This window comes from Capnocytophaga genosp. AHN8471, from assembly GCF_016806945.1.
In the GTDB taxonomy this organism is placed as follows: Bacteria; Bacteroidota; Bacteroidia; order Flavobacteriales; family Flavobacteriaceae; genus Capnocytophaga; species Capnocytophaga periodontitidis.
This window is the reverse complement of sequence record NZ_JAESPJ010000006.1, coordinates 57,672-173,014: the sequence shown is the minus strand read 5'-3', so window position 1 is coordinate 173,014 and position 115,343 is coordinate 57,672. Positions and strand designations below refer to the sequence as shown.

The following is a 115,343-nucleotide window of genomic DNA, read 5'->3' as shown; positions in this document are numbered from 1 at the left end:
CTTCGGCAGAGACATCGCCTTCTACAATCGTACAGATGTCGGTGTAATGTTTGAGGATCGCGGCTTTGCCGGTGATGCCTTCTTTAGCCATTAGAGACGGATTGGTGGTTACGCCGTCTAACACGCCCAAGTCTTGGGCTTCTTGAATTTGCGATAGATTCGCTGTGTCGATAAAAAATTTCATAAGACAATTAATAATTAACGATTAATAATTAACAATTAACAAGTTGTGATGTTATCAGGTCAAGAAAACGAATTATATTTAACTTTGGCAAAGTGAGTGTTACAAATTGATAAATTTGCTAATTACCTAATTTGCTAATTTAATGAGTAGTGTTTCATCAGCATTTTCTCGTACCGTTTGCTCGGTAAGAGTCGTTTGAGGACAATGGAGAATTTCTGTAAGAAACTGCCTTGTTTATAATGCACTTTAGGATGTTTGATATTGATGACTTTCAGTATTTTATCTGCCATTTCTTTGGGGTCGCCACCGCTATCAACGTGCTCATTCATCAGCTGGAGTTGCTTGGCATAGACTTCGGCATACGGAGAGTTTTCGTTTACGGGGGTATGGTAACGGCGAGAGGCAATGTCGGTGGCGTAATCACCTGGGGAAATGGTGGTTACCTCGATGCCAAACTGCTTTACTTCCATACGCAAGGCTTCACTCATCAAAAGAAGCGCACCTTTGCTGGCGGAATAAGCTCCGCGGAAGGGCAAGCCCATATAACCTGCAATAGAGGCTATGTTGATGATGCGTCCGCTACCTTGTGTGCGCATAGTGGGGAGCACTTGTTGTATCACTGCTATAGCGCCGTAGAGATTGGTAGCAAAAACGTTGTGTAGTTGCTCGGCGGGGAGTTCTTCTACCGCTCCTGTGATGCCCACGCCTGCATTGTTGATGAGTATATCGATACGACCTACCTCGGTGAGGATTTGCTGTACCGCTTCTTTGATAGAAGTTTCGTTGCGCACATCCATTGGCAAAAGGCGGAAAGGCAGGTTTTTGCCTTCTACATTGCGCGCTGTACCATAGACCAAAAAGCCTTTGGAAGCGAGGAGCAAGGCAGTTTCTTTGCCTATACCCGAAGTGGCGCCGGTAATGAGAACGGTTTTGTTCATTGTTTAGGGAACAGGTTTTAGGGTTTTAATATGGCGACAAAGGTAGTAGTAAATTAGCAAATTAGCAAATTGTTAATTGCAAATTACTTCATCTTCTTCTAAACTTTCAAAAGGTACATTTTCATATTGGTTGAACACTTTTAGTGTATCGGGAGTAGTAGAAAGGAAATCATATCCGCTAAGAGAGGGTTCCTCTATCCCCAACCAATGGGCATAGCCTTTGAGAAAATGAAATGCCGATTTGTTTACCTTTATTACCTTATGCTCGCTGTCATCGCTGTTGAGCAAAGCAAAAGGAATGCGGTAGACAGCCTTGTTAGGGTGCGTATCGCCGTGAGTGAGAGTGGCAAAAAATGAAGAAGAGCGATCTTTAGTCATTAGTCCGTGATCGGCGAAGTAGAGCATAGAGAAGGGGAGGTGTTGTGCTTCTAAGAGTTTGTAAACACTTTGTAAGAACGCATCGGTCTGTTCAATGGTTTGCAGGTAGGCAGAGAAGTTGCGGTTGTAGTAATCGTAGTGGATAGTGTGCTCTAAGCGTTCGGGGAAATACGTGTGTGAACCCATAATGTGCACTACAAATAGGCGTGGACGTGTGCTTTTTTCGGCTAAAAAGCGTTGTAGTACAGGCAGCAAAGCAGTGTCGTAGATATTCATAGATGAATAGTCGCCTTTTTTGGTGAAAACCTTGTGGTCGCACAAAGAGGCTATTTTGGCAATAGGCGTATCCCACTCGCCTACTGACCCTTGATTAGAAATCCAATAGGTGCCAAAACCAGCAGCTTTTGCCAAAGAGATGAGATTATCGGCATAAGCGAAATCACCGTCCTTTTGCTTTAAGAACATTCGCAAGAGTGCCGTGGTGGTATTAGGAGCAGTAGCCGTATAACCATCAATAAGGGTGCCCTTAGCAGATTTTAAAAAAGAGGAGTTTTCTACAGGGAATCCATAAGCCGACATATAGTCCTTGCGTACACTCTCGCCTATTACCAGCACATAGTTAGCGTACTTGGGGTTAACGCTCACTACTTGCCACGAGGGAGTGCCCTCGATACTCTGGTTGAGATCAGCGCGCAACTGCTTGTAGTATTGCACGTTGTGGTATATAGAAGCGTAGAAAGCTATAGGCGCTGTACGCGTGTTTTGCCATTGGAAACTACCTTCTTCTTTTATTTTTGCCCAAGGGCGGTAGAGGGTAAGAAGCACGCCTACTACAGCCATTCCCAAAATAATAAACTTTTGATTGCGGCTGCGAGGATAGGTTTTCTTTTTGCCTATATAAAGAATATATCCGCCAAATACTAAAGTAAGCACCGATACACCATAAGCATAGAAAGGCAATTGCTGCATAAACTCTTTAGACTCTTGAAAATCGGTTTCAAAGAAAGCACCAATCATTGTGGCAGGAGGGTGTCCAAACCATATAATTTGAGGCAAGAAGAGTACGCAGGTGATGAGTACAAAACCAAAAACGAGGGCAAATAGCCAATAGTTCAGTCGTCTGAGAGCCAAGAACAGCAAGAAAGTAGCCAACATACCATAGACCGCCAAGTTCATATCCAAGGCAAAAGGAATGGCAACAGAGAAAAGGAGTAGGAGGAGTTCAAAAAGGTATTTTTTCATTAAAAATTAGCATTTAGCCATTGACATAACGATGGCAAAGGTAATAATAATTTGGGATTTACACTTCGGGATATAGGATTATTTTGTATATTTGCGCGTTCTTAAGAAATCTACATTTGCTATATGCAGAAAAATTACTTGATACTTGCCCATAAAAATCCACAGCAACTCACTCGAATGATAAAGGCTTTAGATAATGGTAACTCTAAGTTTTTTATTCACTTAGATGCTAAAACTCCTATAGAGCCTTTTACAGCACAGTTACAAGATGAACATATTATATTTATACCTGAAAGAGTGCGTTGTATATGGGGGGATTTTTCGATTGTGCTTGCTACTATTCACTTGATGGAAGCTGCTGCCAAAGCGCAGAGCAAAGGTTTTTTTATTTTGATGAGTGGGCAGGATTACCCCATTAAACCTATTGCTCAGTTAGATGCTTTTCTAGAAGAAAACGCTCATTGTGATTTTATAGATTATCTTCCCTTAGAGCAGAAGTGGAAGCCCAAAATGGTAAAGGATAAGTTAGCTCACTATCATATTCTTCACTCCGAAACAAGAGGCGATAGCAATTGTTATGCTCCTTTCTCGTGTAGTTCTTTATTTCAAAAAGGCAGGACACTATGGCATTTGCTCAAAGGTAGGCTTTCCTTACAAAACTTTAAAAAATTATGCCAGCTCCCTCAACGAGAAGCCCCTTTTGCTCAACAGTACGCAGGTAGTCAGTTTTGGGCATTTTCTGAAAATACTTTCTACGATGTACTCTCTTATATACAGAAACATCGCAAAGAATTGGAATTGTATTACCAATACACCTCTTCTCCAGACGAAGTGTATTTTCATTCAATATTGTTGAATTTGAAGGAAGAGGGTAGAAAGATTATTCTTAAAAACCAGCTTACTTATGTAAATTACTTTAGGAAAAACAATATTTTCCTAACAGAGGATTTTGAGAAGCTCACCTCTGCTAAAGAGCAGTTTTTTGCACGGAAGTTTGATATGGAGATAGATGCTATTATTTTAGATAGATTAGATAAACTAGAAATCAACAAATAACTTTTACCTTTGTTTATGCAGAAAAATTACCTGATACTTGCCCATAGAAATCCTGAACAACTTTGCCGAATGATAAAGGCTTTAGACGATGGTAATTCTAAGTTTTTTATTCACTTAGATGCTAAAACTCCTATAGAACCTTTTACATCACAATTACAAGGCGAACATATTGTATTTATACCTGAAAGAGAGCGTTGTGTATGGGGAGGTTTTTCTATAGTTATTGCTACTATTTATTTAATGGAAGCTGCTGCAAAAGCACATAGTAAAGGTTTTTTTATCTTGATGAGTGGGCAAGATTATCCTATAAAACCTATCACAGAATTAGATGCTTTTTTGCAAAAAAATAAGGAGTATGATTTTATGAGTTTTTTACCTTTGGAAGTTTGGGGGAATTGGAGTATGAAAAGGGTAAGAGATAAATTAAAACATTACCAAATATTGCACTCAGAAAAGAGAGGCAATAGTGATTGTTATCCTCCATTTTTCCGCAGTTCAATTGGACAAAAGATTACTATTCTATGGCATTTACTCAAAAGGAGAATTTCAAAGAAAAACTTTAAGATTATTTATAGAGCTCAAGAAAGAAAAGCTCCTTTTATCCAACAATATGCAGGTAGCCAATGGTGGGCTTTCTGTGAAAAAACTTTTTATACTTTACTAACTTATATTCAAGAAAACCGACAGATATTAGATGATTATTTTCAATATACCTCTTGCCCCGATGAGATTTATTTTCAGTCTGTTCTTGTAAACTTACAAACAACCTATAAAGATATAAAAATAAAACCCTCAATTACTTATGTAAATTGGGAAAGAGAAGGAGTTGAATTACCTGTGCTTTTTAAGGAAGATGATTTTGAGGAACTTACCTCTCAAAAAGAAAAGTTTTTTGCACGAAAGTTTGATACCAAGGTAGATGTTGAAATACTAAATAAATTAGATAATGAAAACCATACTAATATTCACAAGAGAATATGCACACCCTAAGCTTTCGGCAGCAGGAGGAACAGGTTCTTTTTACAAAAAATATGTAACTGCTCTTTTAGAAAAGGGTTATAAGGTAATAGTTTTTGGTGATAACAATGTAGATTTAAATGAGCGCCAAGATAATTTACACCTTCATTTTACAAAGAAAAACTACTTTAAAAAGCATTTTGTACAAGAGCTTTTTAGGTCGTTAGGAAAACGACTCAAGATAGCTTCGTTAGAAGCCTATTTTTTAAAAAAAGAAATAAAAAATCTTACACAACAACTTCAAAAGTTTTTACAAAAAGAGGATATTTATCCCGATGTGATAGAAACTCACGATTGGGAGGGAGCTTCTCTATTCTTAGATGAGCTAAAAACTCCCTATGTAGTAAGAGCTCACGGCTGTTATAGAATATTGAAGAAATATTTTGGTTATAAGGCTTCTTTAGGAGTAGAAGTGATAGAAACTGAGGCTTTAAAGAAAGCTTCTCATCTAATTTGTGTTTCTAAAAATTCTCAAAGAATGTACGAAGAAACTTTTGGTAATAAAGGAACAATCATCACCAATGGGGTAACCACCACTGCACAAAACCTTTCTGAAACACTCCCTTTTTCTCTGTTTTTCTTTGGTTCGGTAACTACAAAAAAAGGTTTTGACATAGCTTTAAATGTCTTTAAAAGAATACTTCAAAAATTTCCTACTGCTACCTTGCATATTGTAGGAAAAAATTATGAAAACTATTTAAAAGAAAACAATTTAGGTGAACAGAAAAATGTAATTAACCACGGACATCTACAGGGTGAAGAGCTCAAAATAATCTTACAAGAAGCAGATACATTTATTTTTCCTTCGCAAGGAGAAACTTTTGGACTTGCCCTTTGTGAAGCAATGGAACTCGGTAAAGCTGTAGTAGCTGCTGATATTCCTTCATTTAGAGATATTATAACGCATACTAAAGATGGTTTTATAGCGAAGAAAGAGGATGAATATTATGAATATATAGTAAAACTTTTTCAAGATGATGTGCTAAACAAAACTATAGCTGAAAATGCTCGACAAACTATTCACACACAATACAATTTTGAAAAAACAGTTGAAAATAGCTTGTTATACTATCAAAAAACTATAAATAACTAATGAAAAACTTATTAAAAAATAACTATTTTTTATTACTTTCTGGACTTCCTCTAGTAATAACTTTTTTGTTTTTACAAATTAACATTCCTATATGGAATGAAACTACTCAAAAAGCATTATTTTATAGTGTTTTTCTATACAGCATAGCACTAATATTATGCTGGATATACTTACACCACGCTTCTTTATTTGAGAGAGGAGAATGGCTCAGAAATATCATCACCATTGTAGGGAGTGGTATTGTATTGTTATGGACATATAAGCACAAAATCACCTTTCGGTTAGATATTTTATTACTTTTCTTATGTGCTTTATATGGAATTGTTCATCGTAATTTTATAAAACCCTCCCTTTCTATCTTATTATTTTTGCTTTTTATACTCATAAAAATCATAGGACTTTTTTGGGCAAAAGACTTTGATTATGGCGTAAAAACATTATTTGAAGGTGAGAACATTATCTTTTCTTTGCTTATTCCTATTGTTCTATTAGGCTTCTCGGTTAGTAAAAAGCAGCAAGAGAGTTTTATAACTATTTGTTTTAAAGGATTTTTACTTTTGTTAGTAGCTAATCTAATCTTTTATTCTTTTGCTATTAGTGCTGATAAGAATCAACACTTTTTTAACTTTATAACTTTAAACAAAGCTTATTTTCCTTATTATGAAATACTATTTTGGTCTAAGTTCAAGCATTTTAGTTTTATTTCGTGGATTATTTTAGCAATAGGAGGATTAGGAGGATTATTATGGAGAAAAGATAAGAAGTTGATTAGCACTCCAGAACTCATAACTTATGGCATATTAGTTTTTTGTTTTGCATTGATGGTACAAGCGCGAATAGTTATTATTAGTTGTTTTATAGTAGTAGCTTTCTTTGTGTATCTTTTTATAGAGAAATATCTCAGTAAAGTTGTGAAATACAGTCTGTTTATTTTTGTAGGACTTACAACAATTATAGGGGTATGGTATTTAGTTGCTCACACATCCTACTTTTTTGATTCTGGTCGCAATGAAATGTATGGTAGAGTTTTTAAAGCAATTCAAGAAGCTAATTTATGGATAGGTAATGGCTCTGGTTACCAACGATATATAATGGATGGTTTTTTGGGTTATGTGCACAATGATTTTGCAGCAATTATAATAGACACTGGACTTGTAGGGCTGGGGGTTTTCATAGGATGGTTGATAACTATTATTTTCTCTAAAGATATTCTCAAGCAGTATTTGTTATTAGTATTCTTGCCCATTATGAATACAGATGTACTTTTTCACGCTTTTGAATGTGGTTACCTACTAGTTCCCTTAATGATTTTTATACTATTAGCTCCTCGCTTTAAGTATTGGCAGGGTTAACTCAATACACATTCTACCCAATTTTCAAAGCTGTACTTTTCTTTAATATTTTTAGCTAAAGACACATAATCATTTTCTAAAAACTCGGTAAGCCCCTCAAAATTATTGTCTTCAAACACGTAAAAGTTATTAGGGTGATAGAAATCATATTGTTTCACACTGGGGTTATCGGTAATGAGTTTTTTCTCGTATTTGATAGCTTCGAATATTCTGAACGAGAGTCCGCTGTGTTCTATAGTTTTTATATCTAATAATATAGCGGCTTTTTTAGTGAAGTTTAAGTATTGGGTGTAACTTATTCCTTTAGAGAAAAATGTGATAAAAGGGTGATGAAGAGGGTCTTTACCTCTGTTGAACAGATTTATATTAAGACTTAGTTGTGAATATTCACTCAATTTATTTACTATTTTCAACAAAGAATCTATGCGGTTTTGTATATATACCCCTACATACATTACTTCATTTTTATTTACAAGAGTTTTTTCTTCGGAGGTATCAAAATAGAAATTTGTACAAAGCAATAAATTAGGGTACTGATACTTATAACGATTGTAGTCTTCGGGGTCAAATACAAAGAAACGTTTGAAAAGAGGAATTACTTTAAAAACCTTAGGGAAGCGAGCAAGACCATCCCATTGATAAGCTATTACTTTGTTAGCCACAGAGTGCAAGCGGGATATAGTTGTAGCATTTAGTTTGTCGGGGCGTATTACAATAGCATAATCCACACTACCTTCAGCAAAAGAGCTAAGAGTATTAGATACTTCGATGTTGTAGTAGATATCAATGAGTTGTTTTTTATAGGCTCGATTTTTAAAAAGGCTCTTTTGCATAAAGTTTAAGAGTCGGTCTTTAAATTTGTATCGGAAAGTAGGAGCAAGCACAGAAACTTGACTAAAGCTCATTTTTTTCAAATGGTCTTCGAGCATTTTGTAAACCCCAAAATCAGGAGGCATTACCAAGATGATTTTTTTGTTGCTGAAATTCATAGATTTTTGCTAAACAAGAGAATTTATATTGTGCTTTGAGTACTGCAAAAATAAAGCCGCGTTTACCGTCTAAACAGCCTTTTTTAATAAAATAGTATTTTATAAACCAAAATAGAGGTGAAAACAGTAGTTTTATCCATCCTATTTTTTTGCCTTTGCGCCGCTCGGCTACTTGGCTACTATAGTTGTTGTTCTTACTTAAAATGGTTGCTACCGAATCGTTTGCTAAATGTTCTGAAGCTAAATCCTTACGGCTTTTGGGCAATTTGATTATCTTTCCTTTTACTTTTACTGTTGAGTGTATTTCTTCTGGCCAATAGGCTCCTTCTTTTCTAAAAAATCGCAGTTTGAAATCGGGGAAGGCGGAGCGCATATATTTATTGATAAAATAGTTTTTAAATGCGATATAAACGCCTCCTAAATCGGGGTCTTCAGTGAGTTTGTAAAGTGTTTCTCTCAGTTTTTTGGGAACTGTTTCATCAGCATCAATGACTAATATCCACTCGTTTTGGGCTTGTGCAATAGCAAAGTTACGTGCGGGCTCTACATAAGGATAACGCTCACAATACACTATCTTACAGCCGTATTGTTTGGCTATTGCTATAGTACTATCAGTGCTATGCATATCACACACTACAACCTCATCAAAATGCTTGGCTGTTTCAAGTACGGTTGCTAAATGCTTTTCGGCATTATAAGTGTTGATAACTACAGAAATCTTCATATAAAATCTATTTATTAATTACCCTTGCATTCCAAATAATAAGTTTTTAAACAATATTATAAGTGAAAGTTGAGGAAGGGCGCCTATGAGCCAGCTGATGATGAGTTTCCAGAGAGGTTGCCCTGAGAGATAGGCTTGTGCTGAAAGGATGGCTCCACTGAGAAAGATGAATAGTGCGACAATATAGGTCATATCTATTTCAAAGATAACTCCCAGCAATATGCTGAAAACGGTGAGCGCTCCTACCCCCATTACAAACATATTGCCTACAAATTTTAAATAGTGCATCAGCAGGATGACAAAGGTGCTGATGAGCAAATTCATTATATAGAAATACAAAATGGGATAATGATCCATAGGGGTTACCTTGAAGGCAGTGAGTAACAGCATTGCTATATAGCCATAACGCAACCACTTCTGTTTTTCAAGGGGCACCTCAAAAGGATCGTCGAGCCAATTTAGCACAAAAAGCATCAGGTATACAAGGGTGGGTAGGGCTACAGTGATGAGCAGTAGCAACAACCAAGTGTATTTTACGATTTCTATAGTGGGTGAAAAGGGTATTTGAAACAACACCAACATCGCCCCATAGATAGGAAACCATATAGGGTGAGCGAAAAATGTGATGATGTAACTGAAATAGCGCATTGTTATCAGTTTTTTCTATTCTTCTTCTTCAACTACCGTACTATCAGCTGCGGCTTTTTCTTCTTCTGTTGGCTCTTTAAAATATTCTTCTAATTCTTTAGAGCTCATAAACGGACTTGCTTTGGCTTTGAATACTGCCCATTCTTTTTGGAAGAACTCGGTGTCCAAAGGAGCAATGAGTTGTAAGAGGTCGCCATAGCGGTCGATTGCGTATTGTATGCGGGCAACGCTGAGGTTGAGTTCCTCGGCATCTAAGTGGGTATAGTAGTTCAGTTCTTCTTGGTATTTAGCGAAAATCTGTTGTGCGAGTTTGCGGGCAGTTTCGCGTTGTCCTACTTTGAAATAGCCTTGTACAAAGGGGTCGAGGGTGAAATAGTAGCCATACGCCTCTACTGGCATATTTTTCATAGCGATATCCAGCATTTCTTTGGCTTGGGCGTTTTTGCCTTCGGCGATGAGCTTCTCGGTAAGGCGAGCGATATTGCCGCGGAAAATGATGCTGTTCTTGCGCGTTTCGGGGTCTAAATAGATATTAGGTTTGCCCATATTGCCCCACGTCCATTTTTTCACGATGTTGCACATCAAATCGGTATCGATGCGCCCCATATCGTAAGGGTGATTTTTATCGATTTCGGTTTTGATAGGCACGAGTTTGTACACTAATCCATCGAGTTGCAAATAGTCTTTCATCCAGATGTACTCGGTGGCGTCCATACTACCTCCGGTGAAGTAAATAGGGCGTTTCCAATCGTTGTTTGCTAAGATGTCTAACATCACAATGCGCGCCTTGTCGATAGCATTAGGCAGGGTAATATCGATATAATCTACTATTTTATCGGCATCTTCAGGTTTTACGATACCGCTTTTCAGTACGTTTTCTTTGTTTACAGGTATGCGTATTTTGTTAGTAGGATAGTAGTAGAAAGTTTGCTTGTACTCACCTTCACCGCGTGTTTCTTGCGTATTAGGGTCGTCGCTGGTAATCCAATTCACAAAATCTTTGATATTCCAACGGTTTTCGGTGCGTTTGCGGAAGTAAATGCCCTCGCGTACGCCGTAAGCGTAGTTTTTATGCTCTATTTGTGCAGGGATGGGGCTACTGTTGTACGCCTGACGCTTCATTTGGTCGATATACCAATCGGTTTGCAACAAACTTGTGTTGATAACGCGTACATCGGTGCGATAATGTTCGATTTCTTGAGCATACCACAAAAGGAAGGTGTCGTTATCGCCAATGGTGAAAATCATCGCATCTTTATCTTTTGCCACCGATTCTAAGTAAGCATTCCCAATAAATTCAGCCGAATATTTTTGAGAGCGGTCGTGGTCATCCCAGTTTTCGTAAGCCATTAGCACAGGCACAGATATTAGGGAAAGGACAACGGTTGCAGGAGCTAATATATTGGGCGTGATGTATTTTTTCAGCCAATCGAAAAGAGCATACACGCCCATACCTATCCATATTGCAAAGGCATAGAACGAACCTACCAAGGCGTAATCGCGCTCGCGAGGCTCAAACGGACGCTCGTTCAGATAGATTTTCAGTGCTAAACCAGTGAAGAGGAAAAGCACCATAATCACCCACGTCTGGCGTTCACTTTTAATAGCCATAAACAGCAACCCTAAAATTCCTAAAAGGAAAGGCAGGAAGTAATAAGTATTGCGAGCTTTGTTGTTTAACACATCGGAAGGGAGGTTTTTTTGAGAGCCGAGATGTGCATTATCGATAGCTGAAATTCCTGAAAGCCAATTGCCGTGGTCGTTTTCTAATTTTCCTTGCACATCGTCTTGTCTACCAATGAAGTTCCACGCCAAATAGCGGAAATACATATAGCCAAACTGATAGCTAAAGAGGTAGTTCATATTCTGCCAAAAAGTAGGTTTTTGCACTTCTACTTCATCGCGGAATTGCATTAGGAACTGGTCGTAACGCTCTGGAGGCATTGCGCGTACCGCCATTTGCTGTTGGATACTTTGCAAGAGCTGGTAGGCTTGAGGGTCGGCATAAGCCTCTTCAGTAATTTTGAAAGGCGGATTGCCGGTGAGCTTCATATAGTTAGCTGCGTGTTGGGCGCTCCACATACGAGGCAAGAAGCCCATTTGCGCTCTATTAGAGGCAGTTTGAGCGTTCTTGTAGTTGTTTACAATCACGTACTTGCCTAATTTATAGTCGCGTTCGTATTTAGGTTTAGCATCTTCATAAGGATGTTCGGGGTCGATACCTGCGTACTTATCGGTGTACATAGGTCCGTAGAAAAGATGCGTTTCGGGATATTGTTCGAGGTTGTAGTACGCCAAGAGCAAGCGCGCATCGGTAGGACTATTCTCGTTGATTACTGTATTGGCATTTGCGCGAATAGGAATCATCAACCAAGATGAAAAGCCTATAAATATAAATAGCAAACACAAGATGCTTGTTTGTAAGCGCACTTTGTTTTTCTTGTAAGCGTAGTTTAAAGAGAAGTAGAAGAAAGCAATGACTGAGAGCCCCGCGATAATAGTTCCTGAGTTGAACGGCATTCCAAAGCTATTGACGAAAAAGACTTCTAAATAACCGAAATACGCCAATGTGTAGGGCAATATCAGTTTGAAGATAAGCAATAGTATAGCGATAGAAATTACATTGGCGAGGATGAAATTCACTGCGGTTTTCTTGTAGTTGCTGTTGAAGAAATACAACATTCCGATAGCAGGAATGGTGAGAAGTGCCATAAAGTGCACCCCAAAGGAAAGTCCTACCAGTAACGAGATAAGCAATAACCAGCGGTCACCACGAGGTTCATGCAGACTATCCGTCCACTTGATGCCCAACCAAAACATTACCGATATAAAAAGCATTGCCATTCCGTATACTTCGGTTTCTACAGCGTTGAACCAGAAGCTATCGGAAAAAGTATAAGCCAAAGCACCTACCACGCCACTGCCCATTACTACAATGGTTTGAGATTGACTAAGGGTTGTGGCTTCGCGCAGAGCAATTTTTTTAGTGAGATTAACGATGATAAAGTACAAAAACAACACTGTGAAAGCACTCGATAGCACCGACATATAGTTCACCATTAGAGCTATTTTGTCGCTATTAGGAGCGAAAGCAGCGATGAAAGCGCCCATCATTTGGAAGAAAGGAGCTCCAGGAGGGTGGCCTACTTCTAATCTTGCCGATGTAGCGATATACTCACCACAATCCCAAAAACTTACTGTAGGTTCTACGGTAAGGCTATAGGTAACTAAAGCAATAGCAAACACCAGCCAACCAGCGATAAGGTTGTATCTTGAAAAGTCTTTATCCGTCATTGTAATAAAATTAGATTTTTTATTATTGAGGGCAAAAGTACGAATAATTTGTCAATTAGCAAGTGTTAGGCGGTAGGAATTAGGAGATTACCCATTCCATATTTTTACAATACCAATCAAGGTTTGAATTAACTTATTGATTAATAAATCATCCTTCCTCTCACATTCTTCGCTTTCGCGGATTTCCTTCAAAGGGTGAGATGCGACGCAAAAGTAACAACATTCTGTTAATCAGAGATTATTATTTTCAACTCTTGATTCATATTAATAATTTTGTGTGAGTGAAAGGTTCTTCTCCATTACATCCTTAGGAAAGGGAACAATGTACATAGGGGAATTAGGGCGCAAGGTATAAGTGCGTTGGGGTACAGTGGTATTCACCAAAGGAAAGGTGCGTTGTAAGGTTTTAGCATAAGCAGGTTCGGTGTTCAATCGTTTTAAATCGAAAAAGCGATTAAAGCCCATAGCGAGCTCTCGGCGGCGCTCGTTGATGATGAGTTTTACGGTCTCCTCGGTAGTAGCAGGGGTTGCGAGGGTAGCACCACTGCCTTTCACGCGCTTGCTACGGAGGGTATTTACGGTTTGCATCGCCCCGTTGAGGTCGCCCAAACGCGCTTGACATTCAGCCATAGTAAGGTACATTTCACCTGTTTTCATTCCTACAGTAGGGTAGAAGAATTTGGTAGAGAGCATATCCCAATTGGCAGTGCCAGACCCCCTATCGTTATAACGGTGGTTCTTATTGAAGAAGAGCTTGAAGCGCATATCGTTTGTCGCATCAAAAAGGTTGCAAAACTCAGGACTCACAGGGTAGATGTACCAGATATTCATCTCGGTATGTCCGTTCATATAGGCTAAGTTGAGCACTTCGGGGTTTTTATCTACCGTGATAGGGGTAGGGTGCGCCTCATAAGCTACCATATCTATCAGTTGGTTGTTGTACGACAGACTCTTTTGGGCGGCTGCTAATGCCTGCTGATATTCTCTTCGGAAGAGGTGTACTCGAGCTTTCAAGGCATAGCCAAAAGCCAAGGAAGGGTGATATATATTCACAGGATGTTCTTGCAAAAGAGGCAAGGCTGCCTCGATATCTTCCTGAATAAAGTCGTACACTTCTTTTACAGTAGCTTTGGTGGGATGAGCTTCTAAGTCAAATTCGCGCATTAGGCACACCCCGCCATCGGTAGCGGCGGTAGCAGGGTTGTAGCCTTTGGCATAGACATTTACTAACATAAAGTAATCAAAGGCTCTTAGCAAGCGGGCTTCTGCTTTGGCACGTGCTTTTAGTGAACCATCGCCTTTAGCATAATCAACGGTGGAGATAATCATATTCCATCTGCCGATATAGCTGTATACGTTGTTATAAAAGGGAGAGGATTCGATGTAATCGGCGCGGGGAGCAGTCTCGTCGTAATAGAAGTTGATACTATTCTTATCAGGAGCTTTCCCGACGATAGAGCTCTCTTTTACCCAATTGTCGTCTACTAAAGTGCGGAAGTCGAAAGGAGGGTAATTTTTAGTGGGGAGTACTACCAAATCGTAGTATTCCTCAGCAGTGTTGATAATCTTTTCACCTTTAGGGGTGAGGTCGGTATATTTTTCGCAAGCGGTGAAAAACAGTGCGCTGAATATTATTGTGGTTATGATTCTTTTCATTGTAAAATTATTAAGGTATAAAAACTGCCTGCCGTGCTACGGCTGCTATGGCTGCTACGACTAAAAGCTAAATGATAAACCAAAGAGGGCAGTGGTTGCAGTAGGCAAGGTGCGTGTTCCAGTGTTGAGATTATAGGCTTCGGGGTCGATGTCGTTACCAGCAGCACACCAAGTGAGCAGGTTGTTGAGCTGAGCGGTAACTTTGGCATTTTGTAAGCGCAATTTCTCACAAATATCTTTAGGGATATAGCAAGCAAATACCACATTACGCCATTTGAGGTAATCGGCATTTACTACGTGGTTATCACCGAGTTGCCAAAGTGTGTTCACCGTGTTGGCAGTGCGTCTCAAAGTCGCTGGATAGTCAAACGACATACGGGGCATATCAGTAGGATGGGTCGCTGTCCAACGCTGGTTGATATCGCGGTGCGTTTCGTTTTCTTGATTGATAGAATAGGTGTCTTTGCGAAGTTTATGTCCGCCAGCGTATACAAACATTGTGGAGAGTTCAAAAACTTTGTAGCGCAGTTGCAAGTTGAGTGCCCCGTTGAAGGTAGGATTCATTGTGCCTAATTTCACAAGAGCATCTTCATTTTTGATATCTTTGATAGTAGGTACGCCATTGGCATCAAAAGTAGTATTAGGATTGCCATTTTCGTCTAAATAAATAGGGTAACCATTGACGGTTTCCTTGTATCGGTAAGCGTATAGCGAGTTGAAATCATCACCTTCGCGATAGTAATACAATGGGTTACGAGCGTATTCCACAGCATTAGTAGGCTTACTGCTCACTTTTTCAATGGTATTTTTGTTGTAGGCAAAGGTAGTACCTACGCTAAGTTGCAAATCGTCAGCTAATTTGCGAGTAGCATTCAAACTCACTTCTATTCCTTTGTTTAGCAAAGCGCCGTTGTTGATAAGTCGGCGTTGAGCCCCTACGGTAGGGTCGAGTTCGGTGAGTACCAAAAGGTCAGAACTATAACGGCGGTAGAGGTCGATACTTCCTGAAAGCCAATGCCACATCCCGAAATCAATACCTATATTAGCAGTTTCAGTCTTTTCCCAACGCAATTTAGGGTTTGGCAAATCGGTATCGTTGAACTGTAAATATTGTTGAGAAGGGTAAGCGCCTCGCACATCGGTAAGCAAACGTCCGCGCAAGAAAGGAGTGGTAGTTTGGTCTACATTTCCGCTGATACCATACGTGAGACGTAATTTTAGCAAGTTGATATCATTCATATTGAAGAAGTTTTCGCGGTGTATATTCCAGCTACCGCCTACCGACCATAGCGGACGGTATTTGTATTTAGGGTCTGCGCCGAACATATCGGCTTGGTCTATGCGTACACTCGCTGTGAGGTTGTATTTCTGGCGATATGAATAACCAAAATTGCTGTAGAAAGAAATGAAGCGGTGTTTGGTTTCGCTATGCTGATTGCGGTTTAGCGAGAGCGATTGCCTGCCGTATAGATAAGAAGTTACCCCAGGGTTGAAGAGCTCTTTCCAGTTGAGAGTAGGAAAAGAAAGCGTTTGCTCGTCGTAGCCGTAATGCGCTTCTAAAATATTGCGCGGGGTATAGTGCTGACGCATTTCAAAACCTACCAAAGCCGTTACATTGTGCACCTCAGTAAAAGTGCGGTTGAAATCTAACTGCTGACGGAAAGTATAGTGCTGGTTTTGTCTTTTTTGTTGTTCGTAATAACCGCCTTCGGGTAGTTCGGAAGAGAATTTTTGAGTGTTAGCATCTTGTTTTACTAATTGGTTATGGCGTAAACGCATATAATAAGTGTCTTTACCTAAGAAAGTTTCGCTGTCGGAAGTGTTCAGTTCGTACTGAAAATAACTTTGATATTGCAGCCCTTTGAGGATAGACACTTGCAGATTTACAAACGGGCGCAAGTTGAGAGCGTGTTGCTTTTGGTGTTCTTGAGTGATTGATTCCAATAAATTGAAGCTATACGAGCGGAAAGCATCATTGCCTGCAATCTGTTCTAAGATATAACCGTTGATAGGGGCTACTAAATTGAACCCTGCATACGGATTTGTACCTAATAACGAAGTGTAGCGTGGTTGCCCCAATGGATTGGTATAGGCGTTGCGCATTGGTTCGGCTACAGCATCAATAGCGGTATACCTGCCGTTTACCCCTATAGTACTTTTTAGCCAAGACGTGAGCTGATAAGTATTTTTTAAATAGAGGTTGAGCGCGCGAGTTTTTTCGGTAACGATGCGCTCATCGGTGTCTTCATATTGCAAGGAAGCGTAGTTCTGACTGCGGTTATTGCCACTTTCTACACTTATGTTGTAACGCTTGCTAACGATAGGCTGCCATACATAACGCTTGAAGTCACGAAGGTAGTCGCGATTGCGCCACTCGTTGAGGGTGTTATTCACTTGTTGTGCATTGAGTTTTCCTTGGGCTTGGTCGCGATAGAGCTGAAAGAGAGGTGAGTAGTATCGCACGGTTTGCCTTCCGCCAATAGTTCCGTAAGATTCAAAAAGGGTATTTACATTGCCATTGCTATCGGCTAATTTGCTTTGGTAGAAAGCTGTTTCGAGATCGATGAGTTCGGAAGTAGAAGCGTAGTGCATACGGTCTACATTGGGTTTAAAGGTATAAGAAAGGTCGGTGTGTACATTGATGCGCAAACCGTTATGCAATCCTTTTTTGGTAACGATTACAATCACGCCATTGGCAGCGCGTACCCCGTAGATAGCCGTAGCAGCAGCGTCTTTTAGTACTGTTACTGATTCAATATCTTGTGGGTTGATTTCTTCTAACGGGATATCAGTAGGGATATTGTCTATCACAACAAGAGGTGTATACCCCACATTACCTGAGAAAGTGCCTACACCGCGCAAAATAGGAACTTCCTTACCCGTAGAAGGGTCTTTTGTGAAGCGCAAACCTGCAACTTGCCCTTCTATGACATCTTTGAGAGTAGCATTGATTTGCCGATTGATTTGCGAAGGTTTGATTTCGGTATACGCCGAAGTGGTTTGCGACTTTCGAAGATTTTGATAGCCTGTAGCCACTACATCAACCGATGACAGTTGAATGATACTGTCCTTAGGAGTAACGGGCGTCTGCCCCATTGCCACACCACAAGGCAAGAGTGCGCACGCGATTAGATATTTTTTCATAAATATTAGTTATTAGTGGGTTAGTAGTAAAAAGTTAAGAGTTAAAGGTTTTTAGAAGCGGCAAAAGTAGTAAATAGAAGTGAAGTGTACAAATTATTTTGAAGAAAACTAAATAAAAAACTTTGTCGAAATCTTAACACTGGTTGTGCTATAGATTTCGACAAAGTTTATGAGGTGAAATTGAGATGAAGGTTTGACTAACCTCTTCTATATTTTGTGTCGCAATTTGTTAATTAATAATTGTTAATTTTTAATTAAGGTAAAGTAGCTCCTACGGCGATGTCGCAACGGTGTCCTGGTTGTCCGTGAGGAGGATTGGGTTTGCCTGAAAAGCCAGGTTCGGTAGTGCCTGTGTGTTGTTGTGCTTGTTGAGGGTCGATTACAATTTGCTGTTGGGTTACTTGTTGTTGAGGGGCAGTAGGTTGTGCAACAGGTTTGCTATTGAGGGGTGCGCCTACAGGTATATCGCAACGGTGTCCTGGTTGTCCGTGAGGAGGGTTGAGTTTTTCGCCCTTAGGTCCTACATAACTCTGCTGGGTTTGAGGTTGTTGTACTTGTACTACTTGTTGAGGCATACCACCTGAAACTACAGGCATCGCTTCTCCTTGTGATACAGGGTGTGCTTGAGATTGTGCTTGGGCAACTACATTGCCATCGTTGGGCAGTGGGGCACCTACAGCTATATCACAACGGTGTCCTGGCTGTCCGTGAGGAGGATTAAGGGTTACTCCTGTAGGGGTAGAAGGTAGAGTAGCTTGCGTAGTGTTGTTGTTCATTTGTTCAAAAGGATTGCCTTCTTTTGATTTATCTCGTTGTGCTTCAGCTAATTCAGTGTTAGCAAGGGCATCATCGGCAACGGGTATTTCTTGAGGAGTGTTTTGGCAAGCAGTGAGTGCAAGCCCTAAAAGAGACATTGTTATAAAGCGTGTATTCATTTTATGGAAAGTTTTTAGATTGCAAAAGTAAGAATAATTTGTTAATTATCAATTGTTAATTGTCAATTATTTTGTATCTTTGCCGTCTGTAACAATACTTTGCAAAGTATGAACTTCAAAGAATTTTTTAAAAAATCAGGAAAACAACTCGCTTGGCAACTGCTTTTTGCCACAATAGCAGTGGTGTTATTGGTGTGGATATCACTCAAATTTTTACAACTCTACACCGCTCACGGTAAGTTTGTGGTAGTACCCGATCTTACTAACAAAAGCCTTACCGAAGTGCAAATCCTCCTCGAAGAACAAGATTTGCGCTGTGAGGTAATCGATTCTACCGAGTATAATCCTGAATATCCACCCTTAGCAGTGATTAGTCAGAGTCCCGAGCCTAATGAGCGAGTGAAGTACAATCGCAAAATATATCTCACGCTCAATCCTAAAGGCTATCACAAAGTAACTGTTCCTAAGGTGATACAAGTAACACGCCGGAATGCGGAGGCTACTCTACAATCGGTAGGGCTTACCATTGGGCAAGTTACTTATGTAGATAATATCGGTAAGGATATGGTGCTTGAGATGCAATACAATGGCAAGCCAGTGCAACCAGGTGATAAGTTAGTAAAAACTTCACGCATCGATCTAATTTGCGGTAATGGCTTTGAAACACGTGATTCTATTCCCGACGAAATACCAATAGAGGAGCTGATGGGGGATTAGCATTTTGCCTAAGTTTTAATCCTTAACTACAACAAATTAATCCAAACTATCGCTAAAAATTCTATGACTTTGTACGAAGAAGATTTAGTAGACGATTTAGAACCAGACGACGAGGAAGCTCCCGAACTCTACGAACATTATTCATTTACAGCGGGCAAGGGACAAGAACCTTTGCGTGTGGATAAGTTTTTGATGAATTTTGTAGAGAATGCAACACGCAACAAGGTACAACAAGCAGCTAAACAAGGGAATATCTTCGTAAATGGCGAACCAGTGAAAGCCAATCACCGTGTGAAAGCTAACGATGTGGTAAAAGTTCTCCTCTCTCACCCTCCACACGAGGATTTGTTAGTGCCTGAGAATATCCCTTTAAATATTGTATATGAAGATGATGCTTTGCTCGTGGTGAATAAACCTGCGGGTATGGTAGTACACCCAGGGCACGGCAACTATAGCGGAACGCTCATCAATGCGCTCGTATATCACTTTGAGCATTTGCCTAACAACAGCAGTAACCGCCCTGGACTGGTGCATCGCATTGATAAAGATACCAGCGGCTTGTTAGTAGTCGCTAAAACCGAAGAAGCTATGCTACATCTCACCCAGCAGTTTTTTTACAAAACTACCCAGCGTGAGTATATCGCCTTGGTATGGGGCAATATAGAAGAAGATGAGGGAACTGTGCGAGGGCATATAGGGCGACACTTGAAAGATCGTTTGCAAATGGATGTTTTCCCCGATGGTTCTCACGGCAAAGAGGCAGTAACACATTACAAAGTATTAGAGCGTTTTGGCTATGTAACCCTTGTGTCCTGCCGGTTAGAAACAGGGCGCACTCACCAAATAAGGGTACATTTAAAACACATAGGGCATACGCTCTTCAACGACGAGCGTTATGGCGGCAATAAAATACTGAAAGGCACTACTTTTGCTAAATATAAACAATTTGTAGAGAATTGTTTTACCGTATTACCCCGGCAAGCCCTACACGCCAAAACATTAGGTTTTGAGCATCCTGTAACCCACGAATTTTTGAGTTTTGATAGCGAACTCCCCGATGATATGCAGGCGTGTATCGAGAAATGGCGTTCCTACAAACTAACTTCTAACCCCTAACCCCCTAATATGGCTTGGATATATCTTGTGTTAGCAGGACTTTTTGAAGTTCTTTTTGTGTTTAGTATGGGTAAAGCACGTGAGACTGTTGGCAGACAGAGTTTCTTGTGGTATGCACTTTTTGTGATTGCATTTTCACTGAGTATGTGGCTGATGATGAAAGCTACCAAAACCCTCCCGTTAGGTACGGCTTATGCTGTATGGACAGGTATAGGAGCAGTAGGCTCTGTAGTGGTAGGAATGCTCTTTTTCAAAGAACCTATAACTCTCTGGCGTGTAGTGTTTCTGGTTACCCTAATCAGCTCCATTATCGGGCTGAAACTGACAAATTAGCCATTGTTAATTGTTAATTGATTTTATGATATTACACTCTCAAATTATAGGAGAAGGAACTCCCTTCGTGATTTTACACGGATTTTTAGGAATGTCCGATAATTGGCGTTCCTTAGCGCTTAAATATGCCGAAGCAGGTTTCCAACTGCATTTGTTAGACCAACGCAATCACGGGCGCAGCTTCCACAGCGATGATTTTAGCTATCCGCTAATGGTACAAGATTTACTACAATATGCTGAAGCTCATCAGTTGGAGGCTTTTCATTTAATGGGACACTCTATGGGGGGCAAAACAGCAATGCTCTTTGCTACTGAATATCCCGAAAAGGTACTCTCACTCATCGTCGCCGATATGGCACCTAAATATTTTCCACCTCATCACGAACAAATATTACGAGGATTAGCATCTCTTGATTTTAACAAAATTACCTCGCGTGTAGAGGCTGATAAAGCACTTGCTGCCTATGTGAGTGATATAGGCACCCGTCAGTTCTTACTTAAAAATCTCTATTGGGAAACCCCAGGGCATTTAGGTTTACGCCTGAATCTTCCGGCGCTTATTGCCAACGAGAGTGAGATAGGTGCTGAACTGCCTGATAGCAATGTGTACAATGGTAAAACGCTTTTTCTCAAAGGCGAGTATTCTGAATATGTAATGCCTGAAGACGAAACACTTATATATACTCATTTTCCTCACGCTATTATAGAGACCGTGAGCAAAGCAGGACATTGGTTACACGCCCAAAATCCTAATGAATTTTACGATAAAACGATACATTTTCTATGCAATTCCTAAAGTTTTTTATAAGCCTGATGATTTCGGCAACGCTTATATTTTTGTTGTGTGTGTTGAATGTAGGAGCTACTATTGAGGGTTATCTCACAGCGGTACTTGCTGCCTTTGTACTCTCTTGCCTGAACGGCTATGTGCGTCCGTTATTAGAGTACATACTGATGCCTGTTGCCGAACTCACTTTTGGACTTACAATGTTTCTGAACAATACCCTAATGGTACTCCTTGCTTCCCTAATTGTAGGAGGTTTTAAAGTATATGGTTTTTTGGGAGCTTTGCTGTTTAGCACTTGTTTATCACTTGCACAAACCATTACAATCACTCCTTTTGAACAAGCAATGGCAAATAAGAAGAGAGAAAATTAAAACTTTTAGTAAAACACTGAGAAAGGGAAATATCATTGCAGTAAGCAAAAGGTAGAAGATGTGTTTTGCAATTAAAAGAAACAACAATCTAAAAAGGAAAGGCTGTCCTTAAAAGTTTAATTTAAACTTTTTGGGCAGCCTTTTTTTAAGAGAAAAACTTATTAACTTTTGCTTATTCACTTTTCTTTTTCAAGTTTTCTACAACTTGAGCTGAAGCGGTGAAAGACGTAATCATATTGTTGAGCATTTCGCTACCTGCTTCGGGAGAGTTAGGCAACAAAATGAGGTTGCTTTTGGTTTGCTGACCGACAGCTTGTAGTGTGTCATAATGTTGTGTAACAACGATAAGTGCAGAGGCTTCTTGTGAGCTAACCCCTACTTTTTGGAGTACATCAACGCTTTCTACCAATCCGCGTGCTATTTCGCGGCGCTGGTCGGCGATACCTTGACCTTGGAGGCGTTTGCTTTCGGCTTCAGCTTTAGCTTTTTCGACGATGAGGATACGTTGAGCATCACCTTCGTATTGAGCGGCTACTTTTTCACGTTCGGCGGCGTTGATACGGTTCATCGCTGCTTTTACTTGGGCATCGGGGTCGATATCGGTAACCAAGGTTTTGATGATGTCGTAACCGTAAGTTTCCATAGACTCTTGAACTTCGCGTTTTACAGCGATAGCGATATCGTCTTTCTTAACGAATACATCGTCTAATTTCATTTTAGGTACTTCGGCACGAACTACATCGAACACATAGCTGGTAATCTGGTCGTGAGGGTATTCGAGTTTGTAGATGGCATCGTACACCTTTTCTTTGATAACGACAAATTGTACCGACACTTTGATTTTTACGAATACATCGTCTAAAGTTTTGGTTTCTACAATCACATCAAGCTGCTGGATTTTAAGGCTGATGCGTGCCGCTACTTTATCGATGATAGGTATTTTCATTTGTAAACCCGAATGGCGAATGCTTTCGAATTTACCAAAACGCTCTATTGATACCGCTGTTTGTTGGCGTACGGTGAAGAAAGTAGAGAGTAAAAAAATCAATCCAAAAAAGATGATAATGTAAAAAAAGTAAGGCATAATAAATAAAATATTTTAGGTTGTTATACGGCACAAAGATACGAATTAATTAGCAAATTAGCAAATTAGTAGATTAGCAAATTAGTAGATTAGCAAATTTGTTATTTTTTAATTGAAGTGTACCATTCTTCACCTGTAAGGTCGTATATTTTTTGGATTTTGTAGAGGAACTCTTCAAAATCGAGATTGAGGTCTATGAGATTACCCGATTTTATATCAAACACCCAACCGTGCACAGCAGGGAATTTGTTTTTTAGGTAACTTTCCTGTACGACAGCCATTTTGGTTACGTTGAAGCATTGTTCTTCGACGTTGAGTTCTACCAATCGGCGGTAACGCTGGTCGATATCGGTAATGGCATCGAGTTCAGCGTGATGTAAGCGATATACATCGCGGATGGTTCGCAACCAAGGGTTTAGCAAGCCGTAGTCCTTGGCTTGCATAGCCGCTTTTACGCCTCCGCAATCGTAGTGTCCACACACGACGATATGTTTTACTTGCAGGTGTTCTACGGCGTATTGAATGACAGCAGTAGAGCTCATATCGAGGGTGTTTACCACATTGGCGATATTGCGGTGTACGAATACTTTGCCGGGACCGACACCCATTAGTTCTTCGGTGGCTACACGGCTATCGGAACAACCGATGTAGAGATAATCGGGGGTTTGGTCTTCAGCGAGTTTTTCAAAGAAATGAGGGTCGCTTTCTTTGCGGCGTTTTACCCATTCGCGGTTGTTTTCGAATATTTTTTTATATGTAGGCATAAGTTAGGTAACAGGTAATAGGTAATAGGTAATAGGTGATAGGTTGTGGAGGCAAAGGTAAGAATAATTTGTTAATTAGTTAGCTTAAGAATCAGAAATTTAGCATAAATCACGGGCGATGAGGCGTGACACTCCTTGTTTTTTAGCAGCTTCATCTCCCCGTAGTCCGTGGAGGTATACTCCTAAACAAGCGGCTTTTATAGCACTATAGCCCTGAGCGAGCAAGCTGGTGAGCATACCGGTGAGCACATCGCCACTGCCTGCTGTTGCCATTCCGGCATTGCCGGTGCTATTCACCCAATAATGCTCGCCATTGGTAATCATTGTGTAAGCTCCTTTGATAAGGAGGAGTACTTTGTGCTCTTTGGCAAAATCTTTAGCTTTGGCAAGTTTGTGCAAGTCGTCGTCCCATTTGCCTATCAGGCGTTCTAACTCTTTAGGATGGGGGGTGAGGATTGTATTTTTGGGCAACAAAGCTACTTTTTCGGAGTGTTGAGAGAGAATGTTCAGCGCATCGGCATCGAGGACAAAAGGCGTATCGGGGTATTGTTGCAACAGACTGAAGAGCGCATTAGCCGTATCGGGGTGAGTGCCCCAACCCACGCCTACACCTATAGCCGAGGGTGCAAAAGGAATTTCCATAGCCCTGTAGTGCTTAGCCTCGTCGCAGGTGAGTACCATAGCCTCGGGCAAGGCAGTTTGTAGTACTGTATAGCCACATTCGGGGATAGCCACCGTGAGTAACCCTACGCCTGTGCGCAAGGCAGCTGTACCGCTGAGCACTACAGCCCCCATTTTGCCATAACTACCACCTATAAGCAACGCGTGACCGTAAGTACCTTTGTGTGAGAATTTTGGTCGTTTGTGTTGCAATTGCAGTATATCGGGTTCGAGGTAGTAGTAATCGGGTTGCAAGGTGTTTAGGAAGTAGGGGTCTAAACCTATATCAAGCACTTCCCAATGAGGGATGTATTTTCCTGTGGAAGGTAGTAAAAAGGGTAGTTTAGGAGTTTGGAAGGTGAGCAGCTGGTGAGGGTGTACCCAAATTTCCTCGGGTGAAGGAATGCGGTCGGTAGGGAGCCCTGAGGGCATATCTACACTTATGATATAGCTATTGGAATCGTTGAGTTTTTGGAATAGCTGTTGCAGCCAAATAGGGACTGGGCGGGAGAGCCCAATGCCAAAAACAGCATCGATTACCACCTTTTCAAAGCAGATTTGAGAGGCTTGTTCGGCTTGTATTTCGGTTATGGTAATACCTTGTTCTTCTAAGAGTGTTTTGTTCTGCTGGCAATCGGAGGAGAGGTGGTCGCTAAAGCACAATAAATAAGTAGTTACGTGCCAACCATCGGCAGAGAGCATACGCGCTAAGGCAAGTCCGTCGCCACCGTTGTTACCTGTGCCGGCTAATACAGTAAAAGTTTCCTTTTTAGAGCAGTGTTGTTTTATCCAATCGAAAAGTTTTGTAGCAGCGCGTTCCATCAGTTGCCAAGAGGAGATATTTTGGGCAATGAGGGTTTGGGCATCGGCATCACGTAGTTGTTGAGAGCTAAGGATTTTCATTTTTTAGGTAAGAGGTGTTTTTATTGTCGGTTTTTGTTGGGAGGAAAGACTCTGAAGTATCAGAATTTCTCCCATAATTAATAATTAATGTGAGTTGGTCGTAAGTAAAAATTTAATAATCAATTAGTTGACTTTGTCAAAGTCCTTAGACTTTGACAAAGTTTGCGGTGCAAAGGCGATTTTGAGATTTTTTGTAATCTCTTGTGGAGAATACTCTTAGGTTTTATCTAATTAAAAGTCCCAAACCTGCTCCTATGAAATATTGTGGTTCGTCTTGCCATAATGTACGTCCACTACTAATGTCTAACTGTAGAGTAGGGGTGAGGAGATAGGCAAAACCTGCATTGATATTATGCTCAGGAGCACGTGTGCCATTATAAGAGGCGTAATATTCAACAAAGCCCCATAGCTTATTGTTGGGAGCATAATTGATTTGGGCGGTAACATCCAAATTTTCAAATTGCCCAGAACTACGAGTGCCATAAGCTAATGAAAGCTGGTCGGTAAGAGAGCTTTCGAAAGCTAAACAAGCGTCGAAAGTATAAGTCTTAGCGTCTGTTTTGCTGTATTGCCCGTAACCAATGAGCCCTACTGAGGGGATATAACGCTGTTCCGATTCGTATAAACGCTGTTTTACGCTGAAGGTAGTACTGCTAAAATCGGGGGTACGGAGGTCGAAATCGCCTTCTAAGCGGATTTCGGTGTTTGAGATAAGTCCGTAACGCAACATTAGATTCGCACTGCTATCTTCTTTGCTGAAAACATATCCATTTTCTATTTGAAACTGACCTTTGGGTAGTGTGTACACTCCTTCACTTTGGTCGGGGCGATCGGTATTGATGTTTTCATCGTTTTGAGCAATAGCCAAAGAACTGCAACACAAGTACAAAAGGAGTAAAAAAAGGTTATTCTTCAATTTTCTCATATAGGAAATTATTAAAAGGGAAGCGGGTGATGTGTATCTCCTTCACTTTTTCGTACACTACCTCACGGAATTCTTCGAGATTGTTTTTATTGAGTGCCGAAATAAACAGAACATCACGCCCCATTCGCTGCATCCAAGTTTGTTTCCATTCTTCAAGGGTGAAGTGTTTTTTAGTGCGCTCGGTAGCCAAATCGTCTTCGGCAATTTCTTCATTAGTATACGCATCAATCTTGTTGAATACCATAATGGTGGGCTTATCGGCGCTGTGAATTTCGGCTAATATTTGATTTACTGATTGGATATGTTCCTCAAAATTAGGGTGCGAAATATCTACTACGTGCAAGAGCAAATCGGCTTCACGTACCTCGTCGAGGGTACTTTTGAACGATTCAATAAGCTGTGTAGGTAGTTTGCGAATGAACCCTACGGTATCGCTGAGCAAGAAAGGTAGGTTTTCAATCACGACCTTGCGCACAGTGGTATCGAGGGTAGCAAAGAGCTTGTTTTCGGCAAAGACTTCGCTTTTGCTAATCACATTCATTAGGGTAGATTTGCCCACATTGGTATAACCGATGAGTGCCACACGTACTAATGCTCCGCGGTTGCTGCGCTGGGTTGCCATTTGTTTATCGATAGCGGTGAGTTTCTTTTTGAGCAGGGCAATACGGTCGCGCACAATACGGCGGTCGGTTTCGATTTCGGTTTCACCAGGGCCACGCATCCCAATACCGCCACGCTGACGTTCGAGGTGCGTCCATAGTCCCGTAAGGCGCGGTAAGAGGTATTCGTATTGTGCCAATTCGACTTGTGTGCGCGAGTAGCTGGTTTGGGCGCGCTGGGCGAAGATATCGAGAATAAGCCCTGTACGGTCTAATATTTTAGCTTTGAGAATGCGCTCGATGTTTTTCTGTTGGGCAGGTGTAAGCTCATCGTCGAAGATGACAGTACCTACCTCATTTTCCTCAACAAATTGCTGTACTTCTTCCATTTTACCGGTGCCGATGAAGGTTTTAGGGTTAGGTACATCAAGCTTTTGGGTGAAGCGTTTGAGCACTTCACCTCCAGCGGTATAGGTAAGAAATTCGAGTTCGTCGAGGTATTCTTTAGATTTTTCTTCTGTTTGTAATTGATTGATAATCCCTACGAGTACAACTTTCTCGTAAGTAAGATTGATTTGTTCTAACATTTGTTAATCCCATTTATTGCGAGTAGAAAGAGCGTATTTGCCCCCTCCAGTAAAGAGTAAAGCTAAGGCCCCTAAGAAGAATAAGGCGGGCAATTCGGGAACCCAACCACCGTGAGGGTTAAGGGCGGTAAGTGAATCAGAATAGGCTAAATAGAGTGTAGCCAGTCCGTTGAGGAACATCACAAGAGCTCCTAAACGCGAACGGAATCCCAAAACGATGAGTAGGGGCGCCACAATTTCGCCCACGAATACGCCATAGGCTATAAAAGTGGGAAGACCTTTAGCTTCTAAAGCGCTTTGAACAAAAGCAAAGGCATCGGGGTGCAATAGTTTGTTGATGCCGTGAGGAAGCATAAGCAAGCCTATGGTGAGGCGGAGGACGAGTAGTCCTAAATCTCTGTTTTTCATAAAATGGAGGTATTTTTAAGTTTATGGGGCAAAGATAGTAAAAAATTACGAGTTACGAATTACGAATTACGAAGTTGTAGCACGACGGGCGATAAAGTATAGTGACGAATTACGAGTTACGAATGACGAAAAGAGGGGGGCAAAAATTCTATATTGAGGGGGCGTTTGCAAAACGCCCCTACAATGTGACTAAAAGTGATTGATTATCAGAATAATTAACTTTAATCAACTTTGGCAAAGTTTCTTGCTTGTGCGGCTCGCACCTTTGGCAAAGTATAGGGATAAAAAAACTGCCCGCGGGGATGGGGCAGTTTTGTATGGAGTGGAAAAGGGGATTAATATTCGTATTCTTTAATTTCTTCTAGCTTACCTTCACTATTATATTCCTTTATAGTTTTAGGATAACCCTCTGGAGTATATTCATACTCATAACGATAAGTAGTTTTGTGAGTGTTGGTTTGTCCATTATATGAATATGTATAGGTTCTTTCCTTAGAGATAATATTATTTTTGCAAAAGTCGCTTTCATCATAAGTTTCTGGTTCGAGCGTTAAAGTATTCAAAGAATGAAGAGTCTTAGCATTGTCGTATTTAAAATTGGTTATAGTAGTACTTCCTTGAGGATGAGTTTCTTCTTTTGTTATAACATTACCATTAGAAAGAATATAGATGATTTTAGAATTTTTTATAGTGCTGGTTATTACGGCTTCTTGTGCATTCACATAATACTCTTTGATATTCACAGTAATGTTTGCATTAGTGTAATTGAAAGTATGAGTTTCATAACGTTTTTCCCCATTATTTAAACTTCCTTTATAGGTAAATTGTTTTAGTTTACCATTCTCGTATTTGTACTCTATAGTCCCATTCCCATTAAGTTTCATAGGGTAGGTAATTTCTTTTCGCTCTAAATTACCACTGCCGTCATAGAAGAAAGTTTCTGTTTTGTTCTCTCTGTCGATAGAGCCGTCTTCTTGAGCTTCTTTTCTTTCTTGGATACGCCCTTGAGCATCATATTTAAGAGTAGTGATTTGGGTAGAGCCAGTTTGTACTCCGTTAATGAGTTCTCTCTCAGAGAAAGAGGTTATTTTTCCATTTTCATAGTGAGCTATAACTTCATAGGTGTGTTTTCCGTCTGGCTCAAAGGAAATCATTCGTTCAACTTTCATTGTAGGGGTTTGTGTGGTGCTTGTAACAGTAGTTGAGGTAGTACCACCATTACCATTGTTTCCACCGCCGTTATTGTTGTTATCATCATCGTTTTTGCTACAAGCGGCTAATGTAGCGATAGCCAAAAGGCTTACTAAAAAATGCTTCATAATGCTATAAGATTTATAATTATGCGGCAAAGATAGTAAAAAATTACGAAGTCGTAGCACGACGGGCAATTAAAAAAACTGTTCCAAAAATTCTATATTGAGGGGGCGTTTGCAAAACGCCCCTACAATGTGACTAAAAGTAATTGATTATCAAGTTTATAGAATATTTCAAAGTTTCTTACCTTTGCAGCTCGCATCTTTGGCAAAGTGTAGAGATAAAAAAACTGCCCACGGTATGGGGCAGTTTTGTATGGAGTGGGAAAGGGGATTAATATTCGTATTCAATAGTGCTATTAAATTCTCTTACGCCGTTTTCTTCTGTATACAGTTTTACTATCGTTGGGTAGCCATCAGCATTATAAGTGTGCTCACTAGTGCGAATAAAAACAATTTTTCTGCTGCCTGATTTCTCTGTATAGTTATATTTTTCTTTTATAACATTGTTTTTTCCATTATAGGCTTCAAGAGTTTTTGTAGGGTCAGGATTGAATATTCCGATCATCTCATAACGAGGGTTGTGCTTGGTGTCATAAGTATAATCTCTTGTAGTGGTAGAATATTCAGTTTCTTCTACTTTTTTCACTACATTACCTCCAGAAAGGGTATAAGTTATAGTTTGAGTACCGTTAGAAGAAACAGTGTTAGTTACTACCACACCATTAAGGTCTTTTTCATATCCAGTTTTTACTTCAATTACTGTATTGCCATTGTGGGTGAATTGTCTCTCGGTATAACGTGTGCCACTTTGGGTGCCACCACTTTTAAGATAAATAGTGGTAGGATAGCTTTTTAATACAGTAGTAAGCTGATTATTTGTGTAAGAATACTCATACGTGGTAGTATAGTCATTTCTTTCTCGTTTTTCAGTTGAACGAGAAAGCTTTCCATTTTCATAAAAGTAGTTGTTTTCCTCGAAGTTTTTCCTTCCAGCATTTTCTGTTTTTACTTTTTTTACTAAATTACCTTCGTAGTGAATAGTAGTAACTTGAGTAGTACCGGTTTGTACGCCATCTTTGTAATAAGAGGAATGTTGTGAAATAGGTCGTCCTCCTTGAAAAGTAAAGGTTATCACCTCTTCAAGATTTCCATTTTTGTTTTTTGCTGTAATTTTCTTAACCAGATGGTTTGCTGAATCACTGCCATTGTCGTCGTTTTTGCCACATCCTATAAGTGTAGCCACTGCCAAAAGGCTGAATAAAATTTTCTTCATAATGCTATAAGTATTTAAATTTTGGGGCAAAGATAGTAAAAAATTACGAGTTACGAATGACAAGAGACGAATTACGAGTTACGAATGACGAAAAGAGGGGGGCAAAAATTCTATATTGAGGGGGCATTTGCAAAACGCCCCTACAATGTGACTAAAAGTGATTGATTATCAGATTTATAGAATATGCCAAAGTTTTTTGCCTGTGCGGCTCGCACCTTTGGCAAAGTGTAGGGATAAAAAAACTGCCCGCGGAGATGGGGCAGTTTTGTATGGAGTGGAAAAGGGGATTAATATTCGTATTCTTTAGTGCCTTGAAACTCTCTTGCACCATTTCCTTTTTCCTTATATTTTTTTACTACGGTTGGGTAACCATTAGCATTATAAGTGTACTCAAAGATGCTAAGAGTTTCGTTTTTTGTGCCATTGTGCTCACGAGTATTTTTATAAGTTAAGATATTGTTCTTCCCATTATCAACTTCAAGAAAATTTGTCGGGTCTGGATCTACAAAATTAGTTATATAGTGTAATGGATTAGACTTAGTATCATAAGTGTATTCTTCTACAGAGTTAGAATAAGAATTTTCTTCTACTTCCTTCACAACATTTCCACCAGAAAGAGTATAAGTTATAGTGTTAGTGCCATAAGAAGTATCAGTTACCACTGCACCATTAAGGTCTTTTTCATATTGAGTTGTTACTTCAATTACTGTATTACCTCTGTAGGTAAATTGTCTTTCTTCATAATAAGTACCACTTTGGACATTTCCATTTACATAAATAGTAGTAGGACGGCTTTTCAATACATTGGTAAGCTGATTTCCTGCATAAGAATACTGATACGTAGTAGTATAGTTATTCCTTTCATACTTCTCTGTTTTAGTAGCTACCTTTCCATCTTTATACGTGAAGTTTTGCTCAGAGTTATCTCTTCTTGCATTTTCTACTTTTATCCGTTTAACGAAATTTCCTTCATAACTGATATTGGTAATAACAGTAGTACCTGTCTGCACACCATTCTCGTAATTAGCTTCAGAAAATGACACAGGGCGTCCTCCCTGATAAGTAAGTGTTATTACCTCTTTGAGGTTTCCATCCTCGTCTTTTTCAGTAATTTTCTTAACCAGAAGGTTTGCTGAATCACTGCCATTGTCGTCGTTTTTGCCACATCCTATAAGTGTAGCCACTGCCAAAAGGCTGAATAAAATTTTCTTCATAATGCTATAAGTATTTAAATTTTGGGGCAAAGATAGTAAAAAATTACGAAGTCGTAGCACGACGGGCAATTAAAAAAACTGTTCCAAAAATTCTATATTGAGGGGGCGTTTGCAAAACGCCTCTACAAAATGATTAAAAGTGATTGATTATCAGATTTATAGAATATGTTAAAGTTTTTTGTCTGTGCGGCTCGCTCTTTTGGCAAAGTATAGGGATAAAAAAACTGCCCGCGGGGTGTGCGGGCAGTTTTGTATGGAGAGGAAAGGGGATTAATATTCGTATTCTTTAGTGCCTTGAAACTCTCTTGTGCCGTTTTCTACTTTATATTGCTTTACCACCGTTGGGTAGCCATCAGCATTATAAGTGTACTCAAAGGTGCTAAGAGTTTCGTCTTTTGTGCCATTATGCTCGTGAGTATTTTTATAGGTTAAGATATTATTCTTCCCACTATCAGGGTCAAGAAAACTTGTAGGGTCAGGCTCTACAAAATGAATCTTATAGTGTAATGGATTGCGCTTAGTATCATAAGTGTATTCATTTATAGAATTAGGATCTGATTCTACCACTTTCATTACATTTCCGTCAGAAAGAGTATAAGTTGTAGTATCAGTGCCATAAGAATAAGAAGTATTAGTCACTACTGCACCATTGAGGTCTTTTTCATATTGGGTTGTTACTACAATTACCGTATTGCCACTATAGGTAAATTGTTTTTCTCTATAATAAGTACCACTTTGGACATTTCCATTTACATAAATAGTAGTAGGGTGGCTTCGCAAAACACTTTTAAGTTGATTACCTATATAAGAATACTGATATGTGTAAGTACGGTAGTCACTTTCATACTTTTCTGTTTTAGTAGCTACCTTTCCATTTTCATACGTAAAGTTTTGCACATAGTTATCTCTTCCTGCATTTTCTACTTTTATCCGTTTAACAAAATTTCCTTCATAACTGATATTGGTAATAACAGTAGTACCTGTCTGCACACCATTCTCGTAATTAGCTTCAGAAAATGACACAGGACGTCCTCCCTCATAAGTAAGTGTTATTACCCCTTCGAGGTTTCCATCCTCGTCCTTGGTAGTAATTTTCTTAACCAGAAGGTTTGCTGAATCACTGCCATTGTCGTCGTTTTTGCCACATCCTATAAGTGTAGCCACTGCCAAAAGGCTGAATAAAATTTTCTTCATAATGCTATAAGTATTTAAATTTTGGGGCAAAGATAGTAAAAAATTACGAAGTCGTAGCACGACGGGCAATTAAAAAACTGTTCCAAAAATTCTATATTGTAGGGGCGTTTGCAAAACGCCCCTACAATGTAACTAAAAGTAATTGATTATCAGATTTATAGAATATGTCAAAGTTTTTTGCCTGAGCGGCTCGCTCCTTATTTTCTCATTACCTCTACCCATTTGCCATTGGTGCGGGTGTTGTAGCGGTTGCTGTACATCGCTTCGGCATAAGTGCCAGGCAGATAGTACTTGCCCGCATACGAGGCGTTGAGTTTGAGCTTGATATACTTGGTTTGCTTAGCTTTGAGTGACAGATAGAAATTCGCGCGGTCGTCGCGGAAATCAGCGTAGTCTATATTGCTATTGTTGCTGCCTTCATCGTAATCGGTAAAGCGGGTATTTACAATTTCCCAACCCGAAGGGATGATTTGAGTGAGCGCTACATTCTCTACCGCCTCACCAGTGAGGTTGGTAATCTCGATTGTGGCTACAAACTGAGTGCTTTGGCGCAAATTGGTCACATCAAGCGTGTGTCCGTTGCTATCGCGGTAGGTAGTATTAAGTGCTAATCCGTTTTGCATAGCCAACTCTTTGCCTACAGGTAGTATACCGCTGGTGATGAGTCGTACATAGAGGGTTTGGTTGCCGTTGTTCTTCACTTGTAAGCTCTCGTTGCCTTTAGCAGCAAGGGTTTTCTGTAGCATAGGCTCGGTAGCTTTTAGATTTTCGGTTTTACCACTGAGGGTATAGCTAGCATTGATGCTTCTACCGCTCTTATTTTTCTGTATGTATTTGGCCATTGCGTAGAGGGCATAAGCAGTGGTTTGGGTGCTAAGCCAATCGTTAGTAGAGAGTTTTTCGGCTATCTCTAATGCCCATCGTCCTGCATCTTCTTTTCTGCCGATGAGCAAAGCGGTTTCCATTGCCATTGCCTTGTTGCGGAGTACAGAACCGTAATAACTATTGGCATCATCGTCGATAGCAGTGGTTTGGAACAATTTTTCGGCAGTTTGTTTTTGTCCGGCAAGGGCGTAGGCAGCTGCCAAAGTGCGTTTAGCATTAGGGGTGAGCTCGTTGAGTTCACGCAAGCGGTTCATAGCGCCTATGTTAGGATTTCCGGCGAGTGCCAAAGTATAGAGGCGATAAGCTTGGGCAAAATCGTTTTGGTATTTACCCTCATAACGCCATTGGCGCGCTTCACTATTCTGATAGTTGAGCCAGCTCTGTTTGCTACCCGATGGCAACACATAGCCTTTTTTCTCGGCTTCTACAAAAAACTGACCTATATACGAAGTTACCCAATCATCGGCGTAACGACCTCCTTTCCAATAGGTAAAGCCACCGTTAGAAAGTTGGTTCTCGTGCAATTTGCTGATGGCTGCACTCACATTGCGGTTCACCTCGTCGGCTTTTTCTTTAGAAAGGGTTACAAAGTCACTGAGGAATAATTGAGGGAATGCCCCTGAAGTAACTTGTTCGCCACAGCCGTGTGGATAGGCAATAAGATAACCCAAACGCTGAGTGAGATTTACCCCTGGGAAGCTGGAAATTTCCAACACTGTTTTCGCTTTTTCGCCAAAGAGATTAATGTTGAGAGAATGTGACTGTCCGCCTTGCAATACGGCGTTTTGTACTACATAAGTAACAGGGTTAGGGTTGTACACATCCATTTCTACCTCATAAGTAGATTTTTCTTTACCTGAAGTAGCGGTGATTTTCACTTTGGCAATACCTGTTTGAGCAGTGGTTTCGAGTTCAAAATAAGCCATTTTCTCTCCAGTGCTATCAAAGTGTAGCTGCTGGTGGCGGTTGCTGGTAACTTTAAACAAACCATTGGTTTCTACCTGCAAGGCAACATCTTTCACTTGTTTTTCCATAGCAAAAACGGTTACCGGCAATACGATTTTCTCGTTAGGCACAGCTTTGCGAGGCAAGGAACCTAAAATTGATAGCGGACTTACCACAGGTATATCTTTTTTCTCGGCACTACCAAAAGCATTGGCGGCTACATTGCTGGCGACTACCATCACACGAGCAGAGCCCATATAATTAGGAATTTTCACAGTATGAGCGTTGGTAGCTCCTTTCTTGAGTTCAAACGGGCCGCGGAAGATAACAAAAGGTTTGAATCGGTTTGCTTTTTGAGCATCGGCGCCGCCTAAATCCTCGTCACCTCCTATGCTAAACGCCTGATTGATAGTTCCTCCATAGGCACCAATCACATCGTCGTACACGTCCCAAGTTTTTACTCCTAAAGCCGTTTTGCTAAAGAAAGTATTCCAAGGGTTTGGTGTTTTGAAGCGGGTGAGATTCAATAGCCCGTCCTCCACAATTGCCACGGTATAGGTCATCGGTTTACCCGATTTCTCACTTACCTTGATGCTTACTTTTTGGTTAGGAGTCAATCGGTCGGGCATTTGGATTACAGGGTTGAGCACTGTGTTTTTATCTACTACTTTCACGGGAACAACTCCGTACAAGCGAATAGGCGCATCGTTGAGCGTTTTGTTGTGCGGCTGCAAGAGGGTAACGTAGAAATACACGTTAGGCGACATCTTATTGGTGATAGGCACCTCAAAAGTAGTCTCTTTGTTAGCAGTTTCTACCCAATAAGTTTCGAGTACATCGTTGCCATTTTCTACCGAAATAAGCGCACGTCCGCCTTTATCGGAAGGGAAAGTGATTTTGGCTTTTTCGCCTACATTGTATTCTTTTTTGTTAGTACCTAAGGCGAGCATCACCGCTTCACTACCTTCACTGCCACGTGATTTGCCAGTCCAGTCACCCCAATCAAAATAAACAGTAGTACCGCACTTATGACCGCTTTGGTTATCGCTGAGCATAATAAAATAGCGACCCCAGTCGGCATCAGGGATATTGAGGGTAAATCGCCCTTTACCGTTGTTATCGGTGGTGAGATAGTCGGTTTTGTAAATAGCATTACTGCTGCTGCTGTTGTAGGTAGAGATGTTTTGGTTAGAAGCGTCCCACCACCAGTTCCAACCTACTTTATAAACAGTAACTGCTACGGTTCTGTTGCCCAGCGGCTGTCCGTTTTCACTGAGCACTACAGCATCGAAAGTATGGTTTTGCTGGGTGTTGTAGTAGTCGTATTTGTTAGTTTCGGGCAAACGCAAACCCACATACTCACTATAAGGAGAGAAAGAGGCGGTACTCACATCGGTGCTGAAGTCACCACCGCTTTCGTTAGCTTGGGTGAGGAAGTTCACCTTTAGCATACCAGGAGCTTCTAAGTCGTTCGTTCTGAAGTAGAAATTAGCATTACCATTGCTATCGGTTTGTCCTTCATACACGTTCATTTCTTCGCTCTCAAACTGGTAAGCACGGTTGTTGAACACGTATTTTTCATAGCCTTTAAAAGCGGTTTCTAAGGGGTAGAATTTTGCTTTTACATTTACCCCCGTATTGCCCGCAGGACTACCGTGTAACCACAATACTTGCAAGTGCACATTCTCTCCATTACCGCTGATGAGTTTCCCGCTGAGGCTATTCTCTATCTTGAGGCGGTTAGGTTTGATAGTTTCTATTTTGATGCGTTTGCTAAACTTGGCAGCTCCTGCCGAAATAGCAACACTCCAATTGCCTGTAGGAGCATCGGCATTGGTTTTCAATCCAAAAACATATTGATTGGTAGGGTTACTGGTTTGCATACGTTCGGCAATCACCTTGCCATAAGGGTCGGTAAAGCGGAGTTTGATAGGTAATTTTTCAGGATTTTTTTGAGCAAAATCGTTTAAAATGAAACCGACATAAATGCTGTCACCAGGGCGCCACACGCCGCGCTCAGTATAAATAAAGCCATTGAGTCCTTTCTGCAAGCGCATACCATCTACATCGTATTTGCTCACCGATTGGGGAGCGCCGTCGTCTAACTTCACATAAGTAGTAAACTTATCTTTTTTTACTTTTGCAAAATAAGCGCGGCTGCTGAGGTTTAAGCGCAACATTCCCTTGCTATCGGTTTTGCCTTCTTGTATTTTCTGTTGTTGGTAGCTAAACACCTCTACTACAGCTCCATCTACGGGTTTGGTAGTGAGCAAATCGTTTACTATGATGGTAAAACTATTGGTTTGACCTTTCTTCACTATTACCCCGAGATCGCTGGCGAGCACATTGGTGCCCACTGTTCTGCCGTAGTAATAATCGTCTTTGCAAGGGCTATCCTCATCTTCTTCCCAGTAGAATTCTTCGTCGTAATCGTAGTAATATTGTGCGTAGTTCACATCGTCGTCATTCAGAGGTTTTTCTTCAAATGAAAGGTCGAGAGGTTCTTCGTTTTTAGAACCACAAGCGTAGAGTGAATAGTTTTTGGTCATCCCTAATTCCACGCGGTAAATAGCTCCTGGTTCGGGGGTGATTACCGATGCTAAATCTAAGGAATAGGTGTTCCACTCATTGAGCGGATAGAGCGCTCCATCATTCAATTTTAATACTTTACGTGCAATAGGCTTACCCACGCGCTGTATATAGGAGCCTCCACCTAAATCGTTATCTTGCAAAAATTGAAAGATATTGTTCTCAAAAATGCGGTATACAGTAACATTCACCGCTCGCAAGTTGATAGTTTGAAAGTTAATTTTCAAATTTTGCGAGCTCGGCAGTATGGTGCCGCTTTTGAGGAAGCGAATATCGGGTTTTTGTTGTAAGAATTTGATATTAAAAGTCGCTTCTTTTTCCAAGCGATCGCCATAGATATTCTTGATGCCTTTGGAAACATGCACCTTGTAATCACCTTCTTTTTGTTCCTCGCGGAATACTTTCACCACGTTACCATTTACACTGTATTTCAGTGCGGTATCGGTATTGCTAAGGCTGATGAGCCCTGTAAAATCTTGTTCTTTTTCTAATGGGTCGGAAAAGTTTACACTAAACGATTGGTTGGCGCCATCGGTGCGGGCATTTAGCGCTTTGAAGATTCCTTTTTGTGGAATAGTAAAGGAGAAAGGAATGAGGTTTTCCTGAGGAACATCCTTAGTATCCCATTTAATTTCAAGTGTTTGCTCTTTATCAATACGCGGGATACTATCAAAAATAATCACAAACTTGTTGTTAGTGCCTTGTGATTGGAATTTTACGGCTACTTTTTTGCCGTTGAGGTTGGCTTTGAGCACATCTTTTACGGTTTCGTAGGAAATTTGGTCGTTAGCCAAAAGCTCGGCATTGAGGAAGTATAAATTTTTGTTGTAGGACTGCAAGTCGCCCGATTTTACTCTAAAAGCCTGTTCTAAAGTCTTTACAGTAAAGTTGAAGAGTTCGAGTTCTTTTTTAGGAACATCAAAAAGTTTCTTTACATTGAAAGAAATCTGATATTCAGTGTTTTGAGATAAAGGTTTATTGGGCACAAAGGCGATTTGCGACGGACTTTGGCACACCACTTTCCCTTCTACTTTAGGTGAAATTTCAAACAGATGGAGGTCGTTTATCTTGTCCATCTTTTCTTGAGATAGCGGTTCATTCAGTAGTATTTTAATCCCTGAATGGGCAGAAATCACCCCAGAGGTATACCCCGAAATATAATCTTTAAAAGCCAGCGGATCGCTGTTGAAATTGGCGTTTTTCTTACAAGCAACTGCTAATAATAATGCTAAGAGTACAAAGACTATTTTTTTCATAGTTCAATAACAATTGATTTTCAAGCGACAAAAATAGTAATAATTTTGTTAATTAACAAATTTGCCAATCTGCTAATTTGCTAATTTGTTAATTATTTGTACTTTTGCACTTCAAACTTTACCAAAGTTGAAAATGCAAATCTGATGATGATTAACAATACTAAGAAAATGACAAAAAAACTCCTCCTTTTCGCCTCTTTGCTGCTAATGGTAGCCTGTGGCGACAAAAAAGAAAAGGAAATTGCCGCTATACCAATGTCCTTTGAGATGGTGCGCTTGGATTCACTATTTGTAAAAACTCCTGATGCACAGTTCCCTGCCTTGCGCCATCAATATCCTTATTTTTTCACTCCCAGCATTAGCGATAGTGAATGGGTGGAAATCAAAAACAAACCCATTTTCCCCGATTTGCCAGAATTTGCAAATATCTATTACCACACCTTATATAGCGAAGTAGAAAAACAATTAGGTGATTTATCAACCGAAAAGAAAGAACTAAAAAGTTTGTTTCAACATATCAAGTACTATTTTCCTAAATTTCAAGCGCCTAAGGTCATCACCCTCCTCAGTAGAGTAGACTACGAGTCGCGTGTGATTTATGCCGATAGCCTCCTGCTCATAGGCAGTGATAACTACTTGGGTGCCAAACACCCATTCTACCAAGATATGCAACATTACATCTCTACCGAGCTCGACAAAAAATATTTAGCAGTGGATGTAGCCGATGCTTTTGCTGAAAAATTAGTACCTCGAGGCGTACATCTTTCTTTTTTGGACAATATGATTTACGAAGGAAAAAAACTGTACTTGGAACAACAATTACTTCCTAAAAAATCTACTGCCGACTTGTTGCGATATACCGACCAGCAGTACGCGTGGGCTGAAGCTAATGAACCCGAGATATGGCGTTATTTTATAGAAAAAGAGCTCCTTTATCAAACTGATAAGAAGCTCCTTGCGCGTTTTCTCTACCCAGCGCCTTTCTCTAAATTCTATTTGGAATTAGATAATGAGTCACCAGGGCAAATAGCAAAATTTATGGGGTTACGTATTGTTCAGGCGTATGCCGAAAATCATAAAGAAGAACCATTAGTAAAGATTTTGGCAATGAACTCCGATGCCCTCTTTAAACAATCACAGTACAAGCCTAATAAGTAATGATGAGATTTTTATAGGGGCGTTTGCAAAACCTTTTTTGTGAGGGCGTTTGCAGCACATACCCAGCTATCGCTGGCTTTCCTACAAATTACCTCTTATCTCCTAAGACCTCTAAGACATTATCTAAAGCCTTAACCACCTCTTCCGAAGCGTCTAAGGTTACTAACTTATGGCGGTGTTCCTTAAAATTAGGGATTCCTTTAAAATAATTAGCATAGTGGCGGCGCATTTCTACTACCCCTTGGCGTTCGCCTTTCCATTCTACCGACCATAACAAGTGGTTTTTAGCAGCTTCCACACGGTCGGCAATAGTAGGAGAGGGGAGAAGTTCGCCTGTGGCAAAATAGTGTTTGATTTCATTGAAAATCCACGGATAGCCAATAGCCGCGCGCCCTATCATAATGCCATCGATACCATACTTATTGCGGTATTCTAAAGCCTTTTCGGGGCTATCGATATCGCCATTGCCAAAAATAGGAATGTGCATACGCGGGTTGTTCTTCACTTTGGCAATATAACTCCAGTCCGAATGCCCTTTGTACATCTGGCTGCGGGTGCGCGCGTGAATAGTGAGCGCACTAATCCCCACATCTTGCAGTCGTTCAGCTACTTCCTCTATGTTGATACTCTGTTCGTCCCAGCCTAAGCGTGTTTTCACTGTTACCGGTAGGGAGGTACTGTTTACCACAGCTTTGGTAAGGCGTACCATCAGGTCGATATCCTTGAGTACTCCAGCGCCCGCTCCTTTACTCACCACTTTTTTCACTGGGCAACCAAAGTTGATATCCACCAAATCGGGGTTTACAGTAGCTACAATTTTAGCCGAGAGCGCCATAGCCTCCTCATCACCCCCAAAAATCTGTATTCCTACGGGGCGTTCATAGTCAAAAATATCTAATTTTTGTCGGCTTTTAATAGCATCGCGTATCAAACCTTCCGATGAGATAAACTCGCTGTAGAGCATATCAGCGCCGTGCATTTTGCACAGTCGGCGAAAAGGAGGGTCGCTCACATCTTCCATAGGAGCGAGCAGCAGTGGGAATTCTCCCAAGTCTATATTTCCTATTTTAGGCACGTTGTAATAAATTTATTTTCAAAGGCGCAAAGGTAGTGTGTAATTAGCAAATTAGCAAATTTAGGGATTAGCAAACAAAAAAAATCTTTTAAAATTTTGCTACTTTAAAAAATAATTGTATTTTTACGCCCCAAATTTAGGAATTGGAAGGTAATATACTAACTTCTAAACCTCTAAACCCTATTACGTTATGGAAGAAAATATCAGAGTACGTTATTCCGATAAGGAATTGGAAGAATTTAAGGCACTTATAGAAGAAAAAATCAAAAAAGCTCAAGCTGATTTGGAACTTATCAAAAGCTCCTATATGAATAGTGCTACTAATGGTACCGACGACACTGCCCCTACTTTCAAAGCTTTTGAAGAGGGTTCTAAGGTAACCAGCAAAGAAGAAAATACTGCCTTGGCTATCCGTCAAGAGAAGTTTATTCGCGATCTTAAAAATGCGCTGATTCGCATTGAGAACAAAACTTATGGCATCTGCCGCGTAACAGGTAAACTCATCGATAAACGCAGGTTGATGGCAGTGCCTCACGCTACCCTTAGCATCGAGGCTAAAAATATGCAATAGCCTGATGACACTCACCGAGTATCTACACCAAGAAACTCAAATTCCCATCACAACCCTTACCTCCCTAACGGCTCACCTATTCGAGCGCAGGGAGGTAAAGAAGTATAACATTTTGCTCAAAGCGGGCACTACTTCAAAAGAGTTGTTCTATGTGGAAGAAGGCTTGTTGCGCTGTTTTTACTACAAGAAAAAGAAAGATATTACCCATAATTTTTTTCTCGAAAAGATGTTTTATTTTCCAGTGGAAAGCATCTATTTCAATCAATCTTCTCCTTTGTGTTTAGAAGCCTTAGAGGACAGTGTAGTGTGGGTAGCCAACTTTTCGGAAGTAGAACTCGTTGTAAATGAACATCAGGAATTGGAACGCCTGATGCGCCTGCTCTTGGTCTCAGCTATCAAATCACTCACCGAGCGGCTGTACCTCGTAAAGTTCCAAACCGCCCAAGAGCGTTACCAATGGCTGTTAAACAACTACCCCAAAATACTCCTCCGCGCTCCCTTAGGGCATATTGCCTCATTGTTAGGCATTACCCAGCAAACCCTCAGCGTTATCAGAGCAAACCTCCTAACCCCTGTTCCCTAACCCCTAAATCCTATGACTTACCGTCTTGCCTCTCCCGCCGACGCTCGCAAAGTAGCCACTGTGCTCACCGATGCTTTTGCTAACTACAATATGTATCGCGAAGTGCTCAACTCTTTTTTTACTACCGATAACAAGTATATAGACTATCTGAACAAATTGCATTATGTACAAGTGATGAGTAATATCCGTAAGGGGTATTGCTTGATAGCCGAAGAAAACGACGAAATTATAGCCGTCGCCGTGATGCAATCGTTGCGCTACACTCGTATTACCCTTTGGGATTACCTACGCTCAGGTGCTTTCGCGCTTTGGCGTTATGCCAAACCCACTCAATACTTTTTACCTTTCTTAGACAAGAGCAGCGAGCACGCCAAAAAACAAACTTCTGAAAACAGATGGTATTTAGAGAGTTTTGTAGTGAGTCCCGCTTGGCAAGGTAAACACATAGGAGGTAAGTTTTTAGACGAAGCCGTTTTGCCTTTGGTAGCGCGTGAAGGAGGTAGCCAACTCAGCTTGGTTACTAATACCGAAACAAATGTATCTTTCTACCAAAAACACGGTTTTGAGCAAATTCACCAAACCAAAATAGGAGGCGTAGATGTTTGGACGATGCTGGCGGAAGTAAAGAGTGAAAAGTGAAAAAATGAAAACAATTTTAACTACCATATTTTTGTTGTGTGTTACCGCTTTGAGTTTTGGACAAATAGCGGTAGGTGTAACTGCTAATTTACCTATGCTTTCTCTGAGTTTACCATCAGACTTTAATATCAATAAACAAGGTTGGAATTATGGGGCGAAAAGAGGCATATTGAGGGTAGGAGCCTACTACACGATGCCTCTTAATAAATTTATAACGCTACAAGCAGAACTTACTTATAAAAAAGAACTCATAGCCCTTCGCCCTCCTCTTAATGAAGACGGTACTAAATATGTAGACGACCGTCCTTTTTATCGCTTTCATTACTTAGAAATGCCTTTATTATTGCAATGTGAGATCAAAAATGGTTATTATATTGAGGCAGGATTAGGACCAAAACTGCTTTTGCAAGCAGAATATTTTGACGTAAGGAAAACAAATAGAAATAATGTAACGAGCGATTTTTATAGAACTATGCTTGATTACCACATTGGTATCGGTTATGTAAGTGAAACTCCTCATATGTTATTATGTTTCAGTGTACGCTATTCCACAAGCTTCACTCCATTAGCCCCTCATAACAATATGCCTTTTTTAGATTTTACCTCAGGGAAGAGTCATTATTTAGGATTGGCTCTAAATATAGCGTATAAACTAAATAGTTATTACCGTTATAAAGCACCCAATTATCTTGATTAGAACAGCAACTTGGTACTTTGAAACTTTTTTTCTACTTTTGCGCCAATATTAACCATTCACCATTCATCATTAATTATTGTTTTATATGAAATTCAACGAGTACAAACACTTAGACCTTACTAAGATAGCAGAAGAAATATTGGCTTTTTGGAAAGCCACTAACATCTTTGAGCAGAGTATCGCCTCACGTGAGGGCGCTATTCCGTTCGTGTTTTTTGAAGGACCACCATCTGCTAATGGAGTGCCTGGTATTCACCACGTGATGGCGCGCTCTATTAAGGATATTTTCTGCCGTTATAAAACTCAGAAAGGATTTCAAGTAAAACGCAAAGCAGGTTGGGATACCCACGGCTTGCCCGTAGAATTGGGGGTAGAGAAAGAACTCGGCATTACCAAAGAAGATATAGGCAAAAAAATAAGCGTAGAGGACTATAACAAGGCTTGTAAGGAAGCTGTGATGCGCTATACCGACATCTGGAACGACCTTACCGAGAAAATAGGCTACTGGGTGGATATGGAAGACCCTTACATCACCTATAAACCTAAGTATATGGAAAGCGTGTGGTGGCTCTTGAAACAACTCTATAACAAGCAGTTGCTATACAAAGGCTACACCATCCAGCCTTATTCACCTAAGGCAGGAACAGGCTTGTCATCACACGAATTGAACCAACCAGGGTGCTACCGCGATGTAAGCGATACTACGGTTGTGGCACAGTTTAAAGTGAAAGCACTATCAGTAGTGGCAAGTAAAGCATTGGGTAACCCTACAGCACCTATTCATATACTCGCTTGGACAACCACCCCTTGGACATTGCCTTCTAACACTGCACTTGCCGTGGGCAAAGAGATTGACTATGTACTCGTAAAAACATTCAATCAATATACTTTTGAGCCGATTACTATCATCATCGGCAAACCGCTTTTGGCAAAACAATTCGGCAAAAAGTTTGTAGAGGGCGATGCAGCTGCTTTGGTGGCTTACACACCCGAAAGCAAAACTATCCCTTATCAAATTATAGGAGAATGCAAAGGTGCAGACCTCGTGGGTACTACTTACGAGCAGCTTATTACTTGGTGTGCTCCTGCCGAGAATGCCGACCAAGCATTCCGCGTGATTGCAGGCGACTTTGTTACTACCGATGACGGTACCGGTATCGTGCATATCGCCCCTACTTTTGGTGCTGATGACGCCCGTGTAGCTAAAGAATATGGAGTGCCTCCAATGCTCGTAAAAGACGCGTATGGCAACTTTATTCCGTTAGTAGATTTGCAAGGGAAATTTATTGAAGGACACAATATTCCTGAGGCTTTTGCAGGTAAATACATTAAAAATGAGTATTACGATGCAGGAGAAGCACCTGAAAAATCGTGGGATGTGAGCTTGGCAATTCTCCTCAAAGAAGAAAACAAAGCTTTCAAAGTAGAAAAATACGTACACAGCTATCCACACTGCTGGCGTACTGATAAACCTGTATTGTACTACCCGCTCGACTCGTGGTTTATAAAGGTTACTGACTTCAAAGACCGTATGTTCGAGCTCAATGAAACCATCAACTGGAAACCTAAGGCTACCGGTGAAGGGCGCTTTGGCAACTGGCTCAAAAATGCTAACGACTGGAACCTTTCGCGTTCGCGCTATTGGGGTATCCCGCTACCTATTTGGCGTACTGACGATAAACAAGAGGAAATCTGCATCGGTTCGGTAGAAGAACTAAAAGCCGAAATACAAAAAGCCATCGCGGCAGGAGTGATGACAGCCGACCCTTATAAAGATTTTGTAGTGGGCGATAACTCCGAAAGCAATTACGACAAGGTAGATTTACACAAAAATATCGTAGATAACATAGTGCTCGTATCGCCATCAGGCAAGCCAATGCACCGCGAAACCGACCTTATCGACGTGTGGTTCGACTCTGGGTCTATGCCGTATGCACAATGGCACTATCCTTTTGAAAACAAGGACTATATAGAAAACCACACTGCCTATCCAGCCGACTTTATTGCTGAAGGGGTAGACCAAACACGCGGTTGGTTCTATACACTTCACGCCATTGCTACTTCGGTTTTTGACAGTGTGGCATACAAAAACGTAGTGTCTAACGGTTTGGTGCTCGATAAGAACGGACAAAAGATGTCCAAACGCTTGGGCAATGCGGTAGATCCATTCACTACCATAGCCGAGTATGGCGCCGATGCCACTCGCTGGTATATGATTTCTAACGCAAACCCTTGGGATAACCTCAAATTCGACTTGGAAGGGGTAGCTGAGGTGCGCCGTAAGTTCTTCGGTACGCTCTACAACACTTATTCATTCTTTGCGCTCTATGCCAATACCGACAGCTTTACATACTTCGAAGCTGATATACCACTGGCTGAACGCCCTGAAATAGACCGCTGGATACTTTCGGAACTCAATACCCTCATCAAAGAAGTAGATGCCCTCTATGCCGATTATGAGCCTACCCGTGCTACGCGTGCTATCTCTGACTTTGTACAAGAAAACCTCAGTAACTGGTATGTGCGCTTATCACGTCGCCGTTTCTGGAAAGGAGAATACGAAACCGATAAAATAGCTGCTTACCAAACCCTTTACACCTGCCTCATAACCATCGCTAAACTGATGGCGCCTGTAGCACCTTTCTATGCCGATAGATTGTACAAAGATTTGGTGAGTGTTACCGGTAAAGAAAACAAAGAGAGTGTACACCTCACCGATTTCCCCGTAGCTAATGAAAGCTATATCGATAAATCGTTGGAAAGCAAGATGCAGAAAGCGCAGACTATCTCTTCCTTAGTGCTATCGTTGCGCAAGAAAGAAAGCATCAAGGTGCGTCAGCCATTGCAAAAGATAATGATACCAATAGCTAACGACACAGAACGCGCTGAAATAGAAGCGGTAGCAAACCTTATCAAGCACGAGGTGAATGTGAAGGAAATAGAACTCTTGGAAGATGCCTCAGGTATATTGGTAAAACAAATCAAACCGAACTTCAAGACCTTAGGACCTAAGTTTGGCAAGGATATGAAAGCCATTGCCACAGCCGTGCAAGAATTTGGACAAGCGGAAATAGCACAGTTTGAAAAAGCACAAACGTACAGCTTGCAACTGCCCGACAAAACAGTTACTTTGAGTTTGGACGATGTAGAAATCAGCACCCAAGATATAGAAGGCTGGTTGGTAGCCACCGCTGGCAGTCTGTTGGTAGCTTTAGATATTCACATCACCCCCGAACTGCGCCAAGAAGGTATCGCTCGTGAGTTGGTGAACCGCATTCAGAATATCCGTAAGGACAATGATTACGACATCACCGACCGCATACAAATACACCTTCAAGCGCAGCCTGCCCTACAAGAAGCAGTTACTGCGAATGAGGCTTACATCAAGAACGAAACCCTTACCGACAGTATCACTTTTGTAGAGAGTCTGCCAGAGGGAGAAGAAATAGCCTTCGACGAAGTAACAACAAGAATAGTAGTTGCAAAATTATAAGTTAATGATACACTTTGCCAAAGGTGCGAGCCGCACCTTTGGCAAAGTTGATTATCTAAAAACAAGAAGCAAAATGAACACATCACAACATCAGTTTTTAACAGATTATCAAGGGGTACCATTATCAGTGGTATTGCCTATTAGTGAATATAATGATTTAATGCATCTCGCTACATTGTATTCAGAGACTGAAGAAGAAGTACATTTTTCAGAAGAAGAATTGAAAAGTATAGAAATCTCTCATCAACAAGCTAAAGAGGGTAAAACTATTAGTAGTGCTGAACTACACAAAAGATTAACTGCCAAATATGGAAATAAGATGGACTGAGGAAGCTATTAAGCACTTAGAAAATACTCTTGATTTTTGGAGTAAACATAACTATAGTGATGATTATTCTAATAAAATCATAAGAGAGTTAAAACAAGTAGAGTTGGCTATAGCCGAAAATCCTTATTTTTTAGCGAGATTTATAGAAAGTATTAGGCTTTATCAAAGACATTTTCTCAAAGGAAAGTTTTCATTATACTATGATATTGTAGAGGAAGAAAATGTAGTGATTATTAAATTTTTCCGCAGTAGCTATCAAAAACCTTTGTAATTAAAAAAACAAGAAACAGAGCGTTAGATGAGGGTATAACACAAGCAGATAATGGGCTTTTGATACCCCATAATGAAGTAATGAAAGAAATAGACTTACTTTTAACTACAATGTAGAGGCGTTTGGCAAACGCCCACACAAAACAAAACTTTTTCATTACCTTCTTTATATTTTTCTTCAGTAGTACCTAAACCCCTTTTGTAAAATAACCAAATAAGAAATATTTCTATGAGTTTTGCTAATGATATTAAGAACCTAAGCAGTTTTTTAAAAGAGCAAGGTTTTTTGGCTGTACCGATGAATTACAATAACCTTCGTTCGTGGGTAAAGGAATTGGATAGCGAACACTTGGTTTATATGTATGTTTACGTTGGTCAGTACAAACAACATAGCCAAGATGGTTTTCTTATTGTATCTCCTCCACGTGATAACGATGATGTTTGGGAACGTACCTCCTTAGCTTTTGGGATTCCTTTAGATGAAAACTTTAAGTTAGGTTCAGGGTTTTATGACAAATACATCAATAGACTTACCAATCTATTGCCCAGTGCCGTTTGTTTAAAAGAAGCCGTAATCAATGAGATGCACAACCCCAGTGAGATTGCAACAAAAGGTATTAATACCGCTAAAATATTAGCTACTCGTTATATGAGAGTTGTACAAGGGTTTCGCGATTTGCAGAAAGCGCCTAATTTTGCTGAGCTCTGCCAAATTAGCAAAGAAACGTGGTTAAAAAAGAAGAAAATCTATTGGTTAGAAGAAGATTTGGGCAAGAAATATCTTGACCCCTATGCTGATGATATTATAAAACAATATCCTGATACTTATACCGAAAGACTTAGTATTATTTTGGCTACTTATAGTGTTTTTAGGTAGTACCTTCTAAATTTTAAAACCTAATGCGATGAAAATAAAATCTTTTTTCTGTGTTTTACTGTTAATTGTGAGTGTGTATACTTATGCTCAAGGCGAAGTTATTAGTACTAATTGGGCAGCAATGGGACTGAAAGGCAAGGTGAAATCAGTGAAAACTTCTATTTATTTTGCTGAGGAAAAAGGCAATGATTTTGCCAAAGGGTCTACTCTCTCTCAAGGCATTTACCCTGTTAAAAAAATTAAACAGTACAGCGAAATGGAACGAATGGGGGTAAAAGCTTTCTTCATACAGTTTTTAGTAAACATTATCCCTTCGGCTATTACCTTTGATAAAAATGGTTTTATAACTGAAAAATGGCGCTATGATGATATATTTCCTAAAAAAATAGTATATACTTACGACAAAAAGCATCGCCTTATTGATAAATCGACGTTTGTAGATGAGGTTTTAGAAACAAAGGATACGCTTGTCTATAACACCAAAGGGCAATTAGAGAAGGAAGTACTTGACCTAAAAACAAAAGATGAAACTATCTACACTTATACTTATAATGTTGATGGAGAGCTTATTCAAAGGAATTTTAAAAGAACTGAAGATCTCCCTTTGTTTAAAGAAATATACATTTATAACAATAAAAGACTTGTAAATAAGGAAGTTTACCAATTCGACCGACTTATATGGCGAGGACTTTATGAATATGGAGCAGAAGGAGAGCTTATTAAAGCCATTTCGCAGAAAATAGACGACTTTATATGGCACTCTAAATATACTTATGACCAGAACAACCAGCTGAAAGAGGAATATCTTTTGATAAATGAGAGTGAAAATAATGGATTTTTAAACAAATTCGGTTCAGATAGGCGTCTCACCTATCATTTAACTTTTTCTACCGATTATCTTTGTGAGTACAAATATACGGATGACAAGCAAGGTAATTGGGTGAGAATGATTACATACGAACAAGGCGTACCTATGCTTTACGTAGAGCGAAAAATAGAGTACTTTAAGTAAAACTTATTAACTGATGAGAAATTCTTCTATGGCATTGAGTTCTGAGGGCAAAAAGGTTTGTATGCTTCTATCGTGAATTAAGTATATCTTTTCACATTACAGGAGCAAGAGGATAGTAAGGTAAATAGGGTGTTTCATTGTTTAGTATTTTATAAAATTTCTTTTTCTAATGTAGCTTTTATTTTTTGTAAATTAGAACTCCGTTGAAATGAAAAGCAAGTACTTACTTTATTGATATGTTCTATAAGTTGTATATTTTTACTCAAAACCTTTTTATTATTTTCTATTTGAAGAAGTAATTCTGATATGATTTCTAAAGTATCATCTTCTTCTTTATAGGTAGAGATAATATTTTCAATAGGAGTGTCTATAAAGTAAGTAAGTGTATGATTTGTATATTTTTCTGATAAGTAATTAAGCTCTTTTAATTTTATTTCCTTTGCAGGTTTTTTACTCAAAAGAGCTGTTAGTTCCTGAAAGAATAAATCTATTTGTCGTTTTATGTAATCTTTCTCTATCATTTCTTAATATAAAAACTCCTATCAAGCTACTTAATTAAAAGGAACTGATAGGAGTGGTATTACAAGTTAAGGCATTCCGTTAAGTTTCTTGCCATCAGCAAGAGCACATAGTGTTCCTCCTATATAAAGAACTGCTAACCCTACAGCTACTATTGGTAAAATACTTCCTTCAATTTCTTGAAGTTATTGAACATTCAATTCTTGAAACCTTTAAAACTGTCAAGTTTCTTCTACTTGTTGGGTTCTTTTTGTTTACTCTACAACTTTGTATTCATATCCCTTTATGGCAAAAGAAAGTCCTGCACCCAAAGGAATTTTTTCAAAAGTAGTGTCGTAGCGTGCATAGCCTAAAGAACGTGAAGCAGGGAAAACAATGCGAGCTTTTTCCTCTCCTTGTATGTCTATAGGTTGTAATTCTATCCATATTTTTCCTTTGGGGATAGGAACTCTGAATTTCTCTACTACATCTATTTTACTTTCTGTTTTAGGAATAGTGATATAGATAGGTTTTTCAGTAAGAGGACTCATTTCTTGATTGTTCATCTGAAAAAAGTTTAGGCGAAAGACCGCTTTTTCAGTGTTATTTTTGATACAAGTAATATGAAATTCAGTAGCTACCCAATTGGTTTTAAGATTCACAAAATCACCAATAGTTTCAGGAAATTCCTCTTGCGTTTTCATATCTTCAGGCGTATAATATAGGATAGCCCCTACAAAGCGAACTCCTTTCCCTTTTAAAGTTTTTAGTTGCTTTGTTTTTGCTGAAACATCTATAGGTGCAAGTATTATTTCTTTTTCTGTAAGAATAATAGGTTTGTCATTCTGAAAGTCTTTTACACAGATAGCCCTTCTTTCATAACTAATATGTGAAAAGTAAATGCTATCAGTAGGGTTTGGTTGTAATTTTTCTAAAGAAAAAATACCATGCTCATCACTAATTATACCTTTATGAGTACCTACAATGCCGATGTTTACATATTCGATGGGTGTGCCTTTTTCATCTTTTATAGTACTTTTCAATATTTTTTGGCTATAAGAAATGAAAAAAGACATACAAAAGAATAATAAAAATGATTTATTCATATTGATTGTTTTTATAATGAAGCTATTTAAATTTTTCCTATAATAAAGTAAAAGTTCCCGAAAATTAGGAACTTTGTGTTTAAACACGTTTAATATAAGAAATTCTTCTACCTTACATTTTATGTATCCAAAATTCGGGGTTGAGTCGTGTGGTATTTTTGTATAAAAAGAACTTCATTTCGGTTTTGCCATTGCTATCGGTGAAGATTTTGCCTAACACTTCTTTGGCTTTTACCTTATCTCCTTTCTTCACATATACATCGGTAAGGTTGTAATAAATAGTAATATAATTCCCGTGACGCACTTGCACTACTTTGTTGCTGCCAGGGATAGACTGTATCGCCGATACTTCACCTTCAAACACACAACGGGCTTCAGCGCCTTTTTCGGTGGCAATGGTTACCCCATTGTTATAGTGTTGCAATTCAGGGTATACGGGGTCGTAGTACACGCCAAAACCTTGTGATTTATACCCTTTCACTACAGGCCATATCAAGTTGCCTTTGTTGGCTTCAAAGCTATCGGCGACACGGCGCGACTCGGGGGTGAGGACAAAAGTTACCTCGGCATCAGAAGCTGATGGAGGGGTAGAGGTGGTCATTCCTCCTTGTGTTTTAGGGGCATTGTCCTTGCCTCGGTTGAGGGCTGCCAAACGCTCTTTTTCACGTTTGTTAGCCTCGATAATCGCCAAGCGGATGAGGCGTTGTATTTCGCGGTCGATGGCGTTGGCTTGTTTTTGTTTTTCGCGTATTTGAGCTTCGTAACTGCGTTCTACTGTACGGATATTAGCCGCGAGGGTTTCTAATTCCTTTTTCTCAGTCTGCAAGGTAGCTTGTTCTTGGCGTTGTTCTTCAAGCACTTGGTTTTTGGTATTCCGTTGAGCTATGAGGGTATCGTTGAGGCTTTTAATCTTATTGGTTTTTGTTTGGATGAGGGTAACTTGTTCTTTGCGGTAGTTCACGTACTGTTTCATATAAGCCAAACGCTTGTAGGCTTGAGAAAAACTTTCGGATGAGAGTAAGAAGAGCAATCGGTTTTGAGCAGATTTACTTTTGTACGACTGTTTGATAATTTTGGCGTATTCGCTTTTGTGGTATTCTAATTCTTTTTTGAGGGTGCGCATTTGCTCCTCGTTATCGGCGATTTCTTTAGAAAGCAGATTTGCCTGCTGCTGATTGATTTGTATCAGGCGGGTGCGCGCTAATATCTTCTCGTTAGCGACTTCTATTTGTTGTACGGTGGTTTTGTGTTGCTGACTTTGTTGCTGGCGCAATGCCGACATCTCCTTGATTTGTTCAAGCAGTGCCTTTTTGCGTTGTTCTAATTCTTTTTGCTTGGTTTGTGCTGTGAGCAGTAGCGGGAAGCAAAGCAAAAAGAGTGTTGTTTTTAGTATATTCATAATGTGATGTAATTCACAAGACTGTTACAGACTTTGACAAAGTATCAATTTTTAATGGTTATTTCTTTCATTCCTGAAGGGATTTTAAAGGGGAATGAGAGATTTTTATCTAAATCCAATCCTTTGAATTCTAAAGAAATTTGGGTGTTGCTATCGCCTTCGCTGGCAACTATTTTGATAGTGTGAGGCAAGAGGAGTTTGTCTACTTGTTGATAAGTGTAAGTAGCAGTGGCTTTTTGTTTGCCACCTAAATGATTCACTTCGGTAACACCTACGCGGTAGTTATCGGGCAAAAAACGGTAAATCGCTTCTATGGGTGATTCGCCAGTGACTTCGATGTTATACATATTGTTGTCCTCATTGAGGAGCTTGATAGTGCCTTCGCCTTTAAAGCTGAGACTGTAAAGCGCATTGCCTAACAGAAGATTTTGCAATTCGGTAAAGCCTACCTCTACCCCTAATAACTTACTGATATAGCTAAAGTCACCGCTGAAGTACGAGCTGTCTAAACGGTTGTAATATTCAGCTTTTTCGGGGGTGATGAGTGCTTTGGCAACGCCTAAAGGAGCAGAAATCCATATTGTTTTATCTTTTTCCATACGGAAAGAAAGAGGCAGGCTTTGCTCGTTTTTACCGTCGTTATAGGTTACCTGCAAACTCCCGCTCAAGGTATTGAAAGAGGGGAATGATTTTAGGTGGTGGTTGATAATTTCTTTGGATTGTTTATCAACGCTAACTTTTCCTGCAGGAGTTACCAAATTTTGTTTGGTTTTACAACTCACCAATAAGATAGTTGTAAGGATTAAGATGATTTTTTTCATAATATTTTCTGAATTTGTCGATTTGCTAAAAGAGCGAGTCGTACGGGCAAAACTTTAGCAAAGTACTATCCATTTGATAAGGCGCGTTGTTTCTTCATTTTTGAAGTGCTTCGCTCCCTCACTCGGCGAGCTTGAGCTCTTGCTTCTTCTAAGGTAACGGGTGGCTGCTTGGATAGTATCTCCATAGCTAACTTTGCCCGTTCCGCAAATGATAGTTTGTAACTCATATTTCAATTTGTTAATTTCCAACGCTGCTAAATTGCTAATTTCCTCCTGTGCTTCCAAAGCCTCCGGTTCCTCTTTCGGTATCGGAAAGTTCGGTAACTGTTTGGAAAGAGGCTTTTGCGTATGCAGCAAATACCATTTGGGCGATGCGGTCGCCGTGGGTAATGGTAAAGGGTTCGTTAGAGAGGTTTACGATAGGCACTTTCACTTCGCCGCGGTAGTCGCAATCAATGGTGCCAGGGCTGTTGATCACAGTGATGCCGTGCTTGATAGCCATTCCGCTACGAGGGCGCACTTGAGCTTCATAGCCTTCGGGGATTTCCAAGAATAAGCCAGTAGGCACAAGGGTGCGTTCTAAGGGTTGCAGGGTGATATTGCTATCGGGGAGATTGGCGCGGAGGTCTACCCCTGCAGCTCCTTCGGTTTGATAGGAAGGAAGCTCGTTATTAGATAAGTTTTTAATTTTTACAATCATTATTTTTTAGTTGTTATATCGTTTACGAACTCGGCAAATTGCGAAAGAGGTGCTTTTTTACCGTTTTCAAAGAGTATAAAAGGTTCTTCACCTATAAAGCCGAGAGTCATTCCTTTTTCTTGAAAACTTTCGACATCGTCGAACTGAGGAGAGAATACTTCTTCTCCTTTTGCATTTACAAAGCCCCAAAGCTCGTCTTTACATACGGCAGCCATTTCGTTGCAAAATTCGCTGACTTCATCGTATTGCAGAGGTACGATTTCTTCGCCTTTGGCATTGATAAAGCCCCATTTCTCAGCAATCATCACGGCAGCAAACTCGCCATTATCGTCAAATTCGGCAGCTTCGTCGTATTTTAGTTCGCAAATAAGTTCACCTCGTTTATTTACAAAGCCCCATTTATCATTTTTCAGTACGGGAGTAAATCCGTTGTTAAACCCGATAATTTCGTCGTATTCAAAAGGGATAATCACCTCGTCGTTTTGGTTGATAATACCCCAATAATTGTTGTGAATTACTTTGGCTACACCATCGAAAAAGCCCTCAGTTCCTTCGTATTTATAAGGGATTACGAGTTCATTTTTCTTATTGATAAATCCCCAAAGGTTGTTTTTCTTCACAGGGGCGAGGCCTTCGCTAAAGGAATCGGCTTCGTCGTAAGTAAAAGGGATGACTTCTTTGCCTTTGGTGTTGATAAAGCCAGCTTTACCATTGATTTTTACGGCAGCCATACGTTCCGAAAATCGGTCGGCATCGTCGTAAATCACGGGGATTGTGAGTTCACCTTTGGTATTTACGAAGCCAAATTTTCCGTTTTTCTTCACTTTGATAAGCCCTTCAGAAAAAGTAAAAACTTGGTCGTAGTACACAGGAACAATTTCTTTGCCAGCAGTGTTGAGCACGCCCCAAAGATTGCCTATTTTCACGGCAGCTGTTCCGTTGATAAAAGGGAAGGTACCATCGTATTTAAACGGGCATATTTCTTTGCCATTTTGGTTTACGAACCCCCATTTGCCGTTGCGTTTAGCAGCAGCGAGGTTGTTACTGGTTAGGATTTGAGATTCTTCATAGTTTTTTCGCCACAATTCTTGCGGTATTTCCATTCGTTTTCGTTTTTTCTTTATTATTGGGGGCAAAGGTACGAATAATTTGTCAATTAGCAAATTAGCAAATTAGTAAATTGGTGGTGGAAAATGTTACATATTGCGACCTTGTTCATCGGGGTAGAGGGTGTGTACGGGGTCGCTTTGCCAATAGTCGCGGGTGTCGATATCCATAATAGTGATGCGCCCTTTGAAGGCAGCACCCGTATCAACATTGGTTACTCCGTTGAAAGAAAGCGGTTTATCGGTGCCTAATCGGGTGGTGGGGGTATGCCCGATGTATATTTCGGTATAGAGTTTTAGTCGGTTAGGGAAATGCGGGTCGGTAGGGGAGAGGTTGCAACTTTGGGCGACTTCCCAGAGGGTTCTATCCCAATAGAACATTTGTTCAAAATGTTCGTGGGCGATGCCACGCAGGTTGGTAAATCCGGCGTGGAGGAAGAGGCGATTTTTGCTGTCTAAGTAGTGATTTTCAAGCTCGGTTAAGAAGTTGAGGTGAGCGTTGCGGCGTTCGTGAGAGATATTGCGGTAGGCTTTTTCGGTAGCTTTGCCGCCGTGTAAGCGCCAAAGGGTATCCATAGGTTTCCCTAAGAGGAAATCGTAGCATAAGGCATCGTGGTTACCGCGCAAAAAGAGGCAGCGGTGTGTTTGGCGATAGCCGATGAGAAAATCCAATAGTTCAGGGGTTCCGCTCCAGCCATCGGCGTAATCGCCGAGGAAGATAAGGAAGTCGTCGTGCTGAATATCAGCGCGTTGCAAAACTTGAATAAGGGCACGAGGAGCGCCGTGAATATCGCCAATAACAAGAGTTCTCATTGTAATAAAAGGGTATTGATGAGGCAAAAGTAGCAAAAATATTTGGATTTTAGGGATAAAATGTTTTTATTTGCAGACTAAAAACTATATAAGCGATGGAATTAGGTAACAAACACAAATGGAGTACCGTTACGACGGTAGGTTTTGCGCTTTTTGCGATGTTCTTTGGAGCGGGCAACTTGATATTACCCCCTTTTATAGGATTAGAGGTAGGCAATGAGTGGCTGTGGGCACTTTTAGGCTTTTTTATCACGGCTATTATCGCCCCATTTTTAGGCGTGCTGATGGTAGCCAAAGCAGGTACAAACTTCACTCATTTAGGCAATCGCATTCACCCAAAACTCATCAAATGGCTTACGCTGTTTGTGATATTGTGTATAGGTCCGCTGATTGCCATTCCGCGTACGGGTTCTACTACTTTTGAGGTAGGGATAGCCCCTTTGTTACCCGATTTTCCTAAAATTGCATTTTTAGCTGTATTTTTTGGGGTGGTTTTAGTGCTTTCTATCTCTAAATCGAAAATTGTGGATATTATTGGGAAGTTTCTGACGCCTTTTTTGCTGATAGTGTTGGTGTTGCTCATAGCTTTGGGCATTCTATTCCCCTTGCACCACACACTTCCATCGGATTTTGTTGCTAAAGATAGTTTTGTTTTTGGCTTTACTGAAGGTTACCAAACGATGGATGTACTTGCCTCGGTGATTTTTGCGGGGATTATCATTTCGGCAGTGGGTGAAAAAGGCTATCGTTCACCCGAAAAGCGGTCTCATATCACATTGCTCTCGGGCAGTATCTCCACGATATGCTTACTGCTTATCTACGGCGGACTTATCTATTTGGGAGCGACTTCGGGCTATCTTACTGATAATGAAGTTTCACGCACCGACTTGCTATTGTATATTTCTCACTCGGTATTAGGGCGCTGGGGGGCGATGGCCGTTGCTCTGGCGATGGGCTTGGCTTGTCTCACAACGGCTATAGCGCTCACTTCGTCGGTAGGGAGTTTTTTTGAGGAGCTCACCAAAGGTCACTTGCCGTACAAAGCAGGGGTAATACTCTGCACACTTGTTTCTATAGTGCTTTCTATCAACAAAGTAGATAGCATTATACAATATGCGGCTTATATATTACTGTTTTTATATCCTATTGTATTCACAATCATTTTGGATGTGTTGCTCTTTGGCAATACTGTAAAATCGCGTACGCCCTACCTCGTGAGCATTGCTGTTACTGCAGTGTTATCGTTTATTGACAGTTGTAAAACTTGGGGAGTATCATCATTAGAGCAGGTGTATGCACTCAAGGCGTATCTTCCGTTAGATAGCTATTCGTTAGGGTGGTTGTTGCCATCACTATTGGCATTTTTAGGAGCAGCGGTGCTACAAGGAAGAGGTAAGAGATAAGAGGTAAGATGAAAACATTCTATCTATACATAGTATTGCTACTTAGTTTGGGTTGTAAGGCTCAAGAGTTTGATTTGCGCAGTATGAAACGCTTTGATGAAAAGGTTTTTAAGGATTGGGAAGTGGATACTTCTATATTGAATTGCAATCCTGCCACTACTTATTTGAAGAAAGGCGATAAGAGGGCTCAAATAATTATGGATGAAAATTTTAAACAAGTAAGGATATCCGACACCAATACCCCTTATGAACAAGTATTTCAGTATTATATAAAAACAGGTGTCCTAAAAAAAGGAACTACTCTTTTCTATGGGATGTCTATAGGGAAAACGCACACTTGTGATGAAAAAGGGAAACTTATCAAAGAAGAAAATTGGGATGCTCCTTATAAAGTATCTATTGAGGAGCTTATAACAATTTGCAAACAGAAGTTGAATTTAGATTTGTTAGATAAATCTTTGAAAATAACTATTCATAGATATAATGAAGAAAAAGCTATTTATATCATAAGAATTCCTTTTCCCAATACAAGAAACACAAAAGCCAAATATATTACCATAAGTGCTGACAATGGTGAAATTCTTTTTGATAAAATGTTATCTTCAGAAAAGGATTTTAATGATATATATCGATTAGAAGATAAGGAAAAATAAGCTTCTAAACCTCTCTTTCCACGATAAAATTTATCTAATAGTTTTGGCAATCTAAAAAATATATGCAAGATGAAAACATTCTATCTATATACATTATTGCTACTTAGTTTGGGCTGTAAGGCTCAAGAGTTTGATTTGCGCAGTATGAAACGCTTTGATGAAAAGGTTTTTAAGGATTGGGAAGTGGATACTTCTTTTTCTTCTATTCCTAACACTAAATTTTTAAAAAAGGGGAATAACAAGGTAAAAATCACTAAGGGAGATAAAATTATTGAAGTAGAGCTAAGTAGTGCGACAAATCCATATACTTATCTGTGTACTTATGATGCAAAACAAAAGAGACAAGTATCAAGAGGTGAGAAATTTCATAGAATGGAAGTAGGTATTTGGGAATATTTTGATAGCAACGGGAAATTGCAAAAGAAAATAGATGCTGATGAGGGATTTTCTTTTTCATTGAATGATTTGATAAAAAAGATGAAAAAAGAATATGGAATTGACTTGTTAGCTGCTATTCATATCAATATGAGTAGGGGATTTTTTAACAATCACAGATGTTATCAAATAGCTATACCCACGACTTCTGAATATGAATACGATGTTTATAAAATAGACGGAGAGACAGGAGAGGTGGTATTATCTCCTAAAATATAGGGAACAATTCCTCTACAAAGTAAAATCTACACTAAGGAAGAGAGAATAAGAAATCACAAAGTTATATTGAACTGATATTAAAGTAAAGAAAGAATACAAAAAAAGCAATACTTTTTAGTATTGCTTTTTTCTTGCTCCCCCTACTGGACTTGAACCAGTGACCCTCTGATTAACAGTCAGATGCTCTAACCAACTGAGCTAAGGAGGAATATTCTACTTGTTTTTTCTTAATTGCGGTGCAAAGGTACGACTATTTTTGAAACCTGCAAATTTTTAGGGAGATTTTTTTAAAATATTTTTTGTGTTTGTAGTTAAGATGTTTATTATCAATGGTTATTGATAAGTGTGGTTCGTGCCGTTAGATAATGAGAAAGGGGGCTGTATAGACTTTAACAAAGTCTATACAGCCCCCTTTTATTTTGGTATTACTTGTTATTTACAAAATAGTAATAGAACCACGGAATGGTTTCAATACCTTTTAGGAAGTTGAAAATACCGTAGTGCTCGTTAGGCGAGTGGATGGCATCGCTATCTAAACCAAAGCCTAAGAGAATTGATTTGCTGCCCAACTCTTCTTCAAAAAGGGCTACAATAGGGATACTACCACCTGAACGCACTGGGATAGGCTCTTTGCCAAAACTTTCTTTGCAGGCTTTTACCGCTGCTTGGTAAGCAGGCGTATCGGTAGGGGTTACATAACCTTGTCCGCCGTGATGAGGGGTTACTTTCACACGTACTCCTGCAGGAGCGATACTCTCAAAGTGTTTGGTGAAGAGTTCAGTGATTTCGCGGTTGTCTTGGTTAGGCACCAAGCGCATTGATATTTTGGCATAAGCCTTACTTGGGATCACGGTTTTAGCTCCTTGCCCTGTATAGCCGCCCCAGATACCATTTACATCAAGGGTAGGACGGATAGAGGCGCGCTCGGTAGTAGTATAGCCTTTTTCGCCATATACTTCATCGATATCTAAGGCTTTTTTGTAGGCTTCGAGTGAGAAAGGTGCTTTAGCCATTTCATCGCGTTCGGCTTGTGAGAGTTCTTCTACTTTGTCGTAGAAATGCGGGATGGTCACGCGGTTGTTCTCGTCGTGCAAAGAAGCAATCATCTTAGTAAGCACGTTGATAGGGTTCGCTACTGCACCACCGTATAAACCAGAGTGCAAATCGCGGTTGGCACTGGTAACTTCTACTTCCACATAGCTGAGTCCGCGTAAGCCCGTAGTGATAGAAGGAGTATCATTAGCCAGCATACTGGTATCGGAAATGAGGATGATATCGTTTTTGAGTTTTTCGTGGTTGCGTTTTACAAACCAGCTCAAACTTTCGGAACCTACTTCTTCTTCACCCTCGATCATAAACTTCACATTGCAAGGCAATACGTTGTTTTTCACCATATATTCAAGGGCTTTCACGTGCATAAACATTTGCCCCTTGTCGTCGCAAGCCCCACGAGCGAAGATAGCGCCATCGGGGTGAATATCGGTTTTTTTAATCACAGGCTCAAAGGGATCGGATTCCCAAAGCTCGATAGGGTCGGCGGGTTGTACATCGTAGTGCCCATATACCAATACGGTAGGTAGGGCAGGGTCGATAGTTTTTTCGCCATAGACGATAGGGTAGCCAGGGGTTTCACATATTTCTACCTTGTCGCAACCAGCCTTTTCTAAGGCGTTTTTTACGGCATCGGCGGTGTTGAGCACATCCTGAGAATAGGCAGCATCAGCACTAATAGAAGGCATTTTAAGCAGTTCTATCAGTTCCGCAATAAAGCGGTCTTTGTTTTCGTTGATATAATTTTTTACTGAATCCATTATGTATCGATTAACAATTTACAATTAATAATTAACAATTTCTCGTTTTAAAACGCAACAAAGGTACATTATTTTTCTAAAATACCAAAATTTCATCTATAAAAAGCCACGCATCACCGCCTTTAGGAGGGGTTTTGACATTTTTGAGGGTAATTTTGATATAGCGTGCTTCTTGAGAATTGAACTTCAGTGCGAAATCTTTTAAAGAGGGTTTTCCTCTCACTATACAAGGCTCGTTGTGGGTCGCTACTTCACGGTAGTTTTTGCCATCGGTTGAAAGTGAGATTGCAAATTTTATAGGGAAATAAATACCTGAGGATTGAGAATCCATTGCGCCTATACGCACTTCACTTACCTCGCTGGCTTGCTCTAAATCGAGGGTGAGGGTTACATCGTCGCCTAACCAACCGAGCCATTGCCCATCTTGGAAGTTTTGGGTACCACGAACCACATTGGTGAGGGTTGTCTCGCCTTGTCCTTGATATTTTTTGTGATAGACTGGGCTATAACTCATTTTCTTACCTATCGCTTTGTGGAATATTACCTCGCCAGTGGTAATGGTGTTAGTCGCCTTTCCACTAAAAACAGTAGCTTTGAAGGTAGTACTTTCATTGAAAGGAATAGGTTGGGTGTATTTTTCGGCTTTTTCTATGGGGGTATCGCCTAAAGCATAGCGAATATCGGCGTTAGGGACTTCACACTCTAATTTTAGGAAAATCTTGCCATTTTGGTTTTCTACGGTAGGCAATACTTGGTATATAGAGCGTGCATATTTTATTTTCATCACATCTAAACGCTCCATAAAGGTTTGGGTACGATTTATAAAATTGTTCCAATTTTTCAAGTTATCGGGTGTCCAACAGATTTCGGAAAAAGCTAACAAGCGAGGGAAGAGCATATATTCCGAATGTTCGGGGGTAGCTATGTATTCAGCCCATAAGTTGGCTTGGGAGCCTAAAACTTTTTTCTCCTCCCCCTTGCCCCCTCCCAAGGAGAGGGAGGTGAGGTTTTCTTTTTCAAGATTGTAGTGGTAGAGTTTTTTCAGTGTTAAATAACCGCCATTAGCTAGGGGTTCATACTCGGGAAGACCTTGATATTTGTTGATATAACAATCACTGGTGAGCACTACAGGGTTGCCTTGTTCGAGGGCTTTTTTACCTATATCAATGCCGCGCCAGTTCATCACCACTGCATCGTTAGCCAAACCACCGTCCATTATCTCATCCCAACCGACTAAAGTACGTCCTTTAGAAACTAAAAAGTCGTCTATACGTTTGATGAAATAGCTTTGCAATTGGTGCACATCTTTTAAGTGATGTTCTTTCATACGAGCCTGACATTTAGGGCATTTTTCCCACTCGGTGTGAGTAGCCTCATCACCACCTACGTGAATGTATTTGCTAGGGAAGAGAGCCATTACTTCGGTAAGCACATCTTCCAAGAAAGTGAAAGTCTCTTCTTGTCCTGCGCAATAGATGTCGGTGATAGGCCATACGGCACCTGAGGGCACTCCTATGGGGCGTTTGTGGCAAGAGAGTTCGGGGTAAGCGGCTATGGCACTCATCACGTGGGCAGGCATTTCTATTTCGGGGATTACCGTAATACCACGAGCAGCGGCGTATGCTACAATCTCTTTGATATCCTCTTGGGTGTAGAAACCGCCGTATTTTTTAGGAGCAGAAGCAGGATTGACAAAGGCGTTGGCAGGGTTAGTGGTGCGCTCATCCCATAGTTTATCCTCTTGATCTACGCGCCAAGCACCTACTTCGGTGAGTTTAGGGTATTTTTTTATTTCGATGCGCCACCCCTCATTGTCTACCAAATGGAAATGAAAAGTGTTGAGCTTGAGCATCGCCATACGGTCGAGGGTTTTCAGTATATATTCTTTAGAGAAGAAATGACGAGAAACGTCCAACATCAGTCCGCGCCAAGGGTACTGGGGAGCATCAGTGATAGTAACTGCAGGTATGACCCAATCGGTTTGTACGGGGGTGGAGCTTTCAAACTCTTTGGGTAGTAGCTGACGTAGGGTTTCGAGCGCATAGAGCGCCCCGTTATAGTCGGCTGCGGTGATAGAAATCTTATCAGGTTCTACTACAAGGGTATAGCCTTCTTTTGGCAGAGATTTATCAAGAGAAAGCAGTATATAGCTCGTTTGTATAGCTGCCTTTCTAAAGAACATTCTGAAGCCTGTTGCCTTTTCGTATTGTTCAACAAACAAGTTGGTCACAGGATATAGTTCAGGAGCGGTTACAAAAACAGTTTCTTTAGTAAATCGGAAACTACCCTTATTTAGGGTCATTGATTGGGGTTTAGGAATGATACAAATATCACTCTCGGTAAACTTCACTGTTTCTTGTTTAAGGGATTGGCAAGCAATGGTTAAGAGGGCGGTAAGAAATAAAAGTTTCTTCATCGGTATTAGTTGTTAGGGGGTTAAACTTCTTTTTTAAAAGTTGCTCGGCGTGCAAATATAATGGGGTCAAAACTTTTCCAGAGTTGCTGGATCGCGATATTCTCTTCGAGTTCGGGGGTGATAACACAGTGAGTAACCTTGTTGCGAGTGAAAACATCGTAGTAATAATCAAACAAGAGTGCTGGGATACCTTTACTTTGGTATTCGGGAGCAACCCCAATGAGGTAGAACTCAACGGTATCGTGGTGTTTTTTGGCTTGCAATAAGTGCCACCAACCCCAAGGGAAGAGTTTGCCTTTAGCTTTCTGTAAGGCTTTGGAAAAAGAAGGCATTACAATAGCAAAACATATCAGTTTGCCATCTTTATCTTCAATAAAGCGGATGTACTCAGGATTGATAAACGGAATATATTTCTGTTTGAAATAATCGCGCTGGCGATTGCTCACGGGTACGTAAGAAGCTAACTTAGAGTAGGTTTCATTGTAGAGATCGAACATTGCATCGACGTGCTTGAGCACCTCTTGGGTAGTGGGGGTGTCAATAGATTTTACTCCATAGCGTTTTTTAATGGCTTCGGCTGTTTTTTTGAACAATTCGGGTTTAGCATTCTTTATGAGGAAAGACATATCGATAAAGCCTTTTTCTTTAGTGAAACCTAATTGCTCTAAATGTTGTTTGTAGTACGGATAGTGGTACCACGTCATCATATTGGAGATATGGTCGTAGCCCTCAGTGAGCAAACCCACCTTGTCCATACTCGAAAAGCCCATAGGACCTTCGATATATTCTAACTGGTATTCGCGAGCTTTCTCGGCTACTTTGTTGAGGAGAGCTTTGGTAACCTCGATATCGTCAATCATATCGAGCCAGCCAAAACGCACTTTTTTTGCACCTTGTTTGAGGTCGTGTTGGTTTACGATAGCAGCCACACGTCCTACCATTTTACCTTTTTCGTTGTAAGCGCCGTAGAAGAAGGCTTCGGCATTTTCAAACACAGGGTTTTTGGTTTTATCAAAAGATGCCACTTCGTCGTTGATGAGAGGCGGTACCCAATAAGGATGGTTAGGGTATAGTGATAGAGGGAACTTTACAAATTCGGTAAGTTCTTTTTTAGAGGAAAGTTCTTTAATCGATAGCATTACGTCTGTTTCTTTTAGCTTTTTTCTTATGGTCTATTTTAGTAGGTTCTACTTTTTCTTTGAGTACTTTTTTGATATAGCTATTGTGATTGTCGATGCGGTAAGAAGCGCCTATCAAGCCCATATAACGCTGAGGTGTGTCTTTCCAGCCGAAGCCTACATCGGCATTGAGTTGCAATTTATCAGAGGCTAAAAAGGCTACCCCAAGGCGGGTGATCTGGTCGCGGTATTGCTTGTTATACACTCCTTGTTGTTCGGCAAAAATACTGAACCAACCGTTGTCTAAATTATGAGTAACGGTGAGGATATAACTATACTCGGTACTTTCTTTTTTTAAGAATCTATCGGCGATGAGGTTGGCTACGATTACCACACGAGGGATAGGCTCAGCTTGGAAAATAGCAGCTACTTTGGGTGATAGTTGGGGTACTTCCTCATAATAATAACGCTTGTTAGGCAGGAAATTCATACCCACATAGAGGGCAATAGAGGGGGTGAGGTTGCGCCAACGGAAAGAATTGTTAGCTTTCCAGCTGTATATATTAGGTTTTTCGTCTAAAAAATCGGGTTTGAACAACTGGTATTTTGCTCCAATAGTGTTGTTTACAAAGCCAAAATGAGAGGAAGAACTGTTATGCTCGAGAGTATAGTCGTAGGCAAGGGTACCATTGAGCATTACTTCTAATTGTTCTTTAAAGAAGCCATAGCGCACGGCATAATTCACTCCTGTAAAGTTCATAGAAGTGCCGGTTTTTTTATGGTTGCTGCGTTCGTACCACAAGCCTCCTTCGAACTGCAATACGCGAGCCCCTACGGCATAGGCACTTTGAGAATTACCGGGAAGATTAGAGTTGATAATCTCGGTATATTGAGCGGTGGCTGCCATTGGCAACAGTGCGATTAAGAGTAAGGAGAGTTTTTTCATTGTAAATAGAAAATTTTAGGCGACAAAGATAATAAATAATTACGAATTACGAGTTACGAATTACGAAATAATTACGAATTATGAAGAGAGGTATTAGCTCAAAGACGTTTGTTCTACTTAGAGAGGAGGATTTGTAAAAACGGTTTTTTATAAAACAAAATGTTTTTCTATGGAATTTAAGGATAAAAATATAAAAAAGGTTGCTCAGCGTTTGCTAAACAACCTTTGTAACAACTTGTGATTTGTTATTACTTTTTCTTTTTATTCTCGAAATTTACGGCGCAAGAGTCGATTTCGGATACACGAAGGGTGTTTACCATTCCTTTGCCTTGCATTGGCATTGATACGAGACTTATCATTATATCGCCCATATCCACATAGCCTTTTTCGTTGGCAATATGGTTGATGTCCTCAATCAATTCATCGGTAGAAACAAAGCGATCGTAGTAGAAGGTGGTTACCCCCCACAAGAGGTTCAACTGGGTGAGGATACGCTTGTTAGAGGTGAAAATGAGGATGTGTGAATTAGGGCGGTATGACGAAATACGGAAGGCAGCATACCCACTGTTTGTAAGCGAGGTAATTACCTTGGCATTGGTGTCGTTAGCCATTTTCGCTGCGTGGAAACAGATCGTATTGGTTACATAGCGCAACGAACGTATAAATGGTGTGATGAGAGGAACTTGGATAAGGTTAGAATCCTCTACACTTTTGATGATACGAGTCATCTGCTGGATTACTTGTACAGGATATTTACCTATTGAAGTTTCACCAGAGAGCATTACCGCATCGGCACCGTCCATTACTGAGTTTCCTACGTCGTTCACCTCAGCACGGGTAGGGGTAAGGCTTGAAATCATACTTTCCATCATTTGGGTAGCGATGATTACAGGGATGTGGTGTGATTTAGCTTTGTGCACTAATTCTTTTTGGATAAGAGGCACTTCTTCAGCTGGAATTTCTACCCCAAGGTCACCACGGGCAACCATAATACCATTACAAGCTGCCATAATCTTATCGATGTTTACCAAAGCTTCAGGTTTTTCAATCTTGGCAATGATAGGAATTTCGTGACCAGCGTTTTCTTTGATTAGTTCTTTTAAATCTTGGATATCTTCGGGGTGTCGCACGAATGAAAGTGCGAACCAATCAACTTCTTGAGAAATAGCGAAAAGAGCGTCGCGTACATCTTTTTCAGTAAGAGCGGGGAGTGATACTTTTGTATTAGGTAAGTTTACACCTTTTTTAGATTTGAGAGGACCCCCTTGTACAACTACAGCTACAACCTCGTTTTCACGGTTAGTAGATTCCACTTCAAAGATAAGTTTCCCATCGTCTAACAAGATGCGTTCACCAGGGTTTACATCTTGAGGGAACGCTTTGTAGTTCATATAGGCGCGTTCTTTAGTACCTACAAAAGGTTCACCTGTAACGAAAGTAACGCGGTCGCCAGGGTATACCACAGCATCGTCTTCCATTACCCCTACGCGCAATTTAGGACCTTGGAGGTCGGCGAGGATAGCGGTATGGAACCCGTGTTCTTCGTTGATTTGGCGAATCATTTTGATGCGGTTGCGCACATCGTCGTAATCGGCGTGTGAGAAGTTGATACGGAAGACGTTCACGCCAGCCGCCATCATATCTTTTATCACCTCAGGACTTTCGGTTGCGGGGCCTAAGGTAGCTACAATTTTCGTTTTTTTTGTATTTAACATTCTTGAAAAATCTGTTTATATTTATTATTTAGTGTATCGGTATCAATAGTATAAGCGGTAGTGGCGGGTATTTCGGATATTTTAGAGAGCAGTGAGGTGGTATCGATGCGTCTTTCGGTGTCTATTTTTAGAAAGTAGTCTACTTTTTTAAATTTGTCTATCAGATAAGTAAGGGAGGTGGTACTCTCAAAAAGTGAAAGGGTGTGCATTTCTTTCTCTATTAGTAGTTTGTTGCCTATGCAGTGCCAAGCAGTTCCTAACAAGGGGTTTTCCCAATAGTAATACGAAAAATACTTACCAGAAAAAGTGTCTAACAGACTTGCTTTTTTGTTTTCTTTAGCCAATTGCAATTGCAGAGTTTTGTTCAGAAAATAAGCCAAGCGATAGTCGTCTAAAGCTGAATGTACAGCAAAGAGCTTGTAATCACAAGGTAGAATATCTATTAATTTAAGAACTGTAGCCATACTTCTTCACTTTCAGGCGGCAAAGATACGAACTAATTAGCTAATTAGCAAATTAGCAAGTTAGAAAATTGTTTTGGCACGGTTTTTGGTTTTAGGTAGTAAAATAATTTAGAAATCGCTATTATATTATATATTCTAAGGCGCGTTGCTGTGATAGTAACGCGCTTTTTTATTTTAGAATCGGAAGCCAAAGCCTATACCTAAAGTGCGGTATTCTGCTGTATCGGGTATTTCATCGGAAAGGATAGGTTTTCCGACCTCAAAACTTGTATATGAGGCATCTATCAATACACTTACAGTGAATGAATCTTCTACAGCAATAGGGATACTCAACCCTATTTTAGCTTCGCCAAAAGAAGCCTTTACTTGTTTGCTCAGTGGGATAAAACCAGATAGTTGTCCGTAAATATCGGCATAAGAAGCCTGAGGGAGCATTCCTCTAACAACGATTCCTGCTTTTAAGGCGGTGGTTACGGGGGCTCTGAAATGGTGAATCCCCACAATACCTCCTACAGCAAAAGAATGGGTGAGTAGGTAATTAGCCGAAAAATCGGTGGAATAAATTACTTTTTCTTTAAACTTATGTTCTTTTCCATAAGAAGCATCTCTACCCAAATGATCTATAAAATGAACCCCATACGAATAAGTAGCTTTTTCTTTTCTCGGGATGTTTAAATTAGCACTTGCTTGGAAAAACCATCTTTTGTCAAAGAAATCTTGAGCGAGAAGCATTGAGGGCAATAAAAAAACTGCAATGTAAAGGATATTTTTCATTTGTTACAATCTAAAAATATTCTCAGCAATAGGCAATTTGCCTTTTACATCGTAAATGATTCCTTTTTCGTTTAGGTAATCGGCTATATTCATCTGTAAAAACTCGTTGTGTGCTACGCAAAGTACTACTACATCATTGTTTTTAGGGAGTTTTTCTTTTTCAGTTTCTACTTTAACGGCATACTCTTCATCAGCACGATTAGGGTCAGCCCAAGGGTCGTATATCACTATGTGAGCAGTGAAATTTTCGAGCGTGCGATAGATGTCTATAACTTTAGTATTGCGAGTGTCGGGGCAATTTTCTTTAAAAGTAAAGCCCAATAGCAGAATTTTGCTGTCTTTTACGGGAGTGCCTTGTAAACACAAGCGGTTGATAATCTGGTAAGCGATATAGCCCCCCATAGAATCGTTAGTTTTACGGGCTTCCATCATTAGGCGGGGTGAAACGCCGTGGAGTTTGGCTTTTTGTATGAGGTAGTAAGGGTCTACCCCTATACAATGTCCGCCTACCAATCCAGGGCGGAAAGGCAAAAAGTTCCACTTGCTGCTGGCGGCATCTATCACGGCATTCGTATCGATGTCGAGAATATTGAATATTTTGGCAATTTCGTTCATAAAAGCGATATTCACATCGCGCTGAGCGTTTTCTATCACTTTGGCGGCTTCGGCTACTTTGATAGAGGAGGCGAGATAAGTACCCCCAGTAAGTACTGAATTGTAAAGCGCATCGACCTTTGCTGCTACCTCAGGGGTAGAACCTGAAGTTATTTTGCAGATGTTCTCCACGGTGTGCTGTTTGTCGCCAGGGTTGATGCGTTCGGGTGAGTAACCTACGAAGAAATCGCGGTTGAACACGAGGTTTGATACCTTTTCTAAGACAGGTACACACACTTCTTCGGTTACTCCTGGGTAAACCGTTGATTCGTAAATCACAATATCACCTTTTTTGAGCAATGCCCCTACTGTTGCACTTGCTTTGCGGAGTGCGGTAAGGTCAGGTTGCTGATAGAGGTCGATAGGGGTAGGGACAGCCACGATATACACATTGCAATCGGCGGCATCCACAGGGTTTGTAGTACAAATGAGGTGAGTAGCCAAACGCTCTTTAAGCGTTTCACTACTGATTTCGCCGGTAGTATCTACCCCAGCATTGAGGCTTTCTACACGCACCTTATAAGGGTCGTAACCCACGGTGGGATATTTTTTAGCAAAGAGGCAAGCTAAAGGCAAACCCACATAACCGAGACCTATAATACCTATTTTCATCAATTAACAATTAACGATTAACAATTAATAATTAATATAAAGCTTCTAAAAACTCTTTTTTTGAAATGCTTTCATCAGTGTCAGCATCTTTGACTTCTACTTTCTTTATGAACTTCCATTGGTCATTCTTTTTAATGTAATAATATACTTGGGAAGGATATTTACAAACATAAATACCTTCTTCTCCTTCTATTTTCTCGAGATATTGAGCTGGAGTATATCTACCTATGAGTTTATAATCAGAAAGATGCTGTTCAACTCTATTCTTTAATAATATATTTATCTTTTTTAAATCTTCTTGGGTATAGTAATAAGAATCTTCAATGCCCTTATATCGAAACTGAGGGGAAATCTTTTCCTTGATCAAGAAATCTTCCCAATATTCCTTTTCAGCAGTTGTTTGAGGTAAATAACATACCATAAATTGACCTTTTTCTTTAACTAAATCACTTTTTAAGGGGAAACGATTTACTAATTCAAAGAAATAGTTATTAGGCAAAGTATTAAGTCCCTCAATCCCTTCTAATGTAGTTTTATCAGGTTGAGAACAGCTTGTCTGAAAAATAACAGCAGCTAATATTATAAATGTTCTTTTTATTTTCATACTATTAATCTTTATTATATTCTTCGAAAGGGGTATTGTTTAAATTATCCACTTTCTGTTCCTCACCATTTTTATCTACATATATTCTTTTGATAGCTAATATGTTATTCGTTTCTGGATCAATAGCAAAAGTAGTATACCTAAATAACACAGGTATTGAGGAATAGTTTTCTTTTATTGTAAAAGTATTGTTCTCAAAAGTAATCCCCATAAAACCCTTTGCGTCAGTCCTAGAACCATCATTAGATTCTTCATAGGCACTATATAACAACACATCGTTTATAAACTCTTTAAAAGAGCCTTTTTCACTAAGCCTTATTCTCGTTACGAAATAAGCTCCACCATTTAAATTATTTTTAGGTTGGTAGATAAGTATGGAGTCGTCTATACCATCACCATTTAAATCCTTTTTCTTTGAATAGACGATTTTATCTATGCTATTATCACCAAATACTAAATCTCGCCATTTACCCCCTCTTTTAACAAATACATCAGCAAGAGAATACCTATCTGTTCTATCACGATCACTTAAATCAGCATTTGCTTTGATAAGTAGTTTAGCCATTTCGTAGTTGTTCTTTTCATACGCTATCAACAGAGGTGATTCCCGAAAATAGTCTTGTGGATAAGGTAGCGGTACACTTTCGGGAGAAGCTCCTTTTTGTAATAAATAACTTACTACTGGTAGGCTGTTGGATTTACAAGCTATGATAAGAGGACTTGATCGAAGAATATACGAACTTCCTGGTAGCTGATAATCACCATCAAGTCCTAAATGTTCTTTATAAACATCTTCAAAAATATATTTTACCAAGGGCAAGTTGCCACTTTCAAGAGATACTAAAAAAGAATCAAATTTTCTTTCCCCTTTTTGTTTTGCGAAATCTCTATCAGCACCTTTGGCGAGAAGTGTTTTCACGGCTTCTAAATCACCTTTTTTGCAAGCTAACCCCAATTGAGTGTATTGAAAACCATCTTCATTAAAGCAAAAATCATCGATATTAGAAGTATCTTCTTCCACAGTTTCAGTAACTGTAGTGGTGGCTACACTATTGTCATACAGAACTTGCTGTTGTTGGCAAGTACTTAACAACAGAAATGAGTATAATATGAGAAAGGTTGTTTTCATTTTTTTTAAATCTTTCTTGATTCATATATTATTTCGTTTATTTTTTCAGGATCATAATCTTCAAAAAGGATTTCTCCAAAGTCTTTTTGTGTTGCTTGAACATTAGAAGGCTTTCTCTCATCCCACCAATAGGTGATATCACCAAATCGGTGTAGAACAATCTTATTTTTACTATATTTAAAAGTAATATACTTTTCAGCGGTATAATTCCCAGGTACTTCAGTGTCTAATTCAATGGTGAAAAAATTGTCTTTAAAAGCAATTCTTTTGAAGAAAAAACCTTCCATACTTGGATAGATTTTTTCATTGTGAAAGAATTTGTACTTATCACCTCCTTGATGAATTAACAAAATAATAGGGGCAACCAAAGTCTTATGGTCATCAGACTTTAAATCGTTGTTATTTTTAAAAACAAGAAAGATATCTTTATCACCATCTTGATTGAGGTCGTGTTGATACATTTTTTTCAGCGTAAAGAGCTTAGATTTTTGTATGCGATTGATGACCTCAGAAATATTTTTAAATTGAATCATCTCCCCGCTATCATTTTGAATGATCCCTTCTTCTGTTATGACGATGTCCTTAGGAGTAGTAATATTGGGAGTCTTATTAAAAATCCATTCTTTTATTTTTTTATCATCTAAAAATAAAGACGCTCCCAACTCATTATGGATAAGATTAATATGAGCAATACTCTTAAGATGCAGTGTATCTAATATACGGAATTTTTCTACATCTTCATTTGAAAGAAACTTTTCTAAACTAAAAACAAAATAATGATAGTGTAATGGTTTGTAAACACTATAACAAAGACTATCAGATTTAAAATGACTGATATTTTTTATACATTCATAATCAGAAAGCTCATCACCAGCATAAAATTCTTTTCCTATAAAAATCTCATCTTTTGATGAATTTTCTTTATCCAAAGATTGCTTTTCCTCTTTCTGGAAAGAACAATTATGCAACAGGAATAAACTTAAAAAGGAAATTATTACCTTCATCATTTTTTGAGTAAGATTTTTAGTTTTTAATATCAGTTGTCATACCAATAACGTTCATATTTTTTACCCCCGTTTACTCCATAAAAGTACTCATCAGGTTCTTCTGAAGAGCTGTAATCACTTGGAGGCGGGCAGTCGTATATCAACTTGTTTAAAGGCTCTTTTTTGAGTTTGTTATCCAATATTGAGAAAATATGTTGAATCTCAAAAAACTCTTTATTGTTTGTAATATGATATTTTCCTATGGCAATTCCAAAAGAATGTCCTTTTTTATCTAACTGACAGACAGCATAATCATTTGTTGTAAAAACTTTTACCACGCTTTTTATCACTTCCTTACCATTTTCTTTTTTAGTGATAAGTACGAGTCTTTCTCTTTGTTTACTATTAGTATAGGTGTAATCAGTAAAACTCTTTAAAACCACCCATTCTGAAACTAATACATTGCCATAAAGCACCTGTCCTCCTCCATCTATAAAATATTTGTTGTTTAAGCCAAATATTTTGGCTAATTTCTCAGAGCGATAAATCATCGTTCTACTGACCTCTTTTGAAGATTCTGAAAAGTCAGATAAATCTTGAAAAGAGATATAAGGGAGGTCGTTTTTTATTTCTTGAGCAATTGCTAAAGCAAATACAAAGAATGTGATAGTTGTTAAGATTTTTTTCATTGATTATTTATTTTAAGAGCTATCGGACGAGTCGGACGGGGCGGACAAGTAGGATGGGAGCGGATAGAGGATTTTTAATTGATTATTTATCAAAAATTAAATAACCTTAATGTTTCAGGGTTATAATTTTCAAAAGAGACTTTTCCAAAGTCTTTTTGAGTTCGAATTATATCAAAATCATCAGATGCATTGTTGAAAATATTTGAAACCTCTACTTTGTAAAGAAAAATTTCATTTGTTTTATAATCTATTGAAAAAGTAGTGTATTTTATTTGTATTGGATCTGTAGAGGTGTTTTCTTCAATAGTGAAAAAATGATTTTCAAAAGAAATATTTCTAAATCCTTCTCCACTTGTAATGGTTTTATTAATTATCTTACTATTAAAAAATAGTTTTTCTCTATTTTTATTACTTAAAACTATCTTTATGGTCACAAAAAGATCATCATCTCCTGAATCATAAACAATAAACCTATCCTCAATGCCATCTTTGTTTATATCCATTTTTTTCCTAAAAAGAATCTTTCCTAAATCACTATCGTCATCACTAGGCATTACATCCCTTTTCCCCGCTAAAATATCATCATTTAATATTTTAGAAATTACAAAATGCCCGTCCTTATCTTTTTCTAATAAATAGTCTACACAAGTTTCTTTTTCATAAGTGTCTCCAAATAGTAAAAAACAACATCTGTATTCATTTTTGTTTTCTAAAGGTGTTATTTTTAATGTACTATTGAGAATATCAGCAAAAAAATCTTGTCCATTTATAAAAGGGTCGTAATCTAATGTCATATCAGCAGATAGTTCGTCAATCTTTTCCAACAATTGCTTGGAAACATATTGCTTGAAAAGTACTTCTCGGTTATCTAACGAACCATTATAAACAGATGAATAAAAAGCTTTTAAAGTTGCTATAGCAACTTCTGTATCTGTAGGTGTAGGTTCAGTGGCAACGTTATTAGCGTTTTTCTTATCTCTACAGCTAATAAAAGCCATTAAAATAAATATGATAATAATTCTTTTCATATCTTAAAAATTTGTCAGACAAGTCGGACGAGGCGAACGAGTGGGATGGGGGAGGGGGAGATAGTGCTGCCCCCTGAAACCTGACCCCTGAGACCTGACCCCTAAATCATATTATACTGCTTTAGTTTTCTGTATAGTGTGCGTTCGGAAATTCCTAAAGCCTTAGCTGTTTCTTTGCGTTTGCCATCGTTGTGTTCTAACGATTTGCGTATCATCTCACGCTCTTGTTCTTGGAGTGAAAAACGCTCTTCTTCAGCAGCTTCCTCGTAGTCGTACACCACTTCGTGAGGAAGGATTTCTTTTTCGGCAGGCGTTACAGGTAAAAAAGCAAAAGAGGGAGGTGTAGGGTCGTTTTTGCGAGTGTCGTTGCCATAAATGCGATGGATGAGACCTTCGTTCTCTTGTTGTACTTGGGGGGAATTGCCGTGTTGTAGTAGCTCGAGAGTGAGTTTTTTCAGGTCGTTGAGGTCGTTTTTCATATCGAAAAGCACCTTGTAAAGCAGTTCACGTTCGTTGCTAAAATCACTATCTGAGCGGTTTTGTGCAGGGACTATTGAAGGCAGATTTGTCCCTTCGTCGGGCAAGTAAGAGCGCAAAAGACTTGCGGTGATGTCGCGGCGTTGTTCCAGCACTGAAATTTGTTCGGCTACATTGCGCAACTGGCGTATATTACCGCTCCAGCGGTAGTTTGTAAGCAATTGTACAGCATCTTCACTGAGCCTTACGGGAGGCATTTTGTATTTTTCGGCAAAATCCGAAGCGAACTTGCGGAAGAGCAGATGGATATCCTCTTTGCGTTCGCGCAAAGGAGGCAAGTGTATTTCCACGGTGCTGAGTCGGTAATAGAGGTCTTCGCGGAAACGTCCTTTTTTGATGGCTTCTTGCATTTGTACATTGGTAGCTGCTACAATGCGCACATTAGTTTTCTGTACTACTGAAGACCCTACTTTGATGAACTCACCATTTTCGATCACCCGCAAGAGGCGCACTTGAGTAGTGAGAGGCAGTTCGCCCACTTCGTCTAAGAAAATAGTACCGCCATCGGCTTCTTCAAAATAACCACTACGGGTAGCTGTAGCCCCTGTGAAAGCGCCTTTTTCGTGACCAAAAAGTTCAGAATCAATAGTGCCTTCGGGGATAGCCCCACAGTTCACAGCGATATATTTGCCGTGTTTGCGCATTGAGAGTGAGTGAATGATACGAGGGATAGCCTCTTTTCCCACCCCACTTTCACCGGTGATGAGCACCGAAATATCGGTAGGGGCGACTTGTATAGCTTTTTCGAGCGCACGATTGAGCTTTAAATCGTTGCCAATGATACCAAAACGCTGTTTTATTGCTTGTATATTTTCCACGTTTGTTACTTGAGAGTTTAGAGTTGCAAAGATATGAATAATTAACGAATTAGCAAATTTGCTCATTGGCTAATTTGCTATTTAACAAATTATTATTACTTTTGCCGTCTAAAACAATTCTAAATAACAATCGCTATGAAAAAAGAGTCTTCTCACCCTCATACTATTGCCGACCTTAAAAAAGGCGAAAAAGGTATCATTCAGGAGTTTGACTGTTGTAAAATTCCTCTTAAACTCATTGAATTAGGCTGTTTTGTAGGTAGTGAAGTGGAGGTACTCCAAAAGGCGACTTTTGGCGATCCTATTTACATTCGTATGAACGATGCTTATCTTTCCATTAGAAAAGATATGGCAAAAACAATTCAATTAGCAAATTAGGCATAAGTCGCACAAGCAATTTAATTAACAGATTTAGTAAATTGGCACATCTTAAAATCGCCCTTGTGGGCAACCCTAATACAGGAAAAACATCCCTTTTCAATGCGCTGACAGGCTTAAACCAAAAGGTGGGCAACTACCCTGGTATTACTGTAGAAAAGAAAATAGGGTATTGCAAACTCCCTAACAACCAGCAAGCTGAAATCATCGACTTGCCAGGTACCTATAGCCTCAACCCGAGTTCAGAAGACGAACAAGTGGCTGTAGAAACCCTCATCAACCGCCAAGGAGCATACTTCCCCGATGTGGTGGTGGTGGTGAGCGAGGTGAGTAACCTCAAGCAAAACTTGCTGCTCTTCACCCAAGTGAAAGACCTCCAGCTGCCTACCATTCTGGTTATCAATATGGCTGACCAGATGCAGCGCAAAGGCATCAGTATCAACCTCTCCAAATTAGAACAGTTGTTACACACTAAAGTCATCCTCACCAGCACCCGCAAAGGCGAGGGGCTTTTAGCATTGAAAGAAGCGATTACAAACTTCAAAGAATTGTCGCTTGCTCCTTGTGTGGATATGTCGCGTTTGGAGGCTATACCCTTTGGTACTTCGGAAAGTGAACAACGCCGTAAACAGCAGAAAGAGACTATTATCCGCTATCAGTTTATCAATGAAACTCTCAAAGAAACTTATGTGGTAGATCAGCACAAGGCACAGACCCTGCGCGCTCATCTCGACCGTTTTCTCATTCACCCCTTCTTTGGTTATGTGGTGTTTGCTGCCATACTATTGCTCATCTTCCAAGCCGTTTTCACTTGGTCGAGTTACCCAATGGACTGGATAGAGAACGAGTTTGGTATTTTAGGCGAATGGCTGGCTGCCAAATTACCGGCCGGCGCACTTACTAATTTGCTCATCGATGGGGTACTCCCCGGAATAGCAGGCATCACTGTGTTTATCCCGCAGATAGCCGTACTTTTCACCTTGATAGCTATTTTAGAAGAAAGCGGCTATATGAGTAGGGTAGTTTTTTTAATGGACAATGTGATGCGACGTTTTGGGCTTAGTGGCAAGAGTGTAGTGCCACTCATTTCGGGGGCTGCTTGTGCCGTGCCTGCCGTGATGATTGCCCGCAATATTGAGAATTGGAAAGAACGCCTTATCACCATACTCGTCACTCCGTTTATGACCTGCTCGGCACGTTTGCCCGTGTACCTCATCATCATCAATTTGGTAATTCCCGAAGGTGATTTTCTGTGGATTAGCTACAAAGCGTGGACGTTCTTTGCGATGTATTTCTTAGGCTTTGCAGTCGCGTTACTTTCGGCTTTTATCTTAGATAAAGTGCTAAAAATGAAAAAGAACAGTAGTTTCTTTATCGCCGAAATCCCCGACTATAAAATTCCGCTACTGCGCAATGTATGTCTTACAGTATACGAGAAAACCAAAGGTTTTGTGATGGGAGCGGGTAAGTTTATTTTGGCAATTTCGGTATTGTTGTGGTTCTTAGGCTCTCACGGAATGGGCGAAAAATACAACAGCATTGAGGCTACCGCCGAACAATTGGCACAAACACACCAATGGACAGAAGAACAAAAAGCGAATTACATCCAATCCGAAAGTTTAGAATACTCGTTTTTAGGCTACATAGGCAAGGGGATAGAACCCGTATTTCGTCCGCTGGGTTACGATTGGAAGATAAGCATAGGGGTAGTAGCCTCATTTGCGGCTCGTGAGGTGTTTATTAGCACACTATCAACGGTTTATAGTTTAGGAAAAGACCTTGATACCGAGGCTGAAGAAGGAGAACGCACGATTTTAGCAAAAATGCGCTCGGAAGTACACTCCGATGGCACCCCCGTATATACCCTTGGTACAGGAATTTCACTATTGCTCTACTACGCTTTTGCGATGCAATGCCTTAGTACGGTTGCTGTGGTACGCAAAGAAACCAATAGCTGGAAATGGACAGCCCTACAGTTTTTGTTTATGACGGGCATTGCTTATATAAGTGCGATGCTGGCGTTTATATTAATTAGATAATTAGCAAATTTGTCAATTAGCAAATTGGCAAATCGACAAATCGACAAATTATGAAGTTAGGTTTAGTATTTTCAGGTGGTGGAGTGCGCGCTTTGGCACACGCCGGATTGCTCAAAGCCTTAGAAGAAAAAGGCTTGCGACCATCAATTATTTCAGGCACCAGTGGAGGTGCTCTCATTGGGGCTCTTTATGCTTGTGGGGTAAAACCTGATGATATGGCGCAATTTTTCAAAGAAACACCCGTATTTAAATGGTCGATGCTCACTTTTAAGAAAGTAGGTTTGGTAGATAGCGCCAAATATACTAAATTCTTCGAAAAAGAATTTCAATACCACACTTTTGAAGAACTCCAACTGCCTTTAATCGTTACAGCTACCAATCTGTTGAATGGTAAAGTGCAGTATTTCAATCAAGGAGAACTCATACAGCCGCTAATAGCCTCAGCTGCTTTGCCACCCTATTTTTCACCCGTGAGAATAGGTGAAAGCCTCTATTGTGACGGCGGACTTTTAGATAACTTCCCGATAGAACCTATTAAAAAACAATGTGATAAAATCATTGGCAGCTTTGTAAACCCGTTGGAAACGATTACCGAAAAAGAGCTCAGCAACTCCTTTCAATTTATGCAACGCATCTACAACATCACAATGGACGGCAACTACAGTCGCAAATTCAAGAAATGTGATTTGCTATTGTTGCACAACCTCAGCAATATAGGGGTGCTGGATACCAAAATGATCGATCACGCTTTTGAATACGGTTATGAAATGGGAATAAAAAGATTAGCGGAGTTGAAAGATTAACAATTATTTAACAATTTTATTTCTCTAAAACTTGTACTTTTGCGGTCTAATTAAAAAAATGTATCAATGAAAAAAATCTTTATCGCCTTAATGGCAATGGTAGCTTTAGCCAGCTGTGGCAAAAGTGATGACAATGACGGAACAATCCAAGAAGGAGCATTCCCTAAAAAAATAACTGTAACTTATCCTAAAAACAATGAAAGTACAGTTATAGTGTATAATATTCAGAATGATAAAATATTATCATTTACTAAAACTGAATATAGTAATGGAGTACAAACAGGTACTACAGAGAATACAAAAATAGAATACAATGGTAATCTCATTAAACAAATAAAATCAGGAGAACCTTCTTCAGAGGATTATTCCATTATTGATTATCACTACGATGGACAAGGTCGTTTGGTGAGACGAACAATAGTAGAACCCAACGATGATGATGCAAAAACTGAAACCTATGAATATTCATACATAGGAGATCAACTCTCTAAAGAGGTTCATATTTATCCTTCAACAACCTATATTAATGGGCAGGAGAAAAAGATAAATCGGCATAATGAAAAAGTATTAGAGTACAATGGTAATATAATAACTGTAAATGAAATTAGTACTAGTCGTGATGGCAATGGAAATGTGGTAAGTGGTACAAGTACTCACACCAATACTATTGTCTATACCCTTTCCAATGGAAACTTAGTAAAAAAGGTGGAAAACCAAATAACAACTGAATATTTGTATGATACAAATACCAATCCAATGCCTTTAAACAAATTAAGAAAAACTACTGACCCTATCTACTTTTTGTCACCTGATATGAGTAAAAATAACTTGATAAAAACAGAAAAAACTTATATAGGTTATCAGGGAGTAGAAGTAAAAACAATTATTACTCAAGATCTTACTTATAATGAAAAAGGCTATCCTACGATGAACAAAAGGTATCGTCAAGAGGGTAATAATCCAAAAGAACTTAGTTCTATTACTGAATACGAGTATTAAGAATTTATATACTCATAAAAAGCGGCTTTTCAAAGCCGCTTTTTTTTATTCTTTTCAAGAGTCAATTTTCATCCTTTTTTGCAAAATCCTCAATTTTTGTCTATTCAAATTATCAAATCAATAATACGACTCTTTCTTTTCTGTTATATCTTTAAAATTTTAACACTTTAACTGCTTAAAACATCTTATCTTCATATAACCCTCTGATTTTCAATAAAAATACGTTAAAGTTTTGTTAAACTACTAATTTCATTAGGTTACTTTCAGTTGTTTTTCCTTACCTTTACCACGCAAAAAGATGATAAAATCGAAAATATAGCTACAAAGTTTTATCTCTTTTTAACATTTAAGAAGCATTAAAAAACACTAAAAACAAATTGATATGGAAAACACAGCAAAACTGATTTTTGAAGGGAAAGAATACGAATTTCCTATTGTAGTAGGGACTGAAAATGAAAAAGCAATCAATATTGAAAAATTGCGTGCCCTTACTGGTTTGATAACCTTAGATTCAGGTTATAAGAACACAGGCTCTTGCAAGAGTGCTATTACCTTTCTCGACGGTGAAAAAGGTATTTTGCGTTATCGTGGCTATAATATTGAAGAATTGGCTGCTAAAGCCGAGTTTCTCGAAGTAGCCTATCTTCTTATTTTTGGCGAACTCCCCACTGCCGAAGAGTATGACGATTTCAAAAAAACAATTCACAAGTACACCCTTGTACACGAGGATATGCGTCGTATTATGGACGGTTTCCCGCGCTCGGCGCACCCTATGGGGGTATTGGCATCGGCTACTAGTGCGCTCACTGCTTTCAACCCTGTGCCAGTGAATGTACATTGCCCCAAACACGTGTATCAAGCGGTCTGCAAAGCCATTGCTAAAGTAACCATTATAGCTTCTTGGGTATACCGCAAACGCGAAGGTTTACCACTGAATTACTACGACAACAGCAAGGGCTATATTGAGAACATTTTGCGCCTCTTCTTTGAAATTCCTACTGAGGAATACAAAATCAACCCTACTATTGTAAGAGCTCTCAACAAGTTGCTCATCCTCCACGGCGACCACGAACAGAACTGTTCTACTTCTACCGTACGTTTGGTAGGCTCTTCAGAGGCGGGTCTGTTTGCGAGTATTTCCTCTGGGGTTTCTGCCCTTTGGGGTCGTCTCCATGGCGGGGCAAACCAAGCGGTGATTGAGATGCTCGAAGAAATTCACAAAGACGGAGGTGATGTAGATAAGTTCATCAACAAAGCAAAAGACAAAAACGACCCTTTCCGCCTGATGGGCTTTGGTCACCGTGTGTACAAAAATTTCGACCCACGGGCTAAAATCATCAAAGTAGCTGCCGATGAGGTACTCAATGCTTTAGGCATTGACGACCCTATTCTCGGCATCGCTAAACATCTCGAAAAAGTAGCTTTGGAAGACGAGTACTTCAAATCGCGCAACCTCTACCCCAATGTCGATTTCTATTCAGGTATTATCTACAAAGCCTTGGGTATGCACTTAGAGATGTTCACCGTGCTTTTTGCTATCGGTCGTCTCCCTGGTTGGATTGCCCAATGGAAGGAAATGCGCCAAGGAGGAGAGCCTATCGGTCGTCCACGACAAATATACGTGGGAGCCACCGAAAGACCTTTTGTTGAATTGAATAAAAGATAAAAATGAAAAACATTATCTATACCATTACCGATGAGTCGCCCTATTTAGCTACTCATTCACTATTGCCCATCATCAGACGCTTTTGTGCCTCTTCGGGTATCAACTTTGAAGCCAAAGATATCTCATTGGCAGGGCGTATCTTAGCCTCTTTCCCCGATTTTCTCACAGAAGAACAACGCGTGCCCGATGCCCTTAGCGAACTGGGGGCGTTGGCAACGCGTCCGGAAGCCAATATCATCAAGTTGCCTAATATCAGTGCTTCGGTACCCCAACTGAAAGCGGCTATTGCCGAACTGCAATCACAAGGCTATGCGCTCCCCGATTACCCTGAAAACCCTACTGATGAAGCCGAAATGGCTATCAAACAGCGGTATGACAAGGTGAAAGGCAGTGCGGTGAATCCTGTGTTGCGCGAGGGTAATTCCGATAGGCGTGCCCCTAAATCGGTAAAACAATACGCTCAAACGCACCCGCATTCAATGGGCGGGTGGAGTGCTGAGAGTCTCACGGAAGTCGCTACGATGCAAGCGGGCGATTTCTACCACAACGAGCAATCGGTAACACTTCAAAAAGCCGATGTGGTGCGCATAGAGTTGGTAAGCCCTAAACACGAGGTGCAGGTGCTCAAAGCGGAGCTTCCTTTGCAAGCGGGTGAAGTGATAGACGCTACTTTTATGAGCAAAGAAGCGCTTTGCAAATTCTATAAAAAAGCCTTTGCCGAAGCGAAAGACAAGGGTGTACTCCTCTCTTTGCACCTGAAAGCTACAATGATGAAGGTTTCTGATCCTATTCTCTTTGGCTATGCGGTCGAAACGTACTTTGCTAATTTGTTCCAAAAACACCCGCGCGAACTGAAAGCCTTAGGGGTGAATGCACGTAACGGTCTTTCGGATATTCTGGCGAAAATAGAACAATTGCCTGCTGAAGAACAAGAACCTTTAAAACACGACATTGAGGGAGCGCTTGCGCGAGCAGCTGCTTTGGCAATGGTAAATTCCGATAAGGGGATTACCAACCTGCATTTCCCTAACGATGTGATTGTAGATGCTTCTATGCCAGCAATGATTCGCAATGGGGGAAAGATGTGGAATGCTAAAGGCGAGGCTCAAGATACTTTGGCGGTACTGCCCGATAGCACTTATGCGCGTATCTACCAAGTGGTGATTGACTTCTGTAAGAAATACGGGGCGTTTAATCCTGCTACGATGGGAAGCGTTGCCAATGTGGGCTTAATGGCTCAAAAAGCTGAGGAATACGGCTCGCACGATAAGACTTTCGAAATCCCTCATAGCGGACGCGTACAGGTGGTAGGCGCCGACGGTAAAGTGTACTTATCGCACAAGGTAGAAAAAGGCGATATCTGGCGTATGTGTACTGCGAAAGATGCTGCCATACAAGATTGGGTGAAATTAGCGGTAACACGCGCACGCCTCAGCAAAACACCTGCGGTCTTTTGGTTGGACGAGCACCGCGCTCACGATGCACAACTCATTAAAAAGGTAAAACTCTATTTGGCAACACTCGATACCGAGGGGGTAGATATCCGCATTATGTCGCCTGAAACGGCGATGCTCTTCACCTTAGAGCGCACTCGCAAGGGCAAAGATACCATTTCAGTAACCGGCAATGTGTTGCGCGATTACCTCACCGACTTGTTCCCTATCTTAGAATTGGGTACCAGTGCCAAAGTGCTCTCTATCGTCCCTTTGATGAATGGTGGCGGACTCTTTGAAACGGGTGCAGGGGGCTCAGCACCTAAATTAGCCGAACAACTCTTTGCCGAAAACCACTTGCGCTGGGATTCCTTAGGAGAATTTCTCGCCTTAGGAGCTTCGTTAGAGCATTTTGCACAAAAACACGAGAATCCCAAAGCCTTAGTGTTAGCCCAAACGCTCGATGAGGCAACGAGTAAACTGTTGAACAACGACAAATCGCCTCAAGCCAAAGTAGGTACGCTCGACAATCGCGGAAGTCACTTCTATTTGGCGCTTTATTGGGCAGAAGCCTTAGCGACACAAACTCAAGATAGCGCACTTGCCGAAGAGTTTGCTCCTATCGCCAAAGCCCTAAAAGACAACGAAACGACTATCGTGGAAGAGCTGACCCGCATACAAGGCACGCCGGTAGATTTAGCAGGTTATTACCACCCCGATTTCACCAAAGTAGCCAAAGTTATGCAAGGAAGTAAAACCCTATTGTTAATTATTAATTCTTAATTGTTAATTGAATTATGGTTTTTGATATTGAAATGATAAAGAAGGTCTACGCCCAATTTCCTGAACGCGTAGACAAAGCCCGTCAAGTGGTAGGACGACCCCTTACCCTTGCTGAAAAAATATTGTATACTCACTTGTGGGACGGCACTCCTTCACGTGCTTTTGAGCGCGGTAAAGACTATGTAGATTTCGCCCCCGACCGTATCGCTTGTCAAGATGCGACCGCTCAAATGGCGCTCTTGCAGTTTATGCAAGCGGGCAAAAGCAAAGTGGCTGTCCCTACCACCGTGCACTGCGACCACCTGATACAAGCCAAAATAGGTGCTGCAACCGACCTGAAAGTGGCTACTGAACAATCTAAAGAAGTATTCGATTTCCTCTCTTCGGTATCCAACAAATATGGCATTGGTTTCTGGAAACCTGGCGCAGGGATTATTCACCAAATAGTCTTAGAAAACTACGCTTTCCCTGGTGGAATGATGATAGGTACCGATTCGCATACGGTGAATGCTGGAGGATTAGGAATGCTCGCCATTGGTGTAGGCGGTGCCGATGCCGTTGATGTGATGGCAGGAATGCCGTGGGAACTGAAATTTCCTAAGCTCATAGGCGTAAAACTCACGGGTAAACTCAGCGGTTGGACTGCCCCAAAAGACGTGATTCTTAAAGTCGCCGATATACTCACCGTAAAAGGGGGTACGGGCGCTATTGTGGAATACTTCGGCGAGGGTGCTAAATCGCTTTCGTGTACGGGAAAAGGAACTATATGTAATATGGGTGCCGAAATAGGGGCTACTACCTCTACTTTTGGCTATGATGAGGCGATGCGTCGCTATCTGCTTGCCACTGGGCGCGAAGAAGTAGCCCTCGCTGCCGATGCCATTGCGCCTTACCTCACCGCCGACCCCGAAGTATATGCTGACCCTGAAAAGTATTTCGACCAACTCATCGAGATAGACCTCTCTGCCTTAGAGCCTTATATCAATGGGCCTTTTACCCCCGATAGAGGCACTCCTGTATCCAAAATGAAGGAGGTAGCCCGTGCCAACGATTGGCCTCTCGAGGTGCAATGGGGGCTCATCGGTTCGTGTACTAACTCGTCTTACGAAGATCTCACCCGCGCGGTTTCGGTCGTAAAACAAGCCTTGGAAAAGAGAATTACCCCTAAAGCTTCCTTTGGTATCAACCCTGGCTCTGAACAAATACGATATACTACTGAACGCGACGGCATCATAGACATCTTCGAGCAGTTGGGCACCCGTGTGTTTACCAACGCTTGTGGTCCCTGCATTGGTCAGTGGGACAGAGAAGGCGCTGAAAAACAAGAGAAAAATACGATTGTGCATTCTTTCAACCGCAACTTCTCCAAACGTGCCGACGGCAACCCTAATACCCACGCTTTTGTTGCTTCACCCGAAATGGTAGCAGCTTTGGCGATTGCCGGTAGGTTAGACTTCAACCCTATCACCGATACGTTGCTCAACGACCAAGGTGAAGCGGTAAAACTCACTCCTCCTTATGGCGAAGAGTTGCCTTCTAAAGGTTTTGCAGTTGATGACCCTGGCTATCAGGCTCCCGCCAAAGATGGTAGCAACATCGAGGTCGTGGTATCGCCTACCTCCAACCGTTTGCAACTACTCACGCCTTTCGCTCCTTGGGACGGTGAGAATATCACAGGGGCTAAACTCCTTATCAAAGCGCAAGGCAAATGCACCACCGACCATATTTCGATGGCAGGGGCTTGGTTGCGTTTCCGCGGACATTTGGACAATATTTCCAACAATATGCTCATAGGGGCGGTAAATGCTTTCAACGGTAAAACTAACTCTGTAAAAAACCAACTTACCGGCGAATACGACGAAGTGCCTAAAGTACAACGCGCCTATAAGGCAGCAGGAATCCCTTCTATTATAGTAGGCGACCACAACTATGGCGAGGGCTCTTCACGTGAGCACGCCGCTATGGAACCTCGTCATTTGGGGGTACGAGCGGTATTGGTGAAATCGTTTGCGCGCATTCACGAAACCAACCTTAAAAAGCAAGGAATGCTCGCCCTCACCTTTGCTAATGAAGCCGATTACGACAAGATTCAAGAAGACGACGTGATCAATTTCCTCGACCTCACCGCCTTTGCGCCTGGCACTCCTTTACACTTAGAATTTGTACATAAAGATGGCAGTAAGGACGTGATTACCTGCAACCATACCTACAACGCCCAGCAAATAGGTTGGTTTAAAGCAGGAAGCGCCCTGAATAAATTAGCGAATTAGCAAATTTGGAATTAGTAAATATTATCGACTTTGCCAAAGGTAACCGTCCGTACGGCTCACACCTTTGGCAAAGTTTTTTATATTCTAAATGCCACTTGCTAAATCTACACAAGAAATTTTCCGAAACTCAAAATTGTTACTTGTCACTTGCTAATTGTTAATTATTTTGTACTTTTGCCTCTCGAAAAAGACTAAATGAACCACTCCGCTTTTATGATGATTGATAAAATAAAAGAACACATCGCTAAAATTGAGGATTTTACAGCGAAAACTAAAGACGAACTCGAACAGTTCCGCATTCAGTACCTCGGTAAAAAAGGTGTCCTAAACGACTTTTTTGCTGCTTTCAAAGAAGTACCTAATGAAGAAAAAAAGACTTTTGGGCAGGTAGTGAATGAACTCAAACAAAAAGCTGAAGCTAAAGTACAAGAATGGCGCGACCGTCTTGAAGAACGCAACGAGAGTAAAGGAGTATATGGCGATTTGAGCCGCCCTGCTACCCCAGCCCCCATTGGCGCTCGCCATCCTATTTCTCTGGTGAAAAACGAAATCGTAAAAATCTTCGCGAATATTGGCTTTGATGTTTCCGATGGCCCCGAAATGGAAGATGATTGGCATAACTTCACTGCTCTCAATCTCCCCGAATACCACCCTGCACGCGATATGCAGGACACTTTCTTTATACAAACTAATCCCGATATCCTCTTGCGCACTCACACTAGTTCAGTGCAGATACGTTATATGGAAAATCACCAGCCACCTATCCGCACAATCTCCCCAGGGCGTGTGTTCCGCAACGAGGCTATCTCTGCTCGCTCTCACTGCTTGTTTCACCAAGTAGAAGGCTTGTATATCGATAAAAACGTATCTTTTGCCGACCTCAAACAAACACTGTTGTACTTCACTAAAGAAATGTTTGGCAAATCACGTATCCGCTTGCGTCCGTCCTACTTCCCTTTCACTGAACCCAGTGCCGAAGTAGATATCTATTGGGGGCTCAACAACGAGGTAGATTACCGCATCACCAAAGGAACCGGTTGGCTCGAAATTATGGGTTGTGGTATGACCGACCCTAATGTGCTTAAAAACTGCGGTATCGATAGCGAACAGTACAGCGGTTTTGCTTTTGGTATGGGCGTTGAGCGCATCGCAATGTTGCTCTACCAAATCGGTGACATCCGTATGTTCTACGAGAACGATGCCCGCTTCTTAGAACAATTCAAAAGCGCCCTTTAATACATAAAAATAGAAATATGACAACAGTGAATAAAAACATACATAAACCTATGTTTAAAGTAGGGGAGGAGGTACTCATAGCTCCACAAGTCACTAATGAAAAAGAATGGCTTAAAGGAATAGTAATAGATATTGAAGACAACCCTTTTGTAGGTTTTGTGATTACAGCCAAAACAAAAGAACTCGGCGAATTTTTTGATAAAGAATACTTGTTTAAAAAATTGAATTGAGATGTTTGCTATTACTTTTGATATGGTTATTTCCGATTTGGAAAAGTATTACGGTTCGCCTTATCACTCTGCTTATACTGAAATTCGTAAAGTATTGGCTGATTGTGGTTTTTATTGGATACAAGGAAGTGTGTATGTAACCAATGAAGAGAATTTATATGTAGTGACCAAAGCAATGAATGCCCTTGATGCTATTTCTTGGTTTAGAAAGTCTGTTAGAGATATCAGAGCTTTTGAAATTAAAAATTGGTCAGATTTTACCCAAATGTTTAAAATTGAAAAATAATTCACAAACATCGTCAATTGTCAATCGTCAATTGTCAATTGAAAACGTTTCTTTTGCCTACGATGGGCAACCCGAATTACTGAAAAACATCTCCTTTGAACTCTCACAAGGCGAACACCTTTCCTTGATGGGCGAAAGCGGCTGCGGTAAGAGTACCCTTCTCAAAGTTATCTACGGACTTGTAGATGTACAACAAGGCTCTGTTCTCTTTCACAACGAGCGCGTCTGGGGGCCTTCACGTCAGTTAGTACCTGGTTTCAAAACGATGAAATACCTCGCTCAAGATTTTGGCTTAGGCCCCTATCACACTGTCGCTGAAAACGTAGGAAAGTTCATCTCCAATCTCGATTTAGTTTACAAAAAAGAACGTGTAATGGAGCTCCTCACCTTAGTAGGTATGGAGCGCTTTGCTCTCTTAAAAGCCCTAAACCTCAGTGGTGGCGAAAAACAACGTGTCGCATTAGCAATGGCATTAGCGCAAGAACCCCAATTGCTGTTGCTTGATGAGCCTTTTAGTCAGATAGATAATTTTAGAAAAAACGATTTGCAACGCATCCTTTTTACTTATCTAAAAGAGCAGAATATCAGTTGTATTGTAGCAACTCACGACGGTAAAGATGCCCTTTCTTATTCCGATAAAACTGCGATAATGCGTAAAGGTGAATTGTTGTATTTCGGCAACACTCTCAACATCTACGCCCAAGATACCGATGCCTATACAGCTTCTCTCTTTGGCGAAGTAACTACCTATCAAGGCAAACTCTTCAAGCCTCATCAAATAGCACTTGCTCCTCAACCCACTAATTGGCAGGTTTCTGTGCAACATAGCTATTTTCAAGGAGCTCACTATCTTATAGAAGCTACTACTCCCGAAACAAAAGTCTATTTCTATCACCCCGTCCCGCTTGCTAAAAACGCTACAGTTCATTTACAAATCAAATAGCCCGCGCGGATCGCACCAAATTGCCAAATGTATTTCCATCACTATAATATCGTTACTCCTTTAGGACTCGACCTCCCTACCACCGCTCATTTGGTGCTGAGAGAACAATCGGGCATCGCTCGTTATCCAATCTATGGGCAGCTCACTAATGTTTGTCTTTCTAAAATAGGCGATGGGGCTTTAGAGAGCAAGTACCAGCAACTCGTGGGGCGTGAAGGTTTTTCGCGATTGGAAAAAATGCTCCTTTTGGCAGTTGTTCCTATACTTCATCATATCAAAATCACCCCTCGCACCGCTCTAATTCTTTCCACGACCAAAGGCAATATTTCAGCACTTGCCAAAGGAAATCCTACTCCTTTACTTTCAACTACTGCCCAAAAAATCGCTACTGCAATAGGTATTACCACTACGCCTATTGTGTTATCTAATGCCTGTGTATCAGGAGCAATGGCGCTCTCAGTAGCCGATAGTCTGCTAAAAACAGATAGTTATGATAGTGCTGTGGTATTAGCTGGCGATGAGATAAGCGAATTTGTACTTTCGGGCTTTCAGTCCTTTCAAGCGATGAGTGCTAAACCTTGCAAGCCTTACGACGCTACCCGCGATGGCATTACCTTGGGTGAAGCAACCGCCGCTGTATATGTGAGTAAAGAAGCGCAAGGTGCTAAAGCTCAACTCTTAGGAAGTAGTTCTATCAACGATGCCAATCATATTTCAGGACCTTCACGCACCGGCGAAGGATTGTATTTGAGTGTGCAAAATGCCTTAGACGAAGCTAAACTACAGCCTCAACAAATCGATTTGATCAACGCTCACGGTACGGGTACTCTCTATAACGACGAGATGGAAAGTATTGCCTTTATGCGCGCCAATCTCCTCTCTGCTCCTCTCAATAGTTACAAAGGCTATTTTGGGCATACACTCGGTACTTCAGGGCTACTTGAAACCCTGCTTACTATAGAGTTAGCCCGTTATAAAACCCTTCTAAAAAGCCTCAATTTCGATACACTTGGCGTTTCTCATCCTATAAAAGTACTGAGAACAACCGAGTATAAAGAGGTGCATTACTTCCTCAAAACAGCCTCAGGCTTCGGAGGCAGCAACACCGCACTTGTAATTAAACAATTATAACCCCTTAATATATAATCATTAACATCTAAGTATTATTTTTTTTGTTAAAAAAAAGTGAATAAAAATTTGCGTATAAAGAAAATATTCGTAACTTTGAGCCCGATTTTAACACCATAAAGTAATAAAAAGATGAGAAAAATAATTTTGTTGATGAGCATTTTTGCTATCCATCTCTCTATGGCACAGCAACAAAGCTCTCCCGATGGCAGTGTGATACTCTCTTTTTCACTGAAAAGTGATGGAACTCCTTCGTATAAGGTGTCCTACAAAAATAAACCAGTGATAAACGAAAGTACTTTAGGTTTTACTCTTAAAAAAGCTGAACCTTTAACTAATAACTTTAAAGTAGTAGATACTAAAAAATCTACCTTTAAAGAAACGTGGAAACCCGTATGGGGGGAAGAAAGCGAAATTCTAAACCACTACAACGAACTTCTCGTGCAATTGCAACAAGAGAAAACCAACCGAAAAATGAATATTCGCTTTCGTGTGTATAATGAAGGTGTCGGATTCCGTTACGAATTCCCTTCTCAAAAAGAACTTACCTATTTTGTAGTAGAAGAAGAGCTCTCTCAGTTTGCGATGACGGGTGACCATACCGCTTGGTGGATTCCTGGCGATTACGATACCCAAGAATACGACTATACAGAAAGCAAACTCTCCGAAATTCGCGGACTGATGAAACAAGCCGTAACCGAGAACGTGTCTCAGTTCGCTTTTTCACCTACCGGCGTACAAACTTCTTTAATGATGAAAACCAAAGATGGCTTGTATATCAATCTTCACGAAGCTGCCTTGGTTGATTATTCCTTGATGAACCTCAATCTCGACGACAAAACTTTCACCTTCCAATCTTGGCTCACCCCCGATGCTCAAGGTGATAAAGGTTACCTAATGGCGCCTTGCCACAGCCCTTGGCGTACGATTATGGTAAGCGACGATGCTCGTAAAATCTTAGCTTCTCGCTTGATTCTCAACCTTAACGAACCTTGTGCTATTGCCGATACTTCGTGGATTAAACCTGTAAAATACGTCGGTGTTTGGTGGGAAATGATTACCGGTAAAAACTCTTGGAGCTATACGAACGACCTTCCTACTATCGACCTCAATACCGTTGATTACAGCAAAACTAAACCTAATGGTACTCACGGCGCTAACAACGAAGAAGTGCGCAAATATATCGATTTTGCAGCTAAACACGGCTTCGACCAAGTGCTTGTAGAAGGTTGGAATATAGGTTGGGAAGATTGGTTTGGTCACAAAAAAGACTATGTGTTCGATTTTGTAACCCCTTATCCCGATTTCGACCTCAAAGCGCTCAATGACTACGCGCACTCTAAAGGTGTAAAACTGATGATGCACCACGAAACTTCTGGCTCTACTCGCAACTACGAACGCCACATCAAAGCCGCTTACGAGTTGATGAACAAATATGGTTATAACTCAGTGAAAAGCGGCTATGTAGGCGATATTCTTCCAGTGGGTGAACACCATTATAGTCAATCAACTATCAACCACTACCTCTATGCAATCAAAGAAGCTGCTAAATACAAAATAATGGTAAATGCGCACGAAGCAGTACGCCCTACAGGCCTTTGCCGTACTTACCCAAATATGATAGGTAACGAATCTGCTCGCGGTACTGAGTACGAGGCTTTTGGGGGTAATAAAGTATTCCACACTACCATCTTGCCTTTCACTCGTTTGCAAGGAGGCCCAATGGATTATACCCCTGGTATCTTCGAAACCGAAATGAAGTATGTAAATCCTAATAACAACAGTCAGATACGCAGTACCTTGGCTCGCCAATTAGCCTTGTATGTAACAATGTACAGTCCGCTACAAATGGCAGCCGACTTGCCAGAGAACTACGAAAAGTATATGGATGCCTTCCAATTCATCAAAGATGTACCCGTAGATTGGCAAAAAAGCGTATACCTTGAAGCTGAACCTGGTCGTTATATCACCATTGCGCGTAAAGATAAACACAGCAACAATTGGTATGTAGGTTGCACCGCTCACGAAGGCGGACATACTTCAGAACTCTTGCTCAACTTCCTCGACAAAGATAAGAAGTATGAGGCTACCATCTATGCCGATGCCAAAGATGCCAATTGGAAAACCAATCCTAAGGCATATACAATCACCAAACAAAAAGTAAATGCTAAAACCAAATTAAAACTCACAGCCGCTCAAGGCGGTGGCTATGCTATTAGCATTAAAGAATTAGCAAATTAGCAAAATTAGAAAATTAACCAATGATTGTTTATGCAAAAGCCTAATGTGATTTTAGAAAAGACTTTTCAGTTTTCTCTTAGAATTGTTGAGCTTTGTAATGTTTTGGAGGAGAATAGAAAATATGCTATTGCGAACCAATTATTAAGGTCTGGCACTTCTATAGGAGCTAATGTGAGAGAGGCTCAGAATGCAGAAAGTCAGCAGGACTTTATCCATAAGTTTAAAATTGCAGCTAAGGAAGCCGAAGAAACAATGTATTGGTTAGATATATGTTTATATTCAAGTGATTATCCTGATACTCAAGTAGAAAAACAGGAATTGTTGAATATTATGTATATAATAAATAGTATTATAGGAACAATGAAAAGAAAATTAGTGAATTAGTGAATTACAAATAAATGGTATAGAAATTTGCTAATTTTCAAATTTTCAAATTTTCAAATTAGAAAAGCGTATGAAAGTAAAAATGAACAAACTACTTTATGCAGTAATGTTTTTCTTGTGTGTAGCTTTCGGTTACGCACAGCAAATCACTGTAAAAGGAACAGTGAAAGATGGCGCTGGCGAACCCCTAATGGGCGCTAGTGTGCTCGTGAAAGGTACCTCTCACGGTACTGCCGCCGATTTCGACGGTAAATTCGAACTAAAAGTCGACAAAGGTGCTACCCTTGTCTTCTCATCTGTAGGCTTCAAATCCCAAGAAGTCGCCGCTAAAGCAGTGATGAACATCACCCTCCAAGAAGATGTACAACAACTCGGCGACGTAGTAGTTATCGGGTATGGAGCTGTAAGAAAAAAGGACTTAACAGGTTCTGTAAACTTGGTGACCGATAAGGACTTTAATAAAGCTCCTGCCGTAAATGCCGACCAGCTTATCCAAGGTAAAATAGCTGGGGTACAGATGACCTCTGCAAGTGGTGCTCCCGGTGAAGGACAAACCATTCGCGTACGTGGTAATGGCTCTTTGTCCTTAACTTCTAACCCGCTAATTGTAATTGACGGTGTGCCAATGAACGATGGCGGCGTGGGCGGTTCTCGTAGTATCTTCAACTCTATCAACCCTGAAGATATCGAAAGTATGACTGTATTGAAAGACGCATCCTCTACCGCTATCTTCGGTTCTCGTGCTGCCAATGGGGTGATTATGATTACCACCAAAAAAGGAAAAGCAAACCAAGAAATGAAGATTAGCTTCAACACCAGCATCGCACTACAAGATGTAAACAAATATGTTGATGTAATGAGTGCCGATCAATACCGCCAAACTGTAAAAGGATTAAATAACCCTGCTGCCGAAGCGCTCTTGGGCAATGCTAATACCAATTGGCAAAAAGAAATCTACCAAGTAGCCCCTATGAGTAATAGTACTTTAGTGCTCTCTGGCGCCTACAAAACTTTGCCTTATCGTGTATCTATAGGGCATTCGTATGCCGATGGGGTGTTGCGTACCGATAACTTCAAACGTACCAATGCTAAAATTAGCTTGAACCCTACTTTCTTTGATAAATCATTGAAATTAGAATTGAATGCCAATGGTACTTATATGCAAAACCGTTTTGCCGAAAAAGGAGCTATAAGTTCAGCGGTTCTCTATGACCCTACCCAATCAGTGTTTGGAGGTCCCGCTAAATACGGTGGATACCACGCTTGGATTGACCCAGCTACACAAAATCGCTCTAACTTAGCTGCAACCAATCCTATGGCGTTATTGAACTTTACCGACGATAGTTCTAAAGTGTTTCGCTTTATTGGTAATGTAAAAGTTGATTATACCTTACCTTTCTTTAAAGATATTACCGCTACCGTGAATGCTGGTTTAGACTACAGTAATGGTAAAGGCGATAAAATTATCGATCCTAAAATGCCTACTGCCACTACTGGTTTTGCAGGAAGTACTAATACCTATGATAATAAAGCAACTAATAAGTTGTTTGATGCTTATGTAAACTATATGAAGGACATCAAAGATACACATAGTATTGGGCTAATGGTAGGACACTCTTATCAATCTTTTGAATTTGACGATAATAGTACTCAAAACGATTACTTTGTAAACCCTGGCGATAACAAGCATATCCCTAATATCAACAAAAGTAAAAACGTGTTAATGTCATTCTTTGGTCGTGCAAACTACAGCTATAAAGATCGTTACCTCCTTACCGCTACGCTCCGTGCCGATGCTTCTTCTAAACTAAACCCAGACGACCGTTGGGGCTACTTCCCTTCAGTTGCCTTGGCTTGGAATGTGAGCAACGAAAAATTCCTCAAAGACAACAAAACCCTTAACGAACTCAAATTGCGTTTTGGTTATGGTGAAGTAGGGAACGTAAATGGTTTGGGCGACTACCTATTCCTTACCAATTACACTCGTAGCCAAGATGGCGCTTCTTACCAATTTGGTGATGCTTTCTATCAAACTTACCGTCCTGGGGTAACTAACAAAAACCTACGTTGGGAAATTGGGAATACCCTCAATGCAGGTATCGACTTTGGCTTGTGGAATAACCTCATCACAGGTACCCTCGATGTATACCGCAAACAAACTAAAGACCTAATTGCCGAAACCACTATTGACCCTTTCACCAACTTCAAAAACCGTGTAAATGCCAATATAGGCGATATGGAAAATAAAGGGGTTGAGTTTGGATTAACAGTAAATCCTATTCGCAATACCGAAAAAAATATCCGTTGGAGCTTTAACTACAATATCTCTTATAACGATAATAAGATTACCCGTATGCCCGACGATCAACCTACAGGAGGTATAGAAGGTGGTACAGGTAACCGTGTACAATTACACCGACAAGGAGAAACCCCTTATGCTTTTTATGTTTATCAACAAGTGTATGATGCACAAGGTAAACCTATCGAAAATACTTTTGTTGATAGAAACGGCAATGGCAAAATTGACGAAGGTGACCGCTACTTGTACAAATCACCTTTTGCCCCTATAACTATGGGATTTGGTACCGATTTGAACTACAAGAATTGGGATTTGAACATCACTACCCGTGCAAACATCGGCAATTATGCGTATAATAACACTCAATCTCGTTTAGATCAGCTTGGTGAAATTACAGCTAATAGTGGCTTTATTGTTAATATTAAAGCAAATCAGGCAGATGCTAATTTCCAACGCCATAACGACCAAGCGTGGTTAAGTGATTACTATATTGAAAACGCTTCATTCTTCAAGTTAGACAATATCACCTTAGGTTACACTTTCCCTCATACCGATAAAATGTACGTCCGCCTCTATGGTACTGTACAAAATGTATTGACTATTACTAAGTACAGCGGTTTAGACCCTGAAGTGTTTGGCGGTATTGATAACAACTTTTATCCTCGCCCTCAAACTTACTTGTTGGGCTTGAATCTTAACTTTTAATGTATGCAAAGTATGAAAAAATATATCAAACATAGTATTTTAGGACTTGCGATGGCTTTTTCGCTTAGTGCCTGCCTAAAGGACTTAGACCAAGAACCTATTGACCCCGATAGCTTCACTGAAAAAGATGTGTTCAAAAACGCTACCGAAGCTAAAAGTGCCTTAGCTAAAATTTATGCCTCAATGGCAGTTACAGGACAAAAGGGGCCTTCTGGAGATGGTGACCTTGCTAATGCAGACGAAAGTTCAACTCAGTTCACCCGTGCACAGTTTTATTTACAAGAGTCAAGTACCGATGAAGCTATCATTCGTTGGGCTGATGCGGGGGTACCCGATTTCCACAATATGAGTTGGACTCCTTCTAACGCTTTCACTAATGGTTATTACAACCGTTTAGGGCAACAAATCGCTTTTACCAACTCGTTTATCGATAACGCTAAAGACTTAGCTTCCGACCCCGAAGTGGCTTATTTTATTGCCGAAGCGCGTTTCATCCGTGCTTATGCTTACTATAATGTTATTGATGCTTTTGGAAAAGCTCCTTTGATTACCTCATCAAAAGCTGATTTAAAACCTGCTCAAAACTCTCGTGCCGAACTCTTTAACTTCGTCGAAACCGAACTAAAAGATTTAGAGGGAAAACTTAAACCTGCTCGTACCAATGAATACGGCCGTGTAGATCAAGTCGCTGCTCAAGCTCTTTTGTCTCGCTTGTACCTCAATGCCAAAGTGTATATAGGCCAAGATAAATACACCGATTGTATTACCTATGCTAAAAAGGTAATCGCCTCTTCCTATAGATTAAACACTACCGATGCCAATAACAATGGTACCGCTTATGATGAGTTGTTCTTAGCCGACAACAATAGTAATGGCGCTCAAAACGAATTTATTCTCGTCGTAAATTTTGATGGTTTGAACACCAAAACTCACGGAGGAACCTCTTTTATTACTCACGCAGCTACAGGAGGAGATATGAATCCTAACTTAATTGGTATTAATGGTGGATGGCAAGGTATTACAGTTACTAAAGAGTTTGTCGATAAATTTGATGCTTCTGCACGCAATGGTAATAACGAACCTACCGCTTGGAATGACAAACGTGCTATGTTCCATACCGGCGGACAAACCTATGAGAATACTAATATAAAAGAGTTTAAAACGGCTGGTTATGCAGTTACTAAGTTCAGAAATATTACCTCTACAGGTGCTGTAGGTAAAGACCCTGCTAAGGACTTTCCTGATACCGATTTACCCCTCATCCGTTTAGCCGAAGTATATCTTACTTATGCTGAAGCCGTGCTACGCGGTGGTACAGGAGGTGATAGAGCTACTGCCTTAGATTATATCAACCAATTGCGCACTCGTGCTTATGGTAATGCCTCTGGCAACATAGCTGATAGCGACTTTACCTTAGATTTTATCTTAGACGAACGCGCTCGCGAACTCTATTGGGAAGGATTGCGCCGTACCGACCTCATCCGCTACAATAAATTTACTACCGCCGATTATCTTTGGTCTCTCAAAGGTGGTGCCGCTTCTGGGGTAGCTGTTCCTGATTATAGAAACTTATATCCTATCCCTCAAGATGCGCTCACTGCTAATGAAAACCTTAGACAAAACACTGGATACTAAAAAAGAAATACTATGAAAAATATATTTAAATCTATATTATTATGTTCAGGACTTACCTTGTTCGTAGCTTGTGAAAAAGATGAGGACAAGGTAACAATGAGTGCTAATGCTCAAGTAGAGTCTACGCTATCAACTAATACAATAGTGTTAGATAAAACACAATCAAACACTACTGTCCTTACCGTAAGTTGGGAAGAAAAAGATTTTAATGTAGCTGTAGCTCCTACCTATACAGTCAATTTAGAATATGGAGGTAAAGTGAAACCTATCTCTGTGAAACAGTCTCCTTTAACCTTCACTACTAAAGAATTGAACGACTATCTTCTTGGTTTAAAAGTCCCTGCAGGTACAGCTACTAACGTAACAGTGTATGTAAAAGCTGCCCTTAGTGACCAACGTAGTATTGTTTCAAAAAAGAATACTCTAAATGTAACTCCTTTCCTTGATGAAATCAAACCAAGTGAATGGGGAATAGTAGGTAGCGCAACTCCTAACGGTTGGGACGGCCCTGATATTTCTTTCTGGAATGGTGAAAATGGAACCCTTGTAGCTTATACTACTTTTACCAATGGTGAAATCAAATTCCGCAAAGGTAACAAATGGGATGGTAATGACTGGGGTGATAAAAACAAAGATGGAGTACTTGATAAAGATGGAGGAAATAATATTCCTGTAACAGCAGGTACTTACAAAATCACTTGGAATTTATCCAATAATACCTATACTATCGAAACTTATTCTTGGGGTATTGTAGGCGACTTAAATAACTGGGGTAACACTGGTCTTCCTGATATTAAAATGACTTATAAAGGTAGTACCAACTCTTGGGTTGCTGAAAATGTAGTTATAGCAAATGAAGGAAGTCTTAAATTCCGCTTAAATAGTGATTGGGGTACTAACTTTGGAGCTGATAGCACTGCTGACCCCGCTACCGACCTCGAAGGAAATGTTACCTCTGGAGGTAAAAATATCAAAGTAGCAGCTGGTACTTATAACGTATCTTTCTCATTCGATGCAACTAACAAAGGTACTTACAAAATAGAAAAAAAATAATCCATTTAAAAGAGTACCTAAAAGTTTCAAAATTGCCTTTACGGCGCTAAACTTTGCCAAAGCCTAAAACTTTGGCAAAGTTTATTATATTGATAATCAACATTTCTCTGAGTTCCTCCAAGTCTCAAAAAATAATTAATGTCAGTTCGATATAACAGAATATTGATTTACAGCTTTGTAACATAATATATTCACAAAATAATTCACCGTCAGGTGAAAATTCGTGAGATAATAAAAAATAAAGACTTTTATGGACTCCCAATTTCGTGAAAATTCGTGTAATTCGTGGGAGATTAAAAATATTTTACTGATTGTTAAATAATTACTTACGTCAAATTCACGTTAATTAAACACTAAAAAATATGAAAACATACATCTATTTATTAGCAATTTGCTCTTTGTTATCCTGCAAAAAGGATAATAAAGGCGAGCCTACCCCACAAAATGTATCACCCATCGACCTTACTAAAATTGACAACGGTAATCGCGTGATGATGCAAACCTTCTATTGGGATGTAGAACCTCGCGGTGAATGGTGGAATACCATTACCCCAAAACTCGACGATTGGAAAGCTAATGGCGTAGACCGTATTTGGCTGCCTCCTGCCACCAAAGGCGCTTCTGGGGGCTATTCTATGGGCTACGATCCCTCCGATTATTTTGATTTTGGCGAGTACAACCAACACGGCACTACCAAAACACGCTTCGGCTCACGCAATGAACTCGAAAACCTCATCAGCAAAGCCCACGAAAAAGGCTTGCAAGTAATCGCCGATATTGTAATCAATCATTGCAATGGGGGAGGAGAGGAGATAAACCCTTATAAAAACAACGAAAAAACAAAAACACTGTTTGATAAAACTCACGGTAACGCTTCCGAAAAATTTAATCGCAATTACGAGCATTTTCACCCTAATGCTATTGAAACATCCGATGAAGGAGGTGGTTTCTTTTTAGATCTTGCACACAGAGTGCCTTATGTACAAGATTGGTTGTGGAAAAAAGACGAATCAGTAGCTAAGTATTACAAAAATACAATGAAATTCGATGGCTGGCGTTTCGATTATGTAAAAGGATTTGGAGCGTGGGTCATCAAGGAATGGATGAAATCTGTTGGCGGTTTTGCGGTAGGTGAACTCTGGGAAGGCAACCCCGAAACCCTTAAAAATTGGGTAGATGCTTCCGGTATTTCAGCCTTCGATTTTGCTTGTTATTATGCCGTAGAAAAAGCCTTGGATAGCCAAAATGATATGCACCATTTAATGAGCGACCAGCACCCTATGTTGCGCACTTTGCGCCCCGATAAAGCAGTAACTTTCGTCGGTAACCACGATGTAGACGATAGAAACGATGTCCACCCCGATAATACCATCCCTAAGAATAAAAAACTAATGGCTTATGCCTATATCCTTACCCACAGCGGTTACCCTTGTATTTTCTATACCGATTATGAAAATTCTACTAACAAAACCAAATTGCAAAAGTTGATGCTTATCAACCGCAGTTTAGCAGCAGGCGAAGAAAAATTCCACTTAGCCTCTAATACCGAGTATGTAGCCTCGCGTTTGGGTAAAGGCAAAAGTCCTGGCTTAGTGTTGTTCCTCAACAATGGCAACACCCCTGCCGAGCGTACCATTACCACCCATTTCAAAGGCAAAATCTTAATAGACTATACAGGTAACTCTACCGAGCGCTTCGCTACCAATAACGAGGGGCGTGTAACCCTAAAAGTCCCCGCTAACAGCTATACTATTTGGTCTGTCGGCCAATAATTTTTTTAGTTTTACACTCAGCGAGCTACTCATCACAAGTAGTTCGCTGTTTTATTCACTACTACTTAAAAATATTTATTTAGTGTCAGTTCAATATAACAGAATATTGATTTACAGCTTTGTATCGTAATATATTCACAAAATAATTCACTGTCAGGTGAAAATTCGTGAGATAATATAAAGTAAAGAATTTTATACATTCCAAAATTCGTGAAATTCGTGAAATTCGTGGGAGTTTAAAAAAAGCTGTCCGAAAAGTCTAAAAATCGCTTTTGCATCATAAACTTTGTCAAAGTCCCAAAACTTTGACAAAGTCTATAAATCTGATAATCAATCACTTTTAGAGTGTGTTGCGTAGGGGCGTTTTGCAAACGCCCACACAATAAACTATTTGCAAACACCCATATACAAAACATTTTGCAAACGCCCACATAAAAAACATTTTGCCCCCTACAATTGGTATGCACTCACTTTTGCGGATAGTCCCCCTTCGGGGGTTCGGGGGCTTTCAATAAATTTACAACAAATGAAAAACTACTTTTTAGCCTTTACATTAGTCGCTACCATTTCAGCTACTGCCCAACACAAAACCTTAGCAGGCTTCGCTTATGGCAACTCTGTTGCCCCTACAGGTGATGAGTGGCAATCACCCGAAAACCTATCCCTTAACAAAGAGTATCCGCGAGCCTACTTCTTTTCGTTCAACAACGAAAAACAAGCCACACAAGTATTGCCCGAGTATGCTCCCTATTGGCAATCCCTCAATGGGCAATGGCGATTCCATTGGTGCAAAACCCCCGATGAGCGCCCTAAAGACTTCTATAAAACCGATTACGATACCTCAAAATGGGATGCTATTCCCGTACCGTCTAATTGGAATGTCTATGGTATCCAAAAAAACGGATCGCTGAAATATGGTCTGCCTATCTATGTGAACCAACCCGTGATTTTCTACCACGAACGCAAGGTCGACGATTGGCGCAAAGGAGTAATGCGCACGCCTCCAACAGATTGGACAACCTACGATTATCGCAATGAAGTAGGTTCCTACGTGCGCGAGTTTGAAGTCCCTGCTAACTGGAACGGACGCGAAATCTTCATCGATTTCGATGGGGTAGACTCTTTCTTCTATCTGTGGATCAATGGCAAATATGTAGGTTTCTCTAAAAACTCTCGCAATGTAGCCTCGTTTGATATTACCCCCTATCTTCAAAAAGGCAAAAATAAAGTAGCCGTAGAAGTGTACCGCAATTCCGATGGTTCTTTCCTCGAATCTCAAGATATGTTCCGCTTACCAGGGATTTTTAGAACTGTCGCCCTGCGCGCTACCCCAAAAGTACAAATCTTCAATTTGAACATCCTTACCGATACAAAAGATGAAAACCTTTGGCAACTAAATATAAATACTGAAGTACGCAACCTCAGTGCCAAAACAGCAAAACACTATCAATTGCGCTATGTGATGTATGAAGTTACACTGTATGAAGATGATGTAATCCCTACAGCTGTTCAAACACAAACCTCATTAAGTGTGCTAACGCCAAAAACACTCGGTAAAACCACCACTACTATAGCTGTGGAAAAACCTAAATTATGGTCAGCCGAAGCTCCTCATCGCTATGTGCTCGTCGCTCAATTATTAGATAAAAAAGGCAAAGTGGTTGAAACGGTCTCATCATACTTTGGCTTTCGTAAAGTAGAGATTAAAGATAAAGTCTATTATCTGAATGGTCAGCCAATCAAACTCAAAGGTGTAAATCGTCACGAAACACACCCCGCACAAGGGCACACGCTCACTCACGAACAAATGCAAGAAGACCTCTTCTTGATGAAACGCAACAACATCAACCACGTGCGCAATTCTCACTATCCTCCCGATCCTTATTGGTTCTACCTATGCGATAAGTACGGTATCTATTTAGAAAATGAAGCCAATATCGAGTCACACGAATATCATTATGGCAAGGAATCGCTCTCACATCCCAAAGAATGGGAAAATGCACACGTTGCCCGCGTAACCGAAATGGTAGAAGCTACTTACAACGCACCTTCTGTCGTGATTTGGTCTTTAGGAAATGAAGCAGGCCCTGGCGACAACTTCAAAGCAGCTTACAACCACCTGAAAACCATCGACAAAAGCCGCCCTGTGCAGTACGAACGCAACAACAGTATCGTCGATATGGGCTCTAACCAATACCCATCGGTAGCGTGGGTTGAGAAAGCTGCTACCGGTGAATTGGATATCAAATACCCCTTCCACATCTCGGAATATGCCCACTCTATGGGCAACGCTATGGGCAATCTCGCCGATTATTGGAAAGCGATTGATAGCAGCAACTACATCTGTGGTGGCGCAATTTGGGATTGGGTAGACCAATCAATCTATAATTATACAAAAAACGGTATTCGTTATGAGGGCTATGGTGGTGATTTCGGCGATTACCCTAACGACGGTCAGTTTGTGATGAACGGACTCATTTTCGCCGATCGCAAACCGAAACCACAACTCGCCGAAGTGAAAAAAGTCTATCAAGAAGTAGCGGTTTCTAAATATGCCCCATTTCTTAAAGAGGATATAATGTCTCCTCCTATCTTTGAAATTTTTAATAAAAACTACTTCCGCACTTTATCACATTTAAAAGGCGTGTGGAAACTCTACAAAAACGGTTTTGAAATAAAAAAAGGAAACTTTTCAATAGACGCTATTCCTCCACAAAAAAGTGACAGAGTAAATATAGGTTACCTTCCTAAAGAAGATGCCGATTACTATATCAATTTCGAGTTTGAACTCGCTGAAGATATGCCTTGGGCTAAAAAAGGTTTTGTACAAGCAGCTGAACAACTCCATTGGACTGAAAAGAAAGTAGAAAAATCACCTATTGCTTCAGTAGCCAAAGGAGAAAAACTCACTCTTAGCAAAGACCAGAAAACCCTTGCAGGTAAAGACTTCTCTGTGCAATTCGATTTTGAAAAAGGCACCATTGCCAAATTGCAATATGGCGAACAACCTATTGTAGAAAATAGTGATTTTCAACTCAATGCCTTTCGCGCTTTTCTAAACAACGATGTGTGGGCGTACCAGCAGTGGTTTGCCAAAGGATTACACAATCTGCAACATAAAGCCTTATCACACAAAGTAACCAAAAACGCCAATGGCAGTTATAGCTTTGCCTTCACCGTACAATCACAAGCGCCTAATGGGGCACAACTCGTAGGTAAACCCAGTGCAGCCGACCATCATATTGAGGAATTTACCAATAAACCTTTCAATAATGACGATTTCCGCTTTGTTACCAACCAAGTGTTCACTGTCTACCCCGATGGCTCTATTGAGCTACAAGCGGCTATTGTCTCCAATGTGCCAACAGCTATATTACCACAAATAGGTTATCAGCTCAAGTTACCTAAAAAATTTAGATATGCCACTTACTACGGTCGAGGCCCTCAAGATAACTATTCCGATCGCAAAACAGGAGCTTTTGTAGGAATATACAATGATGAGGTAACCTTTCCTCTTCCAGAAGGTGGTTCTTCTTTCCCCAAACCGCAGGATATGGGGCATCATCAAGATACGCGTTGGGTAGCGCTTAAAAACGATGATAGCAAAATAGGAGTGCTATTGGTAGCCAATCCTACAATGGATTTTTCAGCTTTAGCTCACTCACCTCAGCAACTCACTTTGGCAGGGCATCCTTACCAATTGCCTGAGTCCGATGCTACTTATCTGCAACTCAGCGCTGCCACTACGGGGGTAGGCGGTAACAGTTGTGGCCCCACTCCGCTCATCCGCGATAGAGTAACAGCAAGCCCTACGCATTTCGGCTTTATCATACGCCCTATAAAAGTCCGCATTTCAGGAACTGATGAAAACGAAAAAATAGCCGCTCAAGCACAGGTGAGCCCCAGTACTCCTGCACCTGCTTTTGTAACAAACTTAGAAAAAGATAAAAGTGTGCCGATGAAAGTAATTTTTGCCAGCAGTGAGGAAGTAGGCTTAGGTGAAGCAACCCATCTGCTTGACAACGATCCTAGTACTATATGGCACAGTGCCTATAGTGTCACCGTAGCAAAATACCCCCATTGGGTAGATTTCGAGCTGCTGAAAGAAACCCTCATAACAGGTATTACTTACTTACCCCGCAGTGATGAGTACAAAACAGGTGATGTAAAAGATTTTAGTGTATCAGTAAGTAACGACGGGCAACATTGGGAAGAAATCTATAAAGGTACTTTTCCACTAAAAGACGGCAGACCCCAAAAAGCCATTTTCGCCAAACCCGTAAAAGCCCGCTATTTGCGATTCACCGCCCTAAGCGAACAATACGGACAAGACTACGTAAGTGGCGCAGAAATACAGATTCTAAGTAAAACCCCCTAACCCCTAACCCCTAATTTGCCTAATTCCCAAATTATTACTATCTTTGCCGCATCTATTCCTTTTTCCTAAATATTTAAACAGTAAAACATTATGAAAAAAACACTTTTTTCAGTGCTCTCACTGATGACTTTCGGTCAGTGGTTATGGGCACAAGAAACCGAAATCATTACCCACCCTCAATCGCAATACCAAAAAGCGGTAGAACTCTACAATCGCAAGTTGTATGAGCCTGCGCAAAACCTCTTCCGCAAAGAGCAAACCGACAACCCCGATAAGGCAATCCGCGCTCAAAGTGAATACTATGTAGCCACTATTGCTGCATTGCTCAATCAGGATGGCGCCGATGCCTTAGTGAACAACTTCATCGTCAATCACCCCGAGTCGCCTATGAGCAGCGAAGCTTACTTGCAAATGGCAAATCTCTACTTCCAGCAAGGTAACTATGCCGAGGCCTTGGAGTGGTATGAAGCTATCGATGAACTGAATATATCAAGCGACGAAAAAGCACGCTTCAACTTCCAAAAAGGCTACTGCCTCTTCCATACAGGCAAACAAGCTGAGTCAAAACCTTATTTCGAGTCGGTGCAGAACAACCCTCTATACGCCGATAACGCCAAGTATTATCTGGGGTATATAGCCTATGACTCCGATGATTACGCAAAAGCCGAAAGTTACTTCCGCGAAGTGCAAGACGATGCAACTCTCAGCAAAAATGTATCCTACTTCCAAGCCAATATGTACTTCAAACAAGCCCTTTATGACGAGGCTATTGAAGAAGGAAAAAAACAGCTCGCCAAAACCAAGAGCGCTCAAGAAGTATCAGAACTCAACAAAATTATAGGCGAAAGTTACTTCAATCAGAAAAAATATAAAGAAGCTATCCCTTATTTGCAAAACTACAAAGGCAAAAAAGGCAAATTCTCCAATACCGATTATTACTATTTAGGCTATGCTTTCTATAAAAATAACGACTACAAGGCTGCTATCGAGCAATTTAACAAAATTGTGGGAGGTAATGATAATGTAGCCCAAAATGCTTATTATCACTTAGCCGAATGTTACCTCAAAACCGACCAAAAGCAGCAGGCACTCAACGCTTTCCGCAACGCCTCTCAAATGGATTTCGATAAGCAAATTAAAAAAGATGCACATTTGAACTACGCCCGCCTCAGCTACGAAATTGGGAACCCTTATGAAAGCGTGCCTAATGTGTTGCAAGCCTATGCACAAGCCTATCCTAACGACAATAAAGAAGAAATACAATCCCTTTTAGTCGATTCCTATATCTCTTCTGGTAACTACCAAGCAGCGATCAGTCTGTTAGAAAAATCTAACGACCCTAAAGATAAAGAAACCTACAAAAAAGTAGCTTTCTATCGCGGATTGGAACTCTTCAACGAACTCCAATACACCGATGCTTTGCAGTATCTCACCAAAGCCATTGCCGGTAGCGGAAGTCTTTCAGCGCGTGCGTCTTATTGGGCTGGTGAATCGGCTTATCAGCTAAAAGATTACAAAGCTGCAGAAACTTACTACACTCAGTTTGTAAACAATCCAGCGGCTGCCAAAACCGAAAAATATCCCAAAGGATTCTACGGATTAGCATACTCACAGTTCAATCAACACAACTACGCTTCAGCAATCGTCAATTTCGAGAAATACCTCAAACAAAGTCCTAAAGATAATGTTTGGAAACACGATGCTATGCTCCGCTTAGCCGATTCGTATTTCGTAACCGGAAAATACTGGCCTGCAATGGAAGGCTACAACAAGCTAATTGAAGCAAAATCAGCCGACCAAGATTATGCAGCTTACCAAAAAGCAATTAGTTACGGTTTTGTCGATCGATTGCCCAGCAAAATTGAGGATTTAGAGCGCTTTATCAAAAACTACAAAGGCTCTAACTTGCGCCCTAATGCCCTCTTTGAGTTGGCAAACGCCTATGTGTCAAAAGGAGCTACCGAAAAAGGAGTGCAGTACTATCAGCAGCTCATCAAGGAGTACAAAGGCAATGTGCTCGTGCCTCGTGCAATGTTGCGTGAAGGTTTAGTCTATTATAATAAAGGTGAAGACCAAAAAGCACTCACCCTTTTCAAAACCATTGCTAAGGATTACCCTAACACCAATGAAGCATCACAAGCGGTCGCTTCAGCCAAACTCATTTATGTTGATATGGGTAAAGTGAACGAATATGCCGCTTGGGCAAAAACTTTAGGATATGTTGAAGTAACCGACCTTGAGTTGGAAGGTGCTTCCTATGAAGCTGCCGAACGCCAATATTTGCAAAACAACAGCAAAGAAGCTATCACCGCTTTCGAGAAATACCTCAAAGATTTCCCTAATGGACTACGCCGCACCAACGCCGAATTCTACTTGGGGCAACTCTATTTCAATAGCGGACAGAAAGCCAAAGCGCTTACCCATTATGAAAATGTATCTAAAAGCGGTTCTAACGAGTATGGCGAGCAAGCCCTCACTCGCGTGTGCCAAATATTGCTTGATGCAGGTAGCTACCTCAAAGCCAAACCTTATCTTGAGGAACTCGAAAAAACCGCTACCATCGCACAGAATAGAACTTATGCGCAAAGCAACCTAATGCGCGTGTGCTACAACGAGAAATTGTACGACAAAGCAATAGAATATGCCAATAAAGTATTAGAAGAAAAATCTATCGATACCCGCATCAAAAACGATGCTTATATAGTGCTCGCCCGCGCCTATGCCCAAGCAGGAAACAACGAGCAGGCACGTAAGTATTACCAAGAAGTACAAAAAACAGCTACCGGTAGCCTTGCCGCCGAAGCCTTGTACTACGATGCGTATTTCAAAAATAAAGATGGTAACTACAAAGCCTCTAATGAGGTCGTACAGAAAATCGCCAAAGATTATGGTGGACATAAAGAATTCGCTGCCAAAAGCCTTATCGTGATGGCTAAAAACTTCCGCGGACTCAATGATGCTTATCAAGCCTCTTACATCTTAGAAAGCGTATTGAAAAACTTCAAAGAGTTCCCCGAAGTGGTTGCCGAAGCTAAAAAAGAGCTCGCCGCTGTAAAAGCCGAAGCCGCTAAAAGCAACTCATCAGTAAAGTAGGGGCAAATGGCAATCTGCCCCGTCCGACTCGTCCGATAGCAACAACAATTAAAAAAACAAACAAAAAATGAACAAAATTACCTATATAACACTCATACTTTTAGCTTTAGCTTCTGCTACAACAGTAGCCCAAAGCCGTAAAGATAGCCTCACTACTAAGGTGGTAGATGTAGTAAAATCCTATGCCCCTACCATCGCCGACGCCGATAAAAAACGCGAAGATGCTAAAATTAAAGATTCGCTTACTGTAAAGAAGAAAAAAATCAACTATACGATTTATTCCGTACCCGTTGCCTCCACTTTCGTACCCGATAAAGGGCGCGCTGCTGCTGTAAAACAAAAAGTAGTGCGCGAAGATTATCAAGATTCCTATGTAGCAGGCGGCTTAGGAATGCTCAATACCTTCTATGCCGATGCCAATCTCAACTATCACGTGAACGACAATGGCCGTGCTTCTTTCTTGCTCAACCACCTCTCTTCTTCCGATGATGCCGATGAGGTAGTCCCCGATATGAACTATTCCAACTCCTCAGCCGAATTGCGTTACGACTACCAAAGTCAAGATGTGCTGTGGGGTCTCAATGCCGATGTAGCTCGACGTTTGCACAATTGGTATGGAATCCGTAAAAACACTTTTACTGATGCCGATTTGCGAGGTAAGGTAGATGAAGTAAACCAAATCTATTTCGATTACGGATTAGGTGGCTATTTGCAATGGACGAACCCTTATTTCAAAGGAATAGATTTCGCTATTCGTGGGCTCTCCGACCATTTTCAAAGCAAGGAAACCAATGTAAAAGCTCAACCTTCCTTTGAAGTTCCTCTCACCGATGAACAGAAAATCAACGCCAATGTACTCGTCGATTATTACGAAGGTAGTTTTACCCGCAAAGATAATCTCATCAACGATATCTCCAACCGCTGGATGCTCTTTGGAGTCAATCCTTCTTACCAATTAGTCATCGATAACCTCAATGTAAAATTAGGCGTATCGTTAATGTATGCCGATGCCAATAAATCAGTAGACAACAAGTTCAAAGCCTACCCCGATGTCGAAGCCTCTTACAACCTCACCGATAGCGCTATATTGCACGCTGGCGTGCGCGGAGGTTTGCAGCAAAACACCGTTGAGAAACTCACCAAAGCCAATCCATATCTCGCACCTATGCAAGAAATAAAACCTACAAACGTACAAGTTGATGGTTTTGTAGGCGTAAATGGTAAAGTAGGCAGTGATTTGCAATATCGCGTAAAAGGAAGTTATCGTCAATATAAAGAAATGCCTCTTTTTACCACCAATAGCGAGCGCCCTCAATTAGGGGTAGAAGCCTTGCCATATCAGTACTATAACTCTTTCAACTTGTTGTACGATGAGGTAAGCGATTTCGAGTTCTTGGCAGGAATAGGTGGTAATTTGAAGGATATAGTTACTTTCAATTTTACAGGTCAGTACAACAACTACAAAGCTCGTACCCAGCGTGATAAAACCGCTTGGAATCTCCCTAATGTACGCGTATCCCTCTACACCGATTTCAAAATCCTACCTAACCTCTTCACAGGGATAGATTTGTTCTACACCGGTACTCGTGAAGACCTCGATTATCAAATAGGAAGTGCTGCGCCCGAGAAAATCACTCTCGGTGGCTACTTAGATTTGAATTTCCATATCGATTACACCTTTAATAAAAATTGGCAAGTATTCCTAAAAGCCAATAACCTCACTGGTCAGCGTTACGACCGCTGGTTGTATTACCCATCGCAAACCATACAAGCCTTCGCCGGAATCAAATACATCTTTTCATTAAACAATTGATAATTAACAAAAAAAGCGCGATAATTATACACTAACTATCGCGCTTTTTTCTTTATCAAAAACTTATCATAAACTTTGTCAAAGTCCCAAAACTTTGACAAAGTCTATAAACCTGATAATCAATCACTTTTAGAGTATGTTATGTAGGAAAGCCAGCGATAGCTGGGTATGTGCTGCAAACGCCCACATAAATAAAACTTTTCGGACACTCTCTTTTGTTATCATTTGCTAATTATCAATTTTCCTAATTAACCTGAGTTCAATATAACAGAATATTGATTTACAGCTTTGTAACATAATATATTCACAAAATAATTTACCCTCAGGTGAAAATTTGTGTTTCACATACCCAGCTGTGAGCCCTCGCTAGCTTTGTGAGAGATTGTTGTTTTATCCCACAAATAATAGAGATTTTTCCAAAACAATAAAATAACACTCTGTTTTTGATAAAGTTCTAACTCTAAAATATAAAAATACAACTTTAACTTTTATTTAACACGTGGTATAAAAAATAAACGTTACCTTTGCCCCGTTTAATTATAATACTTACACACGTATGAAGAAATTATTACTATTAGCAGCCGCTGCCCTCACTGTGGTAGCCTGCAAAAAAGACAACAACGAACCTGTAAATCCTAATGATGGAGGTAATCAAAAACCAGTAGAAGTACCTGCCGGTTTTGTAAAAAGTATTCAAGAAGTATCTACTGGTGGAACTCGTACTAAAACTACTACTTACAATGTAGAGAACAATGTACTAAAAGGGTGGACTGAAGTAAACTCTAATGGAGATATTTACACCCATACTTTAGAGTACAAAGGTGCTCAATTAAGTACTTATACCTCAGCTGAGAGTAGTGTTACTAGAGGAAATATCGTTACTAAATTCAACTTCTTGTATGAAAACAACAAACTTACGAAAATTGAAAAAGTTCGTGATGGCAAAAAAGATGTTTTCAATGTTACAGTAGACGATCAAAACCGCATTACTTCTAAACATCTTGTATTGAATCCTACTGATGGTTGGGACGCTGGTAACACTTGGACAGCTACTTTCACTTACTCAGGTAATACTTTAGTTGTCAAAGACCCTGTAGATGGAAGTACTTATACTTACACTTATGAAGATGGTAATGTAGTAAGAGTAGAAGATTCATATAGAAATAACAGCGTTCTTACTTATGATAAAACCCTTGTAAACGATCTTAACTTTGAGTATTTCCGTTGGATATATATCGCACAACTTTTTGTACGTCATAGTGATATTACTTTAGGTAATAATGACATCTTTGTTAGAACTTCTAAAAACTTTTTAACAAGTAATGGCGTAAGACATTATGAAGTTGTAGAAAAACAAGGTAACAAACCTAAAAAAGTAAATAGAAAATACGGTACTAACCCTGATGCAACAATTTTCTATACTTACTAACTAAACTCTAAGAAACTAAAAAAGTTATTCAATAACTCTTTTTTTGAACAATTTCTATTTTTTTAAACCCTTAAGCACATTTCACAAATGAAAAAATTATTACTATTAGCAGCCGCTGCACTCACTGTTGTAGCCTGCAAAAAAGACAACGACGAGCCTACATCTCAAAATGGTGGTGGCAACGGAAATGGTAATGGCAACGGAAATAACGGAGCCCAAACCGAAGTACCTACTCCTGTACCTGCTGGATTTGTAAAAACTATTGAGGTTACAGGTCAAGAAACAAGTACTACTACTTTTAAAGTAGAAAATAATCTACTAAAAGCTTGGGTAGAAGTATCAACAGAAGGTACCGTAACAAGAACTTTTGATTACGAAGGTAAAAATCTTAAAAAGTATACTTTAGAAACTAATGTATCTGGACAAGGATACTTAAAAACAGAGTATGATTTTACTTATCAAAACAACAAACTTGTAAATTTCAAACGATCTCGCGATGCTATGTCCGATACTTATGATGTAGTAGTAGACGATAAAGGTCGTATCACTTCTAAAACAGTAAAAGCTAACCTTAATGGTTGGGAAGGTGGTAGCGTATGGACAGCTACCTTTACTTATACTGATAACGCTTTGGTAGTGAAAGATCCTCAAGGTAAAACCTATTCATACACTTATGAAAATGGCAACGTAAAAGAACTTAAAACACAAACAGATGAGTATTCTTTTAACTACGATACCTCTTTACTAAACGATTTCAATTTTGAGTACTTCCGTTGGGTAGCTGTTGTAGAAGCTTTTGTACGACACAGTAGTGTTCAACTTGGACAAGGAGTTAACGATGCTTTTGTAAAATCATCTAAAAACTTCCTCACTTCTGGTGGAGGTAGTATCTATGTATATGAAGTAACTGAAAAACAAGGAACTAACAAACCTAAAACAGTGCTTAAAAAATATGCTGGAGGCGGTACTTTCGCTACTATCAAATACACTTATTACTAACAAATACCTACATACCCCGTGAGCTATCTCCTCACGGGGTTACTTTTTTAACTTAAACACATCTCACAAATGAAAAAATTATTACTATTAGCAGCCGCTGCACTCACTCTTGTAGCCTGCAAAAAAGACAACGACGAAACACCTCCAGGCCCCTGTATTGAGCCCGCAAGCCCTTATACCGTAGGCTTTGACTATCCTAAAACTATTGTTTCAGAAGAAAACGGAAGCACCTCTACCATTACTTATACTGTAACAGACCTCTTGCTTAGAACAGTTACTTTACAAAATACTCGCAGTGGTATTAAAACTTTTACTTTTACTTACGATAATAACAAATATCTTACTGAAGTAAAAGAAGAAAAAGCAGGAACTGTTCCTACTATCTTAAAACTTTCTTATAACAAAAAGAAACAAGTAGAACGCACTCTAATGAGTCAGTATGGAGGTGTTTTTACCTCTACTTTTTCTTACGATACTCACGATAGAGTAGCTAAATTAGTATTTGAAGGAGCTGGTACTGTTGCAACTACTCAATATGAATATGTTAACAATACAGTGATAGCTACAAAAGTAGAAGTTCGAGATAATGGAGGAGGTACTTTTACTAATACAAACACTTATACTTTCGGCGATAATGGTAATCTGTTAGAAGATAAGTCATTAGGTTGGACTGCTACTTATACTTATACTACAGGTCTTAACTATAATGCGCATCCTGCCTTTAAAATTATAGCCCCTGAAGTAGGATCAATAAGTCCCGTAGAAATGAGTATAAACTATGACAGAAGGTTTAGATATGTAGCTCAGAAGAATTTCCCTAATAAAGCAGGAGTTGCTGAATATGGCTATAATAATGTAAACAAACCTACACAAATAGTTATAAAATCTGTAGCAGGCACCGCTACCCAAACCCTTACTTACTAAAAACTAAGTGACAAAAAATGTTATCATACACTTTGCTAAAGTTTCCTGCCTATGAGGCTCGCACCTTTGGCAAAGTTTTTTCTATCCCCTAACCCCTAAAATTGCTAAATTGAAAAATTATTACTACCTTTGTCGCTCACTAATATGCAATAGATATGAAACGCTTCATTATCTTATTCTTTACATTCTTTAGCACTATTACCCAAAGTCAAAACCTTTCGCTCCTGCCTCCTATCTACAACTACTCTCAAACTCAATATAAGGCAGGTATGCAAAATTGGCAAGTGAGTCAGTGTCAGGATGGTATACTATATGTCGCCAATAACCAAGGACTGCTTACTTTCGACGGACAAGTATGGCAATTGTACTACCTCCCCCAAAAAAAAATTGCTCGTTCGGTATTCGCCGATAGCAGCACCTCCAACCTGCGCGTATATGTAGGCTCTTTTGAAGAATTCGGCTATTTCCAACGCAACGCCCAAAATCAATTGGTATATACCTCTCTGAAAGACCAACTCAAAAACTATACATTCCACAACGACGAAGTATGGCAAATCTTTAAATACCAAGATAAAATATATTTCCAAACCTTCTCTTCTTATTTCGTGTACGACGGCTCTCACGTACAAGCCTTCACCCCTCAACCCGCCCCTTTTGCAATGTTCCCCTACGGCAATAAACTCTATATGCAGGGTATGAACGCTGGTTTTTACCGCATCGATGCTACTCAAAAACTCAATTTAGAACTCTCTCCCGAACAACTCGGTGGGATAATAGTCGAAATTATCCCCTATCAAAGCGAATTATTACTGATTACCAATAAAAACGGATTCTTCCGCTACAACCCTGCTACAAGCGAATTGCGCAAATTCCCTACCGAAATGGATGCGCTCTTTCCCTCGCTCCGCATCAACCGCGCACTGCTCACTGCTAACAACTTACTCATTTTAGGAACTCTCACCGAAGGTATATACGCTATCAACCCTCATAACGGAAAAATTTTCGGCCATATCCACAAGAAAAACGGACTCAATAACAACACTGTTTTGGGGCTCTACGAAGATGCCCAGCACAACCTATGGGCAGCTTTAGACAATGGTGTCGCTATGATTGAAGTCCCAAGTAGGTTGCGATATTTAAACCTCAATGGCGAGGTAGAACTCATTAGCGATATGGTGTTGAAAGACAATGTCTATTATTTAGCTTCTAACAAAGGTGTCTATACCTTTAAGGAGGGTGTACTCTCCAAAATCCCTGACTTCTCTAACCAAGTGTGGTTTATCAAGCAGTTTGACCATCAAGTATTTGTAGGGCATAATAAAGGGGTGTCGGAATTGATGGGTAATCACTTACAACCTCTTGATAATGTAGGAGTAGGAGGAATGGACTTAAAAAAAGGCGTTATCCACGGTCAGGAAGTACTCGTAGGCTCATCCTACTCTGTGCTTACCATTTATAAAAAAGATGCTGCCAATCGATGGGCGCCCTCTCATATCGTAAATGGCTATTTCGACCTTACCTATCGCGTTGAAATAGATGCTTTTGGCAATATATGGACGAACCATACCTATAAAGGAGTGAGCAAACTTTCTCTTACCGAAGACCTCAAAAGCGTGCAACGCAAAGTAACTTACAATCAACTCAAAACAAAAGAAGCCTTGAAATTGCTGAAATTGCGCGGCAAAATCATCTTTACCGATGGGCAACAGTGGTTTGAGTATAACGACGACAAGCAAAATGTGTTGCCTTATGCCCTCCTCAATGAGCAATTGCCCCAACTCGCAACTACCCACCATATAGTTCCCGTGAACGACAATCGCTTTTGGTTTATCACCCCCACCGATTATTATTTAGTAGCATTCGCTAACGGCGTATATAAAATAGAAGAAAAAATAGCCTTCAATCAGTTGCAGCACCCCGCAAGTGAGGAACGTGCTACTGCCTTTGTAACTCCTGAAGGTAATACATATTTCTGTTTAGACGGCAGCATCGCCCTGTATACCCCAAAAGCACCTCGCGTAAAACTGCCAACCAACCTCACTTTAAAGAGTTTACGTACCTATAACCGCTCAACCGATTTATATACCCTCGAAAATATCACCCCTAATATTGCTATTCCTTATAGCAAAAACAACCTTCAGTTCGATTTTCAGTATCCTAATTTCAGTAAAGAACACTGTCAGTTGTGGTATCAGTTAGAGGGCTACGACAAACATTGGCGTGAAGTTACCAATGATTTTAGAGTGAATTACCAAAACCTCCCTTCAGGCCACTATCAGCTAAAAGCAAAGGTACTCAACGAATTAGGTGAAACCCTATCGCATTATACTTTTCCCTTCGCGGTAATCACTCCTTGGTATAGAACCGTGTGGGCTTATATATTCTATTTCGCAGGATTTATAGGCGCTGGTGCACTTGTTACCGCCTTGTACTTGCGTTATAAAATGAAGAAAAAAGAGCGTTCTTACTTGCGCGAGCGCTTGCGCCGCCAGCGTTTGTTAGAAGCTCGTGAGCAGGAAGTAACCAAATTGCAAAACCAAGTACTCATCGCTCAGTTAGACTATAAGAGCAAATCGCTTGCCGAAGCCACGATGATGAACATCACCCGCAACGAGTTTCTTACCAATCTCGTCACCGAGCTCGAAACACTGCTAAATAGCCAAAGAGTGAGCAAAGCTAAAAGCAACCTCATTTTACAACACATACGCGATAATATTTCTCAAGAAGACCAATGGCAGGTATTCCAAGAAAATTTCGACCTCATTCATAAAGATTTCTTCAAAAAACTGAAAGAACTCTATCCGCAACTCACCCCCACCGATTTGCGAATGGCAGTGCTCATCAGGCTCAACTATACCTCTAAGGAAATTGCCGAAATGCAAAATATATCCTTGCGCGGTGTCGAAACCGCTCGCTATCGCTTGCGCAAAAAACTCCAATTAGCCGAAGAAGATAATCTTTACGATTTCTTCGCTCAATTCAATTAATATTTTCTTATCTCTTACCTCTTATCTCTTACCTAAAAAATCCTCCTTAACCAAAAGACTATAAATTAGTTACAAATCGTTGTAGTAGTAATGACGTAGTCCTTTAACAAATTATTTTAACATTGTAGTAGTAAAAGCGAACCCATTTTTTTGCATATAAAAGAAAGAATAAGGAACTTTGCGACAAATTTTATTTAATAAACGTACGGAAATGAAAAAGCTATTGTTTTTCTTCCTGATAACCTTTCTCTCTCTTGCTGCTTACGCACAACCTAATATGGTGAGAGGAAAAGTATTTGAAGCAGGGACTAAAAACCCTATTCCAGGAGCCAATGTAATTGTGAAGGGTACAACCCGTGGCGTTTCAACCGACCTCGACGGAAACTTTGCGCTTGATAAAGTTTCTCCAGGTGATGTATTAGAAATTAGCTACATAGGTATGGTAACCCAAAATGTAAAAGTAGTAGCCGGACGACACTACTTAGAGATTGCGCTCAAAGAAGATACGCAACAACTCAAAGAAGTAGTTGTTATAGGCTATGGGGCAGCTCAAAAACGAGACCTCACGGGCTCTATCGCTAGCCTCAAAACCGATGAATTTGCTGACCGTCCATCTACCAACCCCTTAGCCTCTATCCAAGGGAAGGTAGCTGGCGTACAAATCGTCAATACAGGGCGGGCAGGGCAAGACCCCGAAATACGTATCCGCGGTACAAACTCTATCAACGGCTATACACCTCTGTACGTAGTCGATGGGCTCTTTA

The 115,343-nt window shown here is 40.3% G+C and carries 92 protein-coding genes and 1 tRNA gene (2 of these 93 cut by a window edge); 48 read left to right on the top strand and 45 right to left on the bottom strand.

Annotated elements, in window-relative coordinates; genetic code table 11:
• The 3 genes from fsa to JMN12_RS02485 form a co-directional block, all read right to left on the bottom strand.
• Window positions 1-184, bottom strand: the 5' portion of a protein-coding gene (fsa, locus tag JMN12_RS02495) for a fructose-6-phosphate aldolase (RefSeq protein ID WP_002682363.1). The gene continues 470 nt to the left of window position 1, outside the view; 184 of the gene's 654 nt are visible here — the first part of the coding sequence; it begins with the start codon at window positions 182-184; its stop codon lies beyond the left edge, outside the window.
• 134 nt (window positions 185-318) lie between these two features.
• A complete protein-coding gene (locus JMN12_RS02490; RefSeq protein WP_203136780.1) occupies window positions 319-1,122 on the bottom strand; it encodes an SDR family oxidoreductase in 804 nt (267 codons plus the stop codon).
• A 72-nt stretch (window positions 1,123-1,194) separates the two neighbouring features.
• A complete protein-coding gene (locus JMN12_RS02485; protein ID WP_203136779.1) occupies window positions 1,195-2,742 on the bottom strand; it encodes a phosphoethanolamine transferase in 1,548 nt (515 codons plus the stop codon).
• A 123-nt stretch (window positions 2,743-2,865) separates the two neighbouring features.
• Here JMN12_RS02485 and JMN12_RS02480 point away from each other — a divergent pair, with 123 nt between their 5' ends.
• Genes JMN12_RS02480 through JMN12_RS02465 form a run of 4 tightly spaced genes read left to right on the top strand, consistent with a single transcriptional unit; the run spans window position 2,866 to window position 7,260 of the window.
• Window positions 2,866-3,798 carry a beta-1,6-N-acetylglucosaminyltransferase gene (locus JMN12_RS02480; protein WP_009412284.1) on the top strand — a complete coding sequence of 311 codons (933 nt, stop codon included), beginning with the start codon at window positions 2,866-2,868 and terminating at the stop codon, window positions 3,796-3,798.
• Window positions 3,799-3,813: 15 nt separating this feature from the next.
• The gene (locus JMN12_RS02475) at window positions 3,814-4,788 is read left to right on the top strand and encodes a beta-1,6-N-acetylglucosaminyltransferase (protein WP_203136777.1); all 975 of its coding nucleotides are present in this window, start codon (window positions 3,814-3,816) and stop codon (window positions 4,786-4,788) included.
• Window positions 4,745-5,908, top strand: a complete 1,164-nt coding sequence (locus tag JMN12_RS02470) for a glycosyltransferase family 4 protein (RefSeq protein ID WP_203136775.1) — start codon at window positions 4,745-4,747, stop codon at window positions 5,906-5,908. Before JMN12_RS02475 ends, JMN12_RS02470 begins: the two co-directional genes overlap by 44 nt.
• On the top strand, window positions 5,908-7,260 hold the full coding sequence (locus JMN12_RS02465) for a hypothetical protein (RefSeq protein WP_203136773.1): 1,353 nt from the start codon (window positions 5,908-5,910) through the stop codon (window positions 7,258-7,260). The genes JMN12_RS02470 and JMN12_RS02465 overlap by 1 nt, the downstream gene beginning before the upstream one ends.
• Here JMN12_RS02465 and JMN12_RS02460 read toward each other — a convergent pair.
• From JMN12_RS02460 to JMN12_RS02430, 7 genes are all read right to left on the bottom strand, one after another.
• Window positions 7,257-8,249, bottom strand: coding sequence for a hypothetical protein (locus JMN12_RS02460; RefSeq protein WP_238423791.1), 993 nt, complete (start codon window positions 8,247-8,249; stop codon window positions 7,257-7,259). The two genes, JMN12_RS02465 and JMN12_RS02460, sit on opposite strands and share 4 nt — an antisense overlap.
• A complete protein-coding gene (locus JMN12_RS02455) occupies window positions 8,206-8,973 on the bottom strand; it encodes a glycosyltransferase family 2 protein (RefSeq protein WP_203136771.1) in 768 nt (255 codons plus the stop codon). The genes JMN12_RS02460 and JMN12_RS02455 overlap by 44 nt, the downstream gene beginning before the upstream one ends.
• A gap of 18 nt (window positions 8,974-8,991) precedes the next feature.
• Window positions 8,992-9,621, bottom strand: coding sequence for a hypothetical protein (locus tag JMN12_RS02450; RefSeq protein WP_009750706.1), 630 nt, complete (start codon window positions 9,619-9,621; stop codon window positions 8,992-8,994).
• A gap of 15 nt (window positions 9,622-9,636) precedes the next feature.
• Window positions 9,637-12,915: a DUF2723 domain-containing protein gene (locus JMN12_RS02445; protein WP_203136769.1), complete on the bottom strand. Its 3,279-nt coding sequence runs from the start codon at window positions 12,913-12,915 to the stop codon at window positions 9,637-9,639.
• Window positions 12,916-13,179: 264 nt separating this feature from the next.
• The gene (locus JMN12_RS02440) at window positions 13,180-14,571 is read right to left on the bottom strand and encodes a RagB/SusD family nutrient uptake outer membrane protein (RefSeq protein WP_203080892.1); all 1,392 of its coding nucleotides are present in this window, start codon (window positions 14,569-14,571) and stop codon (window positions 13,180-13,182) included.
• A gap of 60 nt (window positions 14,572-14,631) precedes the next feature.
• Window positions 14,632-17,667, bottom strand: coding sequence for a SusC/RagA family TonB-linked outer membrane protein (locus JMN12_RS02435; RefSeq protein WP_317193598.1), 3,036 nt, complete (start codon window positions 17,665-17,667; stop codon window positions 14,632-14,634).
• 302 nt (window positions 17,668-17,969) lie between these two features.
• A complete protein-coding gene (locus tag JMN12_RS02430; protein ID WP_203136759.1) occupies window positions 17,970-18,650 on the bottom strand; it encodes a hypothetical protein in 681 nt (226 codons plus the stop codon).
• Window positions 18,651-18,758: 108 nt separating this feature from the next.
• On the opposite strand from JMN12_RS02430, the gene JMN12_RS02425 reads away from it, so the two are divergent.
• The 5 genes from JMN12_RS02425 to JMN12_RS02405 all read left to right on the top strand — a co-directional run bounded on the left by JMN12_RS02425 (window position 18,759) and on the right by JMN12_RS02405 (window position 21,974).
• A complete protein-coding gene (locus JMN12_RS02425) occupies window positions 18,759-19,367 on the top strand; it encodes a PASTA domain-containing protein (protein WP_088592950.1) in 609 nt (202 codons plus the stop codon).
• Window positions 19,368-19,430: 63 nt separating this feature from the next.
• Window positions 19,431-20,483 (top strand): RluA family pseudouridine synthase, encoded by a 1,053-nt coding sequence (locus JMN12_RS02420; RefSeq protein WP_203136757.1) that lies wholly within the window; start codon window positions 19,431-19,433, stop codon window positions 20,481-20,483.
• Window positions 20,484-20,492: 9 nt separating this feature from the next.
• Window positions 20,493-20,816, top strand: a complete 324-nt coding sequence (locus tag JMN12_RS02415; protein ID WP_203092972.1) for a DMT family transporter — start codon at window positions 20,493-20,495, stop codon at window positions 20,814-20,816.
• A 28-nt stretch (window positions 20,817-20,844) separates the two neighbouring features.
• Window positions 20,845-21,612 (top strand): alpha/beta fold hydrolase, encoded by a 768-nt coding sequence (locus JMN12_RS02410; RefSeq protein ID WP_203137080.1) that lies wholly within the window; start codon window positions 20,845-20,847, stop codon window positions 21,610-21,612.
• A complete protein-coding gene (locus tag JMN12_RS02405) occupies window positions 21,600-21,974 on the top strand; it encodes a phage holin family protein (protein ID WP_088592946.1) in 375 nt (124 codons plus the stop codon). The genes JMN12_RS02410 and JMN12_RS02405 overlap by 13 nt, the downstream gene beginning before the upstream one ends.
• Window positions 21,975-22,146: 172 nt before the next feature.
• Here JMN12_RS02405 and JMN12_RS02400 read toward each other — a convergent pair whose 3' ends face one another.
• The 11 genes from JMN12_RS02400 to JMN12_RS02350 form a co-directional block, all read right to left on the bottom strand.
• Window positions 22,147-23,058 carry an SPFH domain-containing protein gene (locus JMN12_RS02400; protein WP_203136755.1) on the bottom strand — a complete coding sequence of 304 codons (912 nt, stop codon included), beginning with the start codon at window positions 23,056-23,058 and terminating at the stop codon, window positions 22,147-22,149.
• 101 nt (window positions 23,059-23,159) lie between these two features.
• The gene (locus JMN12_RS02395; RefSeq protein WP_203136752.1) at window positions 23,160-23,822 is read right to left on the bottom strand and encodes a carbonic anhydrase; all 663 of its coding nucleotides are present in this window, start codon (window positions 23,820-23,822) and stop codon (window positions 23,160-23,162) included.
• Window positions 23,823-23,921: 99 nt separating this feature from the next.
• Entirely contained in the window at window positions 23,922-25,385 is a 1,464-nt protein-coding gene (locus JMN12_RS02390) for an NAD(P)H-hydrate dehydratase (protein ID WP_203136750.1), read from the bottom strand.
• A 223-nt stretch (window positions 25,386-25,608) separates the two neighbouring features.
• On the bottom strand, window positions 25,609-26,310 hold the full coding sequence (locus JMN12_RS02385) for a transporter (RefSeq protein WP_203136748.1): 702 nt from the start codon (window positions 26,308-26,310) through the stop codon (window positions 25,609-25,611).
• Window positions 26,291-27,496 (bottom strand): GTPase HflX, encoded by a 1,206-nt coding sequence (hflX, locus tag JMN12_RS02380; protein WP_009412836.1) that lies wholly within the window; start codon window positions 27,494-27,496, stop codon window positions 26,291-26,293. Before hflX ends, JMN12_RS02385 begins: the two co-directional genes overlap by 20 nt.
• 3 nt (window positions 27,497-27,499) lie before the next feature.
• On the bottom strand, window positions 27,500-27,904 hold the full coding sequence (locus JMN12_RS02375; RefSeq protein WP_203136746.1) for a DoxX family protein: 405 nt from the start codon (window positions 27,902-27,904) through the stop codon (window positions 27,500-27,502).
• A 335-nt stretch (window positions 27,905-28,239) separates the two neighbouring features.
• Entirely contained in the window at window positions 28,240-29,223 is a 984-nt protein-coding gene (locus JMN12_RS02370) for a hypothetical protein (RefSeq protein WP_203136735.1), read from the bottom strand.
• 268 nt (window positions 29,224-29,491) lie between these two features.
• The gene (locus JMN12_RS02365) at window positions 29,492-30,433 is read right to left on the bottom strand and encodes a wall associated protein (RefSeq protein ID WP_203136733.1); all 942 of its coding nucleotides are present in this window, start codon (window positions 30,431-30,433) and stop codon (window positions 29,492-29,494) included.
• Window positions 30,434-30,720: 287 nt separating this feature from the next.
• Entirely contained in the window at window positions 30,721-31,647 is a 927-nt protein-coding gene (locus JMN12_RS02360; protein ID WP_203136723.1) for a wall associated protein, read from the bottom strand.
• A 270-nt stretch (window positions 31,648-31,917) separates the two neighbouring features.
• Window positions 31,918-32,841 carry a wall associated protein gene (locus tag JMN12_RS02355; RefSeq protein WP_203136721.1) on the bottom strand — a complete coding sequence of 308 codons (924 nt, stop codon included), beginning with the start codon at window positions 32,839-32,841 and terminating at the stop codon, window positions 31,918-31,920.
• 197 nt (window positions 32,842-33,038) lie between these two features.
• Window positions 33,039-38,516, bottom strand: coding sequence for an alpha-2-macroglobulin family protein (locus JMN12_RS02350; protein ID WP_203136719.1), 5,478 nt, complete (start codon window positions 38,514-38,516; stop codon window positions 33,039-33,041).
• A gap of 168 nt (window positions 38,517-38,684) precedes the next feature.
• Here JMN12_RS02350 and JMN12_RS02345 point away from each other — a divergent pair, with 168 nt between their 5' ends.
• Window positions 38,685-39,674, top strand: a complete 990-nt coding sequence (locus JMN12_RS02345; protein WP_203083527.1) for a gliding motility lipoprotein GldB — start codon at window positions 38,685-38,687, stop codon at window positions 39,672-39,674.
• An 88-nt stretch (window positions 39,675-39,762) separates the two neighbouring features.
• Here the strand turns inward: JMN12_RS02345 and dusB are convergent, their stop codons facing one another.
• Entirely contained in the window at window positions 39,763-40,749 is a 987-nt protein-coding gene (gene dusB / locus JMN12_RS02340) for a tRNA dihydrouridine synthase DusB (protein WP_203136717.1), read from the bottom strand.
• 190 nt (window positions 40,750-40,939) lie between these two features.
• Between dusB and JMN12_RS02335 the strand changes: the two genes are divergently transcribed.
• The 9 genes from JMN12_RS02335 to JMN12_RS02295 all read left to right on the top strand — a co-directional run bounded on the left by JMN12_RS02335 (window position 40,940) and on the right by JMN12_RS02295 (window position 49,219).
• Complete coding sequence (locus JMN12_RS02335) at window positions 40,940-41,320, top strand: TraR/DksA family transcriptional regulator (protein WP_002678619.1); 381 nt, start codon at window positions 40,940-40,942, stop codon at window positions 41,318-41,320.
• 4 nt (window positions 41,321-41,324) lie between these two features.
• Complete coding sequence (locus JMN12_RS02330) at window positions 41,325-41,903, top strand: Crp/Fnr family transcriptional regulator (protein ID WP_203136715.1); 579 nt, start codon at window positions 41,325-41,327, stop codon at window positions 41,901-41,903.
• Window positions 41,904-41,915: 12 nt separating this feature from the next.
• Window positions 41,916-42,542, top strand: a complete 627-nt coding sequence (locus JMN12_RS02325) for a GNAT family N-acetyltransferase (RefSeq protein ID WP_203136713.1) — start codon at window positions 41,916-41,918, stop codon at window positions 42,540-42,542.
• A gap of 4 nt (window positions 42,543-42,546) precedes the next feature.
• Window positions 42,547-43,239 (top strand): outer membrane beta-barrel protein, encoded by a 693-nt coding sequence (locus tag JMN12_RS02320; protein ID WP_203136711.1) that lies wholly within the window; start codon window positions 42,547-42,549, stop codon window positions 43,237-43,239.
• Between the two features lie 85 nt (window positions 43,240-43,324).
• Window positions 43,325-46,732, top strand: coding sequence for an isoleucine--tRNA ligase (gene ileS, locus JMN12_RS02315; protein ID WP_203136709.1), 3,408 nt, complete (start codon window positions 43,325-43,327; stop codon window positions 46,730-46,732).
• Between the two features lie 73 nt (window positions 46,733-46,805).
• The gene (locus JMN12_RS02310; RefSeq protein WP_203136699.1) at window positions 46,806-47,060 is read left to right on the top strand and encodes a hypothetical protein; all 255 of its coding nucleotides are present in this window, start codon (window positions 46,806-46,808) and stop codon (window positions 47,058-47,060) included.
• Window positions 47,041-47,331, top strand: a complete 291-nt coding sequence (locus JMN12_RS02305) for a type II toxin-antitoxin system RelE/ParE family toxin (RefSeq protein ID WP_096088588.1) — start codon at window positions 47,041-47,043, stop codon at window positions 47,329-47,331. The genes JMN12_RS02310 and JMN12_RS02305 overlap by 20 nt, the downstream gene beginning before the upstream one ends.
• Window positions 47,332-47,559: 228 nt before the next feature.
• Window positions 47,560-48,207 (top strand): hypothetical protein, encoded by a 648-nt coding sequence (locus tag JMN12_RS02300; protein WP_203136697.1) that lies wholly within the window; start codon window positions 47,560-47,562, stop codon window positions 48,205-48,207.
• Between the two features lie 28 nt (window positions 48,208-48,235).
• Window positions 48,236-49,219: a hypothetical protein gene (locus JMN12_RS02295; protein ID WP_203136696.1), complete on the top strand. Its 984-nt coding sequence runs from the start codon at window positions 48,236-48,238 to the stop codon at window positions 49,217-49,219.
• Window positions 49,220-49,368: 149 nt separating this feature from the next.
• Here the strand turns inward: JMN12_RS02295 and JMN12_RS02290 are convergent, their stop codons facing one another.
• The 8 genes from JMN12_RS02290 to JMN12_RS02255 form a co-directional block, all read right to left on the bottom strand.
• Entirely contained in the window at window positions 49,369-49,740 is a 372-nt protein-coding gene (locus JMN12_RS02290; RefSeq protein WP_203136694.1) for a hypothetical protein, read from the bottom strand.
• Window positions 49,741-49,992: 252 nt separating this feature from the next.
• A complete protein-coding gene (locus JMN12_RS02285; RefSeq protein ID WP_238423789.1) occupies window positions 49,993-50,760 on the bottom strand; it encodes a carboxypeptidase-like regulatory domain-containing protein in 768 nt (255 codons plus the stop codon).
• A gap of 175 nt (window positions 50,761-50,935) precedes the next feature.
• Window positions 50,936-52,222 carry a murein hydrolase activator EnvC family protein gene (locus tag JMN12_RS02280; RefSeq protein ID WP_203136690.1) on the bottom strand — a complete coding sequence of 429 codons (1,287 nt, stop codon included), beginning with the start codon at window positions 52,220-52,222 and terminating at the stop codon, window positions 50,936-50,938.
• A 44-nt stretch (window positions 52,223-52,266) separates the two neighbouring features.
• Window positions 52,267-53,043, bottom strand: a complete 777-nt coding sequence (locus JMN12_RS02275) for a DUF4292 domain-containing protein (RefSeq protein ID WP_198465660.1) — start codon at window positions 53,041-53,043, stop codon at window positions 52,267-52,269.
• Window positions 53,044-53,097: 54 nt separating this feature from the next.
• Window positions 53,098-53,277 carry a hypothetical protein gene (locus JMN12_RS02270; protein ID WP_238423788.1) on the bottom strand — a complete coding sequence of 60 codons (180 nt, stop codon included), beginning with the start codon at window positions 53,275-53,277 and terminating at the stop codon, window positions 53,098-53,100.
• A 28-nt stretch (window positions 53,278-53,305) separates the two neighbouring features.
• On the bottom strand, window positions 53,306-53,743 hold the full coding sequence (dut, locus tag JMN12_RS02265) for a dUTP diphosphatase (protein WP_203136685.1): 438 nt from the start codon (window positions 53,741-53,743) through the stop codon (window positions 53,306-53,308).
• Window positions 53,743-54,846: a WG repeat-containing protein gene (locus JMN12_RS02260; RefSeq protein ID WP_203080917.1), complete on the bottom strand. Its 1,104-nt coding sequence runs from the start codon at window positions 54,844-54,846 to the stop codon at window positions 53,743-53,745. The genes dut and JMN12_RS02260 overlap by 1 nt, the downstream gene beginning before the upstream one ends.
• Window positions 54,847-54,939: 93 nt before the next feature.
• The gene (locus JMN12_RS02255) at window positions 54,940-55,662 is read right to left on the bottom strand and encodes a metallophosphoesterase (RefSeq protein ID WP_203136683.1); all 723 of its coding nucleotides are present in this window, start codon (window positions 55,660-55,662) and stop codon (window positions 54,940-54,942) included.
• Window positions 55,663-55,757: 95 nt separating this feature from the next.
• On the opposite strand from JMN12_RS02255, the gene brnQ reads away from it, so the two are divergent.
• From brnQ to JMN12_RS02240, 3 genes are all read left to right on the top strand, one after another.
• Complete coding sequence (brnQ, locus tag JMN12_RS02250) at window positions 55,758-57,065, top strand: branched-chain amino acid transport system II carrier protein (protein WP_203136681.1); 1,308 nt, start codon at window positions 55,758-55,760, stop codon at window positions 57,063-57,065.
• An 8-nt stretch (window positions 57,066-57,073) separates the two neighbouring features.
• A complete protein-coding gene (locus JMN12_RS02245; RefSeq protein ID WP_203136679.1) occupies window positions 57,074-57,718 on the top strand; it encodes a hypothetical protein in 645 nt (214 codons plus the stop codon).
• Between the two features lie 69 nt (window positions 57,719-57,787).
• The gene (locus JMN12_RS02240; protein ID WP_203136677.1) at window positions 57,788-58,372 is read left to right on the top strand and encodes a hypothetical protein; all 585 of its coding nucleotides are present in this window, start codon (window positions 57,788-57,790) and stop codon (window positions 58,370-58,372) included.
• A gap of 134 nt (window positions 58,373-58,506) precedes the next feature.
• On the opposite strand, the gene JMN12_RS02235 is transcribed toward JMN12_RS02240, so the two are convergent.
• The 15 genes from JMN12_RS02235 to JMN12_RS02165 form a co-directional block, all read right to left on the bottom strand.
• Window positions 58,507-58,580: transfer RNA gene (locus tag JMN12_RS02235), tRNA-Asn, on the bottom strand.
• 217 nt (window positions 58,581-58,797) lie between these two features.
• Entirely contained in the window at window positions 58,798-60,183 is a 1,386-nt protein-coding gene (locus JMN12_RS02230; RefSeq protein ID WP_088592914.1) for a dipeptidase, read from the bottom strand.
• 76 nt (window positions 60,184-60,259) lie between these two features.
• Complete coding sequence (locus JMN12_RS02225) at window positions 60,260-62,599, bottom strand: glycoside hydrolase family 20 protein (RefSeq protein WP_203136675.1); 2,340 nt, start codon at window positions 62,597-62,599, stop codon at window positions 60,260-60,262.
• A gap of 20 nt (window positions 62,600-62,619) precedes the next feature.
• Window positions 62,620-63,738, bottom strand: a complete 1,119-nt coding sequence (locus tag JMN12_RS02220) for a GTP cyclohydrolase (RefSeq protein ID WP_203136673.1) — start codon at window positions 63,736-63,738, stop codon at window positions 62,620-62,622.
• Complete coding sequence (locus JMN12_RS02215; protein WP_203136671.1) at window positions 63,725-64,663, bottom strand: transporter; 939 nt, start codon at window positions 64,661-64,663, stop codon at window positions 63,725-63,727. The genes JMN12_RS02220 and JMN12_RS02215 overlap by 14 nt, the downstream gene beginning before the upstream one ends.
• Window positions 64,664-64,911: 248 nt before the next feature.
• Window positions 64,912-66,378 carry a pyruvate kinase gene (pyk, locus tag JMN12_RS02210; RefSeq protein WP_203136669.1) on the bottom strand — a complete coding sequence of 489 codons (1,467 nt, stop codon included), beginning with the start codon at window positions 66,376-66,378 and terminating at the stop codon, window positions 64,912-64,914.
• Window positions 66,372-66,842 (bottom strand): IPExxxVDY family protein, encoded by a 471-nt coding sequence (locus JMN12_RS02205; protein ID WP_198465647.1) that lies wholly within the window; start codon window positions 66,840-66,842, stop codon window positions 66,372-66,374. Before JMN12_RS02205 ends, pyk begins: the two co-directional genes overlap by 7 nt.
• A 174-nt stretch (window positions 66,843-67,016) precedes the next feature.
• On the bottom strand, window positions 67,017-67,616 hold the full coding sequence (locus JMN12_RS02200; protein WP_203136667.1) for a hypothetical protein: 600 nt from the start codon (window positions 67,614-67,616) through the stop codon (window positions 67,017-67,019).
• Window positions 67,617-67,619: 3 nt separating this feature from the next.
• Window positions 67,620-68,882, bottom strand: coding sequence for a nucleotide sugar dehydrogenase (locus tag JMN12_RS02195; protein ID WP_203136657.1), 1,263 nt, complete (start codon window positions 68,880-68,882; stop codon window positions 67,620-67,622).
• 31 nt (window positions 68,883-68,913) lie between these two features.
• Window positions 68,914-69,486 carry a hypothetical protein gene (locus tag JMN12_RS02190; RefSeq protein WP_203136648.1) on the bottom strand — a complete coding sequence of 191 codons (573 nt, stop codon included), beginning with the start codon at window positions 69,484-69,486 and terminating at the stop codon, window positions 68,914-68,916.
• Window positions 69,487-69,490: 4 nt separating this feature from the next.
• Window positions 69,491-70,615, bottom strand: coding sequence for an ankyrin repeat domain-containing protein (locus JMN12_RS02185; protein WP_203136646.1), 1,125 nt, complete (start codon window positions 70,613-70,615; stop codon window positions 69,491-69,493).
• 5 nt (window positions 70,616-70,620) lie between these two features.
• Window positions 70,621-71,622: a hypothetical protein gene (locus JMN12_RS02180; RefSeq protein ID WP_203136644.1), complete on the bottom strand. Its 1,002-nt coding sequence runs from the start codon at window positions 71,620-71,622 to the stop codon at window positions 70,621-70,623.
• Between the two features lie 29 nt (window positions 71,623-71,651).
• A complete protein-coding gene (locus tag JMN12_RS02175; RefSeq protein WP_203084742.1) occupies window positions 71,652-72,290 on the bottom strand; it encodes a hypothetical protein in 639 nt (212 codons plus the stop codon).
• Between the two features lie 89 nt (window positions 72,291-72,379).
• Window positions 72,380-73,318 carry a hypothetical protein gene (locus JMN12_RS02170; protein ID WP_203084741.1) on the bottom strand — a complete coding sequence of 313 codons (939 nt, stop codon included), beginning with the start codon at window positions 73,316-73,318 and terminating at the stop codon, window positions 72,380-72,382.
• Window positions 73,319-73,419: 101 nt separating this feature from the next.
• Window positions 73,420-74,673, bottom strand: coding sequence for a sigma-54 interaction domain-containing protein (locus tag JMN12_RS02165; RefSeq protein ID WP_203137071.1), 1,254 nt, complete (start codon window positions 74,671-74,673; stop codon window positions 73,420-73,422).
• A gap of 135 nt (window positions 74,674-74,808) precedes the next feature.
• On the opposite strand from JMN12_RS02165, the gene JMN12_RS02160 reads away from it, so the two are divergent.
• The 26 genes from JMN12_RS02160 to JMN12_RS02035 form a co-directional block, all read left to right on the top strand.
• Window positions 74,809-75,051, top strand: a complete 243-nt coding sequence (locus tag JMN12_RS02160; RefSeq protein ID WP_096088611.1) for a ferrous iron transport protein A — start codon at window positions 74,809-74,811, stop codon at window positions 75,049-75,051.
• Between the two features lie 41 nt (window positions 75,052-75,092).
• Window positions 75,093-77,090: a ferrous iron transport protein B gene (gene feoB / locus JMN12_RS02155; protein ID WP_203136642.1), complete on the top strand. Its 1,998-nt coding sequence runs from the start codon at window positions 75,093-75,095 to the stop codon at window positions 77,088-77,090.
• Between the two features lie 50 nt (window positions 77,091-77,140).
• The gene (locus JMN12_RS02150; protein ID WP_009412857.1) at window positions 77,141-77,893 is read left to right on the top strand and encodes a patatin-like phospholipase family protein; all 753 of its coding nucleotides are present in this window, start codon (window positions 77,141-77,143) and stop codon (window positions 77,891-77,893) included.
• 66 nt (window positions 77,894-77,959) lie between these two features.
• Complete coding sequence (locus JMN12_RS02145) at window positions 77,960-78,892, top strand: hypothetical protein (RefSeq protein WP_203136640.1); 933 nt, start codon at window positions 77,960-77,962, stop codon at window positions 78,890-78,892.
• A 382-nt stretch (window positions 78,893-79,274) separates the two neighbouring features.
• Window positions 79,275-80,558, top strand: a complete 1,284-nt coding sequence (locus JMN12_RS02140) for a citrate synthase (RefSeq protein ID WP_203080934.1) — start codon at window positions 79,275-79,277, stop codon at window positions 80,556-80,558.
• A gap of 2 nt (window positions 80,559-80,560) precedes the next feature.
• Entirely contained in the window at window positions 80,561-82,774 is a 2,214-nt protein-coding gene (locus tag JMN12_RS02135; RefSeq protein WP_203136638.1) for an NADP-dependent isocitrate dehydrogenase, read from the top strand.
• A gap of 14 nt (window positions 82,775-82,788) precedes the next feature.
• A complete protein-coding gene (locus JMN12_RS02130) occupies window positions 82,789-85,044 on the top strand; it encodes an aconitate hydratase (RefSeq protein WP_203136636.1) in 2,256 nt (751 codons plus the stop codon).
• Window positions 85,045-85,257: 213 nt separating this feature from the next.
• On the top strand, window positions 85,258-86,280 hold the full coding sequence (gene pheS / locus JMN12_RS02125) for a phenylalanine--tRNA ligase subunit alpha (RefSeq protein WP_198465912.1): 1,023 nt from the start codon (window positions 85,258-85,260) through the stop codon (window positions 86,278-86,280).
• 17 nt (window positions 86,281-86,297) lie between these two features.
• Window positions 86,298-86,510 (top strand): hypothetical protein, encoded by a 213-nt coding sequence (locus JMN12_RS02120; protein WP_009412850.1) that lies wholly within the window; start codon window positions 86,298-86,300, stop codon window positions 86,508-86,510.
• A gap of 1 nt (window position 86,511) precedes the next feature.
• Window positions 86,512-86,796, top strand: a complete 285-nt coding sequence (locus tag JMN12_RS02115; RefSeq protein ID WP_009412849.1) for a virulence protein — start codon at window positions 86,512-86,514, stop codon at window positions 86,794-86,796.
• Window positions 86,786-87,739 (top strand): ABC transporter ATP-binding protein, encoded by a 954-nt coding sequence (locus tag JMN12_RS02110; RefSeq protein ID WP_203136634.1) that lies wholly within the window; start codon window positions 86,786-86,788, stop codon window positions 87,737-87,739. The genes JMN12_RS02115 and JMN12_RS02110 overlap by 11 nt, the downstream gene beginning before the upstream one ends.
• Before the next feature lie 27 nt (window positions 87,740-87,766).
• Complete coding sequence (locus tag JMN12_RS02105; RefSeq protein WP_088592893.1) at window positions 87,767-88,870, top strand: beta-ketoacyl synthase N-terminal-like domain-containing protein; 1,104 nt, start codon at window positions 87,767-87,769, stop codon at window positions 88,868-88,870.
• Window positions 88,871-88,999: 129 nt separating this feature from the next.
• Window positions 89,000-91,108, top strand: a complete 2,109-nt coding sequence (locus JMN12_RS02100; RefSeq protein WP_203136632.1) for a glycoside hydrolase family 97 protein — start codon at window positions 89,000-89,002, stop codon at window positions 91,106-91,108.
• Window positions 91,109-91,138: 30 nt separating this feature from the next.
• Window positions 91,139-91,492 carry a four helix bundle protein gene (locus tag JMN12_RS02095; RefSeq protein ID WP_009412845.1) on the top strand — a complete coding sequence of 118 codons (354 nt, stop codon included), beginning with the start codon at window positions 91,139-91,141 and terminating at the stop codon, window positions 91,490-91,492.
• 70 nt (window positions 91,493-91,562) lie between these two features.
• A complete protein-coding gene (locus JMN12_RS02090; protein ID WP_203136630.1) occupies window positions 91,563-94,496 on the top strand; it encodes a SusC/RagA family TonB-linked outer membrane protein in 2,934 nt (977 codons plus the stop codon).
• 12 nt (window positions 94,497-94,508) lie between these two features.
• Entirely contained in the window at window positions 94,509-96,131 is a 1,623-nt protein-coding gene (locus JMN12_RS02085; RefSeq protein WP_203136621.1) for a RagB/SusD family nutrient uptake outer membrane protein, read from the top strand.
• Between the two features lie 12 nt (window positions 96,132-96,143).
• A complete protein-coding gene (locus tag JMN12_RS02080) occupies window positions 96,144-97,184 on the top strand; it encodes a SusE domain-containing protein (protein ID WP_203136614.1) in 1,041 nt (346 codons plus the stop codon).
• A 362-nt stretch (window positions 97,185-97,546) separates the two neighbouring features.
• Window positions 97,547-98,956, top strand: coding sequence for an alpha-amylase (locus JMN12_RS02075; protein WP_203136612.1), 1,410 nt, complete (start codon window positions 97,547-97,549; stop codon window positions 98,954-98,956).
• A 526-nt stretch (window positions 98,957-99,482) separates the two neighbouring features.
• Window positions 99,483-103,334: a glycoside hydrolase family 2 TIM barrel-domain containing protein gene (locus JMN12_RS02070; protein WP_203136610.1), complete on the top strand. Its 3,852-nt coding sequence runs from the start codon at window positions 99,483-99,485 to the stop codon at window positions 103,332-103,334.
• Window positions 103,335-103,424: 90 nt separating this feature from the next.
• Window positions 103,425-106,427, top strand: a complete 3,003-nt coding sequence (locus JMN12_RS02065) for a tetratricopeptide repeat protein (protein ID WP_203136599.1) — start codon at window positions 103,425-103,427, stop codon at window positions 106,425-106,427.
• 67 nt (window positions 106,428-106,494) lie between these two features.
• Entirely contained in the window at window positions 106,495-108,240 is a 1,746-nt protein-coding gene (locus tag JMN12_RS02060; RefSeq protein ID WP_203136597.1) for a TonB-dependent receptor, read from the top strand.
• Window positions 108,241-108,796: 556 nt separating this feature from the next.
• Window positions 108,797-109,669 carry a hypothetical protein gene (locus JMN12_RS02055; protein WP_009414473.1) on the top strand — a complete coding sequence of 291 codons (873 nt, stop codon included), beginning with the start codon at window positions 108,797-108,799 and terminating at the stop codon, window positions 109,667-109,669.
• Between the two features lie 87 nt (window positions 109,670-109,756).
• Window positions 109,757-110,668, top strand: a complete 912-nt coding sequence (locus JMN12_RS02050) for a hypothetical protein (protein ID WP_203082376.1) — start codon at window positions 109,757-109,759, stop codon at window positions 110,666-110,668.
• A 69-nt stretch (window positions 110,669-110,737) separates the two neighbouring features.
• Window positions 110,738-111,592 carry a hypothetical protein gene (locus tag JMN12_RS02045; RefSeq protein ID WP_203082377.1) on the top strand — a complete coding sequence of 285 codons (855 nt, stop codon included), beginning with the start codon at window positions 110,738-110,740 and terminating at the stop codon, window positions 111,590-111,592.
• A gap of 155 nt (window positions 111,593-111,747) precedes the next feature.
• Window positions 111,748-114,579 carry a triple tyrosine motif-containing protein gene (locus JMN12_RS02040; protein ID WP_203136595.1) on the top strand — a complete coding sequence of 944 codons (2,832 nt, stop codon included), beginning with the start codon at window positions 111,748-111,750 and terminating at the stop codon, window positions 114,577-114,579.
• A gap of 211 nt (window positions 114,580-114,790) precedes the next feature.
• Window positions 114,791-115,343, top strand: partial view of a SusC/RagA family TonB-linked outer membrane protein gene (locus tag JMN12_RS02035; RefSeq protein ID WP_203136594.1) — the 5' portion only. Its footprint extends 2,459 nt past the window's final position; only the first 553 of its 3,012 coding nucleotides appear in the window; its start codon is at window positions 114,791-114,793; its stop codon lies off the right edge, out of view.

Bases quoted from the DNA above. Each gene is read 5' to 3' on its own strand.
- JMN12_RS02490 (WP_203136780.1), bottom strand. From the start codon at position 1,122: ATGAACAAAACCGTTCTCATTACCGGCGCCACTTCGGGTATAGGCAAA.
- JMN12_RS02420 (WP_203136757.1), top strand. From the start codon at position 19,431: ATGACTTTGTACGAAGAAGATTTAGTAGACGATTTAGAACCAGACGAC.
- JMN12_RS02240 (WP_203136677.1), top strand. From the start codon at position 57,788: ATGAAAACATTCTATCTATATACATTATTGCTACTTAGTTTGGGCTGT.
- JMN12_RS02465 (WP_203136773.1), top strand. From the start codon at position 5,908: ATGAAAAACTTATTAAAAAATAACTATTTTTTATTACTTTCTGGACTT.
- JMN12_RS02245 (WP_203136679.1), top strand. From the start codon at position 57,074: ATGAAAACATTCTATCTATACATAGTATTGCTACTTAGTTTGGGTTGT.
- JMN12_RS02150 (WP_009412857.1), top strand. From the start codon at position 77,141: ATGAAGTTAGGTTTAGTATTTTCAGGTGGTGGAGTGCGCGCTTTGGCA.
- JMN12_RS02255 (WP_203136683.1), bottom strand. From the start codon at position 55,662: ATGAGAACTCTTGTTATTGGCGATATTCACGGCGCTCCTCGTGCCCTT.
- JMN12_RS02180 (WP_203136644.1), bottom strand. From the start codon at position 71,622: ATGATGAAGGTAATAATTTCCTTTTTAAGTTTATTCCTGTTGCATAAT.
- JMN12_RS02460 (WP_238423791.1), bottom strand. From the start codon at position 8,249: ATGAATTTCAGCAACAAAAAAATCATCTTGGTAATGCCTCCTGATTTT.
- JMN12_RS02135 (WP_203136638.1), top strand. From the start codon at position 80,561: ATGAAAAACATTATCTATACCATTACCGATGAGTCGCCCTATTTAGCT.
- JMN12_RS02295 (WP_203136696.1), top strand. From the start codon at position 48,236: ATGAAAATAAAATCTTTTTTCTGTGTTTTACTGTTAATTGTGAGTGTG.
- JMN12_RS02090 (WP_203136630.1), top strand. From the start codon at position 91,563: ATGAAAGTAAAAATGAACAAACTACTTTATGCAGTAATGTTTTTCTTG.
- JMN12_RS02050 (WP_203082376.1), top strand. From the start codon at position 109,757: ATGAAAAAATTATTACTATTAGCAGCCGCTGCACTCACTGTTGTAGCC.
- ileS (WP_203136709.1), top strand. From the start codon at position 43,325: ATGAAATTCAACGAGTACAAACACTTAGACCTTACTAAGATAGCAGAA.
- JMN12_RS02040 (WP_203136595.1), top strand. From the start codon at position 111,748: ATGAAACGCTTCATTATCTTATTCTTTACATTCTTTAGCACTATTACC.
- JMN12_RS02305 (WP_096088588.1), top strand. From the start codon at position 47,041: ATGGAAATAAGATGGACTGAGGAAGCTATTAAGCACTTAGAAAATACT.
- JMN12_RS02370 (WP_203136735.1), bottom strand. From the start codon at position 29,223: ATGAAGCATTTTTTAGTAAGCCTTTTGGCTATCGCTACATTAGCCGCT.
- JMN12_RS02175 (WP_203084742.1), bottom strand. From the start codon at position 72,290: ATGAAAAAAATCTTAACAACTATCACATTCTTTGTATTTGCTTTAGCA.
- JMN12_RS02115 (WP_009412849.1), top strand. From the start codon at position 86,512: ATGTTTGCTATTACTTTTGATATGGTTATTTCCGATTTGGAAAAGTAT.
- JMN12_RS02100 (WP_203136632.1), top strand. From the start codon at position 89,000: ATGAGAAAAATAATTTTGTTGATGAGCATTTTTGCTATCCATCTCTCT.
- JMN12_RS02395 (WP_203136752.1), bottom strand. From the start codon at position 23,822: ATGCCTACATATAAAAAAATATTCGAAAACAACCGCGAATGGGTAAAA.
- JMN12_RS02365 (WP_203136733.1), bottom strand. From the start codon at position 30,433: ATGAAGAAAATTTTATTCAGCCTTTTGGCAGTGGCTACACTTATAGGA.
- JMN12_RS02195 (WP_203136657.1), bottom strand. From the start codon at position 68,882: ATGAAAATAGGTATTATAGGTCTCGGTTATGTGGGTTTGCCTTTAGCT.
- JMN12_RS02095 (WP_009412845.1), top strand. From the start codon at position 91,139: ATGCAAAAGCCTAATGTGATTTTAGAAAAGACTTTTCAGTTTTCTCTT.
- JMN12_RS02130 (WP_203136636.1), top strand. From the start codon at position 82,789: ATGGTTTTTGATATTGAAATGATAAAGAAGGTCTACGCCCAATTTCCT.
- JMN12_RS02470 (WP_203136775.1), top strand. From the start codon at position 4,745: ATGAAAACCATACTAATATTCACAAGAGAATATGCACACCCTAAGCTT.
- JMN12_RS02160 (WP_096088611.1), top strand. From the start codon at position 74,809: ATGAAAAAAGAGTCTTCTCACCCTCATACTATTGCCGACCTTAAAAAA.
- JMN12_RS02190 (WP_203136648.1), bottom strand. From the start codon at position 69,486: ATGAAAATAAAAAGAACATTTATAATATTAGCTGCTGTTATTTTTCAG.
- JMN12_RS02170 (WP_203084741.1), bottom strand. From the start codon at position 73,318: ATGAAAAGAATTATTATCATATTTATTTTAATGGCTTTTATTAGCTGT.
- JMN12_RS02080 (WP_203136614.1), top strand. From the start codon at position 96,144: ATGAAAAATATATTTAAATCTATATTATTATGTTCAGGACTTACCTTG.
- JMN12_RS02225 (WP_203136675.1), bottom strand. From the start codon at position 62,599: ATGAAGAAACTTTTATTTCTTACCGCCCTCTTAACCATTGCTTGCCAA.
- JMN12_RS02385 (WP_203136748.1), bottom strand. From the start codon at position 26,310: ATGAGAAAATTGAAGAATAACCTTTTTTTACTCCTTTTGTACTTGTGT.
- JMN12_RS02275 (WP_198465660.1), bottom strand. From the start codon at position 53,043: ATGAAAAAAATCATCTTAATCCTTACAACTATCTTATTGGTGAGTTGT.
- hflX (WP_009412836.1), bottom strand. From the start codon at position 27,496: ATGTTAGAACAAATCAATCTTACTTACGAGAAAGTTGTACTCGTAGGG.
- pyk (WP_203136669.1), bottom strand. From the start codon at position 66,378: ATGTTAAATACAAAAAAAACGAAAATTGTAGCTACCTTAGGCCCCGCA.
- JMN12_RS02185 (WP_203136646.1), bottom strand. From the start codon at position 70,615: ATGAAAACAACCTTTCTCATATTATACTCATTTCTGTTGTTAAGTACT.
- JMN12_RS02335 (WP_002678619.1), top strand. From the start codon at position 40,940: ATGGAAGAAAATATCAGAGTACGTTATTCCGATAAGGAATTGGAAGAA.
- JMN12_RS02120 (WP_009412850.1), top strand. From the start codon at position 86,298: ATGACAACAGTGAATAAAAACATACATAAACCTATGTTTAAAGTAGGG.
- JMN12_RS02405 (WP_088592946.1), top strand. From the start codon at position 21,600: ATGCAATTCCTAAAGTTTTTTATAAGCCTGATGATTTCGGCAACGCTT.
- JMN12_RS02325 (WP_203136713.1), top strand. From the start codon at position 41,916: ATGACTTACCGTCTTGCCTCTCCCGCCGACGCTCGCAAAGTAGCCACT.
- JMN12_RS02280 (WP_203136690.1), bottom strand. From the start codon at position 52,222: ATGAATATACTAAAAACAACACTCTTTTTGCTTTGCTTCCCGCTACTG.
- JMN12_RS02455 (WP_203136771.1), bottom strand. From the start codon at position 8,973: ATGAAGATTTCTGTAGTTATCAACACTTATAATGCCGAAAAGCATTTA.
- JMN12_RS02230 (WP_088592914.1), bottom strand. From the start codon at position 60,183: ATGGATTCAGTAAAAAATTATATCAACGAAAACAAAGACCGCTTTATT.
- JMN12_RS02415 (WP_203092972.1), top strand. From the start codon at position 20,493: ATGGCTTGGATATATCTTGTGTTAGCAGGACTTTTTGAAGTTCTTTTT.
- JMN12_RS02300 (WP_203136697.1), top strand. From the start codon at position 47,560: ATGAGTTTTGCTAATGATATTAAGAACCTAAGCAGTTTTTTAAAAGAG.
- JMN12_RS02400 (WP_203136755.1), bottom strand. From the start codon at position 23,058: ATGCCTTACTTTTTTTACATTATCATCTTTTTTGGATTGATTTTTTTA.
- dut (WP_203136685.1), bottom strand. From the start codon at position 53,743: ATGATTGTAAAAATTAAAAACTTATCTAATAACGAGCTTCCTTCCTAT.
- JMN12_RS02065 (WP_203136599.1), top strand. From the start codon at position 103,425: ATGAAAAAAACACTTTTTTCAGTGCTCTCACTGATGACTTTCGGTCAG.
- JMN12_RS02060 (WP_203136597.1), top strand. From the start codon at position 106,495: ATGAACAAAATTACCTATATAACACTCATACTTTTAGCTTTAGCTTCT.
- JMN12_RS02435 (WP_317193598.1), bottom strand. From the start codon at position 17,667: ATGGGGCAGACGCCCGTTACTCCTAAGGACAGTATCATTCAACTGTCA.
- JMN12_RS02350 (WP_203136719.1), bottom strand. From the start codon at position 38,516: ATGAAAAAAATAGTCTTTGTACTCTTAGCATTATTATTAGCAGTTGCT.
- JMN12_RS02360 (WP_203136723.1), bottom strand. From the start codon at position 31,647: ATGAAGAAAATTTTATTCAGCCTTTTGGCAGTGGCTACACTTATAGGA.
- JMN12_RS02220 (WP_203136673.1), bottom strand. From the start codon at position 63,738: ATGCTATCGATTAAAGAACTTTCCTCTAAAAAAGAACTTACCGAATTT.
- JMN12_RS02485 (WP_203136779.1), bottom strand. From the start codon at position 2,742: ATGAAAAAATACCTTTTTGAACTCCTCCTACTCCTTTTCTCTGTTGCC.
- JMN12_RS02260 (WP_203080917.1), bottom strand. From the start codon at position 54,846: ATGGAAATACCGCAAGAATTGTGGCGAAAAAACTATGAAGAATCTCAA.
- JMN12_RS02390 (WP_203136750.1), bottom strand. From the start codon at position 25,385: ATGAAAATCCTTAGCTCTCAACAACTACGTGATGCCGATGCCCAAACC.
- JMN12_RS02205 (WP_198465647.1), bottom strand. From the start codon at position 66,842: ATGGCTACAGTTCTTAAATTAATAGATATTCTACCTTGTGATTACAAG.
- JMN12_RS02430 (WP_203136759.1), bottom strand. From the start codon at position 18,650: ATGAATACACGCTTTATAACAATGTCTCTTTTAGGGCTTGCACTCACT.
- JMN12_RS02355 (WP_203136721.1), bottom strand. From the start codon at position 32,841: ATGAAGAAAATTTTATTCAGCCTTTTGGCAGTGGCTACACTTATAGGA.
- JMN12_RS02445 (WP_203136769.1), bottom strand. From the start codon at position 12,915: ATGACGGATAAAGACTTTTCAAGATACAACCTTATCGCTGGTTGGCTG.
- JMN12_RS02075 (WP_203136612.1), top strand. From the start codon at position 97,547: ATGAAAACATACATCTATTTATTAGCAATTTGCTCTTTGTTATCCTGC.
- JMN12_RS02450 (WP_009750706.1), bottom strand. From the start codon at position 9,621: ATGCGCTATTTCAGTTACATCATCACATTTTTCGCTCACCCTATATGG.
- JMN12_RS02145 (WP_203136640.1), top strand. From the start codon at position 77,960: ATGAAAAAAATCTTTATCGCCTTAATGGCAATGGTAGCTTTAGCCAGC.
- JMN12_RS02320 (WP_203136711.1), top strand. From the start codon at position 42,547: ATGAAAACAATTTTAACTACCATATTTTTGTTGTGTGTTACCGCTTTG.
- JMN12_RS02140 (WP_203080934.1), top strand. From the start codon at position 79,275: ATGGAAAACACAGCAAAACTGATTTTTGAAGGGAAAGAATACGAATTT.
- JMN12_RS02105 (WP_088592893.1), top strand. From the start codon at position 87,767: ATGTATTTCCATCACTATAATATCGTTACTCCTTTAGGACTCGACCTC.
- JMN12_RS02045 (WP_203082377.1), top strand. From the start codon at position 110,738: ATGAAAAAATTATTACTATTAGCAGCCGCTGCACTCACTCTTGTAGCC.
- JMN12_RS02425 (WP_088592950.1), top strand. From the start codon at position 18,759: ATGAACTTCAAAGAATTTTTTAAAAAATCAGGAAAACAACTCGCTTGG.
- brnQ (WP_203136681.1), top strand. From the start codon at position 55,758: ATGGAATTAGGTAACAAACACAAATGGAGTACCGTTACGACGGTAGGT.
- pheS (WP_198465912.1), top strand. From the start codon at position 85,258: ATGATGATTGATAAAATAAAAGAACACATCGCTAAAATTGAGGATTTT.
- JMN12_RS02375 (WP_203136746.1), bottom strand. From the start codon at position 27,904: ATGAAAAACAGAGATTTAGGACTACTCGTCCTCCGCCTCACCATAGGC.
- JMN12_RS02070 (WP_203136610.1), top strand. From the start codon at position 99,483: ATGAAAAACTACTTTTTAGCCTTTACATTAGTCGCTACCATTTCAGCT.
- JMN12_RS02290 (WP_203136694.1), bottom strand. From the start codon at position 49,740: ATGATAGAGAAAGATTACATAAAACGACAAATAGATTTATTCTTTCAG.
- JMN12_RS02310 (WP_203136699.1), top strand. From the start codon at position 46,806: ATGAACACATCACAACATCAGTTTTTAACAGATTATCAAGGGGTACCA.
- JMN12_RS02330 (WP_203136715.1), top strand. From the start codon at position 41,325: ATGACACTCACCGAGTATCTACACCAAGAAACTCAAATTCCCATCACA.
- JMN12_RS02055 (WP_009414473.1), top strand. From the start codon at position 108,797: ATGAAGAAATTATTACTATTAGCAGCCGCTGCCCTCACTGTGGTAGCC.
- JMN12_RS02085 (WP_203136621.1), top strand. From the start codon at position 94,509: ATGAAAAAATATATCAAACATAGTATTTTAGGACTTGCGATGGCTTTT.
- JMN12_RS02200 (WP_203136667.1), bottom strand. From the start codon at position 67,616: ATGAAAAATATCCTTTACATTGCAGTTTTTTTATTGCCCTCAATGCTT.
- JMN12_RS02475 (WP_203136777.1), top strand. From the start codon at position 3,814: ATGCAGAAAAATTACCTGATACTTGCCCATAGAAATCCTGAACAACTT.
- JMN12_RS02440 (WP_203080892.1), bottom strand. From the start codon at position 14,571: ATGAAAAGAATCATAACCACAATAATATTCAGCGCACTGTTTTTCACC.
- JMN12_RS02345 (WP_203083527.1), top strand. From the start codon at position 38,685: ATGACAAAAAAACTCCTCCTTTTCGCCTCTTTGCTGCTAATGGTAGCC.
- JMN12_RS02480 (WP_009412284.1), top strand. From the start codon at position 2,866: ATGCAGAAAAATTACTTGATACTTGCCCATAAAAATCCACAGCAACTC.
- JMN12_RS02215 (WP_203136671.1), bottom strand. From the start codon at position 64,663: ATGAAAAAACTCTCCTTACTCTTAATCGCACTGTTGCCAATGGCAGCC.